Below are 115,343 nucleotides of genomic sequence, written 5' to 3'. Positions count from 1 at the left end.
TGGTGTTTCACGAAGAGGACAGATGGAAACAACTGAGTCTGCTCTCTATCATTCCTTCCATTCGCTGGGAACTGCGCTTCTGAAGTGACTGAGAAGCGGGACAACCTCCTGCAAAAATGAGGATTATGCAAAGAAATCTGCGCTAGCTGGCGCAGATTTCGTATTTTTGCAGCAAACTCAACTACAACGACTATACAATTATAAGCGAATGACTGAACTTAACCAACCTCTCGACGACCAACTGCGCGAAATCAAACGCAGACTTCGTGCTGCCATGAACGGTGTGCTCAGCGGAACGATGCGCAAAAATGGAGTGGACTATCGCGTGAACTTTGGCGTGGATCAACCTCGATTGGCAGAGATTGCTACTGAAATCCCTCACACTTACGAACTCGCCGCTGCACTGTGGAAAGAAGACATCCGTGAACTCCGACTGCTCGCCATCATGACGATGCCACAATCGGACTTTGACGAAGAACTTGCAATGCTCTGGATGGAACAGTTGCGCTATGCAGAGGAAGCACAGGTGCTGGTGTTGCACTTGCTCCAACATCGTCCTTATGCTTCTTCGATGGCTTTCCGCCTCATCGCCGCAGATGCCGTGATGCAGCGCCTAGTGGGCTGGTTGCTCCTGGGACGCTTGTTTATGGCAAATCTTCGTCCTACACAGCGCGATGCCGACGAACTTCTCGACCACGTGGGCACAGAACTCTCTGCTCCCGATGGCGATGTGGGCGTGAAGCGAGCAGCTCTCAACATGCTCTATAAATTTATGGACTTGGGCGAAGCGGAAGCCGCACGCGGCGAACGCTTGCTCACACAATTAGGACTGTAAAGTGCTGTCTTTCTGCTTATATCTAGCACGATAGAACCACACAAATTTGCATTTTCCTTTTGTCTATTGGTATATTTCTACTATTTTTGCAGTGAATACGCCATCTCCTCATTTGTGAGGAGGGCAAAAATGCAGTCATCAACAACTGCAAGCAACAAAAACTCAAAATGACAAACGGTATAACGCATGCTGGATAGTGCCATTTCTCGCAAGGGAAATGGTGGCTTTTTGGTGTGTTACAGTCCGTTCCTCACTCGCAATAATAACAATTCATCAACAATTTAATTTCTTCAAAAACTTATGTGGTTAACTACTTCATCTATCGGAAGAAAGGTGCTCATGTCGGTCACTGGACTCGCCCTGATTCTCTTTCTCACCTTCCACGGATGCATGAATGTGGTGGCACTCTTCTCAGCTGAGGGCTACAACATGATTTGCGAAATGCTCGGTGCACACTGGTATGCCGTAGCAGCAACCGCAGGATTAGGTGTATTGATGCTCATCCACTTCGTCTATGCTTTCATCTTGACAGCACAAAACCGCAACGCTCGCGGTAACAGCCGTTATGCAGTCGTAGACCGTCCCGAAAAGGTGGAATGGGCTTCTCAAAACATGCTTGTCATCGGTATTGTTGTTCTCCTCGGTATCGCCCTTCACCTCTACAACTTCTGGGCTAAAATGATGTTCGTGGAGTTGGCACACGTTGGTAACGAATGGTTGGCGGCTGACGGCTACCACTGGATTCAATACACCTTTAGCAATCCTGTTTACTCCGTGCTTTATCTTGTATGGCTCTTCGCCATCTGGTTCCACCTCACTCACGGTATGTGGAGTGCTATGCACACTCTTGGTGCTAGCGGCAAGACTTGGTTGCCCCGCATCAAGTGCATCAGCTACATTTACTCTACTATCATTATGCTTATGTTTGCTGCTGTCGTTGTGAAGTTTGCTCTTGCAGCTATCCTCAATGGCACCACGCACTTCGGTTGCTAATCTGCCGTAAGCTTTTTCTCCCCATTTATCTCAAAATTCAAGCATTTCTCAAATGGCTATTTTGAATTCTCGCATCCCCGAAGGCCCCGTCGCCGAGAAGTGGACCAACTATAAAGCTCACCAGAAGTTGGTGAACCCCAAGAATAAACGTAAGCTCGATGTCATCGTGGTAGGTACTGGACTTGCAGGTGCAAGTGCCGCTGCTTCCCTCGGTGAAATGGGCTTCAAAGTGAAGAACTTCTGCATCCAAGACTCTCCTCGTCGCGCACACTCCATCGCTGCACAAGGTGGTATCAACGCTGCAAAGAACTACCAAAACGACGGTGACTCTGTATATCGTCTTTTCTACGACACCGTAAAGGGTGGTGACTATCGTGCTCGCGAAGCTAACGTGTATCGTTTGGCTGAAGTGAGCAACGCTATCATCGACCAATGCGTGGCGCAAGGTGTACCTTTCGCTCGCGAATACGGCGGTATGCTCGCTAACCGTTCTTTCGGTGGTGCTCAGGTGAGCCGTACTTTCTACGCTAAGGGTCAAACGGGTCAGCAGCTCCTCCTTGGTGCTTACTCTTCGCTCATGTGCCAAGTGCACGCTGGCACTGTGCAACTCTATACTCGCTATGAGATGCTCGACCTCGTGATCATCGATGGTCGCGCCCGCGGTATCATCGCTCGCAATCTCGTGACTGGTGAAATCGAACGCTACGCTGCACACGCTGTGGTGATTGGTACAGGTGGTTATGGTAACACTTACTTCCTCTCTACCAACGCTATGGGCTGCAACGCATCGGCTGCCATCGCTTGCTACCGCAAGGGTGCTGTCTTTGCTAACCCTGCTTACGTGCAGATTCACCCCACTTGTATCCCCGTGCACGGTGACAAGCAGTCTAAGCTCACGCTGATGTCTGAATCACTCCGTAACGATGGTCGTATCTGGGTGCCCAAGAAGCTAGAAGACGCTAAGGCTTGTCAAGAAGGTCGCCTCCAAGGCAAGGACATCCCCGAAGAAGATCGCGACTACTATCTCGAACGTCGCTACCCTGCCTTCGGTAACCTCGTGCCTCGTGACGTGGCTTCTCGTGCCGCTAAGGAACGTTGCGACAAGGGCTTCGGTGTGAACAACACGGGTCTTGCCGTTTATCTCGACTTCTCTCAAGCAATCAAGGACTTCGGCCGTAAGGAAATCGAAGCTCGCTATGGTAACCTCTTCGACATGTACGAAGAAATCACTGACGAGTCTCCTTACGAAACTCCAATGCAAATCTTCCCCGCTATCCACTACACCATGGGTGGTATCTGGGTGGACTACGAACTCATGACCACTATCAATGGTCTCTTCGCCATCGGTGAGTGTAACTTCTCTGACCACGGTGCAAACCGACTCGGTGCTTCTGCACTCATGCAAGGTTTGGCTGACGGTTACTTCGTGCTTCCTTACACGATTCAAAACTACCTCGCTGACCAAATCACCGTTCCCCGCTTCTCTACCGACCTCCCCGAATTTGAGGCTGCGGAAAAGCACGTGCGTGAACGCATCGATCGCCTCTTCGCTATCGGTGGTAAGCGCAGTGTAGACAGCATCCACAAGGAACTCGGTCACATCATGTGGGAATACGTGGGTATGGGTCGCACCAAGGAAGGTCTCATCAAGGGTCTTGGTCTCCTCAAGGAGCTCCGCAAGACTTTCTACCAAGAACTCCGCATCCCTGGCTCGAAGGAAGGCGTGAACGTGGAACTCGAGAAGGCACTTCGCCTCGAAGACTTCATCCTCATGGGTGAACTCATGGCAAACGATGCCCTCCACCGTGAGGAATCTTGCGGTGGTCACTTCCGCGAAGAGCACCAAACTGAAGAAGGCGAAGCTAAGCGCGACGACGAAAATTTCTTCTACGTGGGCTGCTGGGAATACCAAGGCAGCGACGACGTGGCTCCCGTGCTCTCTAAAGAGCCTCTCGAATACGAAATCATTAAGGTGCAAACTCGTAACTACAAGGCGTAATCTCACAAAACGCAATCGCATATTCGGCATGTCTAGGTCATGAGCCATGAGCTCACCTAGACATCGACCGAAAACGATGCGCAGATTGCACACTAAGATTTCCCCAACTCCCAAACAAGACATAGTCATGGCTAAGAATATTTCTTTCACCGTAAAATACTGGAAGCAGAATGGTCCGAAGGACGCTGGTCACTTTGAACAGCGCGAGATGAAGAACATCCCCGATGACACTTCCTTCCTCGAAATGCTCGATATCCTCAACGAGGAACTCATCAACGATGGTCAAGAGCCCTTCGTCTTCGACCACGACTGCCGCGAAGGTATCTGCGGTATGTGCTCACTCTACATCAATGGTACTCCCCACGGCAAGACGGCTACTGGTGCTACTACCTGCCAACTCTACATGCGTCGCTTCAACGATGGTGACGTGATCACCGTAGAACCTTGGCGTTCGGCTGCCTTCCCCGTGATTAAGGACTGCATGGTAGACCGTACTGCTTTCGACCAAATCCAAGCTGCTGGTGGTTACACTACTATCCGCACTGGTCAAGCTCAAGATGCTAACGCTATCCTCATTCCAAAGCCCGATGCTGACGAATCTATGGACTGCGCTTCTTGCATCGGTTGTGGTGCTTGCGTGGCAGCCTGCAAGAATGGTTCTGCAATGCTCTTCGTGGCTTCTAAGGTGTCTCAACTCGCTCTCCTTCCCCAAGGTCGCGTAGAAGGTGCTAAGCGTGCGAAGATGATGGTAGCGAAGATGGACGAACTCGGCTTCGGTAACTGCACCAACACGCGTGCTTGCGAAGCTGTTTGCCCCAAGAACGAAAGCATCGCTAACATCGCTCGCCTCAACCGCGAATTCATCGCTGCAAAGTTCAAGGACTAATCGATTGAGTGAATCACTCACAGCAAAAGAAAAACCGCCCACGACTGATGTCGTGGGCGGTTTATTTTGCGGAATAATACCGCACGAGAGAGACTCTACGATTCAACCCAAATCGGTCATTAACTGCTACGAATGCTCTATAGATTGCGCCACTCTATAGGTTGTCTCGCATCGCAACGGCAAAACGAAACATTCATACAAACAAAACATCCCCACCTATTGCGCAATAGGTGGGAATGTTTCGGTGAACAGATAAATTGTTTCTCATAATGCCTCATACAAATGAGGATTAGGGATTAGCCCATGCTATAGGTGTGGACGCTTGCTCCTTGTGCAGAAGGCAAATAGTTGATGCCCCACCAACACATCTGCAGCAGCACGAAAGAAACAATCAATCCCCAAAGTGCCGCACGACGATAACGATCTGCGCGCAAACGCACATGGATATACGCCAAATAAGCAAACCAGGTGGCAGCTGCCCAAGTTTCTTTCGGGTCCCAAGCCCAGTAATGTCCCCAAGCCTCTTTCGCCCAGAGTGCACCAAACAAGATGCCGACTGTCATAAATGCCCAACCTACATGAACTAGGTTGTCGCAAATGTCGAGTTCATGTTCAGTTATTTCGCTCTTTTTGAACCACAACAAGTAGGCTGCCATCAATGCCGCTGCACCGAGCATGGCATAAGCAAACATATAAACAATAACGTGCGGAGCAAACCATGGACTTTGCAGCGCAGGCATCAGCGTTTTGTTGTGTATCTCGGGATTTACCAAGTTGATGGTGGTGAACACCCCAGCCAACAACGTGCTGAAAGCGAGTATCCATGGATAGCGCCAACGAGAATAAATAATCAAGCCTGCTGTGGGAAGAAAGAAGGCATACCACAAACGCGTTTCGCCCATGGTGCGGAGGGGAGGACGCTCAAGCGAGAACCACATGCCGAGAATGAAAGCGAAATAGACGAGAAGTCCCGCAACGGTAAACAAATAGGTGGGAATGGGACGCTTCTTCCAAGCTGTCCACGCACCACCCAACCATAACAACAAGGCGGGAAGTGCAAAATATATAAAGGAATTCCAAGTCATAACAAGAGAATTTTGAGAAAAGAGCTACCCAACGCTGGATACAAACGCGCTAGAAATACATTTGATAGAAACATATTTGCGACAAACGCTCTAGAAACACTTTTGACACAAACAATCTAGATAAACATATTTGCGACAAACGTTCTAGCTAGTAGCATTGTTGGGGAGCCAGATACTGATATGCGCCGCACGCTATACCCCAAAGGGTTTAGCGGCGCTTTTGTGCTACGATGAAGATGAGTATTGCACCAGCCAAGAGCAAATAAACACCTACATATACGGCTGGCAGCCACGGATCTTTCACGAGTTCAAACGTGCTCGATTCGCTCCATCTACCCATTGATTCATCATAACTCAGTTGATAAATCATCCAATCGTCCACTTTCACAGGCTTATTCACCTCCACCGTAGCCACAATGTGTTCTTGCGACTTCGTGAAAACCTCAATTTGAGAAGCATAGCGTTCGGGTTCGCGGCGCGCCATCACCAAACTCAACTGATTGTTGAGTTTAAGTTCTTGGAAGGGGAACATATAACTACCGCAAGTCACCCAACCCACAATGGGTTTTCCCACTTCTTTATCGCCATTCATCGGTTGAGCTTCCACCAAAAGCGCAGTCACCGCTCCCGAAGAGCCCCAACCCACATATTTTATCGTGTCTTTTGTCACCACAGGAGCAGAAAGTGGCAGATTTTCGCGCACTCTGATGCGCCAATGCATCAAGCGTCCCTCTTTGAAATGCTTGTCAATCAACACGACTTCAGGATTCTTCTCTGGAATCGTCTTACCCGTTTTGTTGTTCACCAACAAGAGTTTAGGAGGATATTCATCGATGGTAAATTTCTTAAGTTGAATAGCCAGCGGAAGTTCCACAAACCCCTGTTCGTGTGTAGCGCGCCATTCGGGCATATCGGTAGTAGCCTTGAGTTTCACGCGCTCCATGTCGGCACTTCCCAATGTTGCCGACACGATGGCGATAAACAACCCAACGTGACAAAGCATAGATGGCAGTTCGCGCCAGCGAAAATGAGAAACTTGACGCAAGACTATCAATCCCACAATCGCTGCCAGCGTGAGATAGATGAGCACAAACGGCCAAAACGACAACATTTGTGTCAAACCTATGGGGTCTACAGCGCGCTCGTGCGCAGGCACTTGACGCGTCAGTCCCATTACCACCGTGAGGGCAGCAGCATAAAGCAAAATGGGCACAGCAGCTTCCACTCTGTGGAAAAACCCAAAGAAGCGCACTTTGTGGCGCAACACATAGACCAAACCAAGGCTGCAAAGAAACAGAAAGAGAAAAATGCCGTTGAGGGGAAAAGCAAAATCCGACCAATGAATCGGACCAACGCTAAATTGCAGGGCTAATCCCACCACAATAAGTCCGGCACCGAAGGCAAAGCCTTCTTTCATTTTCCAGAATTTATTGAACATAAGGAGCAAGAGAAAATAATCGTAGAAAATAGTTGTAGTAAAACCCAATCGGTCTTTGGGATAAATCATCTCTGTGCACAAAACCAACCTCTCCATTCATCATGGACACAGCCACGGCGGCACAGCAAAGCAGAGAAATGTTGAGAGTAAGCGCGGCGGCAGACGAAGAGGTCTGTCGCCGCGACATAAAGAGAGGTCTAATCGACTCAAACCGATAGCACGGAATTAGAGTTCAATGAGTTTGCCTTTTTATTTTGCTGATTGCACCCATTTAGGCACAACAGTGTTGAGGAATTTGGCTTTGTCTGCTTGGAGTTTTTTGCCGTCCAGTCCGATATAAGCCCACGCCTTTTCCTTGCTTGAGATGTCGGGCATGGGCACATCACCCACAAATCCATGCTTCGCCAACACCTTAGCCACAGCAAGACGAGCTTCTTGTGCATAGCCAAGACTTTGTGCCAAAATGCGTGTCACTTCTTGAGGAGCGTGGAAAGAAGCACCATGACTCGCCACTGCAAAGTCCCAACGCCATTGGCTCTTGCGGATGGCTTGGAGCGCAGCCTTCATCTCAGCTTCTGTGGCACCCTTGTCCCAAGCATATTTAGCTTCGATGTGCGCCTTTGCCAATTCTTTCTCTACACGATTGCGGACATCGTTGGCCATGCGCTGACGCTCATAGACGTTTTGACGCAATGTTTCAGCATCTTCGCGATGACAAGTTTGGCAAGTCTTGTCGATTTTTGCCAAAGGACTCACAATTTGGTGATCGGTGTATTTCACACCGCCTTCGCTCACATAAGGCATGTGGCAGTCTGCACACGACACACCGCGCTGTCCGTGGATGCCCATGCGCCAAAGTTCATAGTCAGGGTGTTGCGCTTTGAGGATGGGAGCACGAGAGAGTTTGTGGGTGTAGTCGGAATAGTTCATTTCGTCATAATACTTCTCCATATCTTCCACAGTCCAGCCCTTATCTTGAGGGAAAGTGAGATATTTGCCATCACCCTTGAAGTAGTATTCTGTGTGACACTGAGCGCACACCAACGAACGCATGTCTTGGTGCGACTGCTCGCTCACGTTCTGACCGCGACGTGCCCACGCTTCGTAGAGTGCAGGACGTGCAGGCTTCAACTTCATGGTGCGTGCATCGTGACAGTCGGAGCAACCAATGGTGTTAACAATTTCGTCACCCCATTTGCTCCAAGGAGCTTTGTAGAATTCAGCAATGCCCTTTTCGCGCATGATGCGAGGCACGTCGGGACCCTTACAAGTCCAGCAAGTACCAGGTTGCACATCGCTATTGCCGTTCACACCAGGTGCACCCGTGCGAAGGATTTCGCGCATATCTTCTATAGCATGTTTGTGACCACGAGGAGTGTTATATTCCATAGCGAAAGAATAACCAGCCCAAAGCACCACCATTTCGGGGCGTTGTGCAAGCACATCCACGCGCTGCGAACTATTGAACTCCCCTTTATAAGAAGTGTCGGCTGTCATTGCCCACGTTTGATATTCACGGGGGAAGTCTTCAGCAAACTTCTCGTTGGGAGAAACAATAGAATCTTCAAATATGTTTTTGCGATTGTTGTAAATGCTCACCACCTCAGCGCGACGCTCGAGGAGAGAGGAAACGATGAGCCCGAGAACGAAGACTGCAACCATAGAGCCTCCAAATAAGAGCCATCCTTGCCAGCGTTTCAATTGTTGTGCCATGATCTTGTATGTCTTTTTTATGTTTGTGTTATCCAGTTTGTTGTGTCCTTTTGCACCTTCATGCCTATTTCAGCATACCCTGTAACCAGTCGGGTACGGGAGATTTGGGAAGGGGCACTTCAGCTTCTGGAGTGGAAGAAAGCGAATTCATTTTGCCGTGTGCCACATCGCGATGACAGTCCCAGCAGGCTTTCCCTTCACCACATTTCGCATCCATATAAGTTATGCGTCCTGTGTTCACCAGCTCTGTGTTCAATGTGGTGTGACAACGCACACAGTTTTCCATAATCACCTCAGCACTCTCATCTATGGCTTGGATGGCTTGTCGCTCTTGGCGAGTCACAAATTTGTAAACGTGATTCATACCATCCTTCCCTTTGAAGAAATACTTTCGGAACACGTTGTCGTGCGGCACGTGGCAATCATTGCACGTAGTGTTTCGGGCGTGTGCTCCGTGCATCCACGTTGCGTAGTAGGGAGTCATAATGTGACAGTTCACACAAGCCGAAGGATCATTCCCCAAATAGGTGTGAAATCTGAGCAGATACAGGAAAAGTCCTCCTAACCCTACAAAAATTCCACCCACAAGCAGTAGAACTATCTTTTGACGATATCCCAAACGCGGCAGTCGTCGTAGCAATCTGTTCATGATGTTTTGATGTCTATGATTGTTTGTGTATGCTGTAAATATAAACAACTTTTCTCTAATCCCGCAAGTTTTTCTCCTCATTTTTGAGGATAACCTGCATAAAAAATATTTATTTATCGCATCAGACACATTAAAAACAAACAAAATCCCTACATATCAATTAGTTGCAAAAGAACACCTTTCACAAAAGACTTCAACGATTCTTCGCCTATCCTCTACATTATTTCTTCTCAACAACAAGAAATTCACTAAAAATTCACTAGATTTCATCCTACTATTTTCTAAAAGTCTGCTGCATAATAGCTCCCTTCATAGACTACGTCCTATCACTCCACATTTCCACCTTACTAAGTTACCTCACCAGAGAAAGTCTCTGCGCCATCTTTTAGGTAATTGCTGGATAATGCTAATAGACAGTTCCTCATTACCACACAAAACAGCTGCCACCACAGAGTAGTATCTATGTGGTGGCAGCTGCTCTTGATATTTAGATTACGATTAACCTACTAGAAAGCAATACATGTTGCCTAGGAAAGTGTATCGTTGATCAGTGTCTGATTCGTGAAACAAGAAGTATAACCTATGTAAATCTCCAACTTGCGCAAAATGCAATAGAAGTCACAGCTATTTAGTCTTCCGATCCATAATATCCTTGATTTTTCTACTCATGGCAGTGGCATATTGCATCATACCAAAGTCAGAGGGATGCACATAGTCTACCCAAGAGTCTGGATGTAGATTAAGTTCTGCTTGCGAGAGATAAAATAAGTTTTTGACGCCTTCTTTTTGAAGTTGCGCATAAGCCTGCTGCTGCGCCCGGTTACAGCGTGCACTCTTTTCACCTTCTGCTTGATAAGTCAAGACATTGCTATTGCCAGCATGTTCCACGATAAGAATGGGAACATTGGTCTTACGGAGGCGATAAACCGTCTCTTTCAAACGCTTGATAATCTCACCACGGTCGATGGCTCCCATGTTGGGCATACAATCGAGAATTACCAGCGAAGGACGTTGCTCGCAGATAAAGTTCACGACTTCAGACTCCAATTTTCCATTGCCCGAGAAACCAAGGTTGATCAAAGGATGATTGAGCGTTCGATGCACAATGTTTGCCCACGCCATACCCGGACGAGAGGCGCAAGCCCCTTGAGCAATGGAAGTGCCATAGAGCACGATGGCATTTTCTTTGACAGCAGGGACAAAAGAAAAGCTACTCTTTGCAGGTACACCGACTTCTAAGTGTGAAACCTCGTTATAGAGCGGCAAAAACAACTCATATTCAACTTCCTTCTTACCCTTGACACCTTTGTCCACCTTGTAATGATAGCGGATGGTATCCCCAAAAGAATAGTTGCCAAAGCAGAAGCTCTGGTCGTCGCGTCGATACAAGTCTACCCCCGAAACGCCCGTTGATGGCATGTGCGGCATATTTAGCGGCTGCGTCACGGTGTATTTCACACTTATCTCGGGAGCATCCGTCTTGAATCTGATGGACAGACCGGCGGACTGACAAGCCAGTTGCCACACCTTATCTCGCACCTTTCCTTCTGCTCTATTCGGAAGGCGGTGATAGTTGCCCCCATCTTCATTCCATCCTTGATTTTGGAGGTAAGAAGGCGACGTGGAAGCTAAAGGATTACGCCAAACTGTTTGAGCAAAACTCATAGTAACCGTGACCAAAGACACGAAGATTATCGACAAGATTTTATTCATGATACGTTAGTTATTACCTCTTGCAGATTTCTGCTACTCTGACACTTCCAGAGTAGTGACACTTCTGCAAACTTAAACGAAATAATTTAGGTGACCAAATGATGGATATATTTTTCACTAGCCGACAGAGGGTTTCTCTCTGCTCATACAATCTAGAAATTATCTACCATGCTACACCACAATGGTTGGCAAACACTGCTGTAATTTCCGCAAGAATGTTTGCCCCACCGCAGAGAAAGATGTATCTTTGTGGCAAACAAAAAAAACATTGAAGAAGCTCCTATCTTTACCACCCAATGTGGTGGCACAATTTCATAACGTAAGCGGACGTTCCGCTGAAGAATACTTCTGTACCTCCGACCCTGTCGACCAAAAACTCGGCAGCGGCGGAGGCACTACTTGGTTGCTCGAAGCTGCGCATCAAGCGGAAGCCACTAAAGAAATGGATTTTTCCACTTGGCTCGGACAAGAAAAGCGCATTCTCCTCCATGCAGGAGGACAAAGTCGTCGCCTACCTGCCTATGCCTCGTGTGGCAAGGTGATGCTCCCTATCCCCGTGTTTCGATGGGCTCGTGGACAACGCATCGACCAAACGTTGCTCGACCTGCAGTTGCCCCTCTACGAACGCATCATGGAGGCGGCACCCGATTCGCTCCACACCTTAGTGGCGAGCGGTGACGTCTACACCCGTGCCACCCAACCGCTGCAAGACATTCCCGAAGCCGACGTGGTGTGCTATGGATTGTGGGTAGAACCCACGCAAGCCACGCATCATGGTGTCTTCATGATGCCGCAGACCAATCCCACGCATTTGGATTTCATGCTCCAGAAACCTAGTTTGGATCAACTCAATGCGCTTTCTGCCACCCACTTCGCCTTGATGGACATCGGCATCTGGCTTTTGTCAGACCGCGCTGTGGAATTGCTCCGCAAGCGTTCGGTAGATGCGCAGGGACAACGCGTCAACTACGATCTTTATGGTCAGATGGGTTGCGCTCTCGGTTTGCATCCTTCACAAGCAGATGCGGAGTTGGCGCAACTCTCCGTAGCTATTCTCCCCCTCCCCGGTGGAGAGTTCTACCACTTTGGCACCACCCCCGAACTCATCGCTTCAACGACAGCTTTACAGAATGTGGTGAAAGACCAGCGCCTCATCCTACAGCGCGAAATCAAACGCCACCCTTCCATCTTCACCCAAAACGCCAGAGTGGAATACCACTTCGACAAATTGCAAGAAAACATTTGGGTGGAAAATGCTCACCTTCCCACTTCTTGGCAACTAGAGCGCGACCACGTCATCACGGGAGTCCCCGAAAACAGTTGGTCACTTCATTTAACTGCTGGACAATGTGTAGACCTCGTTGCGGTAGGTGAGCGCGGATGGGCGATTCGACCCTATGGTTTTGAAGACGCCTTCCGAGGTGCGATTGGACAAGAAACGACACACTATTTCGGTCGCCCCATGCCCGAATGGCTGGCTGCGCACGGAGTCACCGCACAAGACCTCGGAGGAGCAGAAATCGACCTACAAGCAGCACAACTCTTCCCCGTTTGTGAAGATTTTGCTCAAGTAGCAGAGCTTCTCACGTGGATGTTGGCAGAACATCCTGCCCAAGATTTAGCAGAAACATTCCGCACCCTCCCTCGTCTCTCAGCCGATGACATTGCCGCTCGCGCCGATTTGTCACGACAAGAGACACAGCGCTGTGCTTTTCGCCAAGAAAATCTAGCACTCCTAGCGTTGCACCACGACCATAGTGTGTTCTATCAAGTCGATCTCGGCGACATGGCACAAAAGTTTGTCCAAAGCGAACTCACTCTTCCGCCAGCCCTTCCCGAAGATACCCCCTTGATGCCGCAAATCCGTGATGCAATGTTCCGCTCACGCTATCTCGATTTGCGTGGACAAGACGGCAATGCACAAGAGCAACGCGCCTTCCATCTCCTCAGCGAAGGCCTCACTGCTTCGGCACTTCAACACCGCCAGTTACCCCAACTCGCCGTGCACCACGACCAAATCGTATGGGCACGCAGCGCGGTGCGCATCGACGTAGCCGGAGGCTGGACAGACACACCACCCTTTTGCCTCAATTCAGGAGGCAACGTGGTGAATCTTGCCATTGAGCTCAATGGGCAGCCCCCTTTGCAGGTATATGTAAAGCCCTGCTCCGACTTGAAAATTGTGTGCCGCAGCATTGACCTCGGAGCCATGGAGGAAATCACTACCTACGAGGAACTCTCAGCTTTCAACAAGGTGGGATCGCCTTTCTCCATCCCCAAAGCCGCTCTTGCGCTATGCGGATTCCTCCCTCGATTTGCCCAAGAGCGTCACGCCACCTTGAGAGAGGCGTTGGCAGCCTTTGGTTGTGGCATCGAAATCACCCTTCTCGCAGCCATTCCTGCCGGTTCGGGACTTGGAACAAGCAGCATACTTGCCGCCACCGTGCTGGGAGCACTCAGCGACTTCTGTCATCTCGGTTGGGACAAGACCACTGTGTGCAATCGCACATTGATACTCGAACAACTCCTCACCACAGGTGGGGGGTGGCAAGACCAGTTTGGCGGTGTGTTGCATGGAGTGAAACTCCTGCAAACTCAGTCTGGTTTCGACCAAACTCCCATCGCGCGCTGGTTGCCCGACACGCTCTTCACCGCGCCCGAACATCGTGCTTGCCATTTGCTCTACTACACCGGACTCACCCGAACGGCGAAACACATCCTCACCGAGATTGTGCGCGGCATGTTCCTCAATAGCGCCGAACACCTGCTCATCCTCAATGAAATGAAACAACATGCCCTCGACATGTTCGATGTCATCCAGCAAGGCAATTTAGCGGAATATGGCGCCCTAGTAGCGAAAACTTGGAGTCAAAACAAACGTCTTGATGCGGGTACCGAACCACCTGCAGTGGCAGCCCTCTGCCAGCAAGTGACCGACCTTTGCAGCGGCTATAAACTCCCGGGAGCAGGCGGTGGTGGCTATTTATATATGGTAGCTAAAGATCCCGATGCAGCCATCCGCATCAAGCAGTTGCTCACCGAGCACCCCTCCGCACCCTCTGCACGCTTTGTCGACATGACCCTCTCCAACCAAGGCTTGCAAATCAGCCGAAGTTAAGGAGTTGCGCATCCTCCCTGCGCCCTCTTGTAGCTACTGTCATCCCTGCAGCTTTGCGACTTTCTTCGTCGTAGAGTTGCAAAGTAGTAGTGCGTTGGCATTGTGACGCAATACCATGCGACAACAGACCTTCGGCCGCAACAAAATCACAGAGTGCCACCTCATCTGCCTTTGAGGATGCACTAACCCCCAGAAAATTAGCACATTTCCCACGCTTATTTTCTAAACATTCCCTAAATTATAACCTATTTGTGGCAAGTCTCTAGCATTTAGCACGCTTTTTGCTCCGTTCCTAACGCAACGAGTAAGCCTAGCTACTCCCCCTAGATTTGTCACTTAACATCAAACCTCAGAATATGACTAAAGATCTCATCGACATCATCATCGAAGCTATCCAAGATAAAAAAGGTCGCAACATCGTTGTGGCTGATTTGTCCTCTATCATCACCGCATCTACCGACGCTTTCGTGATTTGTACTGCCAACTCTCCTGCACAGATGGAGAGCATCGTAGACAACATCGAAAACATGGCACGCACCAAACTTGGTGAACGTCCTGGTGGTGTAGCCGGTCGTGCTGGTGCACAATGGGTGGCCATGGACTTTGGCAACGTAATGGTACACGTATTCCTCCCCGAAGTGCGCGAATTCTACGATCTCGAGCACCTTTGGAGCGATGCTGCGCTCACCGAAATCGCAGATCTTGACTAGTTTTACTAGCTTACTCTGTTTTATACAATGAAGACTCCGCACGTTTGTTTGCCACACATACACACGGTCTGTTTGCCATATAATAAAATAGCGCAACAAGACAGAGAGTCTCACTAGCACAAAAACGATTTAGCACTTTCAGCTTATGTCGCAACTAAATCCCCAACAACCGCAGAAGCCCAAAATGCCGCGATTCAATCTCAACTGGCTCTATTTCATCATCATTGCAGCCTTGGGAATCATCCTCTGGCAAGGCAATTCGCACCCAGGAAGTGCCACCAAAGAGGTGAGCTATTCAGACATCAAAACCTACATTGCCAAAGGATACACCAACAAGGTAGTGGTCGACAAGACGGATGGTGTGGTGGAAATCACCATCCTCCCCGAAAAGGCACGCGAAGTCTTTGGACAAAGTGTGCAACAGCTCGGTAAGTCGCCCTCCGTAAGTTCGCAATATCCTTCCACAGACAAGGTAGAAGACTACCTCAACTCGGTCAACTTCAAGGGAAAAATCACGTATGAGCAAAACGATTCTTTCTTCCTCAAAATTCTCTCTAGCTTCCTCCCCCTCCTCATCCTCATTGGTTTTTGGTGGTTCATACTTCGCGGTGCTGGAGGAGGTAGAGGCGGTGGCATCTTCTCCGTCGGCAAGAGCAAAGCCAAAGAATATAACAAAGACAATGCCGTACAAGTACTCTTCAAAGACGTAGCCGGACAAGAAGGTGCCAAACAAGAAGTACAAGAGATTGTAGACTTCTTGAAAAATCCTGCCAAATACACCGAACTCGGTGGTAAAATCCCCAAGGGTGCCCTTCTCGTGGGCCCTCCCGGAACAGGTAAGACGCTGTTGGCAAAAGCCGTAGCAGGAGAAGCTGGTGTTCCCTTCTTCTCTATGAGCGGTTCTGACTTCGTGGAGATGTTTGTGGGCGTTGGTGCAAGCCGCGTGCGCGACCTCTTTAAGAAAGCAAAGGAAAAAGCACCTTCCATCGTGTTCATCGACGAAATTGACGCCGTAGGACGCGCCCGTTCCAAGGGCGCAAGCTTTGGCGGAAACGACGAACGCGAAAATACCCTCAACCAACTCCTCACCGAGATGGACGGTTTTGGCACCAATTCTGGAGTCATCATCCTTGCTGCCACCAACCGCGTCGATGTGTTGGATAAGGCACTCCTGCGCGCAGGACGTTTCGACCGTCAAATCCACGTTGACCTCCCCGACTTGACCGAGCGTATTGCCATTTTTCATGTGCATCTTGCGCCCCTCAAGCTCCAACCCGGTCTTGACATCGAACTATTGGCGCGTCAAACCCCAGGTTTCTCTGGTGCCGACATTGCCAACGTCTGCAACGAAGCTGCCCTCATCGCAGCACGCCACGACCGCGAATCGGTGACCAAACAAGACTTCCTCGACGCAGTAGACCGCATCATTGGTGGTCTTGAAAAGCGCACCAAGGTGATGACACAAGAAGAAAAGCGCGCCATCGCCATTCACGAAGCAGGCCATGCTTCTGTATCGTGGCTCATCGAGCACGCCAATCCGCTCATCAAAGTTACCATTGTGCCTCGCGGACAGTCGCTTGGCGCTGCATGGTATCTCCCCGAAGAACGCAGCATCACCACCAAAGAACAGATGCTCGACGAAATCTGCGCCACCCTTGCCGGTCGTGCAGCCGAAGAAGTGTTCCTCGGACGCATCTCCAGCGGAGCACTCAACGACCTCGAACGCGTCACCCAACGTGCTTACGGCATGATTGCCTATCTTGGCATGGGCGAAGGCCTCCCTAACCTCTCCTACTATTCCAATCAGGAGCAGTTTACGAAGCCTTACTCCGAAGAGACCGCACGCCGCATTGACCACGAAGTGCAACAGCTCATCAACGTACAATACGAACGCGCTAAACAACTCCTCCGTGAAAATGCTGCGAAGCACAACGAACTCGCCGATTTGCTCTGCGAACACGAAGTGATTTTTGCAGCCGACGTGGAAAACATCTTTGGACCTCGTCCTTGGAAGAGCCGCGCCGATGTGATTCTCGAAGAGAGCCCTGAAGAAGCAGCCAAACTAGCTGTACTTACTTCCAGCGAAAAGGACACTGACGAAGAAAAGGTGGCAGACACCCCTCCAACACCTGCATCAACCGATGTCCCTGTGCACCCTTCCGATACAGAAGAGGCTTCTGAATCATTGCCCTACCAAGCTCCCACTACTCAAGAACAACAATGAAAAGTTTAGTCACTCGCACCATCACAGCCGTGTTTTTTGTTGCCGCCTTAGTAGGCTGCATGATTTGGAGCGAACTCTCCTTCACATTCTTCTTTGCTCTCGTAGCAGGTATGGGAGTTTGGGAGTTCTCCACCAACGTCAATCGTCATGCAGGAGCCTCTGTCAATGCTTTCATCAGCACAGCGGGAGCCATAGCTTTAGTGTTTGCTGTGAGCCAATGCAGTTCACGCACGCCCAACTATGCCTCTTTCCTCCCCTTCGTGGGCACACTACTCTATCTCCTCATCAGCGAACTCTATCGACGTGAGAGCAATCCTTTGAAAAACTGGGGCTTCGCCTTTGCAGCTCAACTGTATATTGCGCTCCCCCTCTCTATGCTCTCTTTCCTTGCCTATCGCTACAATGCAGAGTTGCAAGACGTGCGCTACGACTGGTTTCTCCCCCTCTCCATTTTCTTCTTCCTATGGGGCAGTGACAGTGGTGCCTACCTCGTAGGTTCGGCTTTGAGTCGATATTTCCCTGCCAAACTCTTCCCTCGCATTTCTCCAGGAAAATCATGGGTCGGCAGCATTGGTGGTGGAGTGCTCACCCTCGTGGTTGCAGCCGTGTTATGGCATTTCCGTCCAGAATTGCTCAACCTTCCCCAATGGCTAGGTCTTGGTCTGGTGGTATGCATGTTCGGCACATGGGGAGATTTGGTGGAAAGCCTCTTCAAACGCCAGCTTGGCATCAAAGACAGTGGACAACTCCTTCCTGGTCACGGAGGCATCCTCGATCGCTTCGACTCAGCATTACTAGCGATTCCAGCCGCAGTAATCTATCTCTCATTCATGGCGCCCCTATTGCAATAAGACTTTTCCTCACATTTGACTTTCAATCTCATAGCGACACCGCGCAACTCCTGCGTTGGTGTCGCTTTGTTGTGCTACATCGAGCTTTTCGTAACAAATCGATACTTCTAGCCCTCTCCCTAACTCCTCATAAGCTGACCCTATCACTCGTAATATAACAGACAGACAGAATTGTTATTTTTCCTCAATTTCCTAATCAGCGTAAATAAATGAGCTAAAGTTTGCACGCTAACTTTGATTTTCTGTTCCCGAATTAAGACAAAACAACGTTCACACCCGATGATACTATCAACTAAATCGAGCAGCGAAAAAGTGATAATCACCAAGAAAATAGCAAATAATCTCATTTTTTGATACATACAGTTTGCAGTTTCAAGGAAATATAGTAACTTTGCAATTAAGATGATAAGTAGGTAAATAATTTTCTCGCCCAAAATCATCATCAACATTTCTCGATACAACAATCACAGCCCGAGAACTATGGAGACTTTCTTTCAATCACACGCTTATCTCGTAGAGCACACCAATTCGCCTATACGAAGAGGTCTGATGGACACCATTGACTGGAGCTATCGCCTCATCGGCATTCGTGGGCCCCGTGGCGTAGGTCGCACACAATTCTTGCTCACCTATGCTAAGGAGAACTTTGACCCTCGTTTGCGTCAATGCCTCTACGCCAACATGAACTCTTTCTACTTCCAAGGTAGAAAGTTGGTGGATTTTGCTGCCGAGTTCATCAAACTCGGCGGACAAGTGCTATTGATTGACCAAGCCTTCAAACTCCCCAATTGGCGCGAGCAGATCATCGAATGCTACAATCGCTTCCCTTATCTGCGCATCGTCTACTCCACCACTTCTGTGCGCGGAGGCGACAACGACCACACTGAGCTCAACACCCTTGCACAGCAGTATTGGCTGCATGGTTTCTCCTTCCGCGAGTTCATCAATTTGCGCACAGGTGAGAACTTCCGCGCCTATACCCTCAAGGAACTCCTCGAAGACCATAAGTCTATCCTCAAGAGTATCTTGCCGAAGGTGCGTCCTTGGGAATACTTCCAACAATATCTTCACCACGGCTACTATCCTTTCTTCCTCGAAAGTAGTAACTTCACAGAGCAACTTCTCCGTGCGATGAACACGATGATCGAAATCGACATCCTCTTCATCAAACAAATCGAGCTCAAATATCTCGAGCGCATCAAGAAATTGCTCTATCTCCTTGCTGTGAGCGACACCACGGCTCCCAACGTGAGCCGTCTTGCCGAAGAAATCGGTACTTCGCGCGCCACGGTGATGAACTATTTGAAGTATCTCGAAGAAGCCCGTTTGGTCAACCTCATCTACAAAGAAGACGAGAGTTTCCCCAAGAAGCCTGCCTCCGTGCTCCTCCACAATCCCAACTTGCTCTATTCCATCTACTCTCCACAGATTTCGGAGCAAACCATCATGGAGACTTTCTTTGCTAACTCCTTGTGGCGTCATCACACAGTCAACAAAGGAAAGCGCGACAGCATCTACCGTATCAACCACAACACGGACATTCAAGTGTGCGACCGCAGCAAGCGCGTAAAAAGCGACCCCAACATCGTTTTGGCACGCTACAACACCGAAGTGGGACGCGGTGACAACGAAATTCCACTCTGGCTTTTCGGCTTCCTCTACTAATCTCAAGCCCCAAGTGCTCATGAGGCGCAGGTTATGCCCTGCAGCTCATCTCCCTTATTTCCCTACACTCACAACGTATACTCTCCTCCATGGGCAGTGCGCTGCGAGTGTAGGGCTTTTTTGTACCTCCTCCCATCCTCCCTCACCCCCACTGAGGAAGCAATCAGAGACTAGATGAAACAATAGCACTTCATTCCACCCTACCACAACCACAAGCTATGCCAACACACACCTTGACTTGCAAGGCTACCTCATCTATATAGGGATAGATGAGAGGCAAAAGTGAGAAAAAATCGCAAGAAAGTGACATTTTTCGCAGAAGAACCACCCATTTTAGCATATCCACATTGCAAATATACAGTATTACAAGCTTCATCTTGCACCGCGCGCCCAACTCCGATACGCTAATCTGCTTTGCCACATGAGAGGAAAAACTACGAAATGTTGATGTCCCTCACATCGTCTTGGAAAACATCGTCAAAATCTCCGCTCCTCGCGCGTAGGCGCGCGCGCACCCTACAGCAATTTTGCACTTTTTGCTTTCACAACCTTCACACACACGCAGATCGATTGCCCATTTACTCATTTATTTTCAAAGATTTATGGGATAAAACATCGGAGATTTTTCGAAAAAAGTCCAACGTTTTTGGACAAACGTTGGAGATTCTCTCAAAAACGTCGGAGTTTTTCCCAAACACAGCGCGAAAGCGCACTCTCTAGTGCGTAAATAGTCATTTAAGGGCAATTAGCAGTACAAAGTGCAAATGGCAACTTTCAATCCTATTTTCCACGTTTTTCTTCCCATTTTGGGCACATCGCAGCAAAAATGCAAATAGACTTTAAACGGAATAGTCTCAAATCACTTATTCACAGGGGGCTAAAAGGGAAAATGTGAAGGTTGTGAAAGCAAAAAGTATAATTTTACACGGCGCGTGCACGCGCGTACGCGCGAGAAGGCACAATTATAGACTTGTTAACACAGCTCAAACAAGTGATTTTTCCCTCCGAGCATAATAACCGTCCAAATTCAAGTTCTGGACGACGGAGATAAACAAAGTCATGTCCGACAATCGTCCACATAAAATGAAAAAAGCAAAAAAGACTGTCACAAAGCTGCATTAAAATTCAAACTTTTCTCCGAAGAACAGGAAAAGTAGACAGAAAAAACTGCAATCACTCACCCACGATATTGCAAAGCGCAAAGTGCAACCTAGAGAAACAAATTATAAAACGCTGATTCTATTGGGTAAACCAACATCTTTTACTACCTCTAAGTCAAGAAAACTCGAAACAAAGTGGTAACTTTGGCTGCAATACATTTTATATTTATTCAAACGGCACATTGAGAGACACCATTTCCCTCCAAGTTGTTAAAAGCACGGAGGAGTAACTCACTGCGCCAAATTCGTTATTTACCCACATTTTCTATGAAGAAAAGGCTCACATTGATGCTCTTCGGTCTGTTCCTTTGCATAGGGGCTGTGCTTGCACAAACACCCGTTTCGGGTGTTGTCATCGCAGCATCAGACAACCAACCCCTCTTTGGCGCGCGTGTCTCAGCCGATGGCGGACGCAGCTTCACTGCCACTGACGAAGACGGTAAGTTCTCGCTTACCATCAAGGGAAAAAATCTCAATGTCACCGTAAGCTATCTTGGCATGCAGTCGCAAACGCTCAAAGGCGCAACCGACATGAAAATCACCCTCAAAGACGCTCAGTCCTTGGGTGAAGTAGTGGTGACAGGTCTCACCAAGACCGACCGCCGAATGTTCACGGGTGCTGCAGACAAAGTGGACGCAGCGGCAGCCCGATTGAGCGGTGTGGCAGATGTGAGTCGCTCACTCGAAGGCCGCGCAGCTGGTGTTTCGGTGCAAAACGTGAGTGGTACTTTTGGTGCTGCCCCCAAAATCCGTGTGCGCGGTGCCACCTCCATCTTTGGTGCTTCTAAACCCCTCTGGGTGGTCGATGGCGTGATCATGGAAGATGTGGCGAATGTGGATGCCGACAACTTGGCTTCGGGTAACCCCGAAACCTTGATCAGCTCTGCCATCGCAGGCCTCAACGCCGATGACATCGAGAGTTTCCAAATCTTGAAAGACGGTAGCGCAACCTCCATCTATGGTGCACGCGCCATGTCGGGTGTCATTGTAGTGACCACCAAAAAGGGTAAGCAAGGACAATCGCACGTGAACTACACGGGCGAATTTACCACACGCCTCATCCCTTCTTATAGCAACTTCGACATTCTCAACTCACAAGACCAAATGAGCATCTATCGCGAGATTCACGACCGCGGTTGGCTCAACTTCTCCGAAGTGCTCAATGGTAGCGACTACGGAGTATATGGTCACATGTATGAGTTGATCAATACTTTCAACCCCAAGACCGGTCAATTTGCACTTGCCAACACGAAAGAAGCACGCGATGCTTATTTGCATCAGGCAGAAATTCGCAACACCAACTGGTTTAAGCACCTCTTCTCCAATGCCATCATGCAAAATCACTCTGTGAGCTTGAGCGGTGGTACGGAAAAGTCAAACTACTACGCCTCAATGAGTGCCATGCTCGATCCAGGTTGGTACAAACAAAGTGAGGTGAATCGCTACACAGCGAACTTTAACGTGTCACAACAGTTGCTCGAAAACCTTTCGTTCAACGTGATTGGTGGTGCTTCTTATCGTAAGCAACGCGCTCCTGGCACACTCGGTCAAGACGTTGACATGGTGGATGGTGAAGTGAAACGTGACTTCGACATCAACCCTTACTCTTATGCCCTCAACACCTCGCGCGTGCTCGATCCCCACACTTACTATGTGGCGAACTATGCGCCTTTCAATATCTTCAATGAATTGGACAACAACTACATCGACCTCAATGTGCTCGATGCAAAGTTCCAATTTGAACTGAAGTATAAGCCTATCAAGGGTCTCGAACTTGCTGCCCTCGGTGCGTTCAAATATGCAGCCACCTCTCAAGAGCACAAGATTACGGAGAACTCCAACCAGGCCTTGACCTATCGCGCGATGCCCAACTCCATCATCCGCAATAGCAACCGCTATCTCTATCGTGATCCTGACAATCCCTACGATCTTCCTATGACCGTATTGCCCATCGGTGGTGTTTATCACAAGAACGAAAACCGCATGAGCAACTACGACATCCGCACAACAGCTACTTACACACGCACTTTTGCTCAAAAACACACCGTCAATCTCTTTGGTGGTGCTGAATTGACCGACCTCCAACGCACCCGCAGCGGATTTGAAGGTTGGGGTATGCAATACAATTCTGGTGAAGTGCCCTTCTACATCTACCAATACCTGAAGAAAGGCATCGAAGACAGCAAGAGCTACTATTCTCTCCTCAACACCAACTGGCGTTCAGTGGCATTCTACACCAACATGAGCTACTCTTACCGTGGTCGCTACGTCTTCAACGGTACGTATCGCTATGAAGGTTCTAACCAAATGGGCCGCAACAGCAACGCACGCTGGATGTCTACTTGGAACCTTTCTGGTGCTTGGAACCTCCACGAAGAAGATTTCTTCTATCGCCTTCGTCCCCTCTCTCGCCTCACGCTCCGTGCGTCATACAGCTTGACGGGTACTCCTCCCGATCCTTCTTACAGCAGTTCTACCACCGTGTTCCGCGCTGGCAACCCCTTCCGCATTTATGGTGAAGACAGAGAACCCGTCATCGGCATTTCACAAGTGGGTAACGCCACTTTGACTTACGAAAAGAAGAACGAGTTTAACTTTGGTTTCGACGCTGGTCTGTGGCAAAACCGCATCGGCATCTCCTTCGACGTTTACACCCGTAACAACTTCGACGAAATGGGCATCATGGTGACCCAAGGTCTTGGCGGAGAAGTGGAACGCGCTGCCAACGTAGCCGAAATGCGCTCGAATGGTATGGAGCTCAGCATTTCTTCTACCAACATCAAAAAGAAGGATTTCTCTTGGACCACAAGCTTCGTTTATTCTTACACGAACACCGAAATCACCAAGCTCTTCAACAGTGGTAATGTGATTTCACTCGTGAGTGGTACTGGTTTCCCCAAGCGTGGCTATCCTGCTCGTGCACTCTTCAGCATCCCCTTCGTGGGCATCAACGACGAAGGTGTGCCCATGGTGATCAACGAAAAGGGACAAGTGACCACCGACGATATCAACTTCCAAGAGCGCACCAACACGGACTTCTTGAAGTATGAAGGTCCTACCGATCCTAAGTTCACCGGATCTTTGGGCAATATTTTCTCTTACAAGAATTTCCACCTCAACCTCTTCCTCACCTACTCTTTCGGCAATGTCGTGCGTCTCGATCCTAAGTTCCGTGCTCGCTACAACGACTTGGCGTCCATGACCCACACCTTCCTCAATCGTTGGGTGAAGACCGGTGACGAAAAGCAGACCAACGTGCCTGGTTTCTTGAGCTATCGCCAGTATACCACACACACCACGTTGCGCTATGCCTACAATGCTTACAACTACAGCACAGCTCGCATAGCAAAGGGCGATTTCGTACGTCTTAAAGAAGTGTCACTCACCTATGACCTCCCTGCACAACTGCTCAAGGGCAAAGCCGTGCGCAACATCTCGGTGAAACTCCAGGCTACCAATCTCTTCTTGCTCTATGCCGACAAGAAGCTCAACGGACAAGATCCTGAATTCTTCAATGCTGGTGGCGTATCTTCACCGCTCCCCAAGCAGTTCACCCTCACCCTCAAAGTTGGTCTCTAATTTCTACTTAGTAGAGCTATAATCGCTACTTCCAATGAAGAAGATTAAACTCAGCATATTTCTCCTTGCAGCAGTCAGTCTGATGACTGCGTGCAACGACTTCCTCAACAAGTATCCCGACAATCGCATGGAGTTGCGCACTCCATCTGATGTGAGCAAGCTCGTGGCCTCAGCCTATCCCGATGCTTATCCTGCTTACTTGCTCGAGATGTATTCGGACAATACCGATGAGCAAGTCCACGAAACATGGTCGTCACTCGATCGTTTCCAAGACCAAGCCTACGCTTGGGCAGACATCACTGAAACTGGGGTGCCCGATGTGCCCCAAAAACTATGGAACGCGAGCTACACCGCTATTGCGACTGCCAATGCCGCTATTGAGTTCATCGAGAAGCAATCGAACCAAGATGCTTACGAAGGACAACTCGGCGAAGCTAAGATTTGCCGCGCTTATGCCATGTTCCAACTTGCCAATGTGTTCTGCCGTGCTTACAACCCTAACACCGCAGACAAGGAATTGGGACTTCCTTATCCTTACACCGTAGAGAATGACCCTCGCACGAAATACCAACGTGGCACCTTGGCACAACTCTACAGCAACATCGAGAAGGATTTGACCGAAGGTTTGGCTTTGATCGCCAACAACAACTACGCTCAACCTAAATTCCACTTCACCCCTGCAGCTGCCAACGCTTTTGCAGCGCGCTTCTACCTCTATGCTCGCCAATATGAAAAGGCGATTGCTCACGCTGACGCAGTGTTGGGCGCTGATGCCACAGGTATGCTCCGCGACTGGGAGCAATGGCGCAAGTTGGGTGCCAACGACCAAGTGCAACCCAACGACTACATCAAGAGCAACAAAAACACCAACCTGCTTTTGCTCACGGGCATGAGCATGTGGGGCTATGTTTCTCGTCCTGTAGGCATCGGTAGCAAATACGCTCATGGCAAACTCCTCTCTTCTTCTGAGACCCTCGAATCAAGAGGTCCTTGGGGAGAAGGTGGCACTGTCTTGAACTACATGGTGACTAGCGGAAGCAATGTGTCTAAAGTGGCTTTGGGCAAAATTCCCTTGAAGCTCGACCAATACGACCCACAAGCTAAGACCGGTGTGCCTTATGCAGAATTCTCAGCTTTCAATGCCGACGAAACCCTTCTCGTTCGCGCAGAAGCTAAGGCCATGTTGGGACGCTATGATGCAGCCGTGGCAGACCTCAACACCTTGCTCAAGGTGTTCATCCGCAGCGAAGCGAAGTCTACCGAAGCCACTCGCACCCTCACCCTCAGCGGCATCCAGTCTTTCTACAATGCTTTGCGCTACTACACTCCTTCACAACCTACCGTGAAGAAGCAGCTACACACGGATTTCACCATCGAAGCCACAACGCAAGAACCTCTCTTGCAGTGCATCCTCCACCTCCGTCGTTTGATCACCATCCACGAAGGTCTCCGCATGCAAGACGTGAAGCGCTATGGCATGACTATCTATCGCCGCCGCGTGAGTATTGAAAATCGCGTCATCGAAGTGACCGACAGCATGAAGCTCAACGATCCACGCCAGGCAATTCAGTTGCCACAAGACGTCATCACCGCTGGTTTGCAAGCTAATCCACGCTGATCTATTCACCCTTCAACGACATCCACATGAAACTCTCCTATATTTACAGTAGTCTATTGGTGGCAGTACTCATTGGTGGCAGTTACACCGTGGCAGCTTGTTCCGATGACACTCCCAAAGGGAAGTCCATCTTCCCCAACACCGCAGTAGAGCGCAATGCTTTCGACAAGTGGTTGGTGCAAAACTACGCCAATCCCTATAACATCGAATATACTTATCGATTGCGCGATATCGACACGGAGACCAACTACAACGTGACTCCTGCCGATAGCGCCAAAGCTACGAAGCTCGCCATCATCTTCAAATATCTCTGGCTCGATGCTTATGCAGAAGTGGCAGGAGCAGACTTTGTCAAAGCCAACGCTCCCCGCTCCATCATCGCCATCGGTTCACCAGGTATCAACGCACAAGGTCTGCAAACTGCAGCAAGTGCGGAAGGTGGTTACACCGTGCGCGTCTATCGTGTGAATGACTTGGATCAAACCATCTTGGCAGATCAAGACCAACTCACCGAATACTACTTCCACACCATTCACCACGAGTTTACCCACATTCTCAACCAAAAGAAGCCTTATCCTGTGGCATACGATCAAATCAGCAAGGCGGACTATTTGGGCTCGGAATGGATTCGCAAAAATGAAATAGATGCGTTGCGCGCTGGCTTCATCAGCCCTTACTCCATGGAGAATGGAGGCGAAGACATCGCTGAATTGCAGTCTTATTACATCACCACCACTCCTCAGAAGTGGGAAGAAAAGCTCAATAAGGCAGGCAAGGCAGGACGCACCACCATCGAAAATAAACTCGAAATCCTCCGCAGTTATCTCAAAAACTCTTGGAACATCGATCTCGATCAACTTCGTGATGCCGTGTTGCGCCGCACGCACCAAGTGCCAACTCTCGATTTGAACCACCTCAACTAATTTGCCACATGCGAAAATATCTCTCTTCTCTGCTTTTGCTTTGTGCTACGCTCACGTGGCAATCGTGCTTACACGAAAACACCACGGTCTTTGAGCAGCCCGCACTCGAACGCCTTGAGGCAGCCGCTCAGCAGACTCAGCAAATTCTCGAATCTTCTCCCAATGGTTGGTTGCTGCGCTACTATGCAGGTCAAAGCTACAGTGGTCCTGCCTACAGCGTGCTCATGAAGTTTGACAATGGCAAAGCCACCGTAGTCAGCGACTACGACCAAGATAAGACCACCACTGCCCCTTACTCTATCGCCAAAGACCAGGGCGTTGTCCTGTCTTTCGACAGCTACAACGAAGCGATGCACATCTTCGCTCGCGTTTGGGAAGGTAGCGGTGCGCGCGGCATCGAGGGTGACTACGAGTTCTTGGTGCTTTCTACCTCCAACGACACCATTCGTTTGCGCGGTAAGAAGTGGAAGAACGACATGGAGCTCATCCGTATGCCCGAGAAAACGAATTGGACTTCTTATCTCACCAGTATCTACAACCTCAAGGAGCAGCTCACCACTCAATTCTTCGCCCTCCAACTGGGCAAAGACACTTTGACACAAGCTACGCTCAATCCGTTGCTTCACCGTCTGTCGTTCACCGTCGACAACTACACCTATGACGCACCTTTCACTTTTGCTCCCAACAGCATTGATCTCCTGCGCCCCATCACCTTGAATGGCAAGACCTACTCTTCGTTCACTTGGCAAAAGGATACACAGTCTTTCGTCAATGGCGAACTTAGCCTAGGTTTGATCATCCCCAAGAGCTATCGCAAGCGCGATGAATGGATTGGCGACTGGCGCCTCAACTGTAACGCCTTCAGCTTGAGCAAAGCGGTCAATACTCGTCGTTACCCTGTAGTGCTCCACATCCTCAAGTATAGCGAGCGCCAGCCCGACTTGTTCGAAGCCAACCTCTCCTTCAATGGTCAGACTTATGGTCCGCTCAACTTGATTTACGATCCCGCAGTAGGTACGATTAAGTTCCCCGGAGGACAGATTCTCGCCGATAAATCCGGCACTTATCCTGGTGGTATCCTCCTCACCCCTGGTATTGTCAAGACCGGAACGCTGGTGCAAGAACCCGAAATCGGAGTAACACTCAAGTGGAATCCAGAACAAAACAAAGCTGATGTGGAATATGACCAAACCACACAAGGCACTCTTGACGCCTTCATGGGTATTGGTATCAACTACCAACAAGAACCAATGTTGGACGAAAAGGGTAATCCTGTGGTGCCCATCCTCATCGCTAATATCCGCGATGCTTCGCCCGTCAAACGCTAATCTGCTGGCGACGCTCACTCATCGCTTTCATCCACATGAGTAGTCTCCACTACTCTCCATACATAACTTCGACATGAAACATATAAAGCTCTTCCTCTCGTGCTTTGCCCTGCTCGGACTCGCAGTGGGATGCTCCTCAGACGAGAATCTAGACACTCCTGCTCCTGCGGTGGAGGTGCTCAAAGCTGAGACCTTCTTCCCTGTGCTCGGAGGAGAAAAACAAGTCGTTGTGGCTAAATCGCCTGCTAAGGCTTATGCCCTTAACGACTGGCTCAAGGTGACCACGGAAGACAAGGTCATCAAGCTCAGCACTTCCTTCAACAGCACACCGCTCTCTCGCAACACGCTGTTGGTGCTCAAAAATCAACAAGGGGATTCTACCAACATCAACATCATGCAAGAGGGCGTGAACTTCGGACTTCCTCAAGAAGCTGCCTACTATGGTGGTGATGAATCCTACAAAACCAACATTGCCGTGACCTCTAATGTAGATGTAACCTACACTTCTACTGCCGACTGGCTCACAGTGGTGCACGAGGGCAATCAACTTAAGGTGCAAGCTACGGCCAATAAGACGCATCGTCCTCGCACTGCCTACATCAAGGCGGAAGCACTGGGATTGAGAGATTCTATCGTGTTTGTGCAAGCCTCTCTCTCTGACGTGGCGGGCAAGTACACCCAACACTCACTCCATTTGAAAGACAGCCTCATGGTCGACACTACTCACCAAGTGGAAATCGTGCCCATCTCTGCCACGAGAGCTAATTTTATCATCAACAACATCTACAAATGGGAGATTGAGTTTACTCCTGGCAAGGGCTTCACGATGTCCAACGGTAAGATTGTGCGCGAAGAGAAAGACCCCAAAACGGGAGCTACGCTCTACGTTCAGAGCATGCTTGCTGTAGACAGCTACAACGATAAGTCGCAAACCTACATCATGGGTACACGAGACTTGCTCGACCTGCGCATTGGTGCAGACGGAAAATTGGAGTTCAAGCAGCACGAAAAGTTGGACGACACCCGCAACTGGGCTTCTTATCTTTTCGCACGCTTCAACACGAAGACGCCCGACCGCGGTTCATTTAGCGGCATCGTCACCGAGTTTATCAAGCCTCGTTTGGTGCGCAAGTAAGCGCCACACAGACTTCATCTTAGGATTCTCCGACATCATAGTTGGAGAATCCTTTTTACTTCAGTGTCCCATCCTCAACAAGACTTTGGGACTTGTTTTTTTCCATTGGAGGTTGGACATATTTTCCGCCTGCAACTAACTACATTTCGCACCTATCCACTCATAGGATTTCCGAGAAAGCACACTTTTCAGGAGACCAAAACGGACTTTCCCACGCCCTCTCTGCTGAGAGATAAATGTTCCTACTTAATTTCTAGGGACAATCCTATTCCTATTGCCTGAGAAATGCGTAACTTTGTAGCAAATATCCTTGACAATGAATAATAAGACTTTCAATAGAACTCTCGTCACTGCCGCCCTACCCTATGCCAACGGCGGTGTACACATCGGTCACTTGGCTGGTGTTTACGTTCCTTCCGACATCTATGTGCGCTATCTCCGTTTGCGCAAGCAAGAAGTCCTCTTCGTCTGTGGCTCTGACGAACATGGTGTGCCCGTGACCATCCGTGCACGCAAAGAAGGCTGCACCGTGCAGGAGGTAGTCGATCGCTATCACCAACTCATCAAACAGTCCTTTGAAGACTTCGGCATCTCATTCGACATCTACTCACGCACCACGAGCGACACCCACAAGAAAGTGGCTTCCGACTTTTTCCGCAAGCTCTATGATAAGGGTGAGTTTTTGGAACGCGAATCGGAGCAATACTACGACGAAGAAGCGAAAACCTTCCTCGCCGACCGCTACATCACGGGCGAATGCCCTCACTGCCACAATCCTCATGCCTATGGCGACCAGTGCGAAAAGTGTGGTAAAGACCTCTCTCCCACGGAGCTGATCAACCCTGAATCAAAGGTTTCTGGTTCTAAACCCGTTTTGCGCAAGACCAAACACTGGTATCTCCCTCTCGACAAACACCAAGAGTGGCTCGGACCTTGGATTGCGAGTCATCCCGAATGGCGTCCCAACGTGAGCGGACAATGCAAAAGTTGGCTCGACATGGGTTTGCAGCCTCGTGCCGTAAGTCGCGACCTCGATTGGGGTATTCCCGTTCCCGTGGAAGGTGCAGAAGGAAAAGTGCTCTATGTGTGGTTTGATGCCCCCATCGGCTACATCTCCAACACCAAAGAACTCCTCCCCGACACTTGGGAAAAATGGTGGAAATCGGAAGACACTCGCCTCCTTCACTTCATCGGCAAGGACAACATCGTGTTCCACTGCATCGTCTTTCCAGCTATGCTCAAGGCGGAAGGCTCATTCATCCTTCCCGACAACGTGCCTTCCAACGAATTTCTCAATTTGGAGGACGACAAGATTTCTACCTCTCGCAACTGGGCGGTGTGGTTGCACGAATATCTCCAAGATTTCCCTGGCAAACAAGACGTGTTGCGCTATGTGCTCACAGCAAATGCTCCTGAAACCAAGGACAACAATTTCACGTGGGCAGATTTCCAAGCGCGCAACAACAACGAACTCGTGGCGGTCTATGGCAACTTCGTAAACCGTGCACTCCAACTCACGCAGAAGTACTACGAAGGTGTCGTGCCTAGCTGCGGTGAACTCACAGAGAGCGACCTTGCTACCATCGAAGAATTCCGCGGTGTGAAGGCTGAAGTGGAGCGTCTGCTCGACACTTTCCGCTTCCGCGATGCACAAAAGGAGGCGATGAACTTGGCGCGCATTGGCAACAAATATCTTGCTGATGCCGAACCTTGGAAGGTCATCAAAACTGACCCCGAACGCGTGAAGACGATTCTCTACGTGTCGTTGCAACTTGTGGCAAACCTCGCCATTGCTTTCGAACCTTTCCTCCCCAATAGTTCTGCAAAACTCCGCGAGATGCTCGCTAATCCCGAACTCACTTGGGAACAACTCGGACAAACCGACTTGCTCGCTGCGGGCACTGTGCTCCCCAAGCCTGAATTGCTCTTTGAAAAAATCGAGGACGAAACCATCCAAGCGCAACTCGACAAACTGGCTGCCATCAAAAAACAAAATGAGCAAGATAATTATCGCGCCAACGATATCAAACCCACGATTGCTTTTGAAGACTTTGAAAAGTTGGACATCCGTGTCGGCACTGTCACCTCGTGCGAGCGCGTGCCCAAGATGAAGAAGCTCCTCCGCTTCGACATCGCAGACGGACTCGAAAATCGCGTCATCGTTTCTGGTATCGCGCAACACTACGAACCCGAGGAATTGGTGGGCAAACAAGTTTGCTTCATTGCCAACCTCGCACCTCGCACCTTCAAAAATGGACTCACCAGTGAGGGTATGATTCTCTCAGCACTCAATGCCGATGGCACTCTTGCAGTGATTTGTCCAGAGAAAAACGTACTCCCAGGTTCAGAAGTTGGCTAATCTGCATAGTTCTTATAACGCAGATAAATCACTCTTCTACAGATGCTTACGATACATCTATAGTTTTTCTCTATACCTCGATAAATCCCATCTGTTTGTTGGCTAAATTATAGTCCGTACTTTTGCATTGTCAAAAAGCAACACTCCGACCTCTTGGAGCGACTTAGCGACATCGGCCATTAGCCAACACAGACATAACTAACTATTTCTAAGGCATGAGCTCAGTTGTCCGAGATCAACACTCGACCACTGAGACTGCCTCTAAGAAATCTCGATTAAAACGAACAAAAACAAATACAATATGCAACCCATTATCAACGCACAAGCACCCGAATTCAAGATAGAAGCCTTCCACAATGGCGAGTTTAAGACCATTAGCAGCGCAGACCTCGCTGGCAAGTGGAACATTTTCTTCTTCTATCCCGCAGACTTTACCTTCGTTTGCCCCACAGAGCTCGTTGACCTCGCTGAACAATACAGCAAGCTCCAAGAGTTGGGCGTTGAAGTGTACTCAGTAAGCACTGACACTCACTTCACCCACAAGGCTTGGCACGACGCTTCTGACAGCATCAAGAAGATAAAGTATCCCATGCTCGCTGACCACACTGGCGTGATTTCTCGCGGTTTTGGTGTTCTCAACGAAGAAGATGGTTTGGCATACCGTGGTACCTTCTTGGTAAATCCCGAAGGTTTGATCAAGGTTGCTGAAATCCAAGACAACAGCATTGGTCGTAATGCAGAAGAACTCGTTCGCAAGGTAGAAGCAGCGCTCTACGTGGCTAGCCACGATGGCGAAGTTTGCCCTGCGAAGTGGAAGAAAGATGCTGAGACTCTCAAACCCAGCATCGACCTTGTAGGCAAAATCTAATATATAGAGATACATACGTTAATAGGTTTTCATTGATGGGTGTGGCATTGTTCAGGGCTTGAACTTTTTGGATGCCACACCCTTTTTCTATTTTCACCTACACATCTACCTTACACACCAGATATTATGATCGAACAAAGCCTTCTCCAGCAGGTCAAACAAGTGTTTGCCGCATTGGAATCTCAATATACCCTTCGTCTCGAAGCTGATTCTTCTCACGAGAGCTATGACGAGTTTAAGCAATTTCTCACCGATTTCGCTTCTACCTCCGATCATCTCACCCTCGAAGTTGTAGAAACTCCCGGCGCCCTCCGCATGGTGCTTGCCAAAGATGGAAAGGACACTGGCATCGTTTTCCGTTGCATCCCTGGTGGACACGAATTCACCTCTCTCCTCCTCGCGGTGTACAACGCTGACGGCAAAGGAAAGACGCTCCCCGACGAAGCCATTGCCCGTCGCATCAAAGCCCTCAAAGGTCCTATTCATCTCACCACCTACGTTTCTCTCTCTTGCACCAACTGCCCAGACGTAGTGCAAGCCCTCAATGTCATGGCTTTGCTCCACGACAACTTCACCCACGAAATTGTGGACGGTGCACTCTTCCAGGCTGAAGCTGACGCCCTCCACTTGCAAGGCGTACCAGCTGTGATGCACGAAGGCAAATTGGTGCATGGCGGTCGTGGCGAAATGGCAGGTCTCTTGGACGAACTCGAAGAAAAATTTGGCACAGAGACTGCTAATCTCGAAGCCATCCGTCGCAACTACGATGTGCTCGTTGTCGGTGGTGGTCCTGCCGGTAGTGCTGCCGCCATTTATTCCGCGCGCAAGGGATTGAATGTTGCCATCGTAGCAGAACGCATCGGTGGACAAGTCAAAGACACTGTAGGCATCGAGAATCTTATCTCTGTGCCTCAGACCACGGGTGCTGAACTTGCTGCGAATCTCGGCAAGCACATTGGTGCATACCCCATTGATGTCTTTGAGAATCGCAAGATCGAAAGCGCATCCTTGCAAAACAGCACGAAAGAAATCAGCGTAAAAGGTGGTGAAGTGTTCATTGCTCCTGCTGTCATCATCGCCACGGGTGCTGGTTGGCGCAAACTGGGTGTGGAAGGCGAAGCCGACTATCTCGGTCGCGGTGTGCACTTCTGCCCTCACTGCGATGGTCCTTTCTACAAAGGCAAGCGCGTTGCTGTAATCGGTGGTGGTAACTCTGGCATCGAAGCTGCCCTCGACTTGGCAGGCATTTGCAGCCACGTCACTGTGTTGGAATTTGCTGACAAACTCCTTGCTGACAATGTGCTCCAAGACAAAGCGCGCGCCACAGAGAACGTGGAGATTTTCACGATGTCTCAAACCACTGCTGTGCTCGGCGATGGTCAGAAAGTAACAGGTATCCGCGTGAAAGATCGCACTACTGAGGAAGAACGTGAAATCGAACTCGATGGTATCTTCGTGCAAATTGGTCTTGCTCCCAACACACAAGCCTTTGCAGAAGAACTCGAACTCTCTCCTCGTCGTGAAATCCAAGTGGATCGCACCTGCCGCACTTCAGTGCCTGGCGTATATGGTGCTGGTGACTGCACAGACGTGCCTTACAAGCAGATTGTTGTTGCCATCGGCGAAGGTGCTAAAGCAGCCCTCTCCGCATTTGACGACCGCGTGCGTGGCGTGATTGGCTAAGCCGATTTCCACAAACTCCCAAGATGTGACAAGCATCATGTCACATTCCTCCCCATAAAAGTAAACGCCATCTGGACTCTTCTGAATCCAGATGGCGTTTTTTTGTTTGTTTACTGCCACTCGCTATGAGCGAACAGCAGAGAAATGCTTAGGGAACGAGTACTTTCACGGTAGTACCGTTGGAGTAGCGCACCACATTCACGCCCTTAGTAGGAGCTGAAAGGCGGCGACCTTGGAGGTCAAAGCGTGCCACTTCCTTCACATCGTTTGAAAGCGTCACAGTCTTCACACTAGTCACGATGGCTGTTTCAGGCTTAATTTTACCTTCAAAGGCAGCTTTATAAGCCTCTAAAGCCTCAGCAGGGACGATAATCTTAGAGAGCTTGGGACACTTATTAAACAACTCAGCAGGGACATTGTTAGGAGGAGTTGTTCCTGTGAAGACCACTGTGGTGAGATTCGCGCAGTTGTCAAACACCTTATTTTCGAGATCGGACAAAGATGCAGGGAGAGTCACCTCTTTAAGGTTTGTATTTGCAAACGCATATTGGCGGATGATCTTCACCGTGTTGGGAATCACCACTTCTGTAAGACCAGAACTTTGGAAAGCATTACCAGAAATAACAGTGGTATTCTCAGGAAGAATCACTTTCTTGAGGGGCTCGCAGCGATAGAAGAGCTTCACACCGATTTCGTTGTCAGCACTGGGAGCATAGTAACGTGAGTAGAAACCAATTTTTTCATTGAAATAGTTCTTACCTGCTTCTTGTTTGATGAGTGCCTTTGAGAGATCGAGGGTAGCAGTCACGCCTTCTGATTCATAACCCTCGTAGTCGCGGCCACACATCTCACGCACAAGCTTGAGGTCTTCGCCATTAAGAGGACCTGCCACGGTGAGGTTCTTAGTCTTATAGCGATCAGCACTAGGAATCAGTGAAGAGAGTTCACCGACCTTAGTGGTGGTCACTGACTTCTGAGCGAAGGTGGCAGCAGACACCAAAGCTACGGCTGCCAAAGCACAGCCACGAAAAAGAGTAGAAATTTGCATGTAGTTGATAGTTTAGTGATAAATAAAAGTTGATATATAGGATTTTTTCAAGTGGTTGTTACGCTCATTAGCATCTATGAGGGAACACCAGCGATGAAAACTCTAACGAGTTTCAAAAGGAAGGACGAGTTTGTGCCCTTTTCCACGGAGCACCACATAGCGTTGGCGCACTTCTTCCACGATGAGCGTATGCTGTCCCTCGGTGAGTCCGCTATTGCGAAACTCATCGGGATAGCGCATGGTATAATTAAGCGTGAGATGCTCTCCCACTTTGGGATTGACGATAGCAGGGGTCACCTGAAGCGAGCGCAGAGCCGCATAAACTTGTGCATTATTGTTGAGCCACACACCCACTCCTTTGCGATGCACCACTGAGAGGGTGTTCATTTGGCGGAAGATGCTGCGAGAAGTCGTGCCGTAGATACCAGGGCGGTTGGCTTCTCCCTCACAGCGCACCACGACTTTCAGCAAAGTGGGTTTGCCCGTTGGGGGAACTATTTTCACTTGCGCCTCCCCTTCGTAGCGAGCGTCAATCTCCAAGATGTTCGTCTTTGCATTCCACTTGGTTGAAATCGCACCTTCGGGGTCTAACACTTCGAGGTCGGCAAATTCTCCACCGCCATTCACGCTGATAAACCGACTTTCATCGCGTGGAAACAGCCTTACTTCTTGATGGCTCACGCTCACTTCGCGATCCTCCACGTGGAGCGTGATGCGACGAATCTCATCGCCCGAATGAATGGTGGCGACTGTCTTTCCTGTGAGTTGACCTGTGATACGGAGCGTGTCTTCATTGATGGCGACTTTTGCCAAAGTACCGTCTGCCACATAGGCTGCATATTTGCCCGTACCACCACTGAGCAACACGATTCTTGTAGCTTGTGGAGAAACGCTCAAAGAGTCGGCATCGGTGGCTCCTACGCGGATAGGCGAAACGGGGACACTCGTGTCATCACAAGCCACAAACAACAAGAAGCAGCAGAAGATGGCGCCCCAAAGCAGGGAGAGTTTCGACAGCAAGTGCCGAGAGGGAAGAGAAAAATATCGCATTTTCTAAATGAGAATTCTGATTGGATGAAAGAATAAATCGAGGATTATTAGTCCACTTGCACCACATATTCCAGTGTCCACTCACGTTCGGGTGATTCTACCACCACAACACGCAGCACATGTTCGCCTGCAGAGGGGAAAACAAGGAAATCTCCATCGGGTTGCACAGCTTGGTCGTCAATCTCGTAAGTGATTTTTGCTGCATTTTCTGCCAAATCGCGCCAATAGAGGGGCAGACGACGAGGGCAAGTGCCATTCTCGCGGATGGTGTAGAGCTGGGGGATGCGAGTGTCATCATTGACTCCGCGGTCGAATTGCTGGGTTTTCACCGCGAGTTGCACTGTTTTCTCAGAAAGTTCCCCTCCCACTCGAGTAGCAATGGTGATGACATAGTTGGTGTTGGGCAGCAAATGCGTCAATAAGTATTGGTGTTCACTGGTGGTAGTCTTTACTTCACCATTCACACGCACTTCATATTGCGCTTTTGGTTGTTCCACAGGCAACCACGACAAAAGGATTTCGCGCTGCTGGGCTTTTGCTTTGAGATCGGTGGGAGGCAACAGGTTGTTATTCGCAGTAGGCTCGGCAATCATCACAAGACTGATGTCGTCCATTTGGATAAACCCACCGGCTGTTTGGGCTTCACCGTCATACTCTAGGTAAAATCCCACACCGGCATGGTCTGCTTGGCGAGGTGCCTCAAACACGAGTTCTCTCTTTTGCCAAGTTTCAGAGATATTCGTAGCAAGATCGGCAGCCGCCTTACGCTCATCTTTCTTCAGTTTTGCGCCACCACGCAACCAATCTATAGTGGTAACCACATTGTTTTTCATCTTTTGTCCCTTATACCAGTAGGTCAAACGATAGGTGGCTCCTCCTTTTACACGAAGATGGTAGGGATTGAAATCTGCATCTCGCGTATAAAAAGATCCACCATTCGGATAAAACGTCATAGCATACTCACCGCTATGCGCATCTTTCGTGCGTTTGGGGAAAAGTGAAGCATTGATGTACCAGAATTGTGGTTTGAGATAAGGGTCAAAATCTGCAGGAGGATTCTCCTCTTCCGAGTCATCATCGGCATCTTCGTTGTCTTTTGTCACTTCACCCGCTGTGGTTGTAGCACGAGTGGAAGCCACATTGATGGGGGTGGTTCCGTAAGCTTCAAAACCACCATTGGGCAGAATGTTTTGTCCCAACTGTGCAAAGGTTTGTAGGGAAAATCCGCAAAGGATCAGTACTAAAAGAGAATATAATCGTTGCGTCATATCAGAAAAGACGTGAGATTTTATAAATGTATATATGGGCAAGAGAGGAGATATGTGAGCGAAAATTGCAGGACACTAGCCTGCCCCCTACCGTATTGCCGGAGAGTGGACAGGCACTTACTTCAAGCCATATCGTTCCTTAATCTGTTTTGCCACTTGAAAGAGCACACCTTCTTGTGCTGTTGTGCCAAGCAGTCGTTCGCGCTCCCACATCCCTCCCTCGGCAGTGAGAGTGGCAATGAGGGCTTTCACTTCATCATAAGTGAAATAGGGCTTTCCCTCGGCATTACGGGTGAACTGCAAAGCATAGATGGCGCCAAGTGCTTGTCCTAAGAATGGCAAAGCGTGAGCAGGTTCTTCTTGCAGATTGCTCAAAGTGCGTGACCCCGTGAGCAAATGTAGAGCATTGGCAGCTGCCACCTTGGAAAGTTCAGACCGCACGATGCGCATTTGCTCCAGTGCATCGGTATATCGATATTCTGTCAAGGCTTGACGACCTAGGGCAAAGGCACGATACAGCGTGATGCGACTCTTCTTTAGGGCTGAAATCTCGGAGTTTTCCACCAAGGGCAACCAATACTGATAGTATCCCCAAGCTAAGTCCCAATGATGCTCGAGCGCTGTGTAGTTGCGACCAGGGAGGAGTTTGCCATTTTCGTGATCATTGCGAAGTTGTTCATTGAGTAGCACCGCCTCATCCAAGTGCACATTGAGGATTTGGTCGAGAAAAGCTGCACCACGCACGAGTTCTTGAAACATTTCTGCCACTACGACACCACGGTCATCGGCAAAGCACAGATTGACATCACCAATATGATAACCAACAAAGCCACCTTTGCCCTTCTCTGCACGTTGATTGCGCGTGGTGCTTGGACTTGTTGTGCCAAGTCCACTGAGTTTTCCTGTGGTCGTGAAGATTTGCTCCACATCACTCAAGACTCGCACGCTATCTGCTGCATGAAGTGCCGAACGACAAAGGATGTTTCTAGGCGACCATCCAAATTCTCCCTCGTTAAAATAGCCCTTCATACGCGTCATGTTGGCAGGGTACATGAGGTTGGCTTCCACCAAAAAACTCGAATAAACGTAGTCGAGTGGTTGTTTAACCAACTGGCACTCGAGAATGTCCACGCTACTTGTCCCATTTCTCTTAAAACTATAAGTGGGATCGGGCACAGGCGGATAGATATAGGACGTCTCTACCACTTCGTCGGAAGTCGTATCACAACTTTGCAGCGAAAAGACGCCAAGAAGTAGAAAAGGAAGAAGAGAATAGACGTTAGACATTAGAGACTAGACGTTAGAGATTAGACGTTAGAGGGTAGATAGTGGGGTTTAAGGCAAAACGATGTAGCCGCAGAAAGGATGCTTGATTTTTGCTATACCCTCATCGTTCTGGTGTTCCTGCACCTCCAAAGGACGCACGATGGTGAAGCCATCTTCAGAAACGGCAGAGATACTGGCTTTAATGGAAGATCCGAAAGGACCGACACCATTGACCAACAAATACATTGGATGGCCCGACTTTGCCAAGAAAGTCACACGGTGTTCACGACCATTGGTCAGATGTGTCTCAGCCGTAGTGTCACGTACTGAGGTGGCAATGGTGTGCAACTGCTGGTCTGCTCCAACATAGCGCACCACATAGCGACTGTTCACCTCATCTTTGCCCACTAGCGTGCCGCCGAAAGTAGTTTCTTTATAGCTACAAGTCAAGGTTACACGATAAGTACGCACATCTTCCTCAATCTTTACGCCAGGATAGACAAAAGCACTGATGGGCGCATCGGGATCGCCCAAACGAAGATTTTGGTCTTCATAAGAAATCCGTGGTCGCTCTGCTCCTTTGAAAGGAAAGAGTCGATCGTAGTCTTCCAGAGGCGCATCAAGTTCTGCTTTCTGACAACTGCCGAGGAATAGCGCGCTAAGGAGCAACAGGGGATATAGGATGTTAGACATTAGACGTTAGAGGGTCGCAGACCCTTTTTTGCTCGCCACGACAAGCGAGGCTCGATTTATAGAATTTAGAGAGGGTCACAGACCCTTTTTCGCTCGCCACAACAAGTGTGGCTCGATTTATAGAATCTAGAGAAGGAAAGCTCCTCTTTTTTGATGCAAATCGTAGGTAAATGCTAAGCAAATGCTCGTTATTTCGCATCCCAAATCTCGGCTTTCAATCCGGTGATTCGACCTTCAGGGTGCAAATGTCGGCTCACATAGCGTGTGCTACGCAACAAAGTGTCATACACTTCCACAAGTTCTGCTTCAAACTTGTTGCCATTGCGCACAAAATCATAGAACTGTATCTTCTTGTCATAGCGCAAACCAGCACGGAAAGTCAATCCTTGCTCCGTACCTACGTAGCCTGAGCCCAAACCTGTGATGGATTTTGGAGGATAATCGGGGATGGGATTGCGCTGTTTGACAAAGACAAAGAGATAATATCGCTTATCTTTGATTTCGCGCAACAGAGATGCGTTGGTTTCCACTGGACGTTTCACGAAGTAATCACTCTGGAAGTAGGTACGCCCTCCGCGATGAATGCGCAACTGAGGGTTGAGCATCCCTTCAAACCACTGACGGTTCTCCACCGACTTTTGGATAACCTCTGCCATGCCCTCAGGAGATTGGAGGGGAACCATGCGAATGTATTCGCGCGCTGGGCGCAAATGCTGTGCCGTGCGAAACATCAAGGCACCATCAGGGTCGGTGCCCATGAAGAGCCAGTCGGAACTTCCTTCAAAACGCTCATTGACTAGTCGGTGCAAATAGGAATAAGTCACAAAACTCAACTGGGTAAAGCTATTTCTGTTGATAGAAAATTCACTCACCTCGGGAGTTTTGGCGGTGTTTTCGGAGTAGTCTGCACGCATCTCCACCTTATTGTCTGCCGTAAAACGCATGGTGAAACAGTGTCCGCCATATCCGTAGCTTCCTCGGAGGAGCGACTGCGGAATATCTTGGTCGGGTTGGGTGTAGAGCAGTGAATCGGTGCGTGAGAAATAGAGAACTCTCCACCCATAAGGCGCACTGACGAGCCGTTGTTTCAGAGCATCTACGGATTCTTGCGCACGCGCTGTGGGAGAGATCTTAAAAACAGAATCATCACTATTGCAAGCGGCAAGTGTGCCGAGGCAAAGCAACAGTAGGAAGAGATACTTACGCATTATATAATATAGGAGTTGCTGAGAAAAATCCACTATCCACGATAGCTGCGGAGCTTGCGTGCGGTGGTGATTTGCCAACGGCGGAAGTCTACGCGCCACACTTTCTGCAAATAGTCCGTCACAAAGGCTTGTTTGCGGCTCAACTGCTGAGCTGCTACTTTAGCTTCTTCCGTGTAACGTGCCTGCACTTCAGGGTCGGCATCCGTGTCGGGCGTAGCTGCTTCTGTCAAAGCCTGTTGTACCTGCAAGGGAGTGGCACAAACCGTGGCACTGATCATTTCTGCCATGTCTTCTTCTGCTGAGACCATACCATGAATTGTGAGAAAACCGCGCTTGTTCGCCCAACTGTCAATGCCAAACTGTTGATCGATGGTGCGACCAGCTTGCCAAGGAGCCACCAACGAAGCCGTGCTTCCCGTGTAGCGATCGCCAGAGATGGCGGAGAACGCCACTCGGTCATAAGGAAGTTGTGCCAGGAGACGGCGAGAGAGTTGGTGAAATCCCATGCGTGCCAACAGATAAACCTTGTTAGGGTCGTCTGCAGAAAAGGCATTGCAATGCGTGAGCATCATCGTGGTGGGAGCTTGTGGCAAAGACAACCGCACCATACCATGAGCATCGGCATAGGCTCCTCCATAAAGCACCAAGCGCAATGGCGCACGACCGAGAAGAAAGTTGGAACGGTCTTGATCGGCAAAGGCGAAACTCTCTAAACACAAGGTGCGGAAGGCGCGCAACACAGGTTTCACCTGCTCCGTGCGTGGAGGATAAAGATAGTCGGTTGCTGCACCGCCATGATTTTCTTGGCGATACACCACCTCTATGCCGTAGGGCAAGGTGATGCTGTCACGAATCCAGCGATCGAGTTCCGTTGCTGGCACAGCACTTTGACGCGTAGCCACCACACTTGTGGAAGAAAGGGCATCTTCCCCACAACTGCTGAAGGCGGAAATGCCCAACACGAGGAGAGCAAGAGCGCAAAGTTTATGGCGCAAAACAGAACTATTAGAAAAAAACATAGGCATCGTCATCATTGGAATACTTCATTGCGTTCGCGCGGATTGGGAGCGAGTCCGCGTTCTTGCGCTTGAATGGGGATTTGCAACATCTTGCGAGGATCTTCCTTCTCAAGAGGGTGATAATAACTGCTCTTGTCGCTGCGTTTGAGCGCGAGATGGAAGCGGCGAATGTCCAACCATCGCAGGCCTTCTTGGAAAAACTCTTGGCGACGCAAGCCAAGAATTGTGCGTACCATAGCCAGTTGTTTGAGCGTAAGTCCATAACTTGGACGAATCTCGTTGTAGTGTTTTCGGCTTGTGTTGGTGAACACAGCGCGCTCCACAGAGGGCATGAAACCAAACTTCCCTTGCCAATAGTCCATCATGTCGTCAATCGCAGCAGAATAACGCTGCATCATCGCCAAGGCTTCCATGCGATTGAGCAACACCTCGTCAGTGGTGAGCAACACATTGGTGACATAGATGCCGCGCGGTTTGCTGCCCGTGCTTTCCACACTGGAGAGTTCGTCGAATTTGGCTTGATACACCCCATCCTTCACGGGAGAGGGTGAGGAAGAAAAGAGATAAGTGCTCACCATGTCCATGCGTGCATAGTCGCCTCCGCCTTCGATGCCAGCACGCGCAAAGACTTCGTTCATCGTGGTGTAGGTGGCTCCGTAGCGGTCGGTGGGTTGTTGGCGGGCATATCTCGACTCTGTAGTAGTGAGCAAGAGATTGGCAGGCTCTTCTGTGGCTGAATAACTGCGATAAAGTCCTGGATGATTGAACTCTAGGGTCTCTGCATATCGTTGCCAACTGCGAAGATGGCTCTTGGCATCACCACCTAAAACATAGTCAGCGTAGGCGATGACTTGCGCCCAGTCCCCTTTGTGGAGATAAAATCTCGAAGCAAAAGCGTAGGCGGCGCGCTTGGTGAAATGAAATTTGGGATGTTTGTAGTAATGATCGTCGACCAGTGTGATGCCGCGCTGGAGATCCTTCTCAATCTTTTGGTAGACCTCCGCCACTGTGCCGCGTTGATAATCTACAATGGCGTGCTTCTCTGGACGCTCCACATAAGGAATGCCAGGAGCATCGGAATTTTCACGATAGGGTTCTGCCCAAATGTTGACCAACATGAAGTGGAGATAGGCGCGCAACAAGAAGGCTTCGCCATACAAGGCTTTCACGCGAGGAGTTTTGGGATAGTTCGCCAGCAACTCCAGTGCTTTATTGGCTTGCGCTATACCTTTGTAGCACGATTTCCAGTAGTTGAGCGGAGTGTCAAGGTCGTCTTGCTGATCATCTTCCCAAAAATACATGGCTTCATTGAGGCGCGTGTGCACACCATTGGTGCGCAGCCCCACATTGTCCGTACGGGCTTCGAGGAATGCAAAATAACTGGCCTGTGGATAGGCAGCAGTGAGCAATTCTGCAATCTTTTCTTCATTGTCGATGCGCACATTGAGGTCGCTATCGGGCTGTTCGCTCAAAAAGTCTCCACAACTCACACCGGCAATGAGCCACAGCGCACAGAGCCAAAGAGAGCTTCGTTGGAAAACGTGGGAGAGTTTGGAAAAAATGTCGGACATTTTTGGAAAAACGTTGGAGTTTTTTGGAAAAACGTTGGAGATTTTCTGAGAAATCTCGGAGATTTTGTGTAGCCCCTTCGGAAACCCTTGAAATTCGAGCCTAGGGGGACTAGCTTCTCACGCAATAATCTGGCTTTAGAAACCTAGAGAGAGCGAGAGGGTCACCTGGCGCGGCGTGGGCAATGCCACACCACCAGAGCGATAATACTCAGGATCTTGACCGTGCAAACGAGGGTCGGCATAAATCAACAAAGGATTGGTGACATTCAAGCGCACGGCTGCTGAAGAGAGAGAGAGTTTCTTAGCCACGCTTTCTGAAAGACGATAAGCCAAAGCCACGTTTTTCAGACGAACGAAGGAACCATCTGCCACCATCTCCTGCGAATAGTTGTAAGTGTTGTAAGCACGCTCTATGTTTTCGCGTCCCACTTGTTCAATCAAGGCTTGCGAGGGAAGAACAGGCACATCAGTACGCAGTTCATCACTAGGATTCAACCAACGATCACGATAGCGCGTGGAGAAAACGTTGAGATCGGCAAACGAAGGGTCGAAGGTGGGATTCAAACGAATCTTATTGCCAGCCTGCATGGTGAAGAACACAGAGAGTTCCCACTGCTTCCACGAGAGAGTATTGGAAAGTCCGCCAGTGATTTGCGGTTCGATGGGACCATGATAGCGCAGATAAGTCTTATTATATTGCGTGTCGGAGAAATCTGCTCCTGCAATGTGGGAGTATTCGCCCGAGTTGGTGGGATAACGTCCAAAATGGAACGTAGGCAATCCGTTGATGTCTAGTCCATCATAGTTGAAGGAGAAAAGCGAACCGCGAGGGAAGCCCACAATGTTGCCGCGTCCGCGTCCAGCCACCATGTCGAAAGCGGTGGGAGCATTGAGCAAACGAGTAACTTCTTGGTGCATGGCACTAAACGTGAGACTGGTGCTCCACTTGAAATCGGAGGTCTTCACATTGATGGTGTGCAATCCTAGTTCCACACCCTGCGTGCGCATATCGCCAAAGTTGGCATACTTGTAGTATTGTCCGCCTACGCCCGACGTAGCCACGAGGTCGATGAGGTCATAACTGTTGCGCGCATAGAAATCGAGCGTGGCACTGATGCGATTATCCCAAAGACCGAGCTCAAGACCTGCGTTCCACTCCACCATCTTTTCCCAAGTGAGGTCGCGATTCTCCAAGTGGAGGATGCCGAGTTGGTTTTCTCTGTCTGCTAAATGCTGACGTGGGGTGAGCGCATTGCGATAAACAGCCGAAGCATTCACGGCGGCTTCGTTCATCTTTGCCGTGAGTCCGTAGCTCAAGCGCAGAGCAAGTTTCGAAATGGTGGGATAAGCGCGAAGGAATTCTTCACGATCCACATTCCACTTCGCACCAATGTTCCACGTAGGTAGCCAGAGAGTGCCGTTGCGTTGCCCAGAAGTATTAGCACTCTCGTAGTTGAGCACGCCATTCACCACATATTTTCCGGCAAAACCATACGTTCCGTTGAGGGAGAAGGTGACTCCGCGGTCGATTTGTTCGCGAAGACTAAAGTAACTCTCGCCTTCATCTGCCAGTTTTTGGAACATCAAGGGTGTGTGATACACTTGATTGCCGCGATCATATTGGATGCCGTAGCCGCTGAAAGGCGTGGATGTACGGAGAGCATGGCGAGCTTCGGCAAAGGCAAAGCCTTTCACGTCGTGCTGTCCAAAAGTTTTTTCATAGTCCACGGCGATGCGCGCCAACCAACTGTGGAGGGCTGCTTCGTTTTGATTGAGCAATCCACCTTGGGGAACGCCCACTTGAGGCAACAATTCGGGATGGTCTTTGTCGCGCACCAAATAGATATTCTCACGCGCCACCTCGGGCGTTTCGTTGGCGCGCATCGCTGCCAAGAGATTGCTTTGAGATGCCACGCGATGTGAAGTGGAAGTGTGGGCTTGTCGTGCAGAAACAAGGGCTTTCACCGACAAATCTTCGCGCAATTTGTAGTCCGCTTCCGCCTGCAATTTGAAGTCCACCACATCTATGTCCATCTTATTGTTGGCATATTCGTGGAGGATGTTGAAGGGTGCCCAGTTGTTGCGATAGAACGACAGCGTTCCATCGGGATTGTAGGGCGAAAGGGTGCGGCTCGTACCGAGGGCGTAAGAGAAAGGATTGATGTCGAAGTCTCGTTCAAACACCCCTTGTGCATGGTTCTTGCGCTGGGGCAAAGTGCCGGGCGCAGATTGTCCACGCAAACTTCCTTGTGCAGTGAGTGTTGCGGTGAGTTTGGGTGAAATGTAGAAGGTGTTTTTGAGATGCGCGGTGAGGCGATTCACCTTTTCGGGGAGTGTCCATCCGCCATCGTGGTAGAATCCCACAGAAACATAAGTTGCTGTGTTCTTGCCCCCACCAGAAAGTGAGATGCTGTGCTGTGTGGTGGGCGACAAAGTGAAGAGTTGGCGGAACCAATCGGTATTCGCCATTTCGCCACGTTGGAGAAAGGCGACACGCGCTTCGGGGGTATTGGGTTGCAAGAAGCTCCCTCTCGCCAAATCGTAGGTGCCCACGACATCATACCATTGACCAAAGATGCCGCTTCTGCGACCATAGCGAGAAGAATTGGCGTCGAAATAGCCTTTCTCTTCCATCTCTTGGTAGAGCGCCATGGTTTCTTGCGAATTGAGCAAGTCGTATTGTCCGTAATTCGGACGCAAGCGCACACTGTTTTCCGTGCTATAATTCACTTTGAGCGGTGTTTCGCGCTGCCCTTGCTTAGTGGTCACAACGATAACGCCATTCAAAGCGCGCGCACCATAGACAGAGGTGGCAGAAGCGTCTTTGAGCACCTGAATGTCTTGGATGTCGGCTGGATTGAGTCCGGCTATCGCTGAACCAATAAGGGTGACGGCATCGCCCGAAGCCAACTGATCGAGCGAGAGATGCACCAAATCTTCGTAGACGGCGCCATCGATGACCCACAAAGGCTGAACATTGCCCAAGATGGACGCACCACCGCGGATGTTGATGCGAGGGGCTGCGCCAAATGTGCCACTGATGGTTTGAAGATTCAGACCTGCCACGCGACCTTCGAGCATCTTGCTCACATCTGCCACGCCTTCTAGACGGATGTCTTGCATCTTCACGGCAGAAGCTGCGCCAGTGTAGATGCGATTGCGCACTTTCTGATAGCCCGTCACTACAACTTCATCCAAACTTCGATTGTCGGGTTTGAGCACAATGTCGCGTGTTTGTTCGCCATTGAGCGTGATACGCTGAGTTTGCATGCCCAAATGCGACACGAGGAGCGTGACTTTTCCGCTCATCTTGCCCAGACGGAGATGAAAGCGCCCGTCGGCATCGGTGAGCGCGCGGAATTTCGTACCTACCACTTGGAGGTGTGCACCTTGCAATGCCACTCCATCGGCATCGCGCACTATGCCCGAGAGCGTATGGTCCGCTTGGGCTTGCGCTGACAAGGCGGCGACGGAAACAATGGCACTGAAAAGTAAGCGAGAAGAAATGACGTTTGACATTAGTCGTTATGGAGTGAGAAAGTGGAAGTGTGAAGTGGAGAGGGAGAAATTGGAGTTAAGCTGTGCAGAACCATGTCTTGCAGGGTGCTACCTCCATGTTTTGAAGGGGCTTCCTCCCAAGCGAGACGCTACCTAAAGCCTAACATCGACTCCAAAATACACACCTAAGGGGTGTCCTACGCGAAGTCCTGATGGATGACGCGAAGCGAGATAGTGGGCATTGAGGAGGTTGATGCCATTGAGACTGAGCATGACTTGGCGACTCACGCGATATTTCGCTGAAGCATCTACGATGTAGTGGGCTGGGATGCGTTCGCGCTGGGCAATCTTCCCTTGTCCGGGCGTAGTACGCATATCTCCGTTGTAGCGTATGCCGAAGTTAAGTTCCCAGCTTGGGAGCTGGATGCCGAAATTGGCGTTGGCAGCGTGGCGGAAGATGTAAGGAATCTCATCACCTGCGTGAACATAGCCCCAAGCTCCGCTGGAAAACTCATTGTCCATGCGAGTGTGGGTGAAGGTGTAGGAGAGTTGGAGCGGGAATTGTGCTTTTCCCCATCGAGGTTGCGCTTGCGCCATAAATTCCAAACCACCCACGGTGGCTTTGCCCACGTTGAACTGTTCCAATGTGCCTTGTCCACCAGCTGCCAAGAGGTCGCTACCGAGCATGTGGTCGTAGCGGTTGTAGAATCCGATGGCTTCTACCTTGCATAGCTGCGTAGTCCAGCGCAGACCACTCTCAAGGTTGGTGCTGTGCTCGGCTTCTTGTTGCCACACGGCTCCTGGAGGGGCAAAACCGCGGTGCGCACCTCCGATGAAAGAGAGCGTGGGAAGGAGCTTGATATTCAGACCTACACCAGGCAACCACGCATGCGCGCTGTTGGGAGTTTCTTGGCGCACCTTGCCGCTGCGACGAGGATCCGCCTTCGTATAGTTTTTCTTCAACAAAGATACAGCTTCGTAGCGCGCACCTGCCGTGAGAGTAAGCACGCCCTTCACCCATTTCAAGAGGGAATAGCCCGACCAAGCGTGGGCAGAGGTGATGGCATTGGCTTGACTGCCAGGAAGTCCAGGCAAAAAGAGCGACATGCGCTGATTGACCATGCGATAGCCGTCATCTTGTTGGAAGCGGTCTTCGTCATCTTCATGGTAGCGGATGCCTATTTCTCCAGAAAGGACACCGTCCCACAAAGGCATTTTCCATTCGCCCTTGGCCTGAGCACCGCGCGAATGATACAAGCGATGGTTGGCACGGAGCATCAAAGCTTCGCCATCATAGGATTTCTCACCTCGCACCAAGTCAAAGGCTTCGCTCAAAAGGTCAGGATCGACCAAAACATCTCCGATGCTGTGCTTCTGACCCGACCACACTCCCGTGCGGACATCGTTGAGTTTGTACCAATTTCTGAAGAAGCGATTGTAATAGAGTTGCGTCGTCACCTTCCAACGATAGCCCCCATCGAGCACATAAGTGGCTGCCCACTGCTGATGTCGTGTGGTGAGATCGTCGCGCTGTGCAGCAGGATAGCGCAGATAGGGCGTGCGCGCAAAGTCGGCTTCGGTGAGCCCGAGATAAGTTTCGTCGGAATGCTCCTGCGCATAACCAAATTTGAGGGTCAATCTGTGGTTGATGCCATCTTCATTGGCGGTTTGCACGAGAAATTTCGTATTGAGGTCGTGGCGGCGGAAGCCCATTTCTTCATGACCTTGGGCATGGCGAAAACCATTGCTGCGATAGTGAAGATATTCTACGAGCCAACCGCCATATTTTCCGCCATTGCCCACGAGAGCATAAGCCTTACCGGTGGCAAAGCTACCGAAAGAGGCATTGAGACGTGCCGTAAATTTCTTAGGGATGGGGGTAGACACTAAGTTGATGGCGCCACCAGTGGTGAACGGACCATACTGCACTTGGCTACTTCCCTTCAAGACTTCGATGGCATACATGCGCGCCACGTTGGGGAAATAGTAAGCCGCGGGCGAAGCATAGGGAGCAGGCGCAATGGGGATGCCGTCTTCCATGAGAGAAATACGCTCACTACGCTCTGCTTTCGTACCACGCAAACTGATGTTGGGGCGCAAACCATAGCCGTCTTCTTCATAGACATTGACACCGGGCACACTTTTGAGCAAGCGGTTGATGTCGGTGTAGCCCATTCGTTGGATTTCTTGGGGAGAAATATAGTAGGCCGAACCTGTGCGGTTGCGAGCTTCAAACTTACTTCCGAGCATTTGCCCTGCACTCACCACTACTTCCGACACTTTCTGCTCACGCTCACTGGTGAGTGTCGAGTCTTGTGCAGCAGTTGATGCAGTGCGCGTGGTGTCACTGGGCTGATTTGGCATAGGCACAAACGCAGCATGAGCAGCACTCGTCAAAGGTAGCGCGCTGCCCATCCATAGCCAAAAGGAAAACTTATGAGAAAAGGGTGTCATAGATGCGTGGCGGTTTATCCGCAATCAATGCGTACAAACCGTTCTTGCCATTGTTTTTTACGGAAAATGCGGGGAAATGTTTTGCGTATGGATATATCGCAAAAGAACATTCTTGTTATGCAGTGCAAAATTACGACTTTCTGGAGTTTTCCACAATCACTATATCTAGGTATTTTGGTGAGGAACAGTACCCTTCTGGCTGGTAATTCTGTCATCTCTACTAGCCATTTCCCACAACTTTCACACTAGACCCAAAAATCGCCCTACTATCTGCGGTAGTAGGGCGATTTTTTCATTGGTTACTGACCAAGTGTCGAGAAGAAACCTCCTTTATTTCTTGGCGTAAGTATAGCGAAGGGTGTAGGTGGCAGGGGCTTTTTCACCAGCCGCTTGGAGTTGCAAAGTGGTAGTCACCGTAGTATATTGCTTTGGTGCAAAGGCACACTCAAGCAAAAGGGAAGTTTGGGGACGCTCCACGGTCAAAGTGCCTTGACGAGTCTCAGTAGCCTTGCTCATTGGCGCACATTCGGGAGTCACACCACACCAAGTGAAACGCTCGAAATCGGTGGTTGTCACCGTAGCGGTGTAGTTGAGCGGAAGTTTTGTGGCTTCGGCTTTCTTATCTCCGGCTGTATTGAGCACAATAACGGGAGAGGGAGAAGTGAAATCTGGGTGATCATCACCAGCTTTCACCTCCATTTCACCAGGTGCATAGTCGAAAACACGCTCGGTGGCCGCAATCACGATGGTGCTACCGCTGGGATATACTTTGCCTTGATAGGAGAGGGCAAGTTGGGGTTGCGCCTTTTCGGGGTGAGGAACGGGCTTTTCTTCATTGTCGCCACAAGAAACGAAGGCGAAAAGACTCAAAAGAGCAATAAGGATTTTGTTCATAAAATAAGAGTGGGCACAGCCCTTTTTGCGTAGCTTCTAACGTTGGGTCACAGAACTACGAAGTTAAACATGATATATCTTTGAAAGTAGTTAGATTATTCGGGAGTATCGGACAGCACTTTGGTAGTTTGCACTTCCAACACGCGACCTGTGGGGCGATGCTGCACGAAACCTACGAGATGGAGTCGCTCGGGCTGCACCAGAAGTTGGGGATATTTGGCTTGCAAACTGGGGGAAGTCGCCAAAAGTCCATAAGCGGTGGGCAAAGTGACGGTGTGTTGCCATGAAGTCTGGGAAGTTGCCTGATGTGCCACTGCTACCCCTTGTCGAGGAGTAAGGATTTGTCGCAACACATGGCGATGCACATAGTCGAGCGTGCGACGACCATTGGAGAGATATTGCAAGGAGTGGATACCGTCTTCCACGAGGAAGAGGGTGAAAATGCAATCTTCTAGCGATGCACTCGCAGCTACCTCAGTGGTCAACTGACGAGTGGTGGCATCATAGCGAGAGGTGAGGAGGATTTTGGCCTCGGTAGGCTGCGTCAACTGCTGTGCCACACGCGCACTCCACGAGGGGGGAAGCGACAACGCGCCTCCATCGACACTGCCCATGGGCCATCCAGTCACACCTGCCTGCTGGGTGAGCCATTCGCTATCGACATTGGACAAACCCAAAACGCTGCGCTCACCATTTTCCGCAAGATGACCGCCATGCACTGCGACAGCTACGACATGAGCGCCCGAAGCACCACGCTGCAAATGAGACACTTGCTCAGCTGCCTCGGGACAATTGACACAGCGCTGTCCTGTGTATTCAAGGAGCAACACATGTTTGTTGGGCACAATCGGAGTGGGCTGCGACCAGCGTTCTTCAGGAGCTAGGCTATTACAGCCCATCAGCGTGAAGAGGAGGGAACAAAGGAGGAATATATGGCGCATGGAAGAGAGGACTAAAAGGTGAGATTGTAGGAAAGTGTCCAACCGCGTTGGGCAGGAATGTAGCGACACACACCGCCAGCGCAGTTGTAGCCTGCGCGCGTGCGACCATAGCCCAGTTGCAAGCGGTGCAATCCCTCGGTGTAGGTGAGAAAACCTTGGAGATAGTGGACTGCCGACTCACGATTGAGGGAGGGTGAATAGACGTGCCCGTTATATTGATCGGTGAGGGTGAGCATCCACTTGTGGAAAGCAGAGACTTCTACAAGTGCACTTGCCCAATCGCCCTGATCTTGCTGCGTGTGGAGATATTGAAGTTCGGTGCGAATGCCCAAATTGCGTGACGCTTTCCACCGCAATTCTCCGATGCCAATGTGGCTGGTGATGAGACCGCCCTTGCCTTCTATCGCTGTTTTGTCGTAACGCTGATGGAGATAAGCGAGATGCAAGTGGAGCGGACGGGAAAGACGACGGTCGAGGTCTACTCCGATTTCGCGATAGAGGGTGCTACCCATGGCAAAGAATCCACGACTTTGCATGCCATCTGTGCCCATTAAACCCAAAGAAGCGGAAGGTGCTGTTCCTGCTAGGGGATTTGCTGTCGCAACGGATTCAAGACCAAGGGCGAAGATTTGCGAAGCGTGCCCCTTGAGTGTAGTGCCATATCTGCCCCCTAATGTGCTACGTTTGGGAAGATTGTAGGAAATCTCGCCTTGAAATGCCCATTCGCCAGGAACACTCTGAGTGGCATATGGATAGAGTGTAGTGAGTGCATAGGTGGGTTGTGGGGTGAAGGGGGGCAAATGGTTGAGCATGGAAGGCGAAAGACTACCACTACGCTGGGAGCGGAAACTCATATTCTCAGCTCGTTTCGCCTGAAACAATGCCACAAAACCGCGACGCGCATAGCTAGTGCTCACCAATAATGCACTTCCCAAACCATAGGTATAGCCATTGTCGAAAGAGGGATCTTGACCTTTGAGGGCATATTCTGCAAGCGCATTGAAACGACCTTGATGCAGCGCCAAACGCACATCGAAGGCATGCACCCAAGTGGGCTGAATCAACTGCTGTCGCAGGGGATATTCCTGCCCGGGCTGTGTGATAATGCGACTGAGATTGTCTTGTTTTTCCTGTTTTGCCACCCAAGATGCCCCAAGAATAAGGCGAGAAGAGGGCAAAAAGGACAGACGAGGGAGGGTCCACTCACCATCCAATCCGAAGATATTCGCGGGATTCGTACTCCAATAGTGGCGCTGACGACCGGCAATGGCTTTAATTTGCACATCGGCTCCGGCATCTACAGCGACACGGATGCCACGAAGGTGACTGTCGACGCCAAGAGTGGGGGCTTCGTAGGTACGCAAGATGAAGCCAGAGCCAAATTGTTCGTAGTAACTACCGAGGGTAACATCAAAACGTCCCATGCGCCCACGAAGATACGCGTAAGGTAGGCCATGCCCTGCGAAGTCTTTCTCAAATCCGGGGAGGGGCTGTTGCTGATATTCGTAGCGCAAACCTGCTTCCCAACGATCGTAGATGAGGGAGAACTGAGCAGCAGAATTGGACAATAAGCCATGGCGTGTGTCATCCGTCCCAATTGCAGCATCTGTTTGCGGTAGGAGTAGGTCGGAACGTACACTACCATGAAAGATGATAGGCTTCTTCTCTACTGACTGGGAAAGAGTAAGGGTGGAATCTGCCTTCAATGATGACTCAACACTTGGTGTCGCAACATTTCCCTTTGCCATAAAGGGAAAAGCACAACCACAAAGGAGGATAAATAGCGGCTTCTTCATGCTTAGATGGTGGCTATTGCTTCACGAGTTCTCTCACTTTCTCGATGAGGTGTTCTTCTCCTCCTTCGGTATATCCTGAACGAGAGAGTACAACTTTTCCTTGCCCATCGAGCACAAAAACGTGGGGAATGAGATTAACGCCCATGGCACGGCGGAAATTGCTATTGGGATCGAGCAAGATGTCGAAGTCCCATCCCTTGCCATCGACAAAGGGGCGCACTTTTTCGGCATTTTGTCCTTCGTCAATGCTGACAGCTATGACTCGCACACCCGTTTCGCGCTGCCAGTCTTCATAAACTTCTGAGATGGCAGAAAGTTCTCGGTTGCAGGGTTTGCACCAAGTGGCAAAGAAACTGATGATGAGGGGACGCCCTGCATTGGAGAGGGTGTCGGTTTTAACGGACTTTCCTTCGAGATTGCGCAGCATCACGGCAGGAAGTTGCGACTTTGCAGGGGATTGCTGTGCAAAAGTGGTGAGACCAACCAGAAGGAAAAGGAAAGTGAATAGGATTTTCTTCATAATGATGGGAGAAAAATAAAGGGAGATGGGAGAACGTGGAGGAAATCTCGGACTTATCAAAAATTATCTCAGAGACTTTCCCCAAAAAAGGCGGAGATTTATCAAAAAATGTCGGATTTTTTTCAACAAAAACGCCGGAGATTTTTTCACGTCTCTCGGAGAAATTGGGCTGAAGGCTTCACGATGGGGCAAAGGACCTTGTAAGTCCAGAGAAAGGGGATAAAAAGAAGAAACTGATAGTCGCACCTTTTGCTGAGAGAAGGGGCGAACTATCAGTTCTGTATGGGATGGATCCGGAACTATCCTACGCTGCCTTCGAGAGAAACTGCGAGAAGTTTTTGCGCTTCAACCGCAAACTCCATGGGGAGCTTGTTGATGACTTCTTTGGCATAACCTCCTACGATGAGATTAACCGCATCTTCCATAGGGATGCCGCGCTGTTGGCAGTAGAGAAGTTGGTCTTCCGAAATCTTTGACGTGGTGGCTTCGTGCTCTACGATAGAGTCGTCGTTGTCCACATCGATGTAAGGGAAGGTGTGTGCTCCGCAGGTGGAACTGAGCAAGAGGGAGTCGCAAGAGGAATAGTTGCGCGATCCGTGGGCTTTCTTCGCCATGCGCACCAATCCACGATAGGAGTTTTGGCTCTTTCCTGCTGAGATACCTTTGGAAATAATCGTGGAACGGGTGTTGGGGGCGAGGTGAATCATCTTGGTACCTGTATCTGCCTCTTGGAAATTGTTGGTCACTGCCACTGAGTAGAACTCGGCTTGCGAACCTTCACCTGCGAGAATACAAGAGGGATATTTCCACGTGATAGCAGAACCGGTCTCAACTTGCGTCCAAGACAGACGAGCATTCTTACCTCGAAGGTGGCCTCGCTTGGTGACGAGATTGAGCACACCTCCCTTGCCTTCAGCATCACCGGGATACCAGTTTTGCACGGTGGAGTATTTAACTTCGGCATCTTCACCGACAATGATTTCGACAATCGCAGCGTGAAGTTGATTTTCATCGCGCATGGGAGCTGTACATCCTTCGAGATAGGACACATAGCCAGCATCGTCACAAACGATAAGGGTGCGCTCGAACTGACCGGTATTGCGTGCATTGATGCGGAAGTAGGTGGAGAGCTCCATGGGGCAACGCACACCCTTGGGGATATAGACGAAGGAACCATCGGAGAACACTGCGCTGTTGAGGGCTGCAAAATAGTTGTCACGATAGCTTACTACCGTGCCCAAGTACTTACGCACGAGTTCAGGATTTTCCTTTACTGCCTCGGAAAATGAGCTGAAGATGATGCCTTTCTCCTGAAGACGCTCCTTGAATGTGGTCTTGACTGATACGGAGTCCATGACGGCATCGACTGCTACTCCAGCAAGTGCCATGCGCTCTTCAAGGGGAATGCCGAGTTTGTCGAAGGTTTTCATCAACTCTGGGTCAATTTCTTTCGGACCATCTTTCTTCTTGGTGGGGTCAGCGTAGTAGGAGATGGCTTGGTAGTCAATCTCAGGAAGATTGACGTGCGACCACTCTGGGGTTTTGAGGGTTTGCCAGTAACGGAATGCGGTGAGGCGGAACTCGAGTAACCACTCGGGCTCTTCTTTCTTCGCGCTAATCTGACGAATGATGTCTTCATTGAGACCAGCTTCGATGATTTCGGTCTCTACATCCGTGACGAAGCCAGCTTCGTACTTTTGTTGAGTGAATTCTTTGAGATATTCGTTAGCCATTTGGTGATGTGTCAGTTGTGTGTTTGTTGTGTTGGCACAGCGCATGGGACTTCTTAGAGCTTTCTTCGTAGGCTTTGCCCACACTCATGTGTCTTATACGCCATATTGACTACAAAATTACAAAAATGCACGCGATAGACCAAACAATTACTGGAGATTCTTCCATAAGGCTCAAGGCAGTTGCTCTTGACTATTAGCTGTTTACTATAGAAATAACAAACTATCTCTCTGCTATAAGGATAAAAGCTGAAGGAAAGAAGTACAAAAACACTTAAGTGGACGATAATTTAGACTAAGGTAGCAATATGGAAACACAAAAAAGCCCCGAGTTCATATTGAACTCAGGGCTTTCGTAAAATGGCGGCGACCTACTCTCCCGCGGGTGTGCAGTACCATCGGCGCGGTCGGGCTTAACTTCTCTGTTCGGAATGGGAAGAGGTGGAACCCCGTCGCTATAACCACCGGAAATATCTCTTGAACATGCAACGCTTTCGCATTCTCCTTGTAACTCTAACTTTAGTCTTCTTATTCAGAAAACAAGCAAACAAAGCAGCTTTAAGTGTATTCCACCAAAGGAATAGAAGTTTCGGGCAATTAGTAGTGCTCGGCTTTGACGTCACCGTCTTTACACCTACACCCTATCAACGTTGTAGTCTACAACGACCCTTATGAGGAAATCTAATCTTGTGGCCGGCTTCGCACTTAGATGCTTTCAGCGCTTATCCGATCCCGACGTAGATACCCGGCGGTGCAGCTGGCGCCACAACCGGTAAACCAGAGGTCAGTCCAACACGGTCCTCTCGTACTAGTGTCAGAGCCACGCAAATTTCCTACGCCCACGATAGATAGAGACCGAACTGTCTCACGACGTTCTGAACCCAGCTCGCGTGCCACTTTAATGGGCGAACAGCCCAACCCTTGGGACCTTCTCCAGCCCCAGGATGTGACGAGCCGACATCGAGGTGCCAAACCACTCCGTCGATATGAGCTCTTGGGAGGGATCAGCCTGTTATCCCCGGAGTACCTTTTATCCTTTGAGCGATGGCCCTTCCATACGGAACCACCGGATCACTATGCTCTGCTTTCGCACCTGATCGACTTGTAGGTCTCTCAGTCAAGCGCCCTTTTGCCATTACACTCTACGGCCGGTTACCAATCGGCCTGAGGGCACCTTTAGAAGCCTCCGTTACGCTTTTGGAGGCGACCACCCCAGTCAAACTACCCACCAAACGCGGTCCTCTCATCTGAGAGTTAGGAACCAGACAGCCAAAGGGTCGTATTTCAACAGCGGCTCCACAAACACTGGCGTGCCTGCTTCATAGCCTCCGACCTATCCTACACATCGACTGCCCAATTACAACGTTAAGCTATAGTAAAGGTTCACGGGGTCTTTTCGTCCCATCGCGGGTAATCGGCATCTTCACCGATACTACAATTTCACTGGAATCATGGTTGAGACAGTGCCCAGATCATTACACCATTCGTGCAGGTCGGAACTTACCCGACAAGGAATTTCGCTACCTTAGGACCGTTATAGTTACGGCCGCCGTTTACTGGGGCTTCAATTCAAACCTTCGACCGGAGTCTAAGCTCTCCTCTTAACCTTCCAGCACCGGGCAGGTGTCAGACTGTATACTGCATCTTTCGATTTTGCACAGCCCTGTGTTTTTGTTAAACAGTTGCCTGGGCCGATTCTCTGCGCCTCACATTACTGTGAGGACCCCTTATTCCGAAGTTACGGGGTCAATTTGCCTAGTTCCTTAACCATGAATCTTCCAAGCGCCTTAGTATATTCTACCCGACTACGTGTGTCCGTTTACGGTACGGGTATCTTTGCTGTTAAGCTTAGCGGATTTTCTCGGGAGTAGGATTACCTTCACTATTACATTGTCCGAAGACGCTGTATACTATCGACTTTCAGCTCAGATGGTGGATTTGCCTGCCATCCTCATAACCTACAATCTTTAACGAGCTATTCCGTCAGCTCGCGGAAGTGTCACTCCTCCGTCTCCACATCGCCAACAAAGATAGTAACGGAATATTAACCGTTTCTGCCATCGGCATCACCATTAGGTTGAACCTTAGGTCCCGACTGACCCAGGGACGATTAACGTTGCCCTGGAAACCTTAGTCTTTCGGCGAGAGTGCATCTCACACTCTTTATCGTTACTTATACCTACATTTGCTTTTCATGAAGCTCCAACAGAGGTTATCCTCTATCTTCAAGGCCGCATGAATGCTCCCCTACCGATATCATTTGATATCCCACGGCTTCGGCAATAGACTTTATACCCGATTATTATCCATGCACAGTCCCTCGACTAGTGAGCTGTTACGCACTCTTTGAATGAATGGCTGCTTCCAAGCCAACATCCTAGCTGTCACGGGGACCACACTTCGTTAGTTTAACTTAGCCTATATTTCGGGGCCTTAGCCGGTGGTCAGGATTCTTCTCCTCTCGGGCGTGGACCTTAGCACCCACGCCCTCACTCCCGGGCTTAGCCTGTGTGCATTCGGAGTTTGTCTGGACTTGATAGGCGGTGAAGCCCTCGCATCCAATCAGTCGCTCTACCTCACACAGGGAACGCCCGAGGCTGCACCTAAATGCATTTCGGGGAGTACGAGCTATCTCCAAGTTTGATTGGCCTTTCACTCCTACCCTCACCTCATCCAGAAGCTTTTCAACGCTTATTGGTTCGGTCCTCCATCCCGTGTTACCGGGACTTCAACCTGGACAAGGGTAGATCACTTGGTTTCGCGTCTACCACCGCCGACTATGCGCCCTATTCAGACTCGCTTTCGCTTCGGCTTACGTGCTTCATAGCACTTAACCTTGCCGACGACGGTAACTCGTAGGTTCATTATGCAAAAGGCACGCCGTCACACCATAAGGTGCTCCGACCGCTTGTAGGCGTACGGTTTCAGGAACTTTTTCACTCCTCTAAAAGAGGTGCTTTTCACCTTTCCCTCACGGTACTGGTTCGCTATCGGTCTCTTACGAGTATTTAGCCTTGGCGGATGGGCCCGCCGGATTCAGACAGGATTTCACGTGTCCCGCCCTACTCAGGATACCACTATGCTTCATACGATTGTCGAGTACGAGACTGTCACTCTCTATGGTCGCTCTTTCCAAAGCGTTCCTCTAACTGTAATTCTTGCAACGTCGTGGTCCTACAACCCCATATAGACCGAAATCTATATGGTTTGGGCTCTTCCCCGTTCGCTCGCCACTACTAGGGGAATCATTATTATTTTCTTTTCCTAGGGGTACTAAGATGTTTCAGTTCCCCCCGTTAGCCTCCCGCATTTGCGGGATAACAGGTCTTCAACCTGCTGGGTTGTCCCATTCGGAAATCTGCGGATCAATGGTTATTTGCACCTACCCACAGCTTATCGCAGCTTATCACGTCCTTCATCGCCTGTAAGAGCCTAGGCATCCACCGTACGCCCTTAATTACTTCCTTTTCCTTATTCTAGACGTTAGGAATTAGACGTTAGACCTTAGTCTTTGCTAATCCTTTCGTAACTAGAAGGTGGGAATATACTTAAAGCTGTACTTTCGTTTACCTTTGTTTCGTTACTTGGATGATTCTCTGTTTTCGCATCTCACCTTGCGATGGATGGAAACAAGAATCAACTTGTTGCGTGTTCAATATGTCAAAGATCTCTTGCTCTGTCATTATGCTTTGATGTCTTATCATCATTGCGACTGAGCAGTAGAATGAGTGGAGAATAACGGATTCGAACCGTTGACCCCCTGCGTGCAAGGCAGGTGCTCTAGCCAGCTGAGCTAATCCCCCAAATCTTCGGAGCGCGGTGCTCCGTTTGCAAGTAGTCCCAGGCAGATTTGAACTGCCGACCTCCACATTATCAGTGTGGCGCTCTAACCAACTGAGCTATAGGACTGGCAGAAAAAATCCACGCAAGTCAAACTACTTCAGAGCTGCTCGGCTTCATCTTTCTCTTATGCTTAGCATAACCTATTGCGAGAAGTATAGGTGACAATCTTCTAAATTGTACCATTTTCTTTTATTTCCATTCAAGTAACCAGGTAACTGAACTTCCAGAAAGGAGGTGTTCCAGCCGCACCTTCCGGTACGGCTACCTTGTTACGACTTAGCCCCAATCACCAGTTTTACCCTAGGCCGACCCTTGCGGTCACGGCTTTCAGGCACCCCCGGCTTTCATGGCTTGACGGGCGGTGTGTACAAGGCCCGGGAACGTATTCACCGCGCCATGGCTGATGCGCGATTACTAGCGAATCCAGCTTCATGGAGTCGGGTTGCAGACTCCAATCCGAACTGAGAGAGGTTTTTAAGATTAGCATCCTGTCACCAGGTAGCGACCTTCTGTACCCCCCATTGTAACACGTGTGTAGCCCCGGACGTAAGGGCCGTGCTGATTTGACGTCATCCCCACCTTCCTCACATCTTACGATGGCAGTATCCCTGGAGTGCCCAGCATTACCTGATGGCAACCAAGGAAAAGGGTTGCGCTCGTTATGGCACTTAAGCCGACACCTCACGGCACGAGCTGACGACAACCATGCAGCACCTCCAAGAGTGTCCGAAGAAAAATCTATCTCTAGATTCGTCACTCTTAGTTCAAGCCCGGGTAAGGTTCCTCGCGTATCATCGAATTAAACCACATGTTCCTCCGCTTGTGCGGGCCCCCGTCAATTCCTTTGAGTTTCACCGTTGCCGGCGTACTCCCCAGGTGGTATACTTAATGCTTTCGCTTGGCGGCTTACATTATATCGCAAACCGCGAGTATACATCGTTTACTGTGTGGACTACCAGGGTATCTAATCCTGTTTGATACCCACACTTTCGAGCCTCAGCGTCAGTTGCAGCCCGGACACCTGCCTTCGCGATCGGAGTTCATCGTGATATCTAAGCATTTCACCGCTACACCACGAGTTCCAGCATCCCTGTCTGCACTCAAGACTACCAGTTTCAATGGCTAACGATGGTTGAGCCACCGTCTTTCACCACTGACTTAATAATCCGCCTACGCTCCCTTTAAACCCAATAAATCCGGATAACGCCTGGACCTTCCGTATTACCGCGGCTGCTGGCACGGAATTAGCCGGTCCTTTTTCTGAAGGTACATACAATAGAGGACACGTCCTCTTTTTTATTCCCAACTAAAAGCAGTTTACAACCCGGAGGGCCGTCATCCTGCACGCTACTTGGCTGGTTCAGACTTGCGTCCATTGACCAATATTCCTCACTGCTGCCTCCCGTAGGAGTCTGGACCGTGTCTCAGTTCCAGTGTGGGGGACCTTCCTCTCAGAACCCCTACCGATCGAAGGCTAGGTGGGCCGTTACCCCGCCTACTACCTAATCGGACGCATCACCATCTCATACCGATAAATCTTTGGTTATATCACCATGCGGCAACATAACAACATCGGGTATTAATCTTACTTTCGCAAGGCTATCCCCGAGTATGAGGCAGGTTTGATACGCGTTACGCACCCGTGCGCCGGTCGCCATCAGAAGAAGCAAGCTTCTTCCATGCTGCCCCTCGACTTGCATGTGTTAAGCCTGTAGCTAGCGTTCATCCTGAGCCAGGATCAAACTCTTCATTGTAATATAATAATTTGTTTTGATTCTGTATAAAATCGCTCAGTTTCCTGTCTTGTTACTTTGGATTTGGAGTAGAAATTGACGGTACAATTCATTTTACCCGAAGCATTTCTGCTTCATTGTTGATTGTTCCTTGTACTTCTCTACAATCTGTTATGTAATCGTTTCAATGACTTCATGCAGCTCGTTTGCTGCTGTCAGGCGTTCAGGTTGTCAAGTCTCATCTGACTAAGCACGTTGTGTCTTAGCAAGTGCCCCTTGCGTCCCGATTGCGATGCAAAAGTACGGCAAGGTTTGCAAACTACCAAGACTTCCTACAAAAAAATCGCAGAAAAATTTTAGATAGTGCTATTTTGCCATCTAGACTACGCAGGATTATGCTGTAAAGCCCATTTTCCGCCCAAATCCCCCAGAACGATATTTGGAGCTTTTTGTCCCCTTTTGCCGTGTTTTGCTCCATCTCATCGTAAAAACGGGCTTTATGTCTCTTAAATACTTCCTTAACCGGCATCATTTCTCGAGCATTTCTCGGAGATTGTCAGTGAATGCTCGGCACTTCCTCAAAAAACGTTGGACATTCCTCGAAAAATCTCGGACGTTTCTCCAAAAACGTGGGAGATTTTCCAAAAAACGTTGGACTTTTTCCAAAAAACGTCGGAGTTTTTTTTCAGTCCCCTCCGAGAGAAGATTTCTCACAGCAAATAGGAACACAAATAAAGCAGGAAATGGAAGCGCAGCAAGCTTAGAAGTTCAACCTTTAATTGCGAGAATAGACTACTTTCAAGCATAAATACACAACTATAATATAACGCGCGCGCGAAGAAAGTTATTAAGATGTGGGGCTGGAAAGGTGATAATCGCAGCCAAAAGAAGTAGACACACTTGCGAAATAGGCATGTTTACCCTAGAGCAGACGTAGCTAGGAAGAATTACTTGAATCNGTAAGAAGTTTAATAATCCAGTCCATAGGAGAGGTAAAAAGGTTGCTAATTTGAGATAGCAAAAATAAGGATTTTGTATGAATAAAACAAATATATTCTGGGGGAAATCGCCTATAATACTGGAAAATGCAATTATTTTCAAACTTTATTCAGATAAGATGCGAGAAGTCCATGGACATAACCTCAAGGAATAAGAAAAGGCATAGAGATAACCATAGAAACATGGGGAAAAGGCATGCATTTCCTCTAGAGAAAAGAGGGAAAACATCTCGATTGAGGGAAAGATGATTGTCGAAGAAGAAGAGATTTAAGCAGAAAAAAGGCAAGACAACTAGAATAGATGCAACACACACTCTCTAATGACTCAGAAATGACAGAAAGTAGTTCGTAGAAAGATGCAAGACACACTCTCTAATGACTCAGAAACGTCAGAAAATAGTTCGTGGAAAATAACGCAAAGAAGCACTAAACTAATCGGAATTCGCAGAAATTCGCGTTAAAGCTCATACGTTTGCACCAACGGATAGAAGTAGGAAAACACAAATATCAGCAAGCACAACACGAAGCAGCGTAGAGAAGCAAATTGAAGTTTATAGAAACTACTTAAATATAGGAGCGTAAAGCAGAAACATCAGCAAGCACAACACAAACCAGAACTACTTCTGTATACGATGAACAATTTAAGTTTACAGAATACCAGTAGAGCAAAATCACAACTCTTCTGAGATTACACAAAGGATAGTGGGTATGGAAAAAGATCAGTAAGTATATTCAGACTAAAGTAGCAATATGGAAACACAAAAAAGCCCCGAGTTCATATTGAACTCAGGGCTTTCGTAAAATGGCGGCGACCTACTCTCCCGCGGGTGTGCAGTACCATCGGCGCGGTCGGGCTTAACTTCTCTGTTCGGAATGGGAAGAGGTGGAACCCCGTCGCTATAACCACCGGAAATATATCTTGAACATGCAACGCTTTGACATTGTCCTTGTAACTCTAACTTTCGTCTTCTTATTCAGAAAACAAGCAAACAAAGCAGCTTTAAGTGTATTCCACCAAAGGAATAGAAGTTTCGGGCAATTAGTAGTGCTCGGCTTTGACGTCACCGTCTTTACACCTACACCCTATCAACGTTGTAGTCTACAACGACCCTTATGAGGAAATCTAATCTTGTGGCCGGCTTCGCACTTAGATGCTTTCAGCGCTTATCCGATCCCGACGTAGATACCCGGCGGTGCAGCTGGCGCCACAACCGGTAAACCAGAGGTCAGTCCAACACGGTCCTCTCGTACTAGTGTCAGAGCCACGCAAATTTCCTACGCCCACGATAGATAGAGACCGAACTGTCTCACGACGTTCTGAACCCAGCTCGCGTGCCACTTTAATGGGCGAACAGCCCAACCCTTGGGACCTTCTCCAGCCCCAGGATGTGACGAGCCGACATCGAGGTGCCAAACCACTCCGTCGATATGAGCTCTTGGGAGGGATCAGCCTGTTATCCCCGGAGTACCTTTTATCCTTTGAGCGATGGCCCTTCCATACGGAACCACCGGATCACTATGCTCTGCTTTCGCACCTGATCGACTTGTAGGTCTCTCAGTCAAGCGCCCTTTTGCCATTACACTCTACGGCCGGTTACCAATCGGCCTGAGGGCACCTTTAGAAGCCTCCGTTACGCTTTTGGAGGCGACCACCCCAGTCAAACTACCCACCAAACGCGGTCCTCTCATCTGAGAGTTAGGAACCAGACAGCCAAAGGGTCGTATTTCAACAGCGGCTCCACAAACACTGGCGTGCCTGCTTCATAGCCTCCGACCTATCCTACACATCGACTGCCCAATTACAACGTTAAGCTATAGTAAAGGTTCACGGGGTCTTTTCGTCCCATCGCGGGTAATCGGCATCTTCACCGATACTACAATTTCACTGGAATCATGGTTGAGACAGTGCCCAGATCATTACACCATTCGTGCAGGTCGGAACTTACCCGACAAGGAATTTCGCTACCTTAGGACCGTTATAGTTACGGCCGCCGTTTACTGGGGCTTCAATTCAAACCTTCGACCGGAGTCTAAGCTCTCCTCTTAACCTTCCAGCACCGGGCAGGTGTCAGACTGTATACTGCATCTTTCGATTTTGCACAGCCCTGTGTTTTTGTTAAACAGTTGCCTGGGCCGATTCTCTGCGCCTCACATTACTGTGAGGACCCCTTATTCCGAAGTTACGGGGTCAATTTGCCTAGTTCCTTAACCATGAATCTTCCAAGCGCCTTAGTATATTCTACCCGACTACGTGTGTCCGTTTACGGTACGGGTATCTTTGCTGTTAAGCTTAGCGGATTTTCTCGGGAGTAGGATTACCTTCACTATTACATTGTCCGAAGACGCTGTATACTATCGACTTTCAGCTCAGATGGTGGATTTGCCTGCCATCCTCATAACCTACAATCTTTAACGAGCTATTCCGTCAGCTCGCGGAAGTGTCACTCCTCCGTCTCCACATCGCCAACAAAGATAGTAACGGAATATTAACCGTTTCTGCCATCGGCATCACCATTAGGTTGAACCTTAGGTCCCGACTGACCCAGGGACGATTAACGTTGCCCTGGAAACCTTAGTCTTTCGGCGAGAGTGCATCTCACACTCTTTATCGTTACTTATACCTACATTTGCTTTTCATGAAGCTCCAACAGAGGTTATCCTCTATCTTCAAGGCCGCATGAATGCTCCCCTACCGATATCATTTGATATCCCACGGCTTCGGCAATAGACTTTATACCCGATTATTATCCATGCACAGTCCCTCGACTAGTGAGCTGTTACGCACTCTTTGAATGAATGGCTGCTTCCAAGCCAACATCCTAGCTGTCACGGGGACCACACTTCGTTAGTTTAACTTAGCCTATATTTCGGGGCCTTAGCCGGTGGTCAGGATTCTTCTCCTCTCGGGCGTGGACCTTAGCACCCACGCCCTCACTCCCGGGCTTAGCCTGTGTGCATTCGGAGTTTGTCTGGACTTGATAGGCGGTGAAGCCCTCGCATCCAATCAGTCGCTCTACCTCACACAGGGAACGCCCGAGGCTGCACCTAAATGCATTTCGGGGAGTACGAGCTATCTCCAAGTTTGATTGGCCTTTCACTCCTACCCTCACCTCATCCAGAAGCTTTTCAACGCTTATTGGTTCGGTCCTCCATCCCGTGTTACCGGGACTTCAACCTGGACAAGGGTAGATCACTTGGTTTCGCGTCTACCACCGCCGACTATGCGCCCTATTCAGACTCGCTTTCGCTTCGGCTTACGTGCTTCATAGCACTTAACCTTGCCGACGACGGTAACTCGTAGGTTCATTATGCAAAAGGCACGCCGTCACACCATAAGGTGCTCCGACCGCTTGTAGGCGTACGGTTTCAGGAACTTTTTCACTCCTCTAAAAGAGGTGCTTTTCACCTTTCCCTCACGGTACTGGTTCGCTATCGGTCTCTTACGAGTATTTAGCCTTGGCGGATGGGCCCGCCGGATTCAGACAGGATTTCACGTGTCCCGCCCTACTCAGGATACCACTATGCTTCATACGATTGTCGAGTACGAGACTGTCACTCTCTATGGTCGCTCTTTCCAAAGCGTTCCTCTAACTGTAATTCTTGCAACGTCGTGGTCCTACAACCCCATATAGACCGAAATCTATATGGTTTGGGCTCTTCCCCGTTCGCTCGCCACTACTAGGGGAATCATTATTATTTTCTTTTCCTAGGGGTACTAAGATGTTTCAGTTCCCCCCGTTAGCCTCCCGCATTTGCGGGATAACAGGTCTTCAACCTGCTGGGTTGTCCCATTCGGAAATCTGCGGATCAATGGTTATTTGCACCTACCCACAGCTTATCGCAGCTTATCACGTCCTTCATCGCCTGTAAGAGCCTAGGCATCCACCGTACGCCCTTAATTACTTCCTTTTCCTTATTCTAGACGTTAGGAATTAGACGTTAGACCTTAGTCTTTGCTAATCCTTTCGTAACTAGAAGGTGGGAATATACTTAAAGCTGTACTTTCGTTTACCTTTGTTTCGTTACTTGGATGATTCTCTGTTTTCGCATCTCACCTTGCGATGGATGGAAACAAGAATCAACTTGTTGCGTGTTCAATATGTCAAAGATCTCTTGCTCTGTCATTATGCTTTGATGTCTTATCATCATTGCGACTGAGCAGTAGAATGAGTGGAGAATAACGGATTCGAACCGTTGACCCCCTGCGTGCAAGGCAGGTGCTCTAGCCAGCTGAGCTAATCCCCCAAATCTTCGGAGCGCGGTGCTCCGTTTGCAAGTAGTCCCAGGCAGATTTGAACTGCCGACCTCCACATTATCAGTGTGGCGCTCTAACCAACTGAGCTATAGGACTGGCAGAAAAAATCCACGCAAGTCAAACTACTTCAGAGCTGCTCGGCTTCATCTTTCTCTTATGCTTAGCATAACCTATTGCGAGAAGTATAGGTGACAATCTTCTAAATTGTACCATTTTCTTTTATTTCCATTCAAGTAACCAGGTAACTGAACTTCCAGAAAGGAGGTGTTCCAGCCGCACCTTCCGGTACGGCTACCTTGTTACGACTTAGCCCCAATCACCAGTTTTACCCTAGGCCGACCCTTGCGGTCACGGCTTTCAGGCACCCCCGGCTTTCATGGCTTGACGGGCGGTGTGTACAAGGCCCGGGAACGTATTCACCGCGCCATGGCTGATGCGCGATTACTAGCGAATCCAGCTTCATGGAGTCGGGTTGCAGACTCCAATCCGAACTGAGAGAGGTTTTTAAGATTAGCATCCTGTCACCAGGTAGCGACCTTCTGTACCCCCCATTGTAACACGTGTGTAGCCCCGGACGTAAGGGCCGTGCTGATTTGACGTCATCCCCACCTTCCTCACATCTTACGATGGCAGTATCCCTGGAGTGCCCAGCATTACCTGATGGCAACCAAGGAAAAGGGTTGCGCTCGTTATGGCACTTAAGCCGACACCTCACGGCACGAGCTGACGACAACCATGCAGCACCTCCAAGAGTGTCCGAAGAAAGATCTATCTCTAAATCTGTCACTCTTAGTTCAAGCCCGGGTAAGGTTCCTCGCGTATCATCGAATTAAACCACATGTTCCTCCGCTTGTGCGGGCCCCCGTCAATTCCTTTGAGTTTCACCGTTGCCGGCGTACTCCCCAGGTGGTATACTTAATGCTTTCGCTTGGCGGCTTACATTATATCGCAAACCGCGAGTATACATCGTTTACTGTGTGGACTACCAGGGTATCTAATCCTGTTTGATACCCACACTTTCGAGCCTCAGCGTCAGTTGCAGCCCGGACACCTGCCTTCGCGATCGGAGTTCATCGTGATATCTAAGCATTTCACCGCTACACCACGAGTTCCAGCATCCCTGTCTGCACTCAAGACTACCAGTTTCAATGGCTAACGATGGTTGAGCCACCGTCTTTCACCACTGACTTAATAATCCGCCTACGCTCCCTTTAAACCCAATAAATCCGGATAACGCCTGGACCTTCCGTATTACCGCGGCTGCTGGCACGGAATTAGCCGGTCCTTTTTCTGAAGGTACATACAATAGAGGACACGTCCTCTTTTTTATTCCCAACTAAAAGCAGTTTACAACCCGGAGGGCCGTCATCCTGCACGCTACTTGGCTGGTTCAGACTTGCGTCCATTGACCAATATTCCTCACTGCTGCCTCCCGTAGGAGTCTGGACCGTGTCTCAGTTCCAGTGTGGGGGACCTTCCTCTCAGAACCCCTACCGATCGAAGGCTAGGTGGGCCGTTACCCCGCCTACTACCTAATCGGACGCATCACCATCTCATACCGATAAATCTTTGGTTATATCACCATGCGGCAACATAACAACATCGGGTATTAATCTTACTTTCGCAAGGCTATCCCCGAGTATGAGGCAGGTTTGATACGCGTTACGCACCCGTGCGCCGGTCGCCATCAGAAGAAGCAAGCTTCTTCCATGCTGCCCCTCGACTTGCATGTGTTAAGCCTGTAGCTAGCGTTCATCCTGAGCCAGGATCAAACTCTTCATTGTAATATAATAATTTGTTTTGATTCTGTATAAAATCGCTCAGTTTCCTGTCTTGTTACTTTGGATTTGGAGTAGAAATTGACGGTACAATTCATTTTACCCGAAGCATTTCTGCTTCATTGTTGATTGTTCCTTGTACTTCTCTACAATCTGTTATGTAATCGTTTCAATGACTTCATGCAGCTCGTTTGCTGCTGTCAGGCGTTCAGGTTGTCAAGTCTCATCTGACTAAGCACGTTGTGTCTTAGCAAGTGCCCCTTGCGTCCCGATTGCGATGCAAAAGTACGGCAAGGTTTGCAAACTACCAAGACTTCCTACAAAAAAATCGCAGAAAAATTTTAGATAGTGCTATTTTGCCATCTAGACTACGCAGGATTATGCTGTAAAGCCCATTTTCCGCCCAAATCCCCCAGAACGATATTTGGAGCTTTTTGTCCCCTTTTGCCGTGTTTTGCTCCATCTCATCGTAAAAACGGGCTTTATGTCTCTTAAATACTTCCTTAACCGGCATCATTTCTCGAGCATTTCTCGGAGATTGTCAGTGAATGCTCGGCACTTCCTCAAAAAACGTTGGACATTCCTCGAAAAATCTCGGACGTTTCTCCAAAAACGTGGGAGATTTTCCAAAAAACGTTGGACTTTTTCCAAAAAACGTCGGAGTTTTTTTTCAGTCCCCTCCGAGAGAAGATTTCTCACAGCAAATAGGAACACAAATAAAGCAGGAAATGGAAGCGCAGCAAGCTTAGAAGTTCAACCTTTAATTGCGAGAATAGACTACTTTCAAGCATAAATACACAACTATAATATAACGCGCGCGCGAAGAAAGTTATTAAGATGTGGGGCTGGAAAGGTGATAATCGCAGCCAAAAGAAGTAGACACACTTGCGAAATAGGCATGTTTACCCTAGAGCAGACGTAGCTAGGAAGAATTACTTGAATCTTTTGAGCAAGAAACGTGGATGGGCTCGCAAAAACACTCCAAAAGAAAAAGTATGACGCAGGGCGGCTGGGTCGATGGCACCATTTTTCAGTTGCAAAGGTCCAGCATCAGTGATATAACCATTGGCTTTTGCCCCAAAAACATAGTCGCGAGACAAAGTTCGCACAAATTCCACACTCCAAAAGGCAGTGTTCATGTGAGAAAAACGCGCACCTTCGTTTTTTAGAGAAAGCGTGTTGAAGAAAGGACTACCGTAGAGTGTGACAAAATCTTGCGTTTTCCACCATCCGAGTTGAAGTCGGAGAGCATGCCACAGATTGAGCGAACCACTGACCCACATGGCAGCACCATTGTTGAAGGGCCACAGTTTTCCAGATTGCTGATAGGCGCCAAGTGCGTGCATCTCTAGTGCAGCCTCATTGAAAACACGATGATGCAGCGTTTTTCGCAACTGCAGCCCAACACTAGCATTGCAGAGTGTTTGCACTCCCAAATCCGTATCATCTTGTTCTCCTCCGCGGTGCTGCACCATCATTTGCACTGGCAAATCGAGCGACCATCCATGAGCATGTGGGTGGAGAAGATGCAGGATTTGCGACATGCCCACCGTGAAAGCCTCTTGATGCTTGTCCATCTCGTAGATGAAACTTTGCCAATCAATCCACGCATCCATCTTCCAGTGACGCGTGCGAATGATGGTTTGAAATCCTTTTTCGGGATCAGTGGTGAGTAGAGTCTCGGGGTTATAGAGCGGAAGAATTAGGTTATGATTTGCTCCCCCGTAGAGGTCACCCAACACAAGAGTGGCAGCTCCCATCTGCAGTGCCGCTCGAAAAAAGGGCAAAGCGTGTGCAAATCCTTGATAAGCATTGCCCTTCCAGGTGACGATGTCATGAAAGGCATAGTTGGGATAGTAGTTGGTGCCGTCGTAGCAGAGTGCGGTGAGTCCCAGCTGCAGATTCAAATTAGGTAGAGGTCGATAAGCGAGATACGGAGTAAGGCGCACTCCAGGGAGGGTGTAGCCTTTGGCAATGTTTCCGTCGAACTCGTTGTCTTTGAAGAAAGCAAGAGCATCAACATCAAGATAAAGCGTTTTGATTTCAACGGAGTCTGTGTCACAACGTGTAGTGAGTTGATGACACAAATCGGTTTCAGCTGTTTGCGCAAGGGCTACTCCGGAGAAAAAGATTCCCCCCAAGAGAAGAAAAAGACCACTCAAGCACGGCAGAGCGAGTGCGGACATGTATTTCATAAATGATACTATAGATTAATCGGCGAATCATCAGGTATTTGAGCGACAACCAATGTGGAATAAGGTACAATGACAAAGGCTGTTCAATGCAAGAGAATCGTAGTGTGGAGATTTCCCTCAAGTCGAAAAGCACATCTTTTGAAACTAGGTGGCCCCATGACAATGCGCGGATTGTTGCTAAATCCCCCTAGTTCGGTGGGGATGCCGATGAGATTGCGATCGATTTTTCCGTTAGCATTGGCATCTTGATAGACCGTGATGGCATAAGTGCCGGTAGGTAGTGAGAGAGAGACGCCCTGTTGCAGCGCAGTCGCCGTTGGCACACGCAGCACCTGCAAAGGTTGTTTGCGATAATGTTCAGGACTATCGTAGACGGAAAGGACGATGCGTCCTTTGGTGTCTTTCAGCCCCGTGAAGTGAACAACGAGTGTGGGCTGCGATGCAGGTGAGCCCTGTGCCTGAGCAGAAATCGCGAAAGAAAGCTCTCCTCCTCCCCAAGCAAGTAGGAAGAGAAGAACAATGACGAAGTGAAAAAGACGAAAAGAGCGTTTACCCCAAGAGAAGATTCGATTCATCAGAAACAGGAATTTCGAAAGAAAAGAAAATAGCAGTGCCGGCACCTAGGCTTCGCTCGTGGAATCCCCACCTTCCTCTATTGAGGAAGAGGTAGGCGCCTGCTTTTGCTCTAGCATATCACGTCGCGATTTGGAGAGTGTCACCAATGCGACACCGGAGAAAATCAGTGCTACAGCCAAAGCGTGGGTGAGGGTGAAAACCGCAAGTCCCAAGACGACACTGACAATCACTGCCACAATAGGCTGGACATAGTTGTACATACTCACCACCGTAGGTCGCAGCACCTGTTGTCCACGAATCATCAAGATGTAGGCAAGGAAGGTGCCCCCCACCACAACGTAACCAATCTCGCCAAGTGTGACAGCCGAGAGAGAAGACCATGGAGTTTGCCATACGTGCTGTGCAGTGAAGGGCCAGATGATACAGGTGGCAGAGAGAAACATCCACTTATTTACAGTGAAGATGTTGTAGCGTTTCGCCAGCCATCCGAAGACGGTGAGATAAATGGTATAAGAGATTTGCGCAGCAAAGCAGAGGAGGTCACCGCGCATGTCCCCCATGCTCAATCCAGCAACCGAAGCACTCCCGGAAGCAGCACGCACACTCGACATCACCAACAAGACTGCTCCACAACACCCCAAGGCTACCCCCAATGCTTTACGCAGAGTGATGGGTTCTTTGAGAATGATGGCGGAAAGCAAGAGCGCAGATATAGGCATGGTGGTGGTGACAATACCAGCATTCACTGGAGAAGTGAGACTAAGTCCGATGGTGAAGCAACACTGATTGCCTACGAGTCCAAAGACAGCTGCAAGACATAAGAGTGCAATATGTTTTCGGGAAATAGCTTCTCGGGGAGTGAAGAGAGAAGTCAACCAGAAAAGGATAGCGCCTCCCATGACCCGAAGCGACACGAGGGTGATACCATCAATGCCATTTTGCATAGCATCTTTGCCAAGGGGAGACATGAGTCCCCAACAGACTGCTGCACCAGCTAAACTGAGATGCGCTAAGAGAGGAGTACGATTGTTAGACATTAGACGTTAGAGGGTCGCAGCCCCTTTTTGTTCGCCACGACAAGCGTGGTTCAGAGCCTAAGAGTAGACATTAGTGCCATGCGGCAAAAAGGGTAGATGCGAGAAAGAAGACGTGAGAAGTGGAATTCTAGTCGTTAGAGCCGTGGAGAGCCAAAAAAAGCACGACAAACCTTTTAGGAATGTCGCGCTATAGTGCTAGAACGAAAGAAGCATTACTTCACTTCGAGGGCTGAACCAGCCTTGAACTTCACTACCTTCTTTGCAGCGATGGTGATCTTTTCCTTAGTAGCAGGATTGATACCTTGACGTTCGGGGCGCTCTGTAACAGAGAACGTACCAAAACCGAGGAGAGCCACCTTATCGCCTTCCTTCACTGCAGCAGCGATAGCATCAAGAGTTGCTTCAACAGCGGCCTTAGCTTGAGCTTGCGTCAAGTTAGCTTGTTTAGCCACTGCGCTAGAGAGTTCTGTTTTATTCATATTGAGTATGTTTTAAATGTGATTATTCTACTTGTGCTTGATAGAAATGCTAGAAATCAGCGTTTTTTCTTGCTGCAAATATATTGTAATATAGTGGGTTGCACAAATAAAAATGTCTTTTTTTGATAGAATCTCCCCAAAAAAGTGGATTTTATGGGGTTTAGATGCTGTTTTACAGCCAAAAATCGCTGAAGAATGCCATAAACTACCTCACGAAAGCCACCTTCGCTACGACACTTTGCGTGCCACCTTGGGCTGCGACATAGAAATAATATACCCCAGAGGCTGCGCGAGTACCTTGCATCGTGCGACCATCCCAAGTGAACGTACCTCCAAGGCTCATGCCGCGCGCCACTAAGCGACCATCGGCACTCGCCACGCGCACTTCAGCGTCTGCCACAAGGCCATCGAGGGTGATATTTCCTACATAATCTGGGCGAACAGGGTTGGGATACACACGAATATTGGAACTTTCGAGCGTTGCCGCAGGTGTAGACACACGCGCTTGATAAGAAAGCAAACCAGCACTGGTGCCAATCATCACTTCACCCGAAGTGGGATGACAAGCAATGCTCCAAATCTCATTGGAGAAGAGAGGAGAATTGGCGGTGGTGAAATGCTCTTCTACTGTGAGCGCATCGGGTGACAACAGGTATAAGCCATTGTCGAGGGTCCCCACCCACTTACGATTGGCACCATCCACAGCGATGGCAGAGACATTGGCTCCTGCCAGTAGATAGTCAGCAAGGTTGCTCCCATCTTTGCGAGGCACCTTGACTTGTGTGACATAAAAATCACGGCGATTCCATGTGTTGGGATTGTCTACGCGGAACAGACCTTGGTTGGTCCCTAGCCAGATGGCACTGTCGTGATCTTCGGCAATGGAAGTGGCAAAGTTGAAAGTGATGTTCTCACCATCCTGATTGGGAAATGAGGATCGGAAGGTCGCCACATCATCGCGCGTGTTGGTAGGTGTGCCATTATAATCCAAACAGAGGAAACCGCTATTGTAGTCTGCTGCCGTACGTCGTGACAGTATCCACAAACGTCCTTTGGAGTCAAACATGGTCTTTTCCAATGTCGGAGCATTATCTATATCTTTCAAATAGATTTTACCCCAAACGCCTTTAGGAGTAATAACATGGAGAGCTGTATCTGCACTACTATTGAGCAAAAAGAGATTGCCTTGAGGATCATAGATAGCCCCATCAGTACGGACATAGTTTTTGAAAGCAGCTGCATTGCTTTTCTCCGCAGAAACGAGTGCAGAATTGGTGTAGGTGTACTGCTTCGTGATGCTACTTCCATTATATAAATAGAGCCCAGTGCGCGAAGTAGTCACCGCATATTGTTGTGGATTGAGCGGATTGCGGTCTATACAAGTGGCATTTTCAAATTGAGCGCCCACATATCCAGCTGCGGCAGTGGGTGATTCTAGAAAAGTCCAGGATTTTCCATCATAAATCTCAGCCATTTGAGGATAGGATATAGCATCTAGTGGATCAAGACGTCCGCAAGCAATCAACAAATCTTCGCCGCGATAGCGCATGAAATAGGCTAAGTCGTAGCGTGGTCCAAATTTTCCAAAGCGCTGCGAGGCCTTTTCAATCGTCCAGTCGACAGCATCGGCAGGGCGACGCACAAAACCATTGTCGCTGAAGCCTATCCACCAACCTCCTTGCCCATCCGTCTCTGCATATTGTGCTTCAGTGGGAAGAGCAATGCGTGTGGCGGTGCTCGCTTCATCGGTCAGCGTGAAAACTTCGCCTTGTTGTTGCGCCACAATGCGGCCTTCAGCGTCACGATGGAGTTGATTTCCCGTAAATCGTGTGTCAATCTGACGAAAATCGCTAGCCGTCAAGGCAGCCGCGTAGGTTTTGACCGTTGCGGCATCCGTCGTTTGTGCACGCCAAATGCCAGAAGTCGCTCCAAGGCTTGCAGGAGCAACCGCATACAAGCCTGTCGAACTAGCCACTACCGCCGACACCTCATGCGTCAGCACATTCTGCCACAGAGATTTGTCGTTCAGATTTTGGCGTACTCCGATGCGCTGAAGCTTTCCTCCAGTTGCCACAAAAAGATGATCGCCCCAGCGAGCCACATCATGGCAGCTGCCCACAGCGAAATGTCCACGCACGAGAGCTTGTGCCACATCTACCCAGAGAAAACCTGCGTTGGTGGTGATGAAAGCATCGTCATCTTGCACGCGTAGTCTATCCACCATGAGTTCTTGCTGCTGATAGTTCGCCAAATGAGGGAGATGTACCACCTTGCCAGTTTGCAAACGGAGCAAATCGACATTGCCATCGGCATAGAGCAAGACAAGCGTTTTCTGTTTGTGCGAAAGAGCGATGTGCGCAATCGACTTACTCGCCAGTCCATGGGAGATGCGCGTGATGGGTGTTGTGGTTCGCGCCACGAGGTCGCAAACCAAAAGATTTTCTCCCATCAACGCATAGAGATATCGTCCATCGCGCACGGCTTCCTTCCCATCATAATAGGAAAGATAGGGTGTCCATCGAGAGAAATCAGCCGCTTGAGCGGTGAAGCTGAAGCAGAGGAGAAGAAAAAGGAAGAGTTTGTACAAATCTTTACGCATGAAAAACAGCAGGCTCACACCCAGTCTGCGGGGTTTGTGTTATTGGAATTTTGCCAGAAACTCGCAAAGTTGTGCCACGGCTCTAGCACGGTGCGAAAGGCGATTTTTCACCTCCACGCCGAGTTCTGCGAAAGTTTTTCCGGTGTCTTCGGGAGAGAACACAGGGTCGTAGCCAAAGCCATCAGTGCCCAAACGCTCAGTGGTGATATATCCCTCCACTTTGCCTTCAAACAGATATTCTTTTCCTCCTAAAATGAGGGCAATCGCCGTGCGGAAAGCAGCCTTGCGGTTTGTTTTCCCTTCCATTTCGTGGAGCAACTTAGTGACATTGGCTTCTGTGTCGTGGCGATCGGGATAAGCATATCGTGCCGTGTGCACCCCAGGCTCGCCATTGAGGGCTTCCACCTCCAACCCCGTGTCATCGGCAAAGACGTCGAGTCCATAACGCTCATGCACGAAACGTGCTTTGAGCAAAGCATTGCCCTCGAGAGTATCGGCAGTTTCGGGGATATCCTCATGGCAATTGATTTCTGCTAGGGATACGATTTCAAATTTGTCGCCCACAACGGCACGAATTTCTTCGAGTTTGTGAGCATTGTTGGTAGCGATGACGAGCATATTTGAGTTGATGCAATTAGAAATTAGCGATGATAGGTCAGAGGGTTGCCGCCTCATCTGAGTTGTCGCGTCCCTCCATTTGTTGTCTTTGCAGACTATCCCTCCAAGATGAGGACAGGATAAAAAGAGGGAGAAATCTCCCTATTGATAACGGAGACTTCTCCAAAAAAGTGTGTGATGCCGAGAAATATCTGCATTCCTTGCACCACGCTACAAGATTAGATGCGCGAATTGGCTTGGTCGCTTGCCACTTTGGCTTTCACCTTTTCCATTTCGGCACGTTTCTTTTGTTCGGCACTAACTTTCACCTTGATACGGTCGAAGCCATAACCGAAAACGCCACTTGCCAGAGTTTGACTCACGAAAGCATGAGGATCGACCGCGGTGATGATGCGAAAAATGGTGCTAGCTTCGCGCTTCTTTGCCAAGACCACGAGTACTTTGCGCTCCTGTTTCGTGTACCATCCTTGTCCGTTGAGCACGGTGACTCCACGATTCAGGCTATTGATTTCAGAAGCAATCTCCTCATATTTACTAGAGAAGATGAGGAATTGCACCGATTGTCTACCACTATTGACCACCAAATCGACCATAAGGGTGATAATGATGAGTGTGGTGTAGCCATATAATAGTTTCTCAAGGTTACTATTGGGCAAGAACAACGAAGCCGTGATGATGCCCACATCAGAGAGGAGAATGAGGGTGCCGAGCGACATATCACGATATTTGTTGATCATCGCTGCAATGACATCCGTTCCTCCAGTCGACCCATTGCGCAGGAAAACAAGTCCCATGCCCAATCCCATAATGCCTGATCCGAATACAACACTCATGAAGGCATTACTAGTGACGATGGGCAATCCCACTGCGTCATTAAATCCTGCAGGGAAGAGTTCTGGTTTAACCTCCCAAAGATAGCGCAAACCACCTTCCACCCCTGCAAGGAACACGAAGAGCACTGCGATGGCAAAGAACGTTTTCAAACAAAACTTCCAGTCGAGCACCTTCAAGGCCATTGCCAGCAAAATCACGTTGGCAATGAAAAACGTCCATTGCGGTTTGAACCAGCCTGTGGCATAAAAGATCAAGGATCCAAGACCTGTCGTTCCTCCCGGCGTGACTTGGTGAGGCACGAGGAAACAATAATAACCGATGGAATAGCACAACAATCCAAGAGAGATAATGATCAAATCTTGAATCTCGAGCTTCCAGTTGATTTTAAGATTAGACATCTTATTTAGACCTTAGGTATTAGATGTTAGAGAATAGAGGGTAGATGTAGACATTAGACGCTAGAAATTAGACTTTAGCCACTAGTCTTTAGAGAAGAAAGACTACCTTCTAGAGAGTAGACGTTAGAGGTTAGAACAGACAACAGGGCGTTGCATAGTCCATAACATCTAACGTCTTCCATCTCATCTTACTTGACTACAATATTCACGATGCGACCCGGCACCACGATGACTTTCACTACCGTCTTACCTTCGAGATGCTTCACGCTATGTTCAGACTCGAGGGCAGCTTTCTCGATATCTTCCTTAGAAGCATCAGCAGGGAAATCGAGGGTGAAACGAGTCTTTCCATTGAAGGAAATGCCGAGCGTCACGGTGTCTTCCTTGAGGTGCGCCTCATCAAACTTAGGCCATGTAGCATCGCACACTGTGGTGGTGTTGCCCAGTGCATGCCACAATTCTTCTGCCACGTGAGGAGCGAAGGGAGCGAGTAGCACTACGAGGGTTTGCAGCACCTCCTTGGAGTTGCATTTTTGTTGAGCTAATTCACCCACTGCAATCATAAAGGCAGGCACAGAGGTGTTGTAGGAGAAGACTTCGATGTCTTCGGTAACTTTCTTGATGAGCTTGTGGAGCGTCTTGAGGTTTTCCTTGGTGGGCGCCACATCAGTAGGCAAGAATTGCTCATCTTTGTAGAAGAGATTCCACAATTTTCTGAGGAAACGGAAGCAACCATCGATACCATTGCTATCCCAAGGCTTACTTTGGTTGATAGGTCCGAGGAACATTTCATACAGGCGCAAGGTGTCGGCACCATATTTCTCAACGATGAGATCTGGATTCACCACGTTGAACATCGACTTCGACATCTTTTCCACTGCCCAACCACAGATATATTTACCATCTTCGAGGATGAATTCTGCATCTTGATATTCAGGACGCCATGCCTTGAAGGCTTCAACGTCGAGTACATCGGCAGAGACGATGTTTACATCCACGTGGAGTGGTGTTACTTCGTATTGATCTTTCAAACCAAGACTCACAAAAGTGTTGGTGTCCTTGATGCGATAGACAAAGTTGGAACGACCTTGGATCATACCTTGGTTCACCAACTTCTGATAAGGCTCATCCTTGGGGCAAGTGCCAAGATCGAAGAGAAACTTGTTCCAGAAGCGTGAATAGATCAAGTGACCAGTAGCATGTTCCGAACCACCCACATAGAGGTCCACCTGTTGCCAATAGTTGACAGCGGCTTCACCCACCAATGCTTCATTGTTGTGGGGATCCATATAGCGGAGATAGTAGGCAGAAGATCCTGCGAAACCAGGCATCGTGCTGAGTTCAAGCGGGAACACCGTCTTGTGGTCGATGCGGCTGTTGTCGGTGACGCAACGATTCGCCTCATCCCACGCCCAGTGAGTAGCGTTGCCGAGGGGAGGTTCACCTGTTTCTGTGGGCAAGAACTTTGTCACTTCAGGTAACTCGACGGGAAGACAATCCTCTGGCACGAGATAAGGCATCTCGTTTTTGTAATATACGGGGAAAGGTTCACCCCAATAGCGTTGGCGAGAGAAGATGGCATCGCGCAGACGATAGTTGGTCTTCACACGGCCCAACTTATGTTCAGTCACGAAAGCCTTTGTTTTAGCAATCGCTTCTGTCACGGTCAATCCATTGAGCGAGAAACCATGGAGGGCTGTTTCGCCCACCCTGGGAGAATTCGTCACAATGCCTTCCTTAGCATCAAAGCTCTCTTCGCTCACATCGGCACCTTCGATGAGGGGCACGATGGGAAGATCGAAATGACGCGCAAAAGCATAGTCACGACTATCGTGAGCAGGCACAGCCATGATGGCACCAGTGCCGTAACCAGCCAGCACATAATCTGAAATCCAGATGGGGATTTCAGCACCCGTGAAGGGATTCACCGCATACGAACCGGAGAAGACACCGCTCACCTTGCGGTCGCTGATGCGCTCACGCTCTGTGCGCTTAGCTGTAGCAGCCACGTAGGCTTCCACTTCAGCACGCTGTGCATCGGTGGTGAGTTGTGCCACGAGCTCACTTTCAGGAGCTAGCACCATGAAGGTAACTCCGAAAATAGTGTCAGCGCGAGTGGTGAAGATGGTGAAAGTCAAATCGCTGTCTTTCACACGGAATTGCATTTCTGTGCCCTGCGAACGACCGATCCAGTTGCGTTGTGTTTCCTTGAGCGAATCGCTCCAATCGAGGTGTTCTAAGCTGTCGAGCATGCGACCTGCATAAGCACTCACGCGCAAGCACCATTGCTTCATCTTCTGTTGCACCACGGGGTGTCCACCACGTTCAGACACACCGTCCACCACTTCGTCGTTTGCCAACACCGTGCCAAGCGCAGGACACCAGTTCACCATCGTCTCACCGATGTAGGCAATGCGATAGTTCATCAAGGTCTGCTGCTGCTCCACTTCGTTCATGGCTTTCCATTCAGCAGCCGTGAATTGCTGAGCTTCAGTCTCAGCCACATCCAGTCCTTCTGTGCCCTGAGCTTCAAAGTGCGCCACCAATTCGCTGATGGGGCGCGCCTTCTGTGCAGCATTGTCATAGAAAGATTGGAACATTTTGCCAAATGCCCATTGTGTCCACTTGTAGTAGCTGGGCTCGCAGGTACGCACCTCACGACTCCAGTCGAAGGAGAAGCCGATTTTGTCGAGCTGTTCGCGATAGCGCGTGATGTTTTGCTGCGTAGTCACTGCAGGATGCTGCCCAGTTTGGATAGCGTATTGTTCAGCAGGCAATCCATAGGCATCGTATCCCATAGGGTTGAGCACATTGAAGCCACACAAACGCTTGTAGCGGGCAAAGATATCGGAAGCAATGTAGCCTAGAGGGTGTCCCACGTGGAGCCCTGCCCCTGAGGGATAAGGAAACATGTTGAGCACGTAGTATTTGGGCTTGTCGCTTCCAGTTTGCGCGTGATAGGTGCCTTCTTGCGCCCATGTTTCGCGCCATCTTTTTTCAATGTCTCTGAAGTTATATTCCATGTCAGTGGTGGATTGTATATGCGATTAGGATTTGACAGAAGTTCTATCTCCCACATTTCAAGACCATTATCGACTGTTGGTGAGAAAGCCAAGGCGGCGGCCAGCACCATTCCGCCCAACTTAAGAACTATCTTCCTGCAAAGTTACGCGAACGACAAAGAAAAAACAAGAAAAGCCGTATGTTTTTTCCACTTTATGCACGTGTAGCCACAAACAGAATGCGCAATTTTCTGTTCCCCCACCGACATTCATTATATAAAACCGCTGGAATACAATATTTTTTCGTAATTTTGTCCGCGAACTTTTATGAAGACAATTTCTTCGTTGCCTTCTTGATATTCAGGGACAAAGCACGAAAAAGCCCAATTATCTTTGCGCGCTCATTGAAAATGAGCTTGTAAGAAAAGCAAAATCCTTTCCCCCTAACTGGGCACTAGCTTTTGCCAAACTTGATTGATGAACAAAGGTTTTGGCACTAAGATTATTAACAAATGAGCAGAACAAACAGCAGACATCGATTGTAGCATTTTGCCCAAATGAATTTCCCCTCCTCTATGGGGATTAAACCGTCCCACCCCTCCCTCATCAGCACACATCAGCACATTTTATCAAAGAATATGAGACAGAACATATTTATCAGGATTGTATGGACACTCATCTTCCTGCTTTGCCACCACCTTTATCTTGCAGCACAATGTCCCGCCGACGTCACTCTCACTGCAAAGGTCACCAAATCTGTGGGTCCAAGTGATGGTTCATTCACCATTACCACCGCAGTCGTAGGGGCAAACAGTTCGAGTGTGACTTACAGTTTTGAGGCGATACCGCTCACCCCAGGCGCCTCTCACCCTGCTCCGACGAGCACCTTTGTCATCAACAACTTGGCGCCGGGCACCTACGATTTGGTCATGAAAGCCACTTGCGTTCATGACAATGACATCGTCATCACCAAAACCCTCAAAAATCTTGTAGTGCAGGGTGACTACGTCCTTCCCACCATCTCAGAAAGCAAACTTAAGCAAGGCTCATTCGACAATTGCCCCATGGGTATCCTTGCAGTCAATGTCCAAAATGGAGGTTCCACTTTCACTTGCACCATCAAGAGCGCACCTGCTGGTGTAGCCTTAGGAGAAGTGGCTTACTCCGTATTGCCGGGTGCAAATAAGTCATACGAATATATACTCAATGGCACTTATCCTGCTGGCACCTACACCATAGACGTCAGTGACCAATATGGCAAGGGACGCGAGATAAACATCACCTTGGAACAACTCACTGTAGCCGATCTGCCCACCATTGCACTACCTGCCACTTGGGTACACGAGAGCTTTCTCCCAGGACCAGACTGCAACCACATCTATTTCAGACATATAGGTCAATACAACTACCAACTCACCAAAGAAGATTTCAAAAAGTATTACGACAAGGGTGAGTTTGAAATGGCAATTGCGCCCACGGGTAAAACTCCAGTTCATTGGGCACCCATCACCATTCCCTCAATTTTCCACCCTGAACAACTCTTCGACATCAGTCCCTATACCATAAGCGACCTCCACACCCATGGCATATCTGTCTTTGTGAGACTAAAAAACTGCCCCACCATTAGCAACGAGCGTCAGCTCAAACTTAGCAAACCATCCTTTCAACACGTAGGCTCGCAAGCTCAGTGCGAAAAATATGGTTGGAGAATTTACGAACCCAATTTCCGTTTCCAAGGATTATGGTGCTACCCCGTGACACTCACGCTCCACGAAAACAGTAAAACGGGACCAGTAGTAGGCACCTATACTATCAACTCCATCAACGACGCAGTGACGATGCCAGTGGATTACAACAAGACCTGGTATGTGGAAGCCTCGGATGGCACCAACACCTGGGAGGCAATCACCTTTCCCGAAAGATTTGTGGATTATGTAAAACTTCAACGCCAAACTTTCTGCAACGGTTGGCGCAAGTTTTATAATCTCAACACCTTTGCCGCTTGTGTGCCCCTTGTGATCAAGATAGAACGCGAAAGCGATGGCTATGCACAGAGTGTGCAACTCATCAAAAATCGGACCGACTTCAATTACTTTGGTCCATCAGATACTCGCGGTTTCGACAAAGTGTCCGACATTCTTGAATATGGTGTCGACTATCGCATCAAAGTCTACAAAACCGACAGCACAACCCTCCTATGGTCTGCACCGACCACCATTCGCCAAGACGCACGAACCAATGCCGTCCAATTCCGTCGTTGGAACCCCAGTTCCTGCGGCAAACACACCGGTAGCTTATTCCTCCGTTTTGGAGACGATGGACAAGAACCTCCGCTCCGAGATGCTGACGGAAAGTTGGCGATGTCGTATCGCATTTTCTACCCAAATGGGAAAGAAGTACCAGGATACTACAGCACCTTCCAATCCTACACTGGCACGTATTTCAACACCACGACAGACCCCATGCCTCCCGGTGTCTATACCCTCGAAGAAACCAATCTCACTCTCCCCGAGGGCGACCCTTGTCGCGTACGCAAACTCACCACGACATGGGGAGGAATGTTTGACGTGAAAGACTTCACCTACACGTCAACAACAGAATGTGGAGTGTTAAGCCTCAGACCTCAAGGCAAAATCATGGACAAGGGGACGGTTTACGAAAAGAATGAAAACACCCGATTCTCCATCATTTCTGGTGTGAAAGGTGGCTACACGCCCAATTTCCTGGTGAAAGAAGGCTACCCCATTGAACTCACCAAGCCCGGCGACTATGTACTCGCCATCGGTACAGAAAACATGAAGCCCAACTGCTATCTTGACACCCTGCATGTACATGTGCAGCCCCTCAATTTTGAGGTGTCACGCCCCCACCTGAAGGCATACAGCTGCACGAATAGTGCAACTGCAGAGGGACACATCGAAGTGAAGGGTATCAAGGGTAAAGAGCCCATCACCTACGAACTTCGCGAGATGGATGGAACCACGGTGGTAAAATCAGCTCCTGACGATATCTCCCCCGATGGAGTGGCTCACTTTGTGGCTGGGGTCACTGGCGACAAGTTTATGGTCTACGCAAAGGATGCTTGTGGACAATTCTTCTTGGAACCCGTCACCGTGGTAAGTTCTCAAGGCATGCGTATTGTTCCTTCCGACCTCATTCGCGTCTTCCATCATAGCACCGTTCGTCTGCAATCCACCTACTTCTTCGACACATACGAATGGAGAGCGCCCGATGGCACGATCATCTCCACAGAGCAAACCTTTGACCTGGTGGATGCCCACCCCTCCCAAAGTGGACTTTATCACTTCACCAGCAAACTTCGTCATTGCGACTACCGCATCGAAGCAGACGTCAATGTGCAAATTCACCCCTATGCGGTGTTCGTCAACCCTCAACTCGTGTCATCGCCCTTGCGCAAAATCCAATAGGCGACAACACACCGCATAGGATAGAAATAACCTTGCTACATTCTTCTCAGAGAGTCCTCCGCGGAGGATTCTCTTTTTGTTTTCTGCCATCCCATACCGCAAAGCCCCCTTTATATACTGGGAAGAAATGGGGCGAAAGTGATAAAATCAGCGTTAAATGATGTCAAGACCTTGTGTTTTTCGTGGTTTGGTGCAGAAAAACCGATTTTTGTGCCATCCATCATGGGAGCATTTTCAGAGGGCAAACGTAAAGCCATCCGAGGGCGATGCTCTCACGCGTGCGTGACGCACATGTGACACGCGCGCCTTCCCTGGGATTTTGCACTTTTTGCTTTCACAACCTTCACCGAGAGACTCCACAAACCAGTTTTTTCCGTGCCTCCAACCATCGCCGGCACTCACGATGGGAGGGAGAAAAAAACGGAGATTTTCGGCGGAATCGCCCTCAACTGTTAAAGTTTGTCCGAAAGACACGCGTTACAAGCTAATTCACAACGCATTACAACGAAATCTGTGAAGGTTGTGAAAGCAAAAACATCAAAATCTCTGTATGCGCGCGCGAGGAGAGGATAGAATCCTTGCATTTAACATTCGTTTCAGGCTTCGATATCCGAAGAAAGGCGAGGAGTTTCCACCCCTGCACATCTTATCCTTTTTCGCCAGCCAATCGGTGGGGCATGATGCAAGACAGTTGAACACAAATTGTACGAAAAGAGTAGGCAAGAAGAAAAACAAAACATCGGAGATGACAGCAAAAACGTCGGAGATTTTCCGAAAAACGTCGGAGATTTTCCGAAAAACGTCGGAGAAAATCTGAAAAAACTCCGAGATTTTTTCGTAAAAATAGGAGAAAACTTTATCAAAACAAGCACTTCCTCTCCATGCATCAGTAGATAGAAAAGCATGAAAACTCAAGTATGGGCCATGTATCCAGCAACTTAAAAACAGGAAAATTGTAGCATAAATTGCTTGTTAGGCATAGCAAAAATAAAGTTGGAAACAGATTAAAGCTGACAAAAGGAAGAAATTGCATGAAAATCGAAGGAAAATACGCGCACTGTTTTGTCGTTTTATGAGATTACACTATATTTGCAAAATCGCCCCACGGCTTCAGCGCGCTTTAAGCGGAGCATAATTTCCACATTATTCGCTAGCCAGACAAGAGCGTCTGTGATGACTGGCAAAAGCTCAGCGCTGCAGTAGAAGACCTTTCGGAAAGCATACACCAAAGGGTGCACTTTCCAGTCTTAGAAAACGGGACATTACAGAACAACCCAGTTGCCGCTTCTCTGGCAGCTCCATTGCGACGACTTGCCTCAGGAAGGAAGCCTTCCTCTCACAACATCGGATGACACAAGCATCGCACAATCAACTAAGACAATTATACCAATCACCCATCCAACTTAAGCACATGAGGTTAGTATTAATTCCACTAAGCACCCTGCTGGCAGGCGCGAGCTTGACGGCAAGCGCGGCTCAAGCCTTGCCCCCTCTGCCCGTCGCACAGACTGCGCAGCAAAACGACCCAACGGGAAAAGTCATCAAAGGTCGCGTCATTGATGGCAACGGCGAGCCCCTCGTTGGAGCTACAATTAAGCTCAAAGGTGGCAACGGTGTATATTTCACCGACCACAATGGTAATTTTGAAATCATCACCAAGAAGAATCGTGAAGAAATCACGGTGACTTACCTTGGACACGTGAGCCAAACGCTCTTCGTATTCCCAGGCAACGAGACTACGATTCCTCTTGCAGCCGACAACACCTCGCTCAGCGAAGTCGTGATTACGGGTTTCGTGAACAAATCGAAGGTGAGCTTCACGGGTTCACAAACAACCGTACAAAAAGATCAACTGCTCTCGATGGGTACAAAGAATGTGCTGGAGAGCTTGCAGAGCTTCGTGCCTGGTCTTGTGATTTCAGAAAACAACTTGGCGGGTTCTAACCCCAACAGTCGTCCTGAACTCAGCATCCGCGGCCGCGCCACCTTTGATGGTTCTGCTAATATGCCCCTCTTTGTCGTAGATGGCACGGAGGTAAGTGCAGACTACGTGTATGACATGGACATGAACGACATCGAATCTGTGACGGTGCTCAAAGATGCTTCAGCATCTGCCCTCTATGGTTCGAAGGCTTCGGCAGGTGTGATTGTGATTACCACCAAAACCATGAAGCCTGGTCGTCTGCGCCTCAACTATAGCGGTACTTATCGTTTGTCGACTCCCGATTTGACAGACTACCACATGCTCAATGCCGCACAAAAATTGGAATTTGAGCGTTTGGCTGGACTTTACACCTCCACAGACCTAGAACGTCAATACCGTCTGGACAACGAATACAACCACTTGGCACAAATCGTGCGTAGTGGTGTCAACACTGACTGGTTGTCTAAGCCTTTGCGCAATGGTTTCTCACAAAACCACAGCTTAAGCATCGATGGTGGTGACGACTATGCACGCTACAACCTCGGTTTGCGCTATGCCACCGACGATGGTGTCATGATTGGTTCTAAGCGCGACCGTCTCTCACTCTTCTTCAAGTTCTCTTACAACAAGCCTGGTGCATTCTCAGTGAACAACTCTACCACTTTGATGACGGTAGACTCTGAAGATTCGCCCTATGGCTCGTTCTCTGACTACACGCAACAGAATCCCTACGAGTCGCCTTACAACGAGGATGGTTCGTTGCGAAAGAACTTGTCGAACTTTATCAACAATCCACTTTACGAAGCACAAGCTGGCAACTTCAAGAAGTCGGAAAACGTGAACATCCTCAACACTACAACGTTGCAGGTGTGGTTCTCCGATGCCTTCCGCCTCAATGGTGACTTCTCCTTCACCAAGGATATGACCACCAGCAACCGCTTCACTTCGCCTCTCTCTTTCAGCGAACTCACAAAGACGGATATGTCACAACGCGGTAGCTTGACCGAAAGTCACAGCAACCTCCTGCGCTATGCAGGTAAGTTGATGTTGTCGTACAACAAGAATTTGTTTGGCAAACTCTTCACGAGTGCCACTGCGGGTTCGACCATCGAAGCCAACAATGGCGACAACACTTCCTACACTTCCATCGGTTACTACTCTGCCAACCTTTCACACCCCTCTTTCGCAGCAGCTTATCAACAAGGCAAGCCTAACGGTTCAGACAATATCTACCGCACTGTGGGCTTCTTCGCCAACCTCAACTCGATTTGGGACAACAAGTACTTCCTCGACTTGATTTACCGCTACGAAGGTTCGTCTAAGTTTGGTAAGAACACTCGCTTCGCTCCCTTCTGGAGTGTGGGTGCTGGTTGGAACATTCACAACGAATCGTTCCTCCAAGGCAAGGGCATCGAACTGCTCAAACTCCGTGCGAGCATCGGTTACTTGGGTAACATCTCTTTCGAGCCTTACCAAGCCATCACCTCTTATAACTACGCTTCGGGCTACAACTACGTGAAGGGCATCGGTGCTATTCCAAAGACCATCGGAAACCCCGACTTGCGCTGGGAACGCACACTCACTTCTAACGTGGGTATCGACCTCACCATGTTCAAGGGACGTTGGGATTTGACCTTCGACGCTTATGTCAAAAACACCGACGACTTGCTCGTTAACGTGACGAAAGCTCCTTCTGTGGGTGTGACCACTGCACGCGAAAACCTGGGTGCCATCGAGAATAAGGGTGTGGAACTCCGCACTCGCGTGATGCCCATCAAGAATAAGAACTTGCAATGGTCGATTTCTGCCACTTACGCTTACAACAAGAGTAAGATTAAGCAAATCAGTAATGCACTGATGAGCAAGAATGAGGAAAACCGCAACGCAAAGGGCACTGCCCCTCTTCCCATCTACGAAGAAGGCGGTTCACTCACCGCTCTTAAGGTGGTGCCTTCTGCCGGTATCGACCCCGCTACTGGTCGTGAAATCTACATCAAGCGCGATGGTACTTACACCTTCGACTATGATGCTCGCGACAAGGTGACCTTCGGCGACGAAGCTCCTTGGGCACAAGGTAGCTTGAGCTCTTACCTCACCTACAAGCAATGGTCGGCTTCTGCTTCATTCGGCTACTCTCTCGGTGGCTTGGTCTACAACCAAACTCTCGCAACTCGCGTGGAAGGTGCAGACCCTAAATACAACGCAGACGAGCGCGTGTTTAACGACCGATGGAAGCAACCTGGCAACTATGCCAAGTATCGCAACATCGCTGACTACTCTACTCCACAACAGACGAGCCGTTTCGTTCAAGTGAACAATTACCTCACGCTCCAATCTCTCTCGGTGGCTTATGACTTTACACCCTGGCAGATTCGCAAACTCGGTTTGACCCGTTTGCGCTTGGAATTGCTCACCAACGACCTCTTCTATCTCTCTTCTATCAAGCGCGAGCGCGGACTTGACTATCCTTATGCCCGCAGCGTGGAAATGTCAGTGAGATTCTCATTCTAACCCCTTTGCCCATTACTGCAATGAAGAAATCACTCCTCAACTCAATATGTGTGGCAGCCTTTGCGCTGTCGGCAGCATCTTGCAACGACTTCTTGGACGTGCAGCCTAAAGGCACGCTCACGGAAGATGTCCAGTTTAATAGCGCACAGGGTTACTACGACGCTATGTATGGCGTATATAGTAAGATGGCTACCGCCAACCTCTATGGCGAAAATCTTTCTTATGGTTTTGTCGATAAGATTGGACAACTCTTTGGCAAACTCAATACGAGCGACAAAGACACCGAGATTCTGAAATACGACTATCAGAATGCAAAAGTGCGTCCCATCATCGACAACATTTGGACTTCACAATATGAAGGCATCTCGTATGTCAACAATATCATCAAGAACGTAGAGGCTACTTCTTTGCGCGACAGCCACCTCCAACTGGTGCGTGGCGAGGCCTATGGCTTGCGCGCATTCCTCCACTTCGACTTGGTGCGCCTCTTCTGTCCTGACTATGTGACGAATCCTAACGCACAATATGGTGTGCCTTATGCCGACACTTACGATTTGGCAAACAAGACTGTGCCAACGCTGAAGGGTACTTATGAGCGCATCCTCCAAGACCTCAACACTGCTGAGAGCATCTTGGCGAATGACACCATAGTGAAGCCTATCATCGACGTGCGCACAGACTACGACCACGGCCGTACACGCCAGTTCAACCTCTATGCAGTCTATGCGACCAAGGCGCGTGTATATTACACCATGGGCGACAATGAGAACGCTGCGAAGTATGCAAAGAAGGTGATCGATGCGAAAGACAACTTCTCTCTCACCGAGTCTCGCAACTTTGAAAACGTGCGTCGTTTCCCTGCTGATAAGGAAATGATCTTCGGTCTCAACAACAAAGATTTTTCTCAAAGCATCTACAACATCTTCGTGGGATTGACCCAAAGAAGTGGTGTCTTCACAGAAGGACGCCGAGATGTGGAAACACTCTATGAAACAAAGACCTTCACTTCCAACAACATCGACGTAAGATACTCTGCTTTCTACCGCATGGAAGTAGGTGCTTCTATCTTCTTGCGCTATGTTGCCAACGAATCTGAGATTCGCACCAATCCGCTTCAAGGCTTTACCTTGATCCGCCTGCCTGAGATGTACTACATCCTTGCAGAGTCTTTGTATGACACCGACGCCACTGCTGCTAAGGCAGCTTTGGATGAAGTGCGCAAGAGCCGCGGTCTTCAACCCGTTGCCGATGCAAAACTCTTGACCAAAGACGCTTTCTTGCAAGAAATGCTCAATGAGCGTATGCGCGAAATGCCCGGTGAAGGTCAGGTGTTCTTCGCACTGAAGCACTACAACAAGCCTTTCAAGGCATTGGATGGCAGAACAACAATCGAACCTTCCGTAGCACGCTTCGTCTTGCCAAGACCTGATCGTGAAACAGAATTCGGTAACAAGCAACAATAATTGGTTTCCAAGGCAGCACCGTAAGTGCACCTCGCACTTACACGCTGTCGTGGACAACAAACCAATTGATAAAAACTTACCAACATGAAGCACTTTTTTCAGATATTGCTATTACCTTTGCTCGCAGTGGGAGTGTTAGGCTCATGCAACAGCATCGTTTACGACGAAGAATATAGCGCAGATGGATTCTACCACTCTCAAAATGCGGTATATTTCCATTATCCAGAGGCACAAGACACCGTGAGGTTCTACTCTTTTGCTGCCCTCCCCGTAGAGACGCAAGAATATGTGATGAAGATTCCCGTGCGCCTCGCAGGTGTGCCCCAAAATCGCACACAAAAGTTCAAGCTGATGGTGGACCCTTCATCCACGATGAAAGAGGGCGTGCATTACAAAGCATTTAACCTGGAACAAGAAATCCCAGCCGACTCGGTGAACGCTGTGGTTCCTGTGACTTTGCTCCGCAATGGTCTTTCTCCCGATAAAGACACCCTCAATCTTGTCCTCCGCTTAGTAGAGACTCCCGATTTGGCATTGAAATTCCCCAATGCTCAAAAGGTGGAAATACAAGCTACCAACGTGCTCACCGCACCTATCTATTGGCAATACTTTGAGGTTTACTTTGGTCGCTTTGAGCGTCGCAAATATCTCATGATGTTGGCCAACTATAACTCGGACGAAGCAGCCTTTTGGGAAGCGATGTCACGCGATAGCAACCAGTTCTTCTTGAACTTCATGAAAGTGTATCGCACCTTGATGGACGATCCCACTTACGACAAATCCTATCTCCCTGCCAATCCCTATAACCCCTACAAATAAAGCTCATGAAAAGATTTAATCAACTATGCTTCTTCTCGCTGGCTGCTGCAAGTATGCTGGGGGTATCCTCTTGTATTTCTGACGAATCTGTAGGTGTAGTCAACCAATTGTCTTACCTCTCAGTAAACAAGACATTGGCGGAAGAATACAAAGCCGACCGATGGGATACACTTCGCATTGCTGCACCCGAAGTGCACCAAAGCAATACGACTAAGCCACTGTCTTATCGTTGGGAAATCAATGGTAAGGTGGTATCTACTGAAAAGGATTTGGCATACGAATGTAAAGACTATACGAAGGACAAGAACAATCCTTTCCTCTGCCGCTTGACCATCTCAAACGAAGACGGAAGCTACTTCAAGACCTTCAAACTCCACGTGCAATATCGCTATCGCACTGGCGTTTATGTCCTTGCGAATGACAACGGAAAGTCAATCATCAGCTACATCCGCCCCGATAGCGCAAAGAGCGTCGTGGAACGCGACTTGCTCAGCAAGAACAATGCTGAGGTTACTTTTAGCGATGCGCCCACAGCTGCCACCATCATCGACTACTACGGTAAAAACGATATTTTCTTTGCTGCGGGTTCTCCCAGCCAAATCTATCGTTTAGATGGCAACACCATGCAATTGGTTTCTACTGCTAAGGCAGCAGGCACAGTATCTTATCTCTATGCTAACAAGTTGGGTTCGCTAAACAACGAGCAAGCTGGTGGTAAACTCACCGTCATCGAAGATGGAGATATCTCTGACATCAAGACTTCTGACCTTTCGTTGGTAGTCACCAGTAGTACATCTCGTGATGTTGCCATCGTTTTGCCCAACAAAAACTTGGCTCCCGCAGGATTCTCATGGGTTGACGTCGGTATCAACAACTACACAGGTCTGGCACTCTACGACAACAGCAAAGGTTTTGTTGTTTATGCACCTGATGCAAAAGTTTCTGCCAAAGACAATCTCCAAAAGACGAAGTTGATCTACAACGAACAATTCACTGGTCTTCAGCTTCTCGGCATGGTGCCTGTCAACAAGAACCACGATGTAGCGCTCTTCTTGCAAGATGCTGCCGCAGGTAAATACTACCACGTGTGGCTCTATCCAGGAAGTTACAACGCTCGCGTGACTCGTCAGAACTCAGAACCCGAACTCAAGCAAGCGAAAATTGAAGTGCCTGCTTCTGCCGGATTTAACGCGAAGACTAAGTTTGTAGCCTCACAGTCTACCAACCTCGTTTATTACTCTTCTGGCAACAAGGTCTATGCTTACAGTGTATTGTCAAAGGGTAATTTCCCCACCACTCCCGACTTCACTTGTGGAGAAGGCGAAGAAGTGGCAGCCATGGTGCTCAATGCTGACGAAAGCGAGCTCATCGTAGCCACTAACTCTACCACTTCCAAGCAAGGCAGTGTGTATTCCTTCAATTTGCACACGAACAAGGAAAACTGGCGCTATCAGAACGTCACTGGAAACGTGATTTCTTTGATGTTCAGAAAGTAAACAGCAAAATCAGAACGCTGATGGTTGGCTCATTCATATTCCCCAAGGGAGTTAGTGTAGTCCTTTGTGAATAGGTTCCCGCCTGCTGTTATATCTCACTTACAATCACACTTCATCAAGAGAGTTGCTCAGGCATCTCTCTTGAAGGGGTGGAGATTTTTGCGTTAATGCCCCTCTATAATTCTTATCCACTAAACAAGACCTATCAAACGATGAGGAAAAATCTTATTCCCCTCTTATTGGGAGCTGCGTTTGCCGTGATGGGTGCTTTTCAACCGTTGACGGCAATGGCCGACAACAAGAAGCCCGCTGCAGACAGCACTGCTGTTGCCACATCCACAGACAAGAAACCTGAAGCTCACAAGCCTTCTAAGAAAGAGAAGAAAAAAAGCAAATATGCTAAGTTCTTTGAAAACAAAAAATACGATTCTGCCAAAGGTAAGTTCATCTCCTTGTACAAAACCGATGGTAAGGTTTACTTTGAACTTCCTCTAAAATACCTGGGTCGTGAAATGCTCCTCGGAGCCACCATCTCTTCGGTGTCCGACCCCACCTATCTCAGCACAGGACTCAAGAATAGTACTCCGCTCTACCTCCGCTTTGAACTCCAAGATAGTAGCATCGTGGCAAAAGTGCCCAACTCTAACTACTTCAAACATGGACTCACGGAGCGCGAAAAGGATGTGCTCGCCCTCAACTATCGCGATCCTTCTTTCCAATCATTCAAAATCGAATGCTACACCCCCGATAGCACCGCTGTGCTCATCGACGCTACTTCGCTCGTGGGACGTGCAAATCCCTTGCTCAACGTGGTACCTGCGAAGTCGGGCAACTTCACCATCCGTGCTACTCCAAATTCGGACTTGACCTTTGTAAAGCAACTCAAAGCTTTTGACAACAACGTGAGTGTGAAGGTGGAACTCAACTACAAGATGAGTGCCTCTATCATGAACATCTACTACCTCATGAGAGACGTTCCCACCACGGTAGATGTCACCTATTCTCTCCTCCTCTTGCCCGAACACAAGATGACTCCTCGCATCGCAGACGCTCGCGTGGGCATCTTCTCTTCTCCCAAGTTTGACATCAACGGCAACGACGACCACACCCGCAGTGTGTATCTCGCTCACCGCTGGCGTCTTGTCCCCAAGGATCGCACGGCTTATCTCAATGGCAAGCTCACCGAACCTGTGCAACCCATTGTCTACTATCTCGATCCTACCTTCCCCGAGGCTTGGAAACCCGCTTTGCGCGAAGGTGTGCTCCGCTGGAACAAGGCTTTTGAAAAAGCCGGTTTCAAGAATGCTGTGCAAGTGAAGGACTTCCCCAAGGATGATCCTCAATTTGATCCCGACAATTTGGCGTACTCTTGCATCCGCTATGTCCCCAACACGGATGAGAACGCCTATGGTCCCTCTTGGGTAGATCCTTCTACGGGTGAAATCATCAATGCTTCTGTCATTGTCTACAACAACGTGGAAGATCTCCTCTACAAATGGCGCTTCGTGCAAACTGCCAATGTAGATAAGGCGGTGCGCGGCAATCGTTTGCCTGCCAATTTGCTCAACGAGTCTCTCGCCTATGTGGTGAGCCACGAAGTGGGTCACACCCTCGGTCTTGAGCACAACATGGCTGCTTCTGCTGCCTTCCCCACCGACTCTTTGCGCTCACGCACCTTCACCCAGAAGTATGGCACCACGCCTTCTATCATGGACTATGCGCGCTACAACTACATCGCGCAACCTGGCGACCGCGGTGTCTCTCTCTCTCCTCCCGAACTCGGTGTCTACGATCACTACGCTATTGAGTGGAACTATCGTTTCTTCCCCCAATATGATGGAGAGCTCGACAAAGAAACCGAAGCTATCGAAGCTTGGACCGACCAAAAGGCAAAGCAACCCTACCTCCGCTTCATGCGTCAGCAAGTGCGCCTCATCGATCCTACCGTGGTGGCTGAAGACCTCGGCAACGATCCTCTCAAGGCTACACAATATGGTATGAAGAATCTCGAGGGTATCCAAAAGAATCTCTCTAAGTGGATCACCGACGACGAAGATTCTCGCAAAAAGACGGCACTCAATCTTGCCATTGCTCAACAATATCACCAGTATTTCAAAAATGTGTTGAACCTCGTGGGCGGTACGATTGTAAACATCAGCAAGGAAAACTCTGGCATTCCTCGTTACCAAGTGTTGCCTAAGGCTCGCCAACGTCAAGCCTTCCTTTGGGCACTCAACGAAGCGAAGACTTTCACTCGCCACGCAGACCGCGCGGCAGAACGCAAGGAATACATGAGCGTGAGCTACTATGATCAGCTCTTGGAATTCCTCATCAAGGATCTCTTCGACGTTCGTGCACGTGTCATCATTGCACAACACCTCGACAGCAAGAGCTACACCCAGGGCGAGTTCTTCGACGATCTCTACCAAAACGTCTTTGCTTCTACCCTCGCTGGCCGCACGCCTAGCCACATTGAGCAATTGATGGAACAAACCTTCCTCAACCAAGCCACAAATATCGTGACTGGTGGTCCTGAAAAGGCTATTCCTTCGCTCCCCGCTGGTCTTCGTGGCTACAACAATGACGCTGCTGGTGCTTACTTCTCAGTCATCGAGCGTCTCGGCTACGCTCCTGCTGGCTTGAAAGACCAGTTGCTCAATGCTCCCCTCCAAGTAGAGGAAGAGCAAGATGCTCACTTCGGCAATCCTGCTGCTAATCCTTACCCCACCGTAAGCGTAAGCATGCTCGACAAGTCCGACATCTACTATCAAGTGGCCATCACGAAGCTCCAACCCATCTTGCAGCGTCGTGTGGCATCTATCACTTCTCCCACTCTCAAAGCCCACTATCAACTCCTTCTTGCCAAGATTGACAAGGCACTTGGAGTGAAGAAATAAGATGATCTTATGAAGAAAATCCTATACGGCACGCTTTTCCTCTCCCTCGCGCTGGTTGCTGCAGCACCAGCCGAGGCAGGAATCTTCAGTTTTCTCCACAAGAAAAAGAAGACCGAGAAGAAAGCTGAGCCCAAGAAAACACCTTATGAGAAGATCCTCACCGATCGCCCCATCCAAACGGCATCAGGTCCTCTCATGAAGCTCCACAAGTCTGATGGCAAACTCTATTTGGATATTCCCAAAGCGAACCTAGGCAAAGACTTACTTATCGGAGCCACCATCGCTTCTATCTCCAATCCTAGCTTAGGCAACGTGGGATTCCGCAACAGCAACCCTGTGCACTTCCGCTTTATTCAGAAAGACAGCACTGTCGTGATGGACATCGTGAACACAGAGTTGCTCACCACCGCTGAACCCACCAAGGAAATGGCTGCGAGCATCAAGCAAAACTACAAAAACCTCAGCTTCCTCAGCTTCCCCATCAAGGGATGGAGCAAGGACAGTGCAAGTGTGCTCATCGATGCAAGTTCCTTCTTCCTCAAAGACAACCGTTTCTTCCCCGTCATTGAGGGATCAAGCAGCGGCATTGAGGTGCAAGAAGAGCAACGCGACGACTTGACTCACATCAAAACCTTGAAGAGTTTCAAGAACAATGTGAGCATCCTCGTGGAGCGTAGCTACAAGGCTACCATTTCCGCTGGTCCTGCTTCACGCACCATCACCAACTACCCCGTCACTGCTGGCATCAACTTCACCATTCTCGCCCTTCCTGAGAAGCCCATGACGCCTCGTCTTTCCGACACGCGCATCGGCATCTTCCTCACCTCCAAAAACGTGCTCCACGAAGGCCGCATCGAACCTGCCACCTTCGCACGTCGCTGGCGCGTTGAACCCAAGGACGAAGCTGCTTTTGCTGCTGGACAGTTGGTAGAGCCCAAGAAGCCCATCGTCTACTACGTCGATCCTGCCTTCCCTCCCGTTTGGCGCAAAGCCATTGACGTAGGCGTGGTTCGTTGGAATGATGCTTTCGAGAAAATCGGTTTTAAGAATGTGGTGCAAGTGCGCGACTATCCCACCGATGATCCCGAATTCGATCCCGACAACCTAGAATACACCTGCATTCGATTTGTCCCCACTGGTGTGGAAAACGCCATGGGTCCTTCATGGAGCGACCCTCGTTCGGGTGAAATCATCAACGGTTCCACCTTCATCTATCGCGGTGTAAACAGCATCCTTGCCAACTGGCGCTTCATCCAAACGGCACAGATTGACGAAAGTGTCCGCACCAAGAAGATGCCCGAAGCTGCTTTGCAAAAATCACTCGAGTATGTGTTGGCACACGAAATCGGTCACACCCTCGGATTTATGCACAACATGGGCGCTTCCTTCTCCTATCCTGTCGATTCGCTCCGTTCTAAGTCGTTCACAGATAAGTATGGCACCACACCCTCTATCATGGACTATGCGCGCCACAACTACGTGGCACAAGTGGGCGACCCCGTGACCAACCTCGATCCTCCTCCCATCGGTCTTTACGACTACTATGCGGTGGAATGGGCATACAAGTATTTCCCCGAGCTCAAGGGTGATTTCGTAGCAGAAAACAAAGAGTTGTGCAAGCTCATCGAGAAGCACGCTCACGATCTTCGTTATCGCTACGGTCTGCAACAAGACAATCCCATCCTCGATCCCTCAAGCCTCACCGAAGATTTGGGCGACGATCCCATCAAGGCTGGAGATTACGGTATGAAGAACCTCAAGTTCATCATTTCCCACCTCGGCGAATGGATCAAGGACGACGAATCTAGCGAACGCAAAGGAAGCCTCTATCGCGAAGCTCTCAGTCAGGCTTATCGCTATGTCAACAATGTCCAAGTGAATGTGGCAGGTATCTACCTCCAACAGTCTAGCGAAAGTTCTGGCATCCCTCGCTATCGTGTCGTACCTCGCGACAAGCAGCGCGCTTCGGCACAGTGGCTCTTGAATCAAGCTCGTGACTTCTCACAAATGAGCAACCGCGAGTTGGAAGCTATCTTGCCCTATGCTGCCAATCGTCCCTTTGATTTGCTTGTCAACAACCTCCAGGCGATGGCCATCAATCAGACTTCGCGTTTGGCACTTAGCGCCTATCTCGACTCTACGTCCTACACACCAGCCGAATATGCTGAAGATGTTTTCAACAATGTCTTTGAGAAAACCCTCGCTGGTAAGGAAAACCTCACCGACCAAGAGATGCGTTTCCAAGCACTCTACGTCAAATACATCGGTGGTAACGTAGAAAGCGCCACTCGTCCTACAGCGTTGCAAGTGGGTCTTACCCAAAACAGCAAAGCTGATTTCGAAGCTAGCTTGAAAGGTGGTCTCGATGCCGCTCCTCTCACTCCCGAGGCTTTGCGTCATCAACTCCTTGCCACTAACGGTCATGTGCAAGACGCCAGTATCAAAGAAGCCGCTAACCTCTGTGGCACTTGCGTGCATGACAACACAGCTTCACAAGTAGGTTTCCTCAACTTTGGTAAGGGCTACGGTGAACAAGCTGACCTTTGGGGCAACATGGTCAACCGTTCTGCGGTGGTGCTCTTTGGTTATGCAGTCAAGACCCTCGAACTTCTCGAAAAGTCTGCCAAGACTGCCAAGAACCCCGAAGTGCGTGCGCACTATCAAAACTTGCACACTCGCTTGAAGAAGAAGTTTGATCTCTAATCTCCACAGCCTTTGGGCTAACTCTCTCCAAGGCTATGACCGATGCTCCACTGCATCTTCTCATAGCTCATAAAACAAAAGCGGACACCTCCATCCTATGTGATAGAGGTGTCCGCTATTTTTGTACCCTTATCGGATCGTGTAGCGCGTTTCTTGGTGTTGTTAATGACGTAGTCTCATGAAAGCTACTTCTTGCCCTCAGAGGGCAGAATAAGGTAGTGATAATTGCTACAGACTCTGCCTACTACTTGTAGCCATCATTAAGGCGTAAGCTCAGCAGCATCGGGAGTTTCCGTCTCGTCTTCGTTCATCGGGGCGGTATCGGGCTGCAAATCGGGGCGGATGTGCGGAGTGTCGAACCCTTCGGTCAAAGCCCGGCACACAGCATCTTGGAAGCGACGTCCCTCCGCTGCCGTGCGCACCCCTTGATTGATGATAGCGAAGCACAGTCTGTGACCATTGGCAGCCATGGCATAGCCCGTGAGCGAACTCACCCCTTCCACGGTGCCCGTTTTAGCACGCACATTGTCTTGGGCTGGTGTGCGACGACAGCGCGATTTCAACGTGCCATCACGCCCCATGATGGGCAGTGCTGTGGTGAGATGCGTGAACGTCTCCTCGCTCCGTGCGGCATAGCGCAACATCGCTACCAACAGTTCGGGCGACACATAGTTGTAGAGCGAGAGCCCACTGCCGTCTGCCACGAGATAGTCGGAGGGGGGCAAGCCACATTGCGCAATCACGCGCTGCACCTGCGCTGCTGCATCCTTGTGCGTGGCATAGGCGCGCTTGGACAAGGCTGCTAACTGATAGAACATCGCCTCAGCGCAGAGATTATTGGAGTCTTTGAGCATGGGACGCAGCACTTGGTCGATGCTGTGCTTGCGCTCTACCAGCAGTTGTACCCCGCGAGGCAGAATGCCGCGATGGATGTTGCCCTCTAGTGTGATGCCAGCGCGCTCCAACTGTTCATAGAAATGATCTGCCCAACTGTCGTTGCCGCGATAGAGCAAGGGCGTGAGAGGTTTATTCTTGTCGTCCCAACACCAGCCCCAACCCAAACTTGTCGTGTCTTTCAGAGAAACATCGAGCACGAGGTCGCCCGTGATGCGACGAATGCCGCGTTGGCGGAGCGCTTCCACAAAAGCGCGCAAGTCGTCACGTCCGAAGAGAGGGTCGAATCCTCCACGTGCCACGAGCGAACCTTGGAGCACACTGTCGGTGGGTGGTACAGTGCTGTAGAGTTGTGTGGAAAATTGATAGTCACCTCCCAGTTTATCCAGTGCCGTCACCGCCGTAACCACCTTCATGCTCGAAGCAGGGCGCATGCGCTGTTGATGTCCGTGGGCATAGAGCATAGAGTCAGTGGTGAGATCATAGACACAGAGTCCCAATTGACTGCGCTCCATGAGGGGCAGTTGTACGAGCGAATCAAGCCGCTGGCAGATGAGTTGGCTGAAGGCGCTAGTGGAGCGTTCGGCAGTGGTCACCGCACCGGTGGTTTGTGCCGAAACTGCCACTGCTGTGGGCAGACACAAACTAGAAAGCGCGAGGACTAAGAGAGAGAAAAGACGAAACATGAGCAAGAGGGGGGAGAATACAGCGAGAAGGAAGGGAGCAAGCCAAAGAAAAAGCATCTGAACTTTCGGATGCGTCTAATAAAAACGCCAGAGAGTTCAGATGCAAAAGAGGAGGAAGCCATTGTCGCGTGATGCAGCTATCGCAGAGATTCAGACATCATGGGCAAGGCAAGTCCGACGTTCTCAGAATTTATTTGATGCCGAGCTGCGACTTGATTTGCGCAGTGATGTCGGTAGAGAGCGCTTCATTGATGTGAATCATGCCTTGTGCTGCACTCTTGTCGATAGCAAAGACATATTGACCAGCTTTCACCACAGAAGAGATGGCAGCATTTACCTTGTCGAGGACAGGTTGCAAGCGCTTTTGTTGCTCTTGACGGAAAGCTTGTTCGTTATCTTGAGCAGTTTGTTGGATGCGTTGTTGAAGATCTTGGAGTTCCTTCTCCTTGCGAGCACGGATGTTAGCAGGAGTCTTGTCAGTCACTTCAGCTTGATACTTCTCAAACTTAGTTTGGAGTTCCTTCTGCATAGCCTCAAGGTCAGCTTGATATTGCTTGCCAATCGCTTCAACTTCGGTTTGCACCTTCTTGAATTCAGAGTAGTTGGTCACGATGTCTTGAGAGTTGTAGTGTGCCACTTTTTGGGCGAGGAGGCTCAAAGGAGCCACCATGAGGAGCATGAGGAGGATTTTCTTGAACATATTGCTATTTTTTGATGTTTCTAATTAGGTTTGGGGGAGCACCGTCCATCTAGTCCGCAGAACTTTCGGTGCCGAGTCAAACAACTAAGCACTTCTTTATCAGGGCTACCGGGATGCTATCCCACAATATTTGGGCAAAATTACGACTTTTAGTTGGAATAGCCTAATTTAGCTAGCACTTCATTACTAATATCTATGGCTGGTGAAGCGAAAATGATGCCAGCTCCTTCGCTAGCACGGTCGAGAATGAGCTGAAAACCTTTGGCTTGTGCCACAGCTTTCACGGCATTGTACACCTCATCTTGGATGGGTTGGAGCAAAGCAGTGCGCTTTTTTTGTAATTCGCCTTCTGGACCGAAATAGCGCTTTTTGAGATCGGCAGCATCTTTCTCCTTTTTCACGATAGCATCCTCGCGTGTTTTCTTTTGTGCTTCGGAGAGGAACACGGCTTCGTTCTGATAGTTGCGATAAAGGGTCTTGGCTTCGTTGTCAATGGCTTCGACTTCAGCTTGCCACTTCTTGGAGATTTGATTGAGCTGTTCGCCAGCACGCTCATAGGCAGGGATGTTGTGCATGATATATTCCATGTCGATGAGGGCAAACTTTTGTGCTGCCGCTCCCACACTTGTGGTAAGGGCAATAAAGAGGAGAAGGAGGAATTTCTTCATACGATGAGCAGTTTTGTGAGCTATCTAAGTATAATACGTTAGGTCTATCCCTCGCGCCAGCGAAAAGGAGGTGACCATTGTCGCGACAAATATAGTGATTCTCTTTCAGATTAACAAAGAAAGTCGACGATATATGGGCTTTCTTTTACTTTTGTAAAGAGATTCGGAGTTTTAATTGACGGGTTTCTGAACTTTCGTGAGATAATGCATTTCTGAAGGCACCGATTTGCGTATGGTATCCACCAAGATTTGGAGGATGGAATGGCGCACAAAGTCGGGACTTGTCACGATGACCACTTCACGAGTGGGCACGGGCACGGCAAAAGGATGCACCAGTTGGCGCTGCTCTGCCGAAAGTTGCAGGGTGCAAAGCTCAGGGATGAATGTCACCCCCACGCCGTTCTCCACCATGCGCATGAAAGTTTCGATGCTGCCCAAGTGATACGACCGCTGACTGCGACGTCCCGACTTGAGTTGACAATACTGCACGAGTTGATCGCGGAAACAATGCCCTTCGTCGAGCAACCACAGGGGCACTTCTCTCAAATCGCTGGTCTTCACCGACGGCAGATTTGCCAGGGGAGTGTCCTGAGCGGCATAGACGAAATACTGTTCATAGAAGAGGGTGTCGCTGACAAATTGGTCCAATCCTTCGATGTCTGCCAAGATGCCTGCGTCGATTTCGCCATTGGTGAGCGCAGTTTTGATGGCACTGGTCTTCATCTCCGTGATGTGCAATTCGACATCGGGATAGCGACGTGAGAATTCGGGATAAAAACGTGGGATGAGATAAGGGGCGATGGTGGGCAACACAGCGATAGAGAACGTGCCACGCGGTGTGTGCTGTGCCTCATCCACACAGGCTTTGAGGCGTTGTGCTTGCGCTAGGGTCTGACGCGCTTGCGCCACAATGGTCTCTCCCACAGGGGTGAGTGCAATGGGCTTGACGCGACGATTAAATATTTTCACCCCCAACTCCTCTTCGAGCTTTTGCACCATCGAACTGAGTGTGGGCTGTGTGACGTCGCAGGCTTCAGCGGCTTTGAGAAAATGGCGATGTTCAGCCACTGCCACCACATATTCTAGTTGTTGAAGCGTCATATATATAGGTTATTCATTAGAATTCGGACTTTAGCATCGGGCTAAAAGGCGAGCGATGCGCCATGCTCCTTTCCCTCCCCAGCTCACATAGTGGCGCAGCAAAGCGGCAAACAAGGCGGTAACCTCCTTCGGATGGGGCATGGCGTAGCGCATTGTGGCGAGCAATTCTTGTGCCGCCTGCGGTGCACCTTCCTGGAGGAGCTGACCTGCCACGATGTGCGTGCGATAGTGCAGTGCACTGAGGGCTTCTTGCTGCTGCGGATAACTCAAGTAGGCACCACTGTCACACAAGAGTTGAACTAGACTCAACAAAGGCGGAGCAATCTGCTGGGCTTTACTGCGATAACTGCTTCCTGTGATGCTGTCAGGATGCTGCACGATTTGGTGAAACACTCCCTCACACCACGCTGGATGAGGAGACGCCAAGAGCAAACGTAGCCCTAGTTCGTAGTCATCCCACAAGGAGAGGGCTGGATTCCACCCACCGATGCGACGCACCAAGTCGGTATGTGCCACAAAACTTTGGGTGGCGATGCAAGCCCCTAGGATTTGATCCACAAGCGTGGGCTGTGGTGTGCTCCAACGGATCACATGTCGCTCTGGCACTGCTGGAGTGTTGCTCGGAAACACCATCCGCGTGCGCGCTATCACCCACTCTCTCTGTTGCGCTAGGGCAGAGCGCATCATCTGTTCCAAAAAGTCGGGCGACATCCAGTCGTCTGAATCAAAGAAACTCACCCATTCGGTGGTGACGGCTTGCAGTCCTCGATTGCGCGCTGCGGCAGCACCAGGGGTGTCCTCAGAGAGCAAGAGCAATTCGCAATGGGGTTTTTGCTGCTGCATCCAAGTTGCCACCACAGCTTTGGAGGCATCGGTGGAGGCATTGTCCACCACAATGAGCTGTGCAGGGCGCAGCGTCTGCGCTAGGATGGAGTCGAGCGTGGCAAGGACACAATGCGCGCGATTGAACACGGGGACAACCACAGCAACTCTAGGGGAAGAAGGAGAGAGTGACATGGAAAAGAGAAAGGCAGCGTCGGTGAAAAAGAAAGTAATTGCTTTAGATTTCTAAGTCCTAAAGTACAATGAGTAAGCAAGTAAGCAGCGCAAGCAGAAAGCCTCAACACTTACGACCAACACGCATAAAAGAAGCGATAGCGAAAGCCAACGGCTTCCGCTATCGTGCGATGATTTAATATTCGTCTTCGTTGAAGAGGAAGTCTTCCTTCGTGGGATAATCGGGCCAAACGTCTTCGATGGTCTCAAAAACTTCACCTTCGTCCTCAAGTTCGTTGAGATTTTCTACCACTTCCATGGGCGCGCCCGAACGCATCGCGTAGTCGATGAGTTCTTCCTTGGTGGCTGGCCAAGGCGCGTCTTCGAGTTTTGAAGCCAATTCCAAAGTCCAATACATATCTGTCGAAATTGTTGAAATGATTTAGAGCGCAAAGTTAGCAAAACTTTCCGTATATCCAAATATTTGCACCACTATTTTCATTTGCCCCTCATATTCTTCCACAGATGCCTCCATTTTTCGCATCTTGGAGGGGGAGAAGACCTCAAAAATAGTTGACTACATAGTGTTGTCGTTGGAGCTTGGGATAGTAGAAGGCGACCCCAAAGCGGTATAAATCGAAGGATACGGTGCTAAATGCCGACTGCTGGAGCCGTTGCCAAGTCTGCTTGCGCGTCTCATCGGCATGGGGACAGAGCAAAACAAAGACTGCCGTGGGCGCTAACACTGCAGTTGGGGTGGACTTCGCAGAGGGTTCGACAGAAACGTCCGACGTTTTCAAAAAATTCTCCGACATTTTCTCAGAAATCTCCCACGTTTTTGGAAAAATCTCCGACGTTTTTTGGAAAAACTCCAACGTTTTTTCTGGATGCTCCAACAGATGGTCTGGATGCTCTGACATCATTACTGAAGGTTGCGTCAAATTAGCTGAGCCTTCCGTCATAGTCGCTGCGTGCTCTGTCGTGATCGTGCACAAGTGGGAGAGGACGTGCTGCGAAGGGCTTTCGGCAGCCATCCACAACACAAAGTCGAAGAGCTTGTCTATTGCTTGTTCGGAAGAAAGTGCCTTTTCCACAGAAGAAGCGTCGGGCAGATGAACAATTTGCGCAGAAGGGCGTGCCGCTTGGAGGTAGTGGATTTCGCGCTCGATGCCTTGTCCCACGACCAACATGCGCTGCGCACGCTGATGATTGGCGATGCGAAAGAGCAGCCGTGCATCTTTCACCGATAGCACGCCCTGCCAAGCCTCATGCTGCTCAGCGAGGGGAGCATAGGCATAGTATTGCGCCTTCTGAAGATACACCACATCGGTGATCCACTCAAAGGCAAAAGGCGAATGCACGCCGTAGCCTCGACGTTGACGAAAACGACGAAACCACCGCAAGATGCGAGGAAGAAGACAATAGGAGGGCAATATCATGGAATGAACAGTGAATAGAGAGCAAAAATAAAGGCAGGTTCTACCAATACCTTAGGGGGATATTCGTAGAACGTGCCTATATCACATCAGCGACGCACGCGACGGATGCCGGTGAAATCGCCACGCACGAGCTCAACATCTTTGGAGCGATCGGCAAAGGCGCCTTCTTGCACTTCGCAGTCTTCGGGCAGATAGACCTTGCGGAGCTTGGGACAACGCTCAAAAGCGTAAGACTCGATGACTTTCGTGCCAGGAAGGATGTACACCTCCTCGAGTTCGTCACAGCCAATCACGGTGTTTTTCTCCAAACGTGGCATAGGAAGGAGTTTTAGGCTCTTCTTCTGATTGGGCACATAAATCAGTTCGTCAATAACACGCTCCTTATTATTGAGATGATAACGATAGACCGCACCATCTTCACTACATAATTTCTTATTGTTGGGCGAAACGTGCACGGCTTCCACTTGATTGCCAAAACGAGAAAGGCCAACCAAGCCTTGTCCGAGCGAGACGATATTGTCGCCTAGATAGATTTGCTTGACTTCATCGGGCAACATCTTATGAGGATTGAAGCTCGTGATGCGGAAAGACTTGTGTCGCTTTGCATCATACTCGTAGCTATAAGGCACAGTGAGGATGGGGTCTTGCGATTTCACCTCAGCTACATTGAGATGCACTTCGTGAAAATCAAGGACGAAACCATCTTTCTCGAAGGCGGCAGGCGAAATCCAAGTAGTCTGCAAGTCGGCAGCATAAGCATCAGCAGGGTTCATGGGATAGAAATTGCCGTTGGTGGGATCTTCGATAATCCATTTTCCATCGACCAAGGCGGCAGCCCAAGCATGTCCACCATAGTAGTAGGTACCTTTACCCCCAAATAGATTACCATTGAGGCTCACCGAGGGGATGCCTTGCGAAATCGCCATCACGCGGAGCAGGTTGGCATACCCCTGACACACACAAAGCTTATTGCGGAAGACCAAGTAGGGCGAGTTGGAGTCTTTGCCTTCAGCAAGCTCTGCACCCTTTCCTTCCCTGTCGTAGGTGATAGACTTCACCAAATAGTCGTGAATGCGTCGGAGGGCTTCCGTTTGGTTTTTCGCACCTTGGGTGATTTCAGTAGCTTTTGCCTTGATTTCCTCAAACTGTTCCTTGGTGAGTTCGGGATAGTCTGAAAGTGTCAGTGCCACCTTGGGATCCATCGCCAATAAAATTTTGTTGGCTGCGGCTGTACCATTCACTGTTCCGAGGTTCGTGAGATTTTCACTCTTCTTATCGGGTGTGGCAAAATGCGCAGGATCATAGTCAAGACTTGTGGGCGAAGCCACATTTTGCGCGGTCAGTGTCTGGGACAACTGGGTGTCGATGGGACTTTCAGCAGTGCAACTTGCCAAGGCATAGAGCGCAACTGCTCCCAGCATGAAGTGTTTGATCATGATTTTATGGGTTAGAACATTAGAGGTTAGTGCTTGCAACAAACATCTCCCTTTGCAAGAGAGAAGAAACTTAAACCTCAATCGGTCATTAGACCGTAAAAGTGTTACAGGTAATGGAAAAGATTACGTCCTGCCATCTTTCATTTCCTTGTTGGCATCTTGTTTCTCGTTGGTTCTCGACGTAGCCCGCTACGCCTTCTAGCCAACGACAAACCATCTGCTCAACAATCAAATAAAATCTGTTCAGGATCTAATGACCGATTTGGGTTTAATCTGTCTCGCGACTTGTGGGGAAAAGTCCACGATGCTTCAGAGGAAGAATGGACGTTTGCGATTTGAGTTCGGGATATGAGATGCGATTATGATAGATTGTTTTGAGGCTCTCGATGAGGGTTTGTTTGGCTTGAGAGATGTCGCGGAAGGTGATGGGGCAATCATTGAAAGCACCATTCGCCATTTGCCCATCAATGATGCGATTGACCAGTTGGGAGATGGACTCTTCGGTGTGCTCCTTCAGACTGCGTGAGGCAGCTTCCACGGAGTCTGCCATCATGATGATGGCTTGTTCGAGCGTGGTGGGGTTAGGACCGGGATAGCGGAAGTCGGCTTCATTGACATGCTCCTCGCCAAATTTATTGACCGCTTGGACATAGAAGTAGCGCACAAGGGAATTGCCGTGGTGGGTCAAAATGATGTCGCGAATCGACTTGGGGAGTCGATATTTTTCTGCCAATCGCACGCCCTCGGTGACGTGCTCTATGATGATGCGCGCCGACTCTTGTTCGGGCAACATATCATGCGGATTGAGTGCCCCTTGATTTTCGGTGAAGAAACCAGGATTGAGCATCTTGCCGATGTCGTGATACAACGCACTGGTACGCACCAACAGCACGTCGCCTCCGATTTTGTCTGCCACCTCTGCAGCGAGATTGCCCACCTGCATGGAGTGCACGAAAGTGCCCTGCGCCAACTTTGCCAAACGGCGCAACATGGGGTTGTTGATGTTGCTCAATTCGATGAGCGTAACGGCAGAAGTGAAGCCGAAAATGCGCTCGATGAGATAGAGCAACGGATAAGTGAAGAGGAGTGCCACACCGCTGATGAAGATGTCGCGATAACGCTCCAGATTGAGTCCGAAGATGATTTGCTCCAGTCCCGTGTCGTGGTTAAAAACATTGAGTGTTGCCAACTCGTAGAAGAAGACAAAGAGGGAAGTGCCGACAGTGACGATGGCAGCTGTGCGCAGGATTTGCGAACGCTCAGAGAGTTCACTCAAAGAATAGACAGCGAGGAGCCCTGCCAAGATTTGTACGGGGATGAAGATGGGGTCACCATGACTCGAAAACGAGACAATGAGCACCGTAACAAGGTGTGCCATGAATGCCGTGCGCGAATCGGTGAAAATGCGTAGCACGATGGGCACCATAACAAAGGGGATGACGTAGACGGACGCCAAATTGATGCTTTGCACCAAGGATGCTATGATACAAATAAACGTGACAAGCGCGAAAATGAGGTGTATTTTGTGTGCCGACCTGAGATAAGCAGGGCGGAACATTCTGAGATACAAGAGCATCACTCCGATGCTAGTGAGGATGAGTCCAAAACGTCCGATGAAGAATAGGAGGACATTTTTCTGACTGTCGTTGCGCAGATTGAGTTCATCGTTGAACGACTCCACCTCCAACTGATGTTGACGCGTGACGATGTCGCCACGGTCAATGATTTTGGCTCCAGCAGGTTTGAGATAAGCGATAGTAGCGATTTCTCCTAGTGCTTCTTGGAGGGCAGCTGCGCTTTTTTCCTTATCGAGCGTGAGGTTGATGTTGATGTAATTGTCGAGCTGATTGAGAAGCGCTCCATCCTCTTCCAAGGATTTGTCGGAAAGGAGATATTCGCGTGCACTATTTTTCGTGAGTAAAAAACGACTTTCGCGCAGAGTGGAGGTGGTGCCCACCACGATTTGCACTTGGGTGTATTCGTCTTGCTGCACCTTGTTCATGTCTTCGCTCGAGATGATGCCCGCGCGGTAAACTTCTTTGAGCTTATTGACCGCATGTTGGATTTCTCCCGCACTGAAATGTCCGAGTTTCCCCGCACGACAATCCTGTTCAAATCGCTCGATTTGAGTTTGCGCCACATTGGGCATGAGCTCAAAATAAGGCGCAAAGGCCTTGCGTGTGCTATCTTTCTCTTGTTGGATGCGCTCCGAACCTTTCTTCACAGGGAGCTCAAAAGGCGCAATCAAGCGAGGATAGGGCCAAGGTTTGTTGATATCTACCTCATATCTGGTGACATCGGTTTTGGGTAAGGCAATGAAAATGGCCACCACGCTGATAAAAGCTGTGACGACGACATTGGTCAAAGACTTATTAGAGAGTTCTGTTATTTTGGAAAGTAAATTAGGCAAGCGCATAGGGAGTGATATAGAGCCACATGGCGATGTATGGGCAAAGTTACTACTATTTTTCGAAGAATTAGAGCCTCTATCGCAAAAAACTTAGTAAATTTGCAGTACATCCAAGCACTGTTTTTTGACAGTTGCTCAATGTTTCTCTCAAAAGCTCCTATTTCTCTATGCCACAACGCCAAGGACTGCAACACACTCAACAACAGCAACAGGTGCAAAACACCTCGAGTGCACAAGTTTTGCTCTCTACCATCGTAGAGATGCCCTTGGCTGACTTTGAAACTCGCCTACAGAATGAACTTCTGGACAACGAAGCTCTCGAGGTGAGCGAGCACGACAGCACAGACGAAGCAGAATTTATGGGAAATGACGCAGAAGACGGGCTCAACGATAGCGAAAGAGAAACGGCACGCCTAGAAGATGAACTCGGCGACTACCGCACGCTCGATGACGTGCCTGATACCCTGCGAGAAGCCTACAACAATCGAGGCGAAGACAACGGACGCGAACGCCAAATCAGCAGCGAAGGTTCGTCGTATGACGAACTTTATCGACAGATAGGCGAACTCACTCTCTCCGAACATGAGATGGCGATTATGATGTATCTCGTGGGATCGCTCGATGAAAACGGATTTCTCTCGAAAGATGACGAAACTCTCTGCGACGAACTTGCCTTTAAGGAGTATATCGACACGACTCCCGAAGAAATCAATCGCTTAGCCAAACTCTTACAACAGTTTGAGCCCAAAGGCATCGGCGCAAGAAACTTGAGAGAATGCCTCTTGCTCCAACTTCCGCCAGATGCTCCAGCACGCATCGTGGTGGATCGCTACTTCGACGATTTGATGCATTCGAGATGGCATCGGATTGCTTCCAAACTCTCTCTCACTGACGAGGAAGTGGAGCACATTCGCCACGACATCAGCCGCTTGAATCCACGCCCTGGTAGTGTGTTGTCCGAGGGCATCAATGCGTCTGCACCCACCGTGGTGTCTGATTTCCGCGTCACCATCGACCGCGATGGCACGCCCATTGTGCACCAACAGCGCGGACAACTCCCCGAACTGCGAGTGAGCCCTGCCTTTGCAGAAACACTGGTGATGCACCGCGCGGCAAAAGATCGCGCAGCTCAAGAGGGGAAGTCGCTACAACTGTCGCGCAGTCAAGAAGAGGCATTCATCTACGCTCGACAAAAAGTGAGCGCTGCCCAATCTTTCATCGACAGTGTGCGCCGCCGCCACTACACCCTTCAGGCGGTGATGGAAGCCATCGTGGAACTGCAGAAAGACTTCTTCGTCAATGACGACGACGAAAGTCAGATTCGTCCCATGGTACTCAAAGACATTGCTGAGCGCGCCCATATAGATGTGAGCACCGTGTCGCGCGCTATCAACTCCAAATATGTGGAAACAGACTACGGTACTTATCCTTTGCGCCATTTCTTTTCCACCCAATTCACCTCTGCCGACGGAGAAACCGTGGCGGCTCGCAAGGTGAAGGCGGCAATACAGGAAATTATTGCAGCCGAAGACAAACGCAAACCGCTCTCCGACGAAGCTGTGGCATCACTACTTGCCGAACGCGGACTGAAAGTGGCACGTCGCACAGTCTCGAAATATCGTGAACAACTGGGTATCGCCAAGGCTGGACTGAGACGATAAACCCCATTTGTTTCGCTCCATCCCATCGTTCTTCATAGCATCTCTCCGATATGTCCACCCCACACCAATCACTGCGCAATAAATACGCGCTACTTGCGGCTAAAACCATCTCATGGCTTTTCCATCCCTTCTACCTTCCCACGGTGGCAGTCATACTTCTGTTGGTCTTTAGCTATCTGAATCAGTTGCCCAACGCCTACCGCTTTGCCTTTGCGGGCATTGTCATCCTCTTCACCTGGGTGTTTCCCCTCATCGCCATCCGCATGTATCGCACCATCAACGGATGGACCAGCCACCAAATGAGCCAACGCGAACGCAGATTTGTGCCCTATATCATCAACATCGTCTGCTATAGTAGCCTTTTTCTCCTCATGCGCCTCTATCGCATGCCCTTCTTCCTCTCCACGGTCATCATGTCGGGCTTGCTCATTCAGATTGTCTGCGCACTGATCAACTTGAAAATCAAAATTTCCACCCATGCCGCTGCTTCGGGAGGCGTGATTGGCATGATCATCGCCTTCTCATTGGTGTTTCGCTTCGATGCAACCTTCTGGATTTGTTGGGCGATTTTGCTCTCTGGTGCCGTGTGCAGCAGTAGAATGATTCTGAAGATGCACAACTACAGCGAACTCTTGTTTGGCGTTATCGTAGGTTTCTTTTGCGGACTAGGCATCGTGGTGTTCCTCTAACGCACTTGCCCGCCTCCCTTGCGCTAGCATCGCCTGCTATCGTCCAGCATCCTTGGAAATCTTTACCTTCTTCCGCCACCATCGCTCCCCTGCACTGGCGGCATCCCCCTCCGCCATTTATTTCCCCCCAACCCTATAATTTCATTTTTCTTATGCAACCACTCGTAAGCATCATCATGGGTAGCACTAGCGACCTCCCAGTGATGGACAAAGCCGCTAAACTTCTCGACGAACTTGAGATTCCTTTTGAAATCAATGCACTTTCTGCCCACCGCACTCCTGCTGAGGTGGAGAAGTTTGCTCGCGAAGCTAAAGACCGCGGTCTTCGAGTTATCATCGCAGCAGCAGGCATGGCAGCCGCTCTTCCTGGAGTGATTGCCGCCAACACCACCTTGCCCGTCATCGGAGTGCCCATCAAGGGTATGCTCGACGGCTTGGACGCTCTCCTCTCCATCGTACAAATGCCTCCTGGCATCCCCGTGGCTACTGTCGGTGTCAACGGTGCTCTCAACGCTGCCCTTTTGGCGGTGCAGATGATAGCCCTTTCTGACGAAACTGTGGCACAAAAGCTCGCCAACTACAAGGACGGATTGAAGCAGAAAATCGTGAAAGCTAACGAAGAACTCGCAGCAACACAATACAAATTTAAGTGCTAAGCACTTGACCTGAAAAGGAAATGTGCCACAAAAGCTGAGCGCATTTTCAGAACGCAAATACAGACTCTGGTGACTTGCAAAAGAAGACACCAGAGTCTGCCTACATAGACACAACAATCTATCACTCTTCTCCCTATTTCATGGACCTTTTCAACTACTCCCCCCGAAGCAGCCACGCTGTGAAGGTGGGAAACACGACAATAGGTGGTGGAAATCCGCTGCGCTTGCAGAGTATGACCACCACTCTGACCACTGACACGGAAGCTAGCGTGGAACAGTGCATCCGCATCATTGATGCTGGTGCCGACCTCGTGCGCTTGACCACACAAGGGCTGCGCGAAGCGGAAAACCTTCGCAACATTCGCGCTGAACTCGACCGCAGAGGCTACCACACGCCTTTGGTGGCAGATGTACACTTCAACCCTAAAGTGGCGGATTTAGCCGCTACCATTATTGAAAAAGTCCGTGTCAATCCGGGTAACTACGTAGATCCTGCGCGCACTTTCAAGAGTGTGGAATATACTGACGAAGAATATGCCGCAGAACTCCAACGTCTTGAAACACGCTTCAAGAAGTTGCTCGCCATCTGCCGCGAAAACGGCACTGCCATTCGCATCGGGGTGAATCATGGTTCGCTCTCCGATCGCATCATGTGCCACTATGGCGACACCCCTGCTGGTATCGTGGAGAGCTGCATGGAGTTTCTCCGCGTTTGCATGCGCGAGAAGTTCTTCGATGTGGTCATCTCCATCAAGGCTTCTAACACGGTGATTATGGTGCAAAGCATGCGCCTGCTCGTGGATGCCATGAAGCGCGAGGGCATGTCTTTCCCCCTCCACCTCGGAGTCACCGAAGCTGGCGAAGGTGAAGATGGACGTATCAAGAGCGCGGTCGGCATTGGCGCACTCCTAGCAGACGGCATCGGCGACACCATCCGCGTGTCACTCTCCGAAGCTCCCGAACAAGAGATACCCGTGGCGTATAAACTCGCCTCTTATGTGTTGGAACCTCGTTCCGGACATCCACACATCCCTGCATTGCCTTGTGCCGAATTCAACTGGCTCGACCCACAACGTCGTCCTACCTGCTCGGTGCTCAACATCGGTGGTAAGCACACTCCCGTAGTGGTGTCTTACCAAGCGGATGCTTCTCTGCCTCAGCCTTCACACGGCAACGGCACCCCTCGTGCTGACTATGCTTATTTTGGTGGCAACCTGCCCCAAGACTGGAAATCGCGCGTGCCAGCTGCCATAGTGGATGCCCCCAACTGGACAGGAGAAGAAGGCACTTATCCAGCTTACGTGCCCCAATATCTCATGTTTGTGTCGGGCAATCCTGCTCCGCTCAAGTTCCTTTTCTTGAGCTACGCCCAACTCAACGATGAAGTGAAGGCTTGTCTCCGCGCACATAGCGAGATGGTGGTGATTGCCCAAAGCAATCATGCCAACCGTGCCGGTGAACTTCGTGCCCTTGTTCACGAAATGTGGAGAGAACGTCTCACCAACCCCGTCATCTTCTGCCAACAATATGGCGATACGGTGAAGGAGGACTTCCAAATCAAAGCCGCTGCCGACATGGGATTGCTCATGATGGATGGATTGACCGATGGCATCATGCTCGCTTCTCGATTGGCAGAACGCGATGAAACCGCCTTTGGTGTGCTGCAAGCAGGTCGCTTGCGCCAGACCAAAACGGAATACATTTCCTGCCCTGGTTGCGGTCGTACTCTCTATGATCTCCAAGAAACGATAGCGCGCATCAAGGCTTCAACCTCGCATCTCAAAGGTCTGAAACTCGGCATCATGGGTTGCATCGTGAATGGTCCTGGAGAAATGGCAGATGCTGACTATGGATATGTGGGAGCAGGTCCTGGCAAGGTGAGTCTTTATCGCGGAAAGGTCTGCGTGGAGCGCAACATTCCCACTGCCGAAGCTGTAGATCGTTTGTTAGCTCTCATTGAAAGCGACAAATCTAAGCAAAACGAAGGGACATCTTCACCAGAATCCTAGTCCTTTGACACATCAAATAAGGTGGACAACTCCCTAACGAGCGTTGTCCACCTCTCTTATTCCCCTCTCAACACTTCGTTTCGCAATGAAACACCTCCAACTTCCGCATTTCAGCATCTCTCAATATGGTGTGCTCCTATGGCGTCTCCTGCTTGCCTTTGCGATGCTCACTCTAGCACGAGTGATTTTTCTTTGGCACAATGCCGACTTGCTCCATCTTGAAGACCTTTCCTCCACACTTCTTGCCTTTCGAGGTGGGGTGCGCTTTGACTTGGCAGCATTAGTCTACCTCAATGCGCTCATGCTCTTATTGCACTTCCTCCCACAACGATGGACTAGTCAGAGATGGGGACAGCGTTTGCTGCGATGGACTTACCTTATTCCCAACATTTTGGGCTTGATGGCCAACATGACCGACGTGGTCTACTTCCGATTCACGCTCAATCGCACCACGATGGCGGTGTTTCGCGAGTTTTCCAACGAAAACCCTCTTCGCTTCTTGGGATTTCTCTGGGACTTCCTCCCCATCACCCTTCTCACCATTGGCATCATCGCTGTGTGGATGGTTCTAGACCATTTGCCTCGGGTCAAAGTGCTTCATTGGCAAGCACGCAAAGAAGCCTTGGTATCTAGCAGCTTGCTCGTGGTGGCAGCTGTATTGTCTATGGGGGGTGTCCGTGGCACATTTAGCGACCTCCGCCCACTAGCCCCACACAACGCTTCTCTTTATTGCAACGAACCTCAACAACAGGCTCTTGTCCTCAACACGCCTTTCACCCTACTGCGAACGGCAGGCAAAACTGCCATGCCCATTCACACTTATTTCTCTGAGGAGGAAGCTCAACGCTACTTCTCTTCCGAGCGCATTCCTACCACTGACGGCGCATGGAGTGGGCATTTCAAGGGTCGCAATGTCGTGATGATTATCTGGGAAAGTATGGCGAAAGAATGGGTGGGCGGATTAAATCGTCAGATACCCAACTACCCCACCTACACTCCTTTCGTAGACTCTCTGCTGGCTCATTCCTTTGTACTGACCGATGCTTATGCTTGCGGCACGCAGTCGGTCGATGCCATGCCTGCACTCTTCGGGTCTATCACACGCCCAGGTCAACCCTTTGTCACTTCGCCTTACGCAGGAAACGGATTGACGGCACTCCCTGAATTTTTGAAGCGCGCAGGATACTACACCGCCTTCTTTCACAATGCGCAAAATGGTTCGATGGGCTTTGATGCCTTCTCTCGAAAGATGGGTTTCGATGCCTATTTCGGTATGGACGAATACAACAACCCGAAAGATTTCGATGGAGGTTGGGGCATTTGGGACGAAGAGTTTTTGCAATACTTCGCACACAAGCTCAGCACCTTCCGCCAACCCTTCTTTGCCACAGAGTTTACCATCAGTTCACACCACCCTTTCCACCTTCCCCAACGCTATGAAAAGGTGTTTCCACGTGACGAAGTACCTTATCACGCCTTGATTCGCTACACGGATATGTCGCTGCGCAAATTCTTCCAAACGGCACGCACGCAACCTTGGTTTCGTAACACGCTCTTCATCATCACCGCCGACCACGCCGTAGCAGGCATCAGACCAGAATACAACAACTCGGTAGGGCATTTTAGCATCCCTTTCCTCTTCTACGATGCTCGCGAAGAATGGGTGGGCACCTCGGACAATACTTTCCAGCAAGCCGACTTCCTCCCTACTCTCCTCGACCTCCTCGACTTGCAACAGCCTAAAATGATCAGTTTCGGGCACAATGTGTTCTCTCCCTCTGCCCCACACTTTGCCGTCAGTTCCGTTGGTCAGATGTACCAAATGATAGCTGGCGAATGGGTGCTCCATTTTGATGGAGAGAAGGTGCTCGGTTTCTACAACAAAACGAAGGATCCCCAACTCAAGCACGACCTTTCTGCCCAGCAGCTCCCACAGATGCAACGCATGTTGCCTACGCTCAAAGCCTACCTGCAAGATTTCACACACCGCATGAAGGACAACCACCTGCGACTGCGCTGAAAGAAAGTTGAGGTCACGACACAACAAAAGGCAGTGCCAAAACGTCTGTTTTGGCACTGCCTTGTTTTTTTGCTAGAATACGAAAGGGGGTAACCCTAATCAGCACGAGATACTTTCTGCACAACGGCACGCCCCTTTACAGTAACGCGTACGAGGAGGGCGGACAGTCCACGAGGGATACGCAAAGAGCAAGAAGCCTGATTGATTACAGTTTGCTGCAACACGCGTCCTTCAAGGGATATCGCCTCAACCTTCGCACCTTCTGGGGCAGCAACTTGGAGAACATCACCTTCCCAACGACAAGGATAGTTGAGGGAGTTTGTGGTAGGTACTCCTGCAATTCCACTCTTGATAGGAGCATCTTGCAGGATTTTCACATGCTCCACAACTTTGCGGTTGGACTGAGGGAGATAGAAGTGACAGTCCAACACGGCGTTGCGCGGTTTATCCTCTTCATTGGGGTCTACGATCAGTTGAATCTTGGTCTTGCCCTGACCTTGCCACAAAGTGCTACTGAACCACATCGTAGAGGTTTGGAGAGAAAACTCTGCAGGTGCATCAATTGTGAGCACGACGATGGTATCTTTAGCAGAAACATGGATGTCATTGGGAGAAATACTCCATTTTTCTTCAACCTTAGGTGGATTAACCGGTTCCACGGGCTCAACGGGTTTGGGATCAGGCTTGACGGGTTCTACTGGTTTGGGATCAGGCTTGACGGGCTCGACGGGTTTAGGCTCAGGCTTGACGGGCTCAACGGGTTTGGGGTCGGGCTTGACAGGCTCAACGGGTTTGGGATCAGGCTTGACGGGCTCAACGGGTTTGGGGTCGGGCTTGACAGGCTCAACGGGTTTGGGATCAGGCTTGACGGGCTCAACGGGTTTGGGATCGGGCTTGACAGGCT

General features: G+C 49.6%; 68 protein-coding genes, 4 tRNA genes and 6 rRNA genes (1 of these 78 running past the window's edge). 30 read left to right on the top strand and 48 right to left on the bottom strand.

What is annotated here, in order from left to right:
* From BQ2633_RS07605 to BQ2633_RS07585, 5 genes are all read left to right on the top strand, one after another.
* A protein-coding gene (locus BQ2633_RS07605) for a TonB-dependent receptor (RefSeq protein ID WP_176720103.1) crosses the window boundary here: on the top strand, positions 1-83 show its final stretch. Its footprint begins 2,245 nt before the window's first position; 83 of the gene's 2,328 nt are visible here — the last part of the coding sequence; the start codon falls outside the window, past its left edge; it ends in the stop codon at positions 81-83.
* Positions 84-208: 125 nt separating this feature from the next.
* A complete protein-coding gene (locus BQ2633_RS07600) occupies positions 209-835 on the top strand; it encodes a DNA alkylation repair protein (RefSeq protein WP_075566195.1) in 627 nt (208 codons plus the stop codon).
* A 300-nt stretch (positions 836-1,135) separates the two neighbouring features.
* Entirely contained in the window at positions 1,136-1,828 is a 693-nt protein-coding gene (locus BQ2633_RS07595; protein WP_075566193.1) for a succinate dehydrogenase/fumarate reductase cytochrome b subunit, read from the top strand.
* 52 nt (positions 1,829-1,880) lie between these two features.
* Positions 1,881-3,827: a fumarate reductase/succinate dehydrogenase flavoprotein subunit gene (locus BQ2633_RS07590; RefSeq protein WP_075566191.1), complete on the top strand. Its 1,947-nt coding sequence runs from the start codon at positions 1,881-1,883 to the stop codon at positions 3,825-3,827.
* A gap of 127 nt (positions 3,828-3,954) precedes the next feature.
* A complete protein-coding gene (locus BQ2633_RS07585) occupies positions 3,955-4,713 on the top strand; it encodes a succinate dehydrogenase/fumarate reductase iron-sulfur subunit (RefSeq protein ID WP_044062923.1) in 759 nt (252 codons plus the stop codon).
* 296 nt (positions 4,714-5,009) lie between these two features.
* On the opposite strand, the gene ccsA is transcribed toward BQ2633_RS07585, so the two are convergent.
* The 5 genes from ccsA to BQ2633_RS07560 form a co-directional block, all read right to left on the bottom strand.
* A complete protein-coding gene (gene ccsA, locus BQ2633_RS07580; protein ID WP_075566189.1) occupies positions 5,010-5,798 on the bottom strand; it encodes a cytochrome c biogenesis protein CcsA in 789 nt (262 codons plus the stop codon).
* A 208-nt stretch (positions 5,799-6,006) separates the two neighbouring features.
* Positions 6,007-7,236 carry a cytochrome c biogenesis ResB family protein gene (locus BQ2633_RS07575; RefSeq protein ID WP_075567293.1) on the bottom strand — a complete coding sequence of 410 codons (1,230 nt, stop codon included), beginning with the start codon at positions 7,234-7,236 and terminating at the stop codon, positions 6,007-6,009.
* 249 nt (positions 7,237-7,485) lie between these two features.
* Positions 7,486-8,949 carry an ammonia-forming cytochrome c nitrite reductase gene (gene nrfA, locus BQ2633_RS07570; RefSeq protein WP_075566187.1) on the bottom strand — a complete coding sequence of 488 codons (1,464 nt, stop codon included), beginning with the start codon at positions 8,947-8,949 and terminating at the stop codon, positions 7,486-7,488.
* Positions 8,950-9,013: 64 nt separating this feature from the next.
* Entirely contained in the window at positions 9,014-9,598 is a 585-nt protein-coding gene (nrfH, locus tag BQ2633_RS07565; RefSeq protein WP_075566185.1) for a cytochrome c nitrite reductase small subunit, read from the bottom strand.
* Between the two features lie 624 nt (positions 9,599-10,222).
* On the bottom strand, positions 10,223-11,311 hold the full coding sequence (locus BQ2633_RS07560) for an SGNH/GDSL hydrolase family protein (protein ID WP_075566183.1): 1,089 nt from the start codon (positions 11,309-11,311) through the stop codon (positions 10,223-10,225).
* A 181-nt stretch (positions 11,312-11,492) separates the two neighbouring features.
* Between BQ2633_RS07560 and BQ2633_RS07555 the strand changes: the two genes are divergently transcribed.
* From BQ2633_RS07555 to ahpF, 13 genes are all read left to right on the top strand, one after another.
* On the top strand, positions 11,493-14,429 hold the full coding sequence (locus BQ2633_RS07555) for a bifunctional fucokinase/fucose-1-phosphate guanylyltransferase (protein ID WP_487042773.1): 2,937 nt from the start codon (positions 11,493-11,495) through the stop codon (positions 14,427-14,429).
* Between the two features lie 356 nt (positions 14,430-14,785).
* Positions 14,786-15,139, top strand: coding sequence for a ribosome silencing factor (gene rsfS / locus BQ2633_RS07550; protein WP_075566181.1), 354 nt, complete (start codon positions 14,786-14,788; stop codon positions 15,137-15,139).
* Between the two features lie 145 nt (positions 15,140-15,284).
* A complete protein-coding gene (gene ftsH, locus BQ2633_RS07545) occupies positions 15,285-17,363 on the top strand; it encodes an ATP-dependent zinc metalloprotease FtsH (protein WP_075566179.1) in 2,079 nt (692 codons plus the stop codon).
* Positions 17,360-18,214 (top strand): phosphatidate cytidylyltransferase, encoded by an 855-nt coding sequence (locus tag BQ2633_RS07540; RefSeq protein ID WP_075566176.1) that lies wholly within the window; start codon positions 17,360-17,362, stop codon positions 18,212-18,214. Before ftsH ends, BQ2633_RS07540 begins: the two co-directional genes overlap by 4 nt.
* A gap of 480 nt (positions 18,215-18,694) precedes the next feature.
* Positions 18,695-19,879, top strand: a complete 1,185-nt coding sequence (locus BQ2633_RS07530; protein WP_075566173.1) for an AAA family ATPase — start codon at positions 18,695-18,697, stop codon at positions 19,877-19,879.
* 1,427 nt (positions 19,880-21,306) lie between these two features.
* Entirely contained in the window at positions 21,307-24,618 is a 3,312-nt protein-coding gene (locus BQ2633_RS07525; RefSeq protein ID WP_075566171.1) for a SusC/RagA family TonB-linked outer membrane protein, read from the top strand.
* Between the two features lie 34 nt (positions 24,619-24,652).
* Positions 24,653-26,236 (top strand): RagB/SusD family nutrient uptake outer membrane protein, encoded by a 1,584-nt coding sequence (locus BQ2633_RS07520; protein ID WP_075566169.1) that lies wholly within the window; start codon positions 24,653-24,655, stop codon positions 26,234-26,236.
* Positions 26,237-26,262: 26 nt separating this feature from the next.
* Positions 26,263-27,159: a zinc-binding metallopeptidase gene (locus BQ2633_RS07515; protein WP_075566167.1), complete on the top strand. Its 897-nt coding sequence runs from the start codon at positions 26,263-26,265 to the stop codon at positions 27,157-27,159.
* Positions 27,160-27,167: 8 nt separating this feature from the next.
* Complete coding sequence (locus tag BQ2633_RS07510) at positions 27,168-28,487, top strand: DUF4302 domain-containing protein (RefSeq protein ID WP_075566166.1); 1,320 nt, start codon at positions 27,168-27,170, stop codon at positions 28,485-28,487.
* Positions 28,488-28,560: 73 nt separating this feature from the next.
* Entirely contained in the window at positions 28,561-29,622 is a 1,062-nt protein-coding gene (locus BQ2633_RS07505; protein ID WP_075566164.1) for a BACON domain-containing protein, read from the top strand.
* 316 nt (positions 29,623-29,938) lie between these two features.
* The gene (gene metG, locus BQ2633_RS07500; protein ID WP_075566163.1) at positions 29,939-31,981 is read left to right on the top strand and encodes a methionine--tRNA ligase; all 2,043 of its coding nucleotides are present in this window, start codon (positions 29,939-29,941) and stop codon (positions 31,979-31,981) included.
* A gap of 301 nt (positions 31,982-32,282) precedes the next feature.
* Positions 32,283-32,849 carry an alkyl hydroperoxide reductase subunit C gene (gene ahpC / locus BQ2633_RS07495; protein ID WP_075566162.1) on the top strand — a complete coding sequence of 189 codons (567 nt, stop codon included), beginning with the start codon at positions 32,283-32,285 and terminating at the stop codon, positions 32,847-32,849.
* 126 nt (positions 32,850-32,975) lie between these two features.
* Positions 32,976-34,532 (top strand): alkyl hydroperoxide reductase subunit F, encoded by a 1,557-nt coding sequence (gene ahpF / locus BQ2633_RS07490; protein WP_075566161.1) that lies wholly within the window; start codon positions 32,976-32,978, stop codon positions 34,530-34,532.
* A 148-nt stretch (positions 34,533-34,680) separates the two neighbouring features.
* On the opposite strand, the gene BQ2633_RS07485 is transcribed toward ahpF, so the two are convergent.
* From BQ2633_RS07485 to leuS, 33 genes are all read right to left on the bottom strand, one after another.
* Entirely contained in the window at positions 34,681-35,580 is a 900-nt protein-coding gene (locus tag BQ2633_RS07485; RefSeq protein ID WP_075566160.1) for a leucine-rich repeat domain-containing protein, read from the bottom strand.
* Positions 35,581-35,682: 102 nt separating this feature from the next.
* Complete coding sequence (locus BQ2633_RS07480) at positions 35,683-36,630, bottom strand: hypothetical protein (protein WP_346048392.1); 948 nt, start codon at positions 36,628-36,630, stop codon at positions 35,683-35,685.
* Positions 36,631-36,677: 47 nt separating this feature from the next.
* Complete coding sequence (locus BQ2633_RS07475) at positions 36,678-37,898, bottom strand: fibronectin type III domain-containing protein (protein WP_075566159.1); 1,221 nt, start codon at positions 37,896-37,898, stop codon at positions 36,678-36,680.
* A gap of 117 nt (positions 37,899-38,015) precedes the next feature.
* Positions 38,016-39,185, bottom strand: coding sequence for a DUF4856 domain-containing protein (locus tag BQ2633_RS07470; protein WP_075566157.1), 1,170 nt, complete (start codon positions 39,183-39,185; stop codon positions 38,016-38,018).
* 48 nt (positions 39,186-39,233) lie between these two features.
* The gene (locus BQ2633_RS07465) at positions 39,234-39,857 is read right to left on the bottom strand and encodes a hypothetical protein (RefSeq protein WP_075566155.1); all 624 of its coding nucleotides are present in this window, start codon (positions 39,855-39,857) and stop codon (positions 39,234-39,236) included.
* Positions 39,858-40,045: 188 nt separating this feature from the next.
* The gene (locus BQ2633_RS07460) at positions 40,046-41,065 is read right to left on the bottom strand and encodes a DUF4302 domain-containing protein (RefSeq protein ID WP_075566153.1); all 1,020 of its coding nucleotides are present in this window, start codon (positions 41,063-41,065) and stop codon (positions 40,046-40,048) included.
* A 32-nt stretch (positions 41,066-41,097) separates the two neighbouring features.
* Positions 41,098-42,084, bottom strand: a complete 987-nt coding sequence (locus BQ2633_RS07455; RefSeq protein ID WP_075567287.1) for a putative zinc-binding metallopeptidase — start codon at positions 42,082-42,084, stop codon at positions 41,098-41,100.
* 11 nt (positions 42,085-42,095) lie between these two features.
* The gene (locus BQ2633_RS07450; RefSeq protein ID WP_075566152.1) at positions 42,096-43,655 is read right to left on the bottom strand and encodes a RagB/SusD family nutrient uptake outer membrane protein; all 1,560 of its coding nucleotides are present in this window, start codon (positions 43,653-43,655) and stop codon (positions 42,096-42,098) included.
* Positions 43,656-43,790: 135 nt separating this feature from the next.
* A complete protein-coding gene (locus BQ2633_RS07445) occupies positions 43,791-47,174 on the bottom strand; it encodes a SusC/RagA family TonB-linked outer membrane protein (RefSeq protein WP_075566151.1) in 3,384 nt (1,127 codons plus the stop codon).
* Between the two features lie 132 nt (positions 47,175-47,306).
* On the bottom strand, positions 47,307-49,607 hold the full coding sequence (locus tag BQ2633_RS07440; RefSeq protein ID WP_075566150.1) for a TonB-dependent receptor family protein: 2,301 nt from the start codon (positions 49,605-49,607) through the stop codon (positions 47,307-47,309).
* A gap of 330 nt (positions 49,608-49,937) precedes the next feature.
* Positions 49,938-50,501, bottom strand: coding sequence for a hypothetical protein (locus tag BQ2633_RS07435; RefSeq protein WP_075566149.1), 564 nt, complete (start codon positions 50,499-50,501; stop codon positions 49,938-49,940).
* Between the two features lie 95 nt (positions 50,502-50,596).
* Positions 50,597-51,442, bottom strand: a complete 846-nt coding sequence (locus tag BQ2633_RS07430) for an Omp28-related outer membrane protein (RefSeq protein WP_075566147.1) — start codon at positions 51,440-51,442, stop codon at positions 50,597-50,599.
* Between the two features lie 11 nt (positions 51,443-51,453).
* Positions 51,454-53,238 carry a DUF6029 family protein gene (locus BQ2633_RS07425; protein ID WP_141700160.1) on the bottom strand — a complete coding sequence of 595 codons (1,785 nt, stop codon included), beginning with the start codon at positions 53,236-53,238 and terminating at the stop codon, positions 51,454-51,456.
* Positions 53,239-53,251: 13 nt separating this feature from the next.
* Positions 53,252-53,758: a TlpA family protein disulfide reductase gene (locus BQ2633_RS07420; protein ID WP_075566142.1), complete on the bottom strand. Its 507-nt coding sequence runs from the start codon at positions 53,756-53,758 to the stop codon at positions 53,252-53,254.
* Positions 53,759-54,057: 299 nt separating this feature from the next.
* Positions 54,058-55,491 carry a Fe-S cluster assembly protein SufB gene (gene sufB / locus BQ2633_RS07415; RefSeq protein ID WP_141700159.1) on the bottom strand — a complete coding sequence of 478 codons (1,434 nt, stop codon included), beginning with the start codon at positions 55,489-55,491 and terminating at the stop codon, positions 54,058-54,060.
* Positions 55,492-55,846: 355 nt separating this feature from the next.
* Positions 55,847-55,957, bottom strand: a 5S ribosomal RNA gene (rrf, locus tag BQ2633_RS07410).
* A 109-nt stretch (positions 55,958-56,066) separates the two neighbouring features.
* Positions 56,067-58,955: ribosomal RNA gene (locus BQ2633_RS07405) — 23S ribosomal RNA — on the bottom strand.
* 262 nt (positions 58,956-59,217) lie between these two features.
* Positions 59,218-59,291 (bottom strand) — tRNA-Ala (locus BQ2633_RS07400).
* Between the two features lie 32 nt (positions 59,292-59,323).
* Positions 59,324-59,397, bottom strand: a tRNA-Ile gene (locus BQ2633_RS07395).
* 161 nt (positions 59,398-59,558) lie between these two features.
* Positions 59,559-61,085: ribosomal RNA gene (locus tag BQ2633_RS07390) — 16S ribosomal RNA — on the bottom strand.
* Positions 61,086-62,862: 1,777 nt separating this feature from the next.
* A 5S ribosomal RNA gene (gene rrf / locus BQ2633_RS07375) occupies positions 62,863-62,973 on the bottom strand.
* A gap of 109 nt (positions 62,974-63,082) precedes the next feature.
* Positions 63,083-65,971: ribosomal RNA gene (locus tag BQ2633_RS07370) — 23S ribosomal RNA — on the bottom strand.
* Between the two features lie 262 nt (positions 65,972-66,233).
* A tRNA-Ala gene (locus BQ2633_RS07365) sits at positions 66,234-66,307 on the bottom strand.
* Positions 66,308-66,339: 32 nt separating this feature from the next.
* A tRNA-Ile gene (locus BQ2633_RS07360) sits at positions 66,340-66,413 on the bottom strand.
* A 161-nt stretch (positions 66,414-66,574) separates the two neighbouring features.
* A 16S ribosomal RNA gene (locus BQ2633_RS07355) occupies positions 66,575-68,101 on the bottom strand.
* Together the 16S, 23S and 5S rRNA genes with 4 tRNA genes alongside form the textbook arrangement of a ribosomal RNA operon.
* A 926-nt stretch (positions 68,102-69,027) precedes the next feature.
* Entirely contained in the window at positions 69,028-70,290 is a 1,263-nt protein-coding gene (locus BQ2633_RS07340) for a hypothetical protein (RefSeq protein WP_141700158.1), read from the bottom strand.
* Between the two features lie 83 nt (positions 70,291-70,373).
* Entirely contained in the window at positions 70,374-70,865 is a 492-nt protein-coding gene (locus BQ2633_RS07335) for a DUF2141 domain-containing protein (protein ID WP_075566133.1), read from the bottom strand.
* 45 nt (positions 70,866-70,910) lie between these two features.
* On the bottom strand, positions 70,911-71,903 hold the full coding sequence (locus BQ2633_RS07330; protein WP_075566132.1) for a DMT family transporter: 993 nt from the start codon (positions 71,901-71,903) through the stop codon (positions 70,911-70,913).
* Positions 71,904-72,115: 212 nt separating this feature from the next.
* Positions 72,116-72,382: an HU family DNA-binding protein gene (locus tag BQ2633_RS07325; RefSeq protein ID WP_075566130.1), complete on the bottom strand. Its 267-nt coding sequence runs from the start codon at positions 72,380-72,382 to the stop codon at positions 72,116-72,118.
* Between the two features lie 205 nt (positions 72,383-72,587).
* On the bottom strand, positions 72,588-74,981 hold the full coding sequence (porZ, locus tag BQ2633_RS07320) for a type IX secretion system anionic LPS delivery protein PorZ (protein WP_075566129.1): 2,394 nt from the start codon (positions 74,979-74,981) through the stop codon (positions 72,588-72,590).
* Between the two features lie 39 nt (positions 74,982-75,020).
* The gene (locus tag BQ2633_RS07315) at positions 75,021-75,599 is read right to left on the bottom strand and encodes a non-canonical purine NTP diphosphatase (RefSeq protein ID WP_075566127.1); all 579 of its coding nucleotides are present in this window, start codon (positions 75,597-75,599) and stop codon (positions 75,021-75,023) included.
* A 218-nt stretch (positions 75,600-75,817) separates the two neighbouring features.
* On the bottom strand, positions 75,818-76,831 hold the full coding sequence (locus BQ2633_RS07310; RefSeq protein ID WP_075566125.1) for a YitT family protein: 1,014 nt from the start codon (positions 76,829-76,831) through the stop codon (positions 75,818-75,820).
* A gap of 188 nt (positions 76,832-77,019) precedes the next feature.
* The gene (leuS, locus tag BQ2633_RS07305; protein WP_075566122.1) at positions 77,020-79,854 is read right to left on the bottom strand and encodes a leucine--tRNA ligase; all 2,835 of its coding nucleotides are present in this window, start codon (positions 79,852-79,854) and stop codon (positions 77,020-77,022) included.
* 617 nt (positions 79,855-80,471) lie between these two features.
* On the opposite strand from leuS, the gene BQ2633_RS07300 reads away from it, so the two are divergent.
* The 7 genes from BQ2633_RS07300 to BQ2633_RS07260 all read left to right on the top strand — a co-directional run bounded on the left by BQ2633_RS07300 (position 80,472) and on the right by BQ2633_RS07260 (position 97,074).
* Complete coding sequence (locus BQ2633_RS07300) at positions 80,472-83,261, top strand: COG1470 family protein (RefSeq protein WP_075566120.1); 2,790 nt, start codon at positions 80,472-80,474, stop codon at positions 83,259-83,261.
* Between the two features lie 1,411 nt (positions 83,262-84,672).
* Positions 84,673-87,696 (top strand): SusC/RagA family TonB-linked outer membrane protein, encoded by a 3,024-nt coding sequence (locus BQ2633_RS07285; protein ID WP_075567285.1) that lies wholly within the window; start codon positions 84,673-84,675, stop codon positions 87,694-87,696.
* Between the two features lie 20 nt (positions 87,697-87,716).
* Positions 87,717-89,159, top strand: a complete 1,443-nt coding sequence (locus tag BQ2633_RS07280; RefSeq protein ID WP_075566114.1) for a RagB/SusD family nutrient uptake outer membrane protein — start codon at positions 87,717-87,719, stop codon at positions 89,157-89,159.
* An 84-nt stretch (positions 89,160-89,243) separates the two neighbouring features.
* Positions 89,244-89,978 carry a DUF4843 domain-containing protein gene (locus BQ2633_RS07275; protein WP_075566111.1) on the top strand — a complete coding sequence of 245 codons (735 nt, stop codon included), beginning with the start codon at positions 89,244-89,246 and terminating at the stop codon, positions 89,976-89,978.
* A 5-nt stretch (positions 89,979-89,983) separates the two neighbouring features.
* Positions 89,984-91,474: a PKD-like family lipoprotein gene (locus tag BQ2633_RS07270; protein WP_083233989.1), complete on the top strand. Its 1,491-nt coding sequence runs from the start codon at positions 89,984-89,986 to the stop codon at positions 91,472-91,474.
* Positions 91,475-91,686: 212 nt separating this feature from the next.
* Complete coding sequence (locus BQ2633_RS07265) at positions 91,687-94,371, top strand: zinc-dependent metalloprotease (protein ID WP_346048381.1); 2,685 nt, start codon at positions 91,687-91,689, stop codon at positions 94,369-94,371.
* Between the two features lie 9 nt (positions 94,372-94,380).
* Entirely contained in the window at positions 94,381-97,074 is a 2,694-nt protein-coding gene (locus BQ2633_RS07260; RefSeq protein WP_083233988.1) for a zinc-dependent metalloprotease, read from the top strand.
* 260 nt (positions 97,075-97,334) lie between these two features.
* On the opposite strand, the gene dacB is transcribed toward BQ2633_RS07260, so the two are convergent.
* The 9 genes from dacB to BQ2633_RS07210 form a co-directional block, all read right to left on the bottom strand.
* On the bottom strand, positions 97,335-98,711 hold the full coding sequence (gene dacB, locus BQ2633_RS07255; RefSeq protein ID WP_346048378.1) for a D-alanyl-D-alanine carboxypeptidase/D-alanyl-D-alanine endopeptidase: 1,377 nt from the start codon (positions 98,709-98,711) through the stop codon (positions 97,335-97,337).
* Positions 98,712-98,844: 133 nt separating this feature from the next.
* A complete protein-coding gene (locus BQ2633_RS07250; protein WP_075566106.1) occupies positions 98,845-99,354 on the bottom strand; it encodes an OmpH/Skp family outer membrane protein in 510 nt (169 codons plus the stop codon).
* Between the two features lie 149 nt (positions 99,355-99,503).
* Positions 99,504-100,022, bottom strand: a complete 519-nt coding sequence (locus BQ2633_RS07245) for an OmpH/Skp family outer membrane protein (protein ID WP_075566104.1) — start codon at positions 100,020-100,022, stop codon at positions 99,504-99,506.
* Between the two features lie 171 nt (positions 100,023-100,193).
* Positions 100,194-101,123 (bottom strand): hydrogen peroxide-inducible genes activator, encoded by a 930-nt coding sequence (locus BQ2633_RS07240; protein ID WP_075566102.1) that lies wholly within the window; start codon positions 101,121-101,123, stop codon positions 100,194-100,196.
* Between the two features lie 30 nt (positions 101,124-101,153).
* A complete protein-coding gene (locus tag BQ2633_RS07235) occupies positions 101,154-102,140 on the bottom strand; it encodes a glycosyltransferase family 2 protein (RefSeq protein WP_075566100.1) in 987 nt (328 codons plus the stop codon).
* Between the two features lie 175 nt (positions 102,141-102,315).
* Positions 102,316-102,537, bottom strand: coding sequence for a DUF2795 domain-containing protein (locus BQ2633_RS07230; protein WP_009436809.1), 222 nt, complete (start codon positions 102,535-102,537; stop codon positions 102,316-102,318).
* Between the two features lie 145 nt (positions 102,538-102,682).
* Entirely contained in the window at positions 102,683-103,558 is an 876-nt protein-coding gene (locus BQ2633_RS07225; protein ID WP_075566099.1) for a hypothetical protein, read from the bottom strand.
* Positions 103,559-103,644: 86 nt separating this feature from the next.
* The gene (locus tag BQ2633_RS07220) at positions 103,645-104,994 is read right to left on the bottom strand and encodes a transglutaminase domain-containing protein (RefSeq protein WP_075566098.1); all 1,350 of its coding nucleotides are present in this window, start codon (positions 104,992-104,994) and stop codon (positions 103,645-103,647) included.
* A gap of 268 nt (positions 104,995-105,262) precedes the next feature.
* Positions 105,263-107,410 (bottom strand): HD family phosphohydrolase, encoded by a 2,148-nt coding sequence (locus BQ2633_RS07210; protein WP_075566097.1) that lies wholly within the window; start codon positions 107,408-107,410, stop codon positions 105,263-105,265.
* A 161-nt stretch (positions 107,411-107,571) separates the two neighbouring features.
* Here BQ2633_RS07210 and rpoN point away from each other — a divergent pair, with 161 nt between their 5' ends.
* From rpoN to BQ2633_RS07185, 5 genes are all read left to right on the top strand, one after another.
* Positions 107,572-109,065: an RNA polymerase factor sigma-54 gene (gene rpoN, locus BQ2633_RS07205; protein ID WP_075566096.1), complete on the top strand. Its 1,494-nt coding sequence runs from the start codon at positions 107,572-107,574 to the stop codon at positions 109,063-109,065.
* A gap of 50 nt (positions 109,066-109,115) precedes the next feature.
* Complete coding sequence (locus BQ2633_RS07200; RefSeq protein ID WP_083233987.1) at positions 109,116-109,754, top strand: hypothetical protein; 639 nt, start codon at positions 109,116-109,118, stop codon at positions 109,752-109,754.
* A gap of 152 nt (positions 109,755-109,906) precedes the next feature.
* Entirely contained in the window at positions 109,907-110,410 is a 504-nt protein-coding gene (gene purE / locus BQ2633_RS07195; protein ID WP_075566095.1) for a 5-(carboxyamino)imidazole ribonucleotide mutase, read from the top strand.
* 140 nt (positions 110,411-110,550) lie between these two features.
* A complete protein-coding gene (locus BQ2633_RS07190; RefSeq protein WP_075567279.1) occupies positions 110,551-112,419 on the top strand; it encodes a 4-hydroxy-3-methylbut-2-en-1-yl diphosphate synthase in 1,869 nt (622 codons plus the stop codon).
* A gap of 85 nt (positions 112,420-112,504) precedes the next feature.
* Positions 112,505-114,439: an LTA synthase family protein gene (locus BQ2633_RS07185; protein WP_075566094.1), complete on the top strand. Its 1,935-nt coding sequence runs from the start codon at positions 112,505-112,507 to the stop codon at positions 114,437-114,439.
* A 95-nt stretch (positions 114,440-114,534) separates the two neighbouring features.
* Here BQ2633_RS07185 and BQ2633_RS11470 read toward each other — a convergent pair.
* The coding region (locus tag BQ2633_RS11470) for a hypothetical protein (RefSeq protein WP_176720102.1) at positions 114,535-115,343 on the bottom strand (809 nt) is incomplete at its 5' end.

The organism is Ihuprevotella massiliensis, assembly GCA_900095835.1.
Lineage (GTDB): Bacteria > Bacteroidota > Bacteroidia > Bacteroidales > Bacteroidaceae > Alloprevotella > Alloprevotella massiliensis.
The sequence above is the reverse complement of the archived record's forward strand: the minus strand, read 5'-3'. Positions and strand labels throughout refer to the sequence as shown.

Excerpts from the sequence above, each read along its gene's own strand:
- BQ2633_RS07600 (WP_075566195.1), top strand. The coding sequence starts at position 209 with ATGACTGAACTTAACCAACCTCTCGACGACCAACTGCGCGAAATCAAA.
- BQ2633_RS07595 (WP_075566193.1), top strand. The coding sequence starts at position 1,136 with ATGTGGTTAACTACTTCATCTATCGGAAGAAAGGTGCTCATGTCGGTC.
- BQ2633_RS07590 (WP_075566191.1), top strand. The coding sequence starts at position 1,881 with ATGGCTATTTTGAATTCTCGCATCCCCGAAGGCCCCGTCGCCGAGAAG.
- BQ2633_RS07585 (WP_044062923.1), top strand. The coding sequence starts at position 3,955 with ATGGCTAAGAATATTTCTTTCACCGTAAAATACTGGAAGCAGAATGGT.
- ccsA (WP_075566189.1), bottom strand. The coding sequence starts at position 5,798 with ATGACTTGGAATTCCTTTATATATTTTGCACTTCCCGCCTTGTTGTTA.
- BQ2633_RS07575 (WP_075567293.1), bottom strand. The coding sequence starts at position 7,236 with ATGTTCAATAAATTCTGGAAAATGAAAGAAGGCTTTGCCTTCGGTGCC.
- nrfA (WP_075566187.1), bottom strand. The coding sequence starts at position 8,949 with ATGGCACAACAATTGAAACGCTGGCAAGGATGGCTCTTATTTGGAGGC.
- nrfH (WP_075566185.1), bottom strand. The coding sequence starts at position 9,598 with ATGAACAGATTGCTACGACGACTGCCGCGTTTGGGATATCGTCAAAAG.
- BQ2633_RS07560 (WP_075566183.1), bottom strand. The coding sequence starts at position 11,311 with ATGAATAAAATCTTGTCGATAATCTTCGTGTCTTTGGTCACGGTTACT.
- BQ2633_RS07555 (WP_487042773.1), top strand. The coding sequence starts at position 11,493 with ATGGTTGGCAAACACTGCTGTAATTTCCGCAAGAATGTTTGCCCCACC.
- rsfS (WP_075566181.1), top strand. The coding sequence starts at position 14,786 with ATGACTAAAGATCTCATCGACATCATCATCGAAGCTATCCAAGATAAA.
- ftsH (WP_075566179.1), top strand. The coding sequence starts at position 15,285 with ATGTCGCAACTAAATCCCCAACAACCGCAGAAGCCCAAAATGCCGCGA.
- BQ2633_RS07540 (WP_075566176.1), top strand. The coding sequence starts at position 17,360 with ATGAAAAGTTTAGTCACTCGCACCATCACAGCCGTGTTTTTTGTTGCC.
- BQ2633_RS07530 (WP_075566173.1), top strand. The coding sequence starts at position 18,695 with ATGGAGACTTTCTTTCAATCACACGCTTATCTCGTAGAGCACACCAAT.
- BQ2633_RS07525 (WP_075566171.1), top strand. The coding sequence starts at position 21,307 with ATGAAGAAAAGGCTCACATTGATGCTCTTCGGTCTGTTCCTTTGCATA.
- BQ2633_RS07520 (WP_075566169.1), top strand. The coding sequence starts at position 24,653 with ATGAAGAAGATTAAACTCAGCATATTTCTCCTTGCAGCAGTCAGTCTG.
- BQ2633_RS07515 (WP_075566167.1), top strand. The coding sequence starts at position 26,263 with ATGAAACTCTCCTATATTTACAGTAGTCTATTGGTGGCAGTACTCATT.
- BQ2633_RS07510 (WP_075566166.1), top strand. The coding sequence starts at position 27,168 with ATGCGAAAATATCTCTCTTCTCTGCTTTTGCTTTGTGCTACGCTCACG.
- BQ2633_RS07505 (WP_075566164.1), top strand. The coding sequence starts at position 28,561 with ATGAAACATATAAAGCTCTTCCTCTCGTGCTTTGCCCTGCTCGGACTC.
- metG (WP_075566163.1), top strand. The coding sequence starts at position 29,939 with ATGAATAATAAGACTTTCAATAGAACTCTCGTCACTGCCGCCCTACCC.
- ahpC (WP_075566162.1), top strand. The coding sequence starts at position 32,283 with ATGCAACCCATTATCAACGCACAAGCACCCGAATTCAAGATAGAAGCC.
- ahpF (WP_075566161.1), top strand. The coding sequence starts at position 32,976 with ATGATCGAACAAAGCCTTCTCCAGCAGGTCAAACAAGTGTTTGCCGCA.
- BQ2633_RS07485 (WP_075566160.1), bottom strand. The coding sequence starts at position 35,580 with ATGCAAATTTCTACTCTTTTTCGTGGCTGTGCTTTGGCAGCCGTAGCT.
- BQ2633_RS07480 (WP_346048392.1), bottom strand. The coding sequence starts at position 36,630 with ATGCGATATTTTTCTCTTCCCTCTCGGCACTTGCTGTCGAAACTCTCC.
- BQ2633_RS07475 (WP_075566159.1), bottom strand. The coding sequence starts at position 37,898 with ATGACGCAACGATTATATTCTCTTTTAGTACTGATCCTTTGCGGATTT.
- BQ2633_RS07470 (WP_075566157.1), bottom strand. The coding sequence starts at position 39,185 with ATGTCTAACGTCTATTCTCTTCTTCCTTTTCTACTTCTTGGCGTCTTT.
- BQ2633_RS07465 (WP_075566155.1), bottom strand. The coding sequence starts at position 39,857 with ATGTCTAACATCCTATATCCCCTGTTGCTCCTTAGCGCGCTATTCCTC.
- BQ2633_RS07460 (WP_075566153.1), bottom strand. The coding sequence starts at position 41,065 with ATGCGTAAGTATCTCTTCCTACTGTTGCTTTGCCTCGGCACACTTGCC.
- BQ2633_RS07455 (WP_075567287.1), bottom strand. The coding sequence starts at position 42,084 with ATGTTTTTTTCTAATAGTTCTGTTTTGCGCCATAAACTTTGCGCTCTT.
- BQ2633_RS07450 (WP_075566152.1), bottom strand. The coding sequence starts at position 43,655 with ATGTCCGACATTTTTTCCAAACTCTCCCACGTTTTCCAACGAAGCTCT.
- BQ2633_RS07445 (WP_075566151.1), bottom strand. The coding sequence starts at position 47,174 with ATGTCAAACGTCATTTCTTCTCGCTTACTTTTCAGTGCCATTGTTTCC.
- BQ2633_RS07440 (WP_075566150.1), bottom strand. The coding sequence starts at position 49,607 with ATGACACCCTTTTCTCATAAGTTTTCCTTTTGGCTATGGATGGGCAGC.
- BQ2633_RS07435 (WP_075566149.1), bottom strand. The coding sequence starts at position 50,501 with ATGAACAAAATCCTTATTGCTCTTTTGAGTCTTTTCGCCTTCGTTTCT.
- BQ2633_RS07430 (WP_075566147.1), bottom strand. The coding sequence starts at position 51,442 with ATGCGCCATATATTCCTCCTTTGTTCCCTCCTCTTCACGCTGATGGGC.
- BQ2633_RS07425 (WP_141700160.1), bottom strand. The coding sequence starts at position 53,238 with ATGAAGAAGCCGCTATTTATCCTCCTTTGTGGTTGTGCTTTTCCCTTT.
- BQ2633_RS07420 (WP_075566142.1), bottom strand. The coding sequence starts at position 53,758 with ATGAAGAAAATCCTATTCACTTTCCTTTTCCTTCTGGTTGGTCTCACC.
- sufB (WP_141700159.1), bottom strand. The coding sequence starts at position 55,491 with ATGGCTAACGAATATCTCAAAGAATTCACTCAACAAAAGTACGAAGCT.
- BQ2633_RS07340 (WP_141700158.1), bottom strand. The coding sequence starts at position 70,290 with ATGAAATACATGTCCGCACTCGCTCTGCCGTGCTTGAGTGGTCTTTTT.
- BQ2633_RS07335 (WP_075566133.1), bottom strand. The coding sequence starts at position 70,865 with ATGAATCGAATCTTCTCTTGGGGTAAACGCTCTTTTCGTCTTTTTCAC.
- BQ2633_RS07330 (WP_075566132.1), bottom strand. The coding sequence starts at position 71,903 with ATGTCTAACAATCGTACTCCTCTCTTAGCGCATCTCAGTTTAGCTGGT.
- BQ2633_RS07325 (WP_075566130.1), bottom strand. The coding sequence starts at position 72,382 with ATGAATAAAACAGAACTCTCTAGCGCAGTGGCTAAACAAGCTAACTTG.
- porZ (WP_075566129.1), bottom strand. The coding sequence starts at position 74,981 with ATGCGTAAAGATTTGTACAAACTCTTCCTTTTTCTTCTCCTCTGCTTC.
- BQ2633_RS07315 (WP_075566127.1), bottom strand. The coding sequence starts at position 75,599 with ATGCTCGTCATCGCTACCAACAATGCTCACAAACTCGAAGAAATTCGT.
- BQ2633_RS07310 (WP_075566125.1), bottom strand. The coding sequence starts at position 76,831 with ATGTCTAATCTTAAAATCAACTGGAAGCTCGAGATTCAAGATTTGATC.
- leuS (WP_075566122.1), bottom strand. The coding sequence starts at position 79,854 with ATGGAATATAACTTCAGAGACATTGAAAAAAGATGGCGCGAAACATGG.
- BQ2633_RS07300 (WP_075566120.1), top strand. The coding sequence starts at position 80,472 with ATGAGACAGAACATATTTATCAGGATTGTATGGACACTCATCTTCCTG.
- BQ2633_RS07285 (WP_075567285.1), top strand. The coding sequence starts at position 84,673 with ATGAGGTTAGTATTAATTCCACTAAGCACCCTGCTGGCAGGCGCGAGC.
- BQ2633_RS07280 (WP_075566114.1), top strand. The coding sequence starts at position 87,717 with ATGAAGAAATCACTCCTCAACTCAATATGTGTGGCAGCCTTTGCGCTG.
- BQ2633_RS07275 (WP_075566111.1), top strand. The coding sequence starts at position 89,244 with ATGAAGCACTTTTTTCAGATATTGCTATTACCTTTGCTCGCAGTGGGA.
- BQ2633_RS07270 (WP_083233989.1), top strand. The coding sequence starts at position 89,984 with ATGAAAAGATTTAATCAACTATGCTTCTTCTCGCTGGCTGCTGCAAGT.
- BQ2633_RS07265 (WP_346048381.1), top strand. The coding sequence starts at position 91,687 with ATGAGGAAAAATCTTATTCCCCTCTTATTGGGAGCTGCGTTTGCCGTG.
- BQ2633_RS07260 (WP_083233988.1), top strand. The coding sequence starts at position 94,381 with ATGAAGAAAATCCTATACGGCACGCTTTTCCTCTCCCTCGCGCTGGTT.
- dacB (WP_346048378.1), bottom strand. The coding sequence starts at position 98,711 with ATGCTTTTTCTTTGGCTTGCTCCCTTCCTTCTCGCTGTATTCTCCCCC.
- BQ2633_RS07250 (WP_075566106.1), bottom strand. The coding sequence starts at position 99,354 with ATGTTCAAGAAAATCCTCCTCATGCTCCTCATGGTGGCTCCTTTGAGC.
- BQ2633_RS07245 (WP_075566104.1), bottom strand. The coding sequence starts at position 100,022 with ATGAAGAAATTCCTCCTTCTCCTCTTTATTGCCCTTACCACAAGTGTG.
- BQ2633_RS07240 (WP_075566102.1), bottom strand. The coding sequence starts at position 101,123 with ATGACGCTTCAACAACTAGAATATGTGGTGGCAGTGGCTGAACATCGC.
- BQ2633_RS07235 (WP_075566100.1), bottom strand. The coding sequence starts at position 102,140 with ATGTCACTCTCTCCTTCTTCCCCTAGAGTTGCTGTGGTTGTCCCCGTG.
- BQ2633_RS07230 (WP_009436809.1), bottom strand. The coding sequence starts at position 102,537 with ATGTATTGGACTTTGGAATTGGCTTCAAAACTCGAAGACGCGCCTTGG.
- BQ2633_RS07225 (WP_075566099.1), bottom strand. The coding sequence starts at position 103,558 with ATGATATTGCCCTCCTATTGTCTTCTTCCTCGCATCTTGCGGTGGTTT.
- BQ2633_RS07220 (WP_075566098.1), bottom strand. The coding sequence starts at position 104,994 with ATGATCAAACACTTCATGCTGGGAGCAGTTGCGCTCTATGCCTTGGCA.
- BQ2633_RS07210 (WP_075566097.1), bottom strand. The coding sequence starts at position 107,410 with ATGCGCTTGCCTAATTTACTTTCCAAAATAACAGAACTCTCTAATAAG.
- rpoN (WP_075566096.1), top strand. The coding sequence starts at position 107,572 with ATGCCACAACGCCAAGGACTGCAACACACTCAACAACAGCAACAGGTG.
- BQ2633_RS07200 (WP_083233987.1), top strand. The coding sequence starts at position 109,116 with ATGTCCACCCCACACCAATCACTGCGCAATAAATACGCGCTACTTGCG.
- purE (WP_075566095.1), top strand. The coding sequence starts at position 109,907 with ATGCAACCACTCGTAAGCATCATCATGGGTAGCACTAGCGACCTCCCA.
- BQ2633_RS07190 (WP_075567279.1), top strand. The coding sequence starts at position 110,551 with ATGGACCTTTTCAACTACTCCCCCCGAAGCAGCCACGCTGTGAAGGTG.
- BQ2633_RS07185 (WP_075566094.1), top strand. The coding sequence starts at position 112,505 with ATGAAACACCTCCAACTTCCGCATTTCAGCATCTCTCAATATGGTGTG.